Genomic DNA, 110,307 nt, shown 5'->3' on the forward strand with positions numbered 1-110,307 from the left:
CGGGGGAGGGGGCCCCCCGGCCCCCCCCCCGCCCCCCGGCGCGGGGGCCCCCCCCCCCGGGGGGCGGCGGGGGGGGGGCGCCCCCCCCCCCCCCCCCCCCCCGCCGCCCCCCCCGCGACCGCGCCCGGAGCCCGGCCCCGCCGTGAAGGGGGCCGGGCTCCGGGCGCGGTGACGGCGGCCGCGCCACCCGTGGCGGTGGTACGGCCCCCCGCGGGTCAGGCGATGGCGGATCCGGTACCCCGCGCGGAGCCGATGAGGTCGGTCAGGCCCGCGTCGTCGTAGACGGAGATGTCCACCGCCGCACCCTCGGGCAGCTCGAAGTCCCGCACCGAGTGGTCCACCACCGCCGAGGTGCCGGGGGCGGCGAAGGAGCCGAGGTCGTGGTAGGTGCCGTCGAAGGAGTATCCGACCTTGACGTAGAACGAGTCGCCGTCGTTGCTGGTGTCGTACACCCACAGCTTCTCGTCGTTCGGGTGGAACTCCACCTTGCCGACGAAGGCGCCGGACTGCACCAGTTCCATCTTGACGGCGTACCCGCCGGCGTCGTTCGCGAAGGACGTGCCGTCGAACGGGTCGGTGAGGTCACCGCCGCTGCACGGGCAGTTGTCGGTGTCGTAGTAGTACGAGCTGAACGTCGGGTTCGGGCTGTACGCCTGTGCCGGAGCCGCCGTGGCGACCAGGGCCCCCGCCCCCAGCGCCGCACCTGCCAGCAGACCCGCGAACCTTCTGATGACGCCCATCTTTTTGTTCCCCCTCGTGATGACAGGCCGCCCGCTCTTCCGCGGGCGGCCTGCATCATTGTGGATCAGGGGTCGCGCTCCGTGCACCCGTGATCGTTCTTGGTTACCGGATCATGACAACAACTCGACTTCCGTGACGACCGCCGGACCGTCGAAGGCCAGCCGGTAGTACCGGTACGAGGCCGGCCGGGGGATCGAGAAGGCCCGGGTCTGCCGGTCCCAGCGGAACGACTCGCCGGTACGCCGGTCGAGGTCCGTCCAGGTCACGCCGTCGGACGAGCCCCGGAGCGTCCAGGCCGTCGGCGCGTCGGACCGCTTCGCGGACGTGAGCGTGTACTGCACGGCCTTCTCCGCGGCGCCGACCGGCAGGTCGACCGCCCCCGACACCCCGGTCCCCGTCGCCGACGTGTCGTCGAACAGGGCGCCCTCGCCCGCGAGTACGTCCGTGCGCGGGACGGGCACCTCGTCGTCCCCGGTGATCGACACGGGGGCCGCGCCCTTTCCGCTGCCCCACGCCGAGGGCCGCGGGCCCATGTCGAAGTCGAGGACCGCGCCCTTCGCCAGCAGCGAGTGGGGCAGTGAAGTCGATGACCAGGGACGCCCGTTGACCTTGAGGCCCTGCACGTAGACGTTCCGGGCGCTGTTGCGCGGCGCCCGGATCACCAGGTCCTCACCGTTCTCCAGGTGCACGGTGGCCTTCTTGAACAGCGGGGAGCCGACCGCGTACTCGCCGCTTCCCATCACCAGCGGGTAGAAGCCGAGCGCGGAGAAGAGGTACCAGGCCGACTGCTCGCCGTTGTCCTCGTCGCCGTGGTAGCCCTGCCCGATGGCGCTGCCGGTGTACAGGCGCCCCAGCGCCTCGCGGACCTTTGCCTGCGTCTTCCAGGGCTGCCCGGCCGCGTCGTACATGTAGAGCGCGTGGTGGGCCACCTGGTTGGAGTGCCCGTACATGCCCATCCGCACGTCCCGCGCCTCCGTCATCTCGTGGATGACGCCGCCGTAGGAGCCGACGAACTCGGGGGAGGCGGTCTCCGGGGTCGCGAAGTAGGTGTCGAGCTTGTGCGCCAGGCCGTCGCGGCCGCCGTAGAGGTTGGCCAGGCCCCGGCTGTCCTGCGGGGCGGTGAAGGCGTAGCCCCAGCCGTTGGTCTCGGTGTAGTCGTGGCCCCACACGCGGGGGTCGTAGGCCGACGACTCCACCCGCCAGTCGCCCTCGGCGTCCCGGCCCTGGAAGAAACCGGCCTCCGCGTCGAACAGGTGCACGTAGCCCTGCGCGCGGTTGAGGAAGTACTCCGACTCCTCCTCGTACCGTCGCTCGCCCGTCTTCCGGAACAGCTCCTGTCCCATCCGGGCGATCCCGAAGTCGTTGAGGTAGCCCTCCAGGGCCCAGGACAGGCCCTCGTGGGTGTCGGTGGCCGTGTAGCCGAGGAAGGGGGAGGTCGCCATGCCCTTGCGGCCCACGCCGGACGACGGCGGCACCACGGTCGCGTTCTTCACCGCCGCGTCGTACGCCGACTCCGCGTCCAGGCCGACACCCTTGACGTACGCGTCCGCGAAGGCGACGTCCGACGAGGTGCCGGTCATCAGATCGGCGTACCCGGGGGAGGACCAGCGCGAGGTCCAGCCGCCGTCCTTGTACTGCTGCACGAACCCGTCCGCCAGCTCGGCCGCCCTGGCCGGCGTCAGGAGCGAGTACGCCGGCCAGGTCGTCCGATAGGTGTCCCAGAAACCGTTGTTGACGTACACCTTGCCGTCCACGATCTTCGCGCCGGTGTGCGTCGGGGTGTCCGGGCCCGGCATCGGGGAGAAGGGCGAGGCGTACTTGTACGTCGAACCCACCTTCTCGAAACCGGAGTTGGGATACAGGTACAACCGGTACAGGTTGGAGTACAGCGTCGTCAGCTGGTCCGGGGTGGCGCCCTCGACCTCCACCGTGCCGAGCAGCTCGTCCCACTGCCGCTGGGCCCGCCGCTCGACCGTCTCGAAGGAGGTTCCCTCCGGGATCTCCTGGCGCAGGTTGTCCCGCGCCTGGTCGACGCCGATCAGGGAGGTCGCCAGGCGCAGGGTGACCGTGCGGTCGGCGCCCGCGTCGAACCGCAGGTACCCCTTCACCCCGCTCGACGCCCCGGCCGTCACCGGCGCGTCGAACTCGCCGTACACGAACAGCCGGGTGGCGCCCGCGGACAGCCCCGACTTCACGTCCGACCAGCCGGTGACGACGCCCTTGCCGGTGTCGAGCGTGAGGCCCGCCCGGTCGGTGACGTTGTCGAAGACGACGCTCGCGTCGTCGCCCGGGTAGGTGAAGCGCAGGGCCGCCGCGTGGTCGGTCGGCGCCATCTCCGCCTTCAGCCCGTTCTCGAACCGCACGCCGTAGGAGTACGGCCGGGCCGTCTCGTTCGCGTGCCGGAACGGCAGCGCCCGCGCCGCCCGCCCGGTGTCCGGGACGCCGGCCGCCACGGACGGCATCACCTGGAACGTCTGCCGGTCGCCCATCCACGGACTGGGCTCGTGACTCGCGCTGAACGCCTGGATCGTGGGCAGGTTGTCGGCGTTGTTCGCGCGGGAGTAGTCGTAGAGCCAGCCCAGGGTGGACGCGTTGGTCACCGGGGTCCAGAAGTTGAAGCCGTGCGGCACGGCGGTCGCGGGGAAGGTGTTGCCCCGCGAGAAGCTCCCGCTGGAGTTGGTGCCGCGCGTGGTCACCGCGTAGTCCGACAGGTGCGCCTTCGGGGCCTCGGGCGGGGCCGTGCGCAGCGTGATGTCGTCCACCCAGCCCCGGAACCGTGCCGGCCCGCCGGGGGAGTCGTAGGCGAGGAGGATCCGGTCGACGGTCTTCCCGGCCGCCACCGGGCCGATCCCCGCGAGGACGTCGTTCCACTGGTTGACGTACAGCGACTTGGCCGCGCCCTGCCCGCGGGGCGACAGCGCGAAGCCGTACTGGTCCCTCGCCCCGAGACCGCTCAGGTACGTCCCGTCCGTGAACGCCAGGTCCACCGACACGTTCGTCGCCGCGTAGTCCAGGTCCCCCTCGGCCATCGCCGGGAAGATCCGGTAGGCCAGGCGGGTGCGGGCAAAGACCCGCACGTTCACGTCGAAGACCTTGTTGTACGAGTAGCCGCGCCCCTCGGCGGTCTGCCGTCCGGCGTAGCGCAGGGCCCGCAGCCCCGTGAAGCCGGCCCGCGCCCTGGCGGTGGGGGAGCCGCTCGGCCCGCGGTCGACGACGGTCTGCATGTCCGGCGGGACGGGGTCGCCGTCGCCGCCCGTCCCGAACCGCACGTCGGCGAGCTGGAGGATCCCGGCGCCGTGGTTCCTCGTCACCTCCAGCCGGAAGTGCCGGTAGGAGGCCGGTGCGCCGAGCGCGTACGTCTTCGTCTGCAAGCGCTTGCCGAAGGACTCGCCGGAGCGGGTGTCGACGGTCGTCCAGTCGCCGCCGTCCGCCGAACCCTTCAGGGTCCAGTCCGCCGGGTCGCGTTCGGCGGCGTCGTTGGCGGACGTCAGCGCGTACGCGGTGACCGCCGCGGGTTCGGGCAGGTCGAACTCCACCCAGCCGGTGGCCTCGAAGGCCAGCCACTTGGTGCCCGCCTCGCCGTCGACGAGGTTCTCCTTCACCTCGCCGCCCGCCGTGTTCTCGGCGCTCGCCCGGACGTCCGTGACCCGGTCGGTCACGTCGCCGGGGAGCCCGCCGCCGTAGCCGCCGTCGACCCCCGACGCCCGTTTCCCGCCGCCCGGCACGGACTCGACGGTGCTCCGCCAGTCGGGAGCCCGCTCACCGTCCTCGAAGGAGGAGGCGAACTCCCGGTCGGGCACCGGCACCCTGTCCGGCAGGGCGACCGCCGCCCCCGGCGCGCCCGCCGCCATGACCAGGGCGGCCGTGCCCACGACCGCCCGTCTCCATCGGATCCACCTCGACCGAGCTGCGAAGCGCTGCATCCGCGAGCACCCTCCCTGCGCCGGACAACGTTGTCTTCTTCGATGCGCAGGAATCAGTAGGTGGCCAAGTGGCGAGTGATGTCAAGGATGTTGACCGCGCCGTCCGGGTCCTTCGCGGTGACCCGGGTGGGCCCTGCGGGGCGGTCGCGCCCGGAGCCGCCGCAGGTTCCGCGCAGGGGCCGCCGCTGGTTCCGCGAGGTGCCGCACCAGGGGGAGGCGCCGGTCCCATGAGGTCCCACGAGGTGCCGCGAGGTCGCCGGTCCCACGAGGTCCCACGAGGTCCCACGAGGTGCCGCGAGAGCGTTGCCCCGTCGGCCCTGAGAGCTCTCCCGCCGGGCTCCGCCGGGCTCCGCCGCGGATCGTCCGGACCGTCCGCCGCGGATCGTCCGGATTGTCCTCCGAGAGTGCGCCACATCTCCTCCACGGGCTCGTGTCCGGCGATTTTCCGGCCGGACGGTCACGGTGGCTCGTATTTCCGCCAGGTCTCAACTCGGAAAAGACCCATGGCCAACCTTGCATGCGATCTTGTCCGGTGACGGGAAGTGGACTATACCTGTCGGCGATTCACCCGATCCGCACGACCCTGCTTGACCTGACCGCGGTGCCGGGAAGGATCCGGCTCACCGCCTGAGTCCTGGAGAAGGCGAGGACTTGAGCATGGGATCCACATCTGTGTCCGATTCGGCTGATTCAACTGGTTCAACTGTTTCGACTGGCGCCATCGAGAATCGCGGTCCGAAAGGTGTCGGCCGCCGCGATCTGATCAGGAGATCGACCGCGCTCGGACTGCTCTCCGTTCCCACGGTGGGTTTCCTCTCCGCCTGCGCCAGCAGCGGGGGCGGCGACGAGGACAAGGCCAAGGCCAAGACCGGCAAGAAGACCGGCAAGAACCCACTCGGCGTGAACGACACCACCCGGATGGAATTCGTCCTGTTCGACGGTGGTTTCGGCAAGGAGTACGCCGAGGACGCCGTGAAGATCTACGAACAGCGTTTCCCGAAGGCCGAGGTGAGGTTCTCGGCCACCCAGAAGATCCAGTCCACCCTCCAGCCCCGTTTCCACCAGGGCACCCCGCCGGACCTCATCGACAACTCCGGTGCCGAGCAGATGGACATGGGCGTCCTGGTCGGCAAGGGCCAGCTGGCCGACCTCACCGCGCTGCTGGACGCGCCGTCCTACGACGACCCGGCGAAGAAGGTCCGCGACACCCTGCGCCCCGGCATCGTGGAGATGGGCCAGTTCGACGGCGACCCGGTCTGGATCATGTACTACGCGTACACCGTGTACGGCGTCTGGTACTCGCAGAAGGCCCTGGACTCGCTGGACGCCGCCTACCCCGAGACCTGGGACGAGATGCTCGCGGTCTGCGAGAAGGCCAGGAAGAAGGGCATGGCGGGCTGGACGTACGCGGGCAAGTACCCGTACTACCTCCCCTTCTCGCTGTATCCGATGATCGGCAAGGTCGGCGGCCGCGAGGTCCTCGACGCCATCGACAACCTGGAGCCGAACGCCTGGAGACACCCGGCGGTCAAGGCCTGTTTCGACGCCTACTACGAGCTGTACGAGAAGGGTTACGTCCTGCGGGGCACGCCCGGCCTGGACCACATCCAGTCGCAGACCGCGTGGGCCAAGGGCAAGGCCCTGTTCCTGCCCAACGGCTCCTGGGTGGAGAACGAGTCGGCCAACGTCATCCCCGCCGACTTCGGCCTCGCCGTCTCCGCGCCGACCGGACTCGACAGCTCCGACAAGCTGCCGTTCGGCACCGTCTGGGCCTCCGGCGGCGAGCCGTTCGTCGTCCCGGCCAAGGCGAGGAACCCGGCCGGCGGCATGGAGCAGCTGCGCATCATGCTCGGCGAGGCGTCCTCGAAGAACTTCACCTCCAAGGTCAAGTCGCTGACCGCGTACAACGGCGGCACCGAGGGCATCACCCTCACCCCCGGCCTCAAGTCGGCTGTCGCCGCGCTGGACAAGGCCGGCCGGAACGTGGTGAATCCGCGGCTCCAGGACTGGTACGTGCAATTGCAGAAGGAGAAGATCGGGGTCTCCGGACTCGGCGAGATGATGGCCGGCCGGCTCACCCCGGCGGAGGCGATCAAGAAGATCCAGGGTTACGCCGACGAGGCGGCCAAGGATTCCTCGATCAAGCACTACAAGCACCGGTAACCGGCGACATCACGACACCGGAGTGGCGATGCAGCACGGCAAGTACCGGTTCATCGTGGGGTTCCTGGCGCTGCCCCTGGGACTGTACGCGCTCTTCGTGGTGTGGCCGTTCGTCCAGTCCATCTACTACTCGTTCACGGACTGGACCGGTCTGAGCCCCGAATTCGAGATGGTCGGCCTGGACAATTACCGCAGGATGCTCGACGACGACATCTTCTGGAAGTCCCTGCAACACAGCCTGATGTTCGCGGTCGTGCTGCCGCTGGTGACGATCGGCCTGGCGCTCTTCTTCGCCTTCATGATCAATGTCGGCGGACGGAGAAGGAGGGGCGGCCCGGTCGTCTCCGGTGTGCGCGGCTCGTCCTTCTACAAGATCGTCTATTTCTTCCCGCAGGTACTGTCGATCGCCATCGTGGCGTTGTTGTTCGCCTTCGCCTACAACCCCGACAGCGGCGCCCTCAACTCCTTGCTGCGGGGGATCGGGCTGGACGGCGTGCAGCCGCTGTGGCTGGGCGATCCCGGGCTCGCGCTGTGGTGCGTGATGGCGGTGCTCGTCTGGTCGACGGTCGGCTTCTTCGTGGTGCTGTTCTCCGCGGGCATGGCGTCGATCCCGGCGGACCTGTACGAGGCCGCCCTGCTCGACGGCGCCGGCCGCGCCACCACGTTCTTCCGCATCACCCTGCCGCTGCTGTGGGACACCGTGCAGTCCGGCTGGGTCTACATGGGCATCCTCGCGCTCGGCGCGGAGTCGTTCGCGGTCGTCCAGATCATGACGACCGGGCCGGGCGGGCCCGACTACTCGACCACCGTCATGGTCCTCTACGTGTACCAGAAGGCGTTCCGCGACGGCCAGGCCGCCTACGCCACCACCATCGGAGTCGCCCTGCTCGTCGTGACGCTGGCCTTCGCCGCGCTGGTGCTGCGGCTGGGCCGGCGCGAGCGGCTGGAGTACTGATCATGAGCATCGAGAAGACCGCGGAACCCCCGGCGCCCGTACCCGTCGCGAAGGCGGGCGTCCCGCCGGCCGGCGCACCGGCCCGGACGCGGAAGGAGGGGCAGGTCCTCAACGCCTTCTCGCACGGCATCCTCGTCCTGTGGGCGGTCATGGTCGTGCTGCCCCTGCTGTGGGCGGTGATGACCTCCTTCAAGGACGACGGCGCCATCTTCGGCTCGCCCTGGTCGCTGCCCGACACGCTGCGCCTCGACAACTGGTCGCGGGCCTGGACCGAGGCGAACATGGGCGACTACTTCCTCAACACCGTGCTGGTGGTGGGGGGTTCGCTCATCGGCACCCTGGTGCTCGGGTCGATGGCGGCGTACGTCCTGGCCCGGTTCGACTTCCCCGGCAACCGGTTCGTCTACTACCTGTTCGTCGGCGGCATGAGCTTCCCGGTCATGCTCGCGCTGGTCCCGCTGTTCTACGTGGTGAACAACATGGGCCTGCTGAACACGGTCCACGGCCTGATCCTGGTCTACATCGCCTACTCGCTGCCGTTCACGGTGTTCTTCCTGACGGCGTTCTTCCGCACGCTGCCCTCGTCGGTGGCGGAGGCGGCGTTCGTCGACGGCGCCTCGCACAGCCGTACGTTCCTCCAGATCATGCTGCCGATGGCCAGGCCCGGCCTGATCAGCGTGGGGATCTTCAACTTCCTGGGCCAGTGGAACCAGTACATGCTCCCCACGGTCCTGAACACCGATCCGGACAAGCGGGTCCTCACCCAGGGACTGGTCCAGCTGGCCGCCAGCCAGGGCTACAAGGGTGACTGGTCGGGTCTTTTCGCGGGCCTGGTGATGGCGATGCTGCCGGTGCTCGCCGCGTACGTCGTCTTCCAGCGGCAGGTGGTGCGGGGACTGACCGCGGGGGCGCTGAAGTAGTCCCTCCCCTTGATCCCTTGGACGCTGCGGTAGCACTGCGCAGCCACCCGTACGCGTGCCGTTCCCGACTCGGGGGACGGCACCGTTCGGTGTGTGCATGAATGCGATTAGTGTTCAACCTCTTGACGGGAGGCGACCCGAACAGCTCAGCTTAGAGTTCACTAGTTGGACATAGCGGGGCCTCATCGAAGCGGTCCCGCGCGCGGGAGGTCGTCGTGGAGACTCCGGGGTCGCAGTCGTCGCTGCACCGAGCCAACCTGGAGCGGGTGGTACGCGCCGTGCGTCTGGCCGGGTCCCTCACGCAGGCGGAGATCGCCCGGACGACGGGCCTGTCCGCGGCGACCGTGTCCAACATCGTGCGCGAGCTGAAGGACCGCGGGACCGTCGAGGTCACGCCCACCTCGGCCGGTGGCCGCAGGGCCCGCAGCGTCAGTCTGAGCGGGGACGCCGGCATCGTCATCGGGGTGGATTTCGGCCATACCCACCTACGGGTCGCCGTAGGCAATCTCGCCCATCAGGTGCTCGCCGAGGAGTCCGAACCGCTGGATGTGGACGCCTCCTCGGCGCAGGGCTTCGACCGGGCGGAACAGCTGGTCAACCGCCTGATCGAGGCCACCGGGGTGGACCGTTCGAAGATCGCCGGAGTGGGTCTCGGGGTCCCCGGTCCGATCGACGTGGAGTCCGGCTCGCTCGGCTCGTCCGCGATCCTGCCCGGCTGGATCGGCACCAAGCCCGCCGAGGAGCTGCGGGGGCGGCTCGGTGTGGTCGTGCACGTGGACAACGACGCCAACCTCGGCGCCCTCGGCGAGATGGTCTGGGGCAGCGGCAGAGGTGTTCGTGATCTTGCTTACATCAAGGTCGCGAGCGGTGTCGGCGCCGGCCTGGTGATCGACGGGAAGATCTACCGGGGTCCCGGCGGAACCGCGGGAGAAATCGGACATATTACACTCGATGAATCCGGCCCCGTCTGCCGCTGCGGAAACCGGGGCTGCCTGGAGACCTTCACGGCCGCCCGCTACGTGCTGCCGCTCCTGCAGTCCAGCCACGGCACGGACCTGACCATGGAGGGAGTCGTACGGCTGGCCAGGGACGGAGACCCGGGCTGCCGTCGGGTGATCGCCGACGTCGGCCGCCACATCGGCAGTGGAGTCGCCAATCTCTGCAACCTGTTGAACCCGAGCCGGGTGGTCCTGGGCGGTGATCTCGCCGAGGCCGGCGAGCTGGTGCTCGGGCCCATCAGGGAGTCCGTCGGCCGCTACGCGATCCCCAGTGCGGCACGGCAACTCACCGTTCTCCCAGGGGCACTCGGAGGCCGTGCGGAGGTGCTCGGAGCACTCGCTCTCGCACTCAGCGAGATGGGTGATTCAACCCTTTTGGACGGCACGCTGACGGCCAACACACCTGCCTTCACTTAGAGAACGAATGACGCCGTTGCCATCTCGTTAAGTATTTACTTCTTGACGTCGCACGTGTGGCCGAGTTGACTTCCAGCCACCTCGGCCGCAGCGTTGCGGCCCTGTCAGGGAGGCACAACCCCATGAACGCAACGATGCGTAGAGTCGTGATCGGCGCCACCGCCGTCTCCATGGCCCTGTCGATTGCCGCGTGCGGCAAGGCGGGCGACGACGACTCCGACAGCAGCAGCTCCGAGAGCAAGTCCATCGGCCTGCTGCTCCCCGACAGCGTCACGGCGCGCTACGAGAAGTTCGACAAGCCGCTCTTCGAGGCCAAGGTCAAGGAGCTCTGCTCCGACTGTGACGTGCAGTACGCGAACGCCGCCGCCGACCCGGCCAAGCAGGCTCAGCAGATGAGCAGCATGGTCACCAAGGGCGTCAAGGTGATCGTCGTCTCCGCGCAGGACTCGGCCGCCATCAAGTCCTCCATCAAGTCCGCCGTGGACAAGGGCGTCAAGGTCGTCGCCTACGACCGCCTCGCGCAGGGTCCGGTCTCGGCGTACGTCTCCTTCGACAACGTCAAGGTCGGCGAGCTCCAGGGCCAGGCCCTGCTCGACGCGCTCGGCTCGAAGGCGACCCCCACGGCGAACGTCGTCATGATCAACGGTGACGACGCCGACCCGAACGCCGGTCAGTTCAAGGAAGGCGCCCACAAGGCCCTCGACGGCAAGGTCAAGATCGCCTACGAGCAGTCCGGCCTGTGGAAGGACACCGTCGCCGCGCAGAAGATGTCCGCCGCGATCACGCAGCTCGGCGCGAAGAAGATCGCCGGCGTCTACGCCGCCAACGACGGCATGGCCGGTGGCATCGCCAACACCCTCAAGGGCGCGAAGATCAGCGGCATCCCGCTGACCGGCCAGGACGCGGAGCTCGCGGGCATCCAGCGCATCGTCGCCGGCACCCAGTCCTCCACCGTCTACAAGGCCTTCAAGCCCGAGGCCGACGCCGCCGCCCAGCTCGCGGTCAACCTGCTCGAGGGCAAGGACATCAAGTCCCTCGCCACCACCGAGCTGACCAGCGGCTCCGGCGACAAGGTGCCCTCGCAGCTGCTGACCCCGGTGTCGGTCACTAAGGCCAACATCAAGGACACGGTGATCGCGGACAAGCTGTACACGGTCGAGGAGATCTGCACCGCCGAGTTCGCCGCCGCCTGCAAGGCCGCCGGCCTCCAGTAGCGGTCCCGCGCCCCGCGCGCACCCGGCTCGGGTCCCCCCTGCGGGGCCCGGGCCACCGGCCGCACAGCGGCCCCGTGAGACCCCGCCGACGCCTGCCCCACCTTCACACCCCGCTGCCGGGGCGGGCGTCGGACGGAACCGTTGCCAAGTGCGGCGGACTCGCGCATGTTCATCTTGTAAACCTCGTGCGTCAGCGCCCCGTACCCGTCGGCGTTGCGCACACCCTTCCGCGCCTGTCTCACAGCGCGGCATCCCCGCCGGTCAGGCGGCGAAGGAGATGGTTCACGTGTCCGCTACGCCCGTGCTGGCGTTGCGCGGAGTCTCCAAGCGATTCGGTGCGGTGCAGGCACTCACCGACGTCGAGCTGGAGGTCCACGCCGGAGAAGTGGTCGCCCTGGTGGGCGACAACGGCGCCGGAAAGTCCACCCTGGTCAAGACGATCGCGGGTGTCCACCCCATCGACGACGGCGTCATCGAGTGGGAGGGCAAGCCGGTCAGCATCACCAAGCCGCACGACGCCCAGGGCCTCGGTGTCGCGACGGTCTACCAGGACCTCGCGCTCTGCGACAACCTCGATGTGGTCGGCAACCTCTACCTCGGCCGCGAGCTGCTGCGCCGCGGTGTCATCGACGAGGTGTCGATGGAGAAGAACGCCCGCGAGCTGCTGTCCACGCTCTCCATCCGCATCCCGAGCGTGCGCATCCCGATCGCGAGCCTCTCCGGCGGTCAGCGCCAGGTCGTCGCCATCGCCCGCGCGCTGATCGGCGACCCCAAGGTCGTCATCCTCGACGAGCCCACCGCCGCCCTCGGTGTCGAGCAGACCGCGCAGGTCCTCGACCTGGTCGAGCGGCTCCGCGAGCGCAACCTCGGTGTCATCCTCATCAGCCACAACATGGCCGACGTCAAGGCGGTCGCCGACACCGTCGCCGTCCTGCGCCTGGGCAAGAACAACGGCTCCTTCCCCGTGAAGGACACCAGCCACGAAGAGATCATCGCCGCGATCACGGGTGCCACGGACAACGCCGTGACCCGTCGTGCGGGGCGTCGCACCGCGGAGGCGGCAAAGTGAGCGACACGTCCAAGACCGTGAAGAGCGACAGCACCAAGGTCGAGAAGACCGAGGGCGTGGTGGAGGACCAGACCACGGTCGCCCCCGCCGACGACCCCACGGCCGCCCCGGTCACCGTCGTCGACCCGCGCCTGCTGGTCCGCGAGGAGGGCCTCAAGGGCTACGTCACCGAGTTCAAGCGCAAGGTCAAGGGCGGCGAGCTGGGCTCGCTGCCGGTGGTCATCGGCCTGATCGTCATCTGGACGATCTTCCAGCTGCAGAACGACCGCTTCCTGAGCGCCGACAACCTCTCGAACATCAGCTACTACCTGTCGGCCACCGGCATGCTCGCCATCGGCCTGGTGTTCGTCCTGCTGCTCGGCGAGATCGACCTGTCCGTCGGCTCCGTCAGCGGCCTGGCGTCCACCCTGTTCGCCGTGTTCGTGGTGGACCACACCATGAACCCGTGGCTGTCGCTGATCCTCACCGTCGTCACCGGCATCCTGATCGGTGCCCTGCACGGCTGGTTCTTCGCCAAGATCGGCGTACCCGCCTTCGTGGTGACCCTGGCCGGTTTCCTCGGCTGGAACGGTCTGATGCTGTGGCTGCTGGGTGACAGCGGCACCATCAACATCCCGTCCGACTCCGGTCCGGTCCACCTGCTCGGCCAGAGCTCCTTCTTCATGGACCAGGCCATCATCGGCGCCTACCTCCTGGCCGGCCTCGGTGTCGCGTCCATGCTGTTCGGCTCCTTCGGCGAGCAGCGCCGCCGCAAGGCCGCTGGTGTGCCGTTCCGGCCCACCAGCGAGATCCTGCTGCGCGTCGGCGCGCTGGCCGTCGCGTCCTTCGCGGCCGCGGCCGTGCTGAACAACGCCGCCGGTGTCTCCAACGCGCTCGTCATCTTCCTGGCCGCGCTGGTCATCGTCGACTTCGTGCTCCGTCGTACGACCTTCGGCCGTCAGGTCTTCGCGGTCGGTGGCGGTATCGAGGCGGCCCGCCGCGCCGGTATCAACGTGCCGATGATCCGCATCACCGTGTTCGCCATCGCCGGTGGCTTCGCCGCGGTCGGCGGTATGTTCTTCGCCGGCCAGACCGCCAGCGCCACGCTCAGCGCCGGCGGCGGCAACACCCTGATGCTGGCGATCGCCGCGGCGGTCATCGGCGGCACCAGCCTCTTCGGCGGCCGCGGTACCGTCTGGTCCGCCCTCCTGGGCATGCTGGTCATCCAGTCCATCCAGACCGGTCTCGACCTGCTGAACATGAACACCTCGATCCAGTACATGATCACCGGTGGTGTCCTGCTCGGCGCGGTCGTCATCGACTCGGTCTCCCGCAAGAGCCAGAAGGCCGCCGGTCGCGGCTGACCACGGCGGCGACCGACTGTGCCCGGTACCCGTGGCGGGTGCCGGGCACAGGCATGCCGGGCCTGCCCGGGGAAACCCGCATCCGGGGCGCGGCCGATCCGTGAATCCCCGGGAACCCCTGAATCATGGGGCGGGCGCCGTCCGCCGGGGCGGAAGATTAGACTCGCAGAGCCCGGCAACAGCTCGATCAGCTCTACTGCAAGGAGGCACGGGTGCCGCTGCTGACCCGCATCAGGGGACCGCGCGATCTGGACCGGCTCAGCCTGGAGGAGCTGGACCAGCTGGCAGGGGAGATCCGGACCTTCCTCGTCGACGCCGTGTCCAAGACCGGCGGCCACCTCGGCCCCAACCTCGGTGTGGTCGAGCTCACCATCGCACTGCACCGGGTCTTCGAGTCCCCGAAGGACAAGGTGCTCTGGGACACCGGCCACCAGTCCTACGTGCACAAGCTGCTCACCGGCCGGCAGGACTTCTCCCGGCTGAAGATGAAGGACGGCCTGTCCGGCTACCCCTCGCAGGCCGAGTCCGAGCACGACGTCATCGAGAACAGCCACGCCTCCACGGTGCTCGGCTGGGCCGACGGCATCGCCAAGGCCAACGAGATCCTGAAACGGGACAGCCGCGTCGTGGCGGTCATCGGTGACGGTGCCCTGACCGGCGGCATGGCCTGGGAGGCGCTGAACAACATCGCCGAGGCCAAGGACCGTCCGCTCGTCATCGTCGTCAACGACAACGAGCGTTCCTACGCCCCCACCATCGGCGGCCTCGCCAACCACCTGGCGACCCTGCGCACGACCGACGGCTACGAGCGCTTCCTGGCCCGCACCAAGGACATCCTCGACCGCACCCCGGTCGTCGGGAAGCCCCTCTTCGACACCCTGCACGGCGCCAAGAAGGGCCTGAAGGACTTCATCGCGCCGCAGGGCATGTTCGAGGACCTCGGCCTGAAGTACGTCGGCCCCATCGACGGCCACGACATCGAGGCCCTGGAGTCGGCGCTGGCCCGCGCCAAGCGCTTCGGCGGCCCCGTCATCGTGCACTGCCTCACCGAGAAGGGCCGCGGCTACCAGCCCGCCCTCCAGGACGAGGCCGACCGCTTCCACGCCGTCGGCAAGATCCACCCCGACACGGGTCTGCCGATCGCCAGCAGCGGCGCCGACTGGACCTCCGTCTTCGGCGAGGAGATGGTCAAGCTCGGCACCGAGCGCGAGGACGTCGTCGCCATCACCGCGGCCATGCTCCAGCCCGTCGGCCTGGACAAGTTCGCCAAGGCCTTCCCCGACCGCGTCTACGACGTCGGCATCGCCGAGCAGCACGGCGCCGTCTCCGCGGCGGGCCTCGCCCACGCGGGCGTGCACCCCGTCTTCGCGGTCTACGCCACCTTCCTCAACCGCGCCTTCGACCAGGTCCTCATGGACGTCGCCCTGCACAGGTGCGGGGTCACCTTCGTGCTCGACCGGGCCGGCGTGACCGGCACCGACGGCGCCTCCCACAACGGCATGTGGGACATGTCGATCCTCCAGGTCGTCCCGGGCCTCCGGCTGGCCGCGCCGCGCGACGCCGACCAGGTGCGCGCCCAGCTGCGGGAGGCCGTCGAGGTCGACGACGCGCCGACCGTGGTGCGCTTCTCCAAGGGCGCCGTCGGACCCGCCGTGCCGGCCGTGGGACGCGTCGGCGGCATGGACGTACTGCGCGAGCCGGGCACGGACCGGCCCGACGTGCTGCTGGTCTCCGTGGGCGCCCTCGCCCCGATGTGCCTGGAGATCGCCGCCCTCCTCGACCGCCAGGGCATCTCCACCACCGTCGTCGACCCGCGCTGGGTCAAGCCCGTCGACGAGGCCATGGCCCCGCTCGCCGAGCGCCACCGCGTCGTCGTCACCGTCGAGGACAACTCGCGCGTCGGCGGCGTCGGCTCCACGATCGCCCAGGCCCTGCGCGACGCCGGGGTCGACGTGCCCCTGCGCGACTTCGGCATCCCGCCCCGCTTCCTCGACCACGCCTCCCGCGCCGAGGTCATGGCCGAGATCGGGCTGACCGCCCCCGACATCGCCCGCCAGGTCACCGGCCTGGTCTCCCGCCTCGACGGGCGGTACGACAGGACGGCCGCCGAGGTCGAGCCCGCCCGCGACTGACGGGAACGCACGCCACCGACGGGAAGGCGCGCGACCCGCGCGATCCGCACCCGCACGCCGTGCCGGGCCGGTTTCACCGCTGAGAGAGTGGTGAAACCGGCCCATTTGCGTGATTGAGCCCACTGCGGGGCATACGGACTACGGCCCCTCTCGATCATGTCGGGGACGACACCGCGTGGGAGGTAAACCCGTGAGCAACGCCCTCTTCCGGACGAAGAAGGTCGAGCAGTCCATCCTCGACACCGAGGAACCAGAGCACGCGCTCAAGAAATCCCTGTCCGCGCTCGACCTGACCGTCTTCGGTGTCGGCGTCATCATCGGCACCGGCATCTTCGTCCTGACCGGCACGGTCGCCAAGAACAACGCCGGCCCCGCCGTCGCCCTGGCCTTCGTGGCGGCCGGCGTCGTCTGCGCGCTCGCCGCGCTCTGCTACGCCGAGTTCGCCTCCACCGTCCCGGTGGCCGGCTCCGCCTACACCTTCTCCTACGCCTCCCTCGGAGAACTGCCCGCCTGGATCATCGGCTGGGACCTGGTCCTGGAGTTCGCGCTGGGCACGGCGGTGGTCGCGGTCGGCTGGTCCGGCTACATCGCCTCGCTGCTGGACAACGCGGGCTGGCACCTGCCGGAGGCGCTCAGCGGCCGGGACGGGGCCGAGGGCTTCGGCTTCGACATCCTCGCCGCCGCGCTCGTCCTGGTCCTCACCGCCATCCTCGTCGTGGGCACCAAGCTCTCCGCGCGCGTCACCTCGGTGGTCGTCGCCATCAAGGTGACCGTGGTCCTCGTCGTGATCATCGCGGGCGCCTTCCTCATCAAGGGCGACAACTACGACCCGTTCATCCCGAAGGCCCAGGAGGTGCCGGCCGGCGACAGCCTCCAGGCCCCGCTCATCCAGCTGATGTTCGGCTGGGCACCGTCCAACTTCGGCGTGATGGGCATCTTCACCGCCGCCTCCGTGGTCTTCTTCGCGTTCATCGGCTTCGACGTGGTCGCCACGGCCGCCGAGGAGACCAAGAACCCGCAGCGCGACATGCCCCGCGGCATCCTCGGCTCCCTGATCATCTGCACCGCCCTCTACGTCGCGGTGTCGATCGTCGTGACCGGCATGCAGAACTACACCGAGCTGTCCATCACCGCCCCCCTCGCCGACGCGTTCAAGGCCACCGGCCACCCCTGGTTCGCCGGCTTCATCAGCTTCGGCGCCGCCGTCGGCCTCACCACGGTCTGCATGATCCTGCTGCTCGGCCAGACCCGCGTCTTCTTCGCGATGAGCCGCGACGGACTGCTGCCGCGGTTCTTCTCCCAGGTCCACCCGCGGTTCAAGACCCCGCACCGGCCGACCATCCTGCTCGGCGTGCTCATCGCGATCCTCGCCGGCTTCACGCCCCTGAGCGAACTCGCCGAACTCGTCAACATCGGCACGCTCTTCGCCTTCGTGGTCGTCGCCATCGGCGTGATCGTCCTCCGCCGGACCCGTCCCGACCTGCCCCGCGCCTTCCGCACCCCCTGGGTGCCGGCGCTGCCGATCCTGTCGGTGCTGGCCTCGCTGTGGCTGATGCTCAACCTGCCCGCCGAGACCTGGCTGCGCTTCGCGATCTGGATGGCGATCGGGGCCGTCGTCTACTTCCTGTACGGCCGCTCGCACAGCCGGCTGGGCCGCGGCGAGGGCACCGCCGTCGGCCAGGGCGCCGGGCCCGGCCCCGGCGACGGCCGCCGCTGAACACCGCGCCCCACGGCCCCGCGTGCCCCGCCCCGGCGGTGCCCGCGGGGCCGCCCGGCCGCCCCGCCGTCTGGTGGTGTGCCGCCCGGCCGCCCTACCGCCCCACCGTCCAGCCGTCCGGCCGCCCTACCGCCCCACCGTCCGGCCGCCCTACCGCCCCACCGTCCGGCCGTCCGGCCGTCCGGCCGTCCGGCCGTCCGGCCGGGATGCGCGCAGGTGCCGTACCCGCCTACGCCCGGACGGTGCGGGGGCCCGTCACCTCGGCGCCCAGCGCGGTGACCCGCCGGCGCAGCTCGCGGTCGGCCGTGACGACCAGGCGGCGGCGGTCTCCCGACCGGGCCACCAGGCCGACGATGTGGTCGTCGCCGCTGCCGGACGCCGACTCCACCCGTACGCCGGGCACCGGTGCCACACCGCGCGCGGCGCCCTCGACGACCAGGACGACCTCCACGGGCCCGGAGTGCCCCGGCAGCCCGTCGGAGGCCAGCCGGTCCCGCAGCCGCTCCGCGGCGCCCCGCCGGTCACGCCACCACCCGTCGGGCACCGACCCCACGACGTTCGCGGCGTCGACGATCACGAGCAGCGGGCCGTTGTCGTCGTCCATGGCGACCAGGGTGCCACGGCCGGTGGCGGCCGACGGCGGCCCCCGACGCGGCCCACCCGAGGGTGCCGTCGACGGGCCGTCATAAAGTGACCGGGTGAACGGCGAATGGCTCGTACGCGGCCGTGACGGGCGGCTCTGTGTGTATCTGACGTCGGACGACGCGGTCCTGTGCCGCGCGGAGCGCACCCCTGGCGGCGCCTGGGACCCGCCGCGCAGGGTCGGTGGCGACCAGAAGCTGCGCGCGGTCCCGGCGGTCGGCCGCGGGGCCGACGGCTACGCCCATCTCGCCTCCTGGCGGCCCACCGTGCCGGGCCAGTCGGGAATCGTGCACTCCGCCCACTTCCGGCCCCTGCTCGCCGCCCTGGACTGGGTGCCGGTCGGCCACCCGGACACCAAGGGCGACCTCACCGGCACCCCCGCCGTCGCCGTGGACGCCCAGGGACGGGCGCACGTCTTCGTTGCCCGGACCGGCACCGGGCTCGGCATGGTCGCCCAGAAGGAGAAGGGCGGCTGGGACCCGTGGCGCGACCTGAAGGGGCCGGACGTCCTCGGAGCACCGGTCGCGCTCGCGGGGGAGTCCGGGCGCGTCGAGGCGTACGCCGCCGTCCCCGGCGGGCTCCAGCACTGGCGGCAGGAGCAGCCGGGCACCCCGCCCGTCCTCGGGGAGTCGGTGCAGACGCCGGTCCGCCCCGACACCCTGCGGGCCCTGGCCACCTCGCCGGAGCACACCACGCTCTACTACACCGACGCGTCGGGGGACTTGTGCGCCTGGCGCCCCGGTGGCGCGCCCGTCGTCCTGCTCGCCGCGGCGGGCCCCGGCCCGGCGGCCGCCGTGCGCTGCGAACTCGACGGCCACGACTGCACGCTGCTCGCCCAGCGCTCGTCCGGCGGCCGGGTGGCCTTCGCGGCGTACCCCACAGAGCAGGAGGACGCCGGCGCCTGGTGGACCGAGTCCGGACCCCGGCTGCCCGCCGACGCCGAGGTGGCGCTCGCCCGCGACCACGAGGAGCGGGTGGTCGCCGTGACCCTGTCCCCGTCGGCCGGCCGGCTCCTCGTCACCCGCCGCAAGGACGAACCCGGGCTGGCGCTGACGGCATGGCAGGAGGTCTGACCGACCCACCGGGCCCGCATACGTGAAGAGGGCCCCCGCCGACCGGCGGGGGCCCTCTTCACGTCATGCGCGCGCGTTACGCCGGGATCGACGCCACGCCCGGAGCCAGGAACTTCTTGCCGTTCACCCGCTCCGACACGCCCTCACGGTCCAGGTACGGCGTGATGCCGCCCAGGTGGAAGGGCCAGCCGGCACCGGTGATCAGGCAGAGGTCGACGTCCTGCGCCTCGGCGACGACGCCCTCGTCGAGCATGAGCCCGATCTCCTGCGCCACCGCGTCCAGGACGCGCGCCCGCACCTGTTCCTCGGTCAGGACGGTGTCACCCTGCTTCAGCAGCGCGGCGACCTCCGGGTCCAGCTCCGGCTTGAAGTTGTTCTCGGCGGAGTAGACGTAGAAGCCGCGCTTGCCCGCCTCGACGACCGCCTTGAGGTTCGGGGAGACCGTGAAGCGGTCCGGGAACGCCCGGTTGAGCGTCTCCGAGACGTGCAGGCCGATGGCCGGGCCGACCAGCTCGAGGAGGACCAGCGGGGACATCGGCAGGCCGAGCGGTTCCACCGCCTTCTCCGCGACCTCGACCGGGGTGCCCTCGTCGATGACGTTCTGCACCTCGCCCATGAAGCGGGTCAGGATGCGGTTCACGACGAACGCCGGGGCGTCCTTCACCAGGACGGCCGTCTTCTTCAGCTTCTTGGCGACGGCGAAGGCGGTGGCCAGCGACGCGTCGTCGGTCGCCTCGCCGCGCACGATCTCCAGGAGCGGCAGGACCGCGACCGGGTTGAAGAAGTGGAAGCCCACGACCCGCTCGGGGTTCTTCAGCTTCGACGCCATCTCGGTGACGGACAGGGACGAGGTGTTGGTGGCGAGGATCGCGTGCGCCGGGGCGACCGCCTCGACCTCCGCGAACACCTGCTGCTTGACGCCGATCTCCTCGAACACGGCCTCGATGATGAAGTCCGCGTCCGCGAAGCCCTCGGCCTTGTCCAGCACACCGGTCACCAGCGCCTTGAGGCGATTGGCCTTGTCCTGGTTGATGCGGCCCTTGCCGAGCAGCTTGTCGATCTCGGCGTGGACGTAGCCCACACCCTTGTCGACGCGCTCCTGGTCGATGTCGGTCAGCACGACCGGCACCTCCAGGCGGCGCAGGAACAGCAGGGCGAGCTGCGAGGCCATCAGGCCCGCGCCGACGACGCCGACCTTGGTGACCGGGCGGGCCAGGTTCTTGTCCGGGGCGCCGGCCGGGCGCTTGCCGCGCTTCTGCACCAGGTTGAAGGCGTAGATGCCGGCGCGCAGTTCGCCGCCCATGATCAGGTCGGCGAGGGCCTGGTCCTCGGCGTCGTAGCCCTGCTGGAGGTCGCCGTTCTTGGCGGCGGCGATGATGTCGAGGGCGCGGTAGGCGGCCGGGGCCGCACCGTGCACCTTGCCGTCCGCGACGAAGCGGCCCCGGGCGACGGCCTGGTCCCAGGCCTCGCCGCGGTCGACCACCGGGCGCTCGACGACGATCTCGCCCTTGAGGACGGACGCCGTCCAGATCAGCGACTGCTCCAGGAAGTCCGCGCCCTCGAACAGGGCGTCGGCGATGCCCAGTTCGTAGACCTGGGCGCCCTTGAGCTGCTTGTTCTGGTTGAGCGAGTTCTCGATGATCACCGAGACGGCCTTGTCGGCGCCGATCAGGTTCGGCAGCAGGGTGCAGCCGCCCCAGCCGGGGACCAGGCCGAGGAAGACCTCGGGCAGCGAGAAGGCGGGCAGGGCCGCGGACACCGTGCGGTAGGTGCAGTGCAGGCCGACCTCGACGCCGCCGCCCATGGCCGCGCCGTTGTAGTACGCGAAGGTCGGCACGGCCAGGCCGGAGAGGCGCTTGAAGACCTCGTGGCCGCCCTTGCCGATGGCGAGCGCGTGCTCGTGCTCCTTCAGCAGCTCGACGCCCTTGAGGTCGGCGCCGACCGCGAAGATGAACGGCTTGCCGGTGACGCCTGCGGCGACGATCTCGCCGGCCGCCGCCTCCTTCTCGACCTGGTCGATCGCGGTGTTCAGGTTCGCGAGGGACTGCGGGCCGAAGGTGGTCGGCTTGGTGTGGTCCAGGCCGTTGTCGAGGGTGATCAGGGCGAAGCGCCCGGCACCCAGCGGCAGGTCGAAGTGGCGTACGTGCGCCTGCGTGACGACCTCGTCCGGGAACAGCTCGGCCGCACCCTTCAGCAGCTCAGCGGTGGTGCTCACTTGTCCCCCTCGAAGTGCGGGTTCTCCCAGACGACCGTCGCGCCCATGCCGAAGCCGACGCACATGGTGGTCAGGCCGTAGCGGACGTGCGGCTGCTCCTCGAACTGGCGGGCCAGCTGCGTCATCAGCCGGACGCCGGAGGAGGCCAGCGGGTGGCCGAAGGCGATGGCGCCGCCGTACTGGTTGACGCGCTCGTCGTCGTCGGCGATGCCGTAGTGGTCCAGGAAGGCCAGGACCTGGACGGCGAAGGCCTCGTTGATCTCGAAGAGGCCGATGTCGGAGATGGACAGACCCGCCTGCGCGAGGGCCTTCTCCGTGGCCGGGATCGGGCCGTAGCCCATGACCTCCGGCTCGACGCCCACGAAGGCGTAGGAGACCAGGCGCATCTTGACCGGCAGGCCGTTCTCGCGCGCGAAGTCCTCGGAGGCGATGAGGGAGGCGGTGGCGCCGTCGTTCAGACCGGCCGCGTTGCCGGCGGTGACCCGGCCGTGCACGCGGAACGGCGTCTTCAGCCCGGAGAGGTTCTCCAGGGTCGTGCCCGGACGCATCGGCTCGTCGGCGGTGACCAGGCCCCAGCCCGTCTCACCGGCCTCGGGGCTGGTACGCCGCACGGACACCGGCACCAGGTCGGCCTGGATCTTGCCGTTGGCGTAGGCCTTGGCGGCCTTCTCCTGCGAGCGCACCGCGTACTCGTCGGCGCGCAGCTTGGTGATCTGCGGGTAGCGGTCGTGCAGGTTCTCCGCCGTCATGCCCATGAACAGGGCGGACTCGTCGACCAGCTTCTCGCTGACGAACCGCGGGTTCGGGTCGACGCCCTCGCCCATCGGGTGGCGGCCCATGTGCTCGACACCGCCGGCGATGGCGACGTCGTAGGCGCCGAAGGCGACGGAGCCGGCGACCGAGGTGACGGCCGTCAGGGCGCCCGCGCACATGCGGTCGATGGAGTAACCGGGCACCGAGGTCGGCAGGCCGGCCAGGATGCCGGCGGTGCGGCCGATGGTCAGGCCCTGGTCGCCGATCTGCGTGGTCGCGGCGATGGCGACCTCGTCGACCTTCTTCGGGTCGAGACCGGGATTGCGGCGCAGCAGCTCCCGGATCGCCTTCACGACGAGGTCGTCGGCACGGGTCTCGTGGTAGATGCCCTTCGGGCCCGCCTTGCCGAACGGGGTACGGACGCCGTCGACGAAGACGACGTCCCTGACGGTACGAGGCACGATGGCTCTCCTCCAGGTGCGGGATGGCACTGCTGCGTTGCGCAAGCGCTGAGCGCGCGCTCAGAACCCATGCTACTTGTGGGTAACGTAGCTGCACAGCCCCACCCGGCGGAGCGGTGAATGTCACACGCCCGGTGGAGCCGCCGACCCCGCGGCTCCGGCACCGGTCCGCTGCGTGCCCGCACGGGATCTTGGCCTGATCCCGACCTCGGGTACCGCTTCGGGGGCGCGGCCCGGTCGGGCCGGGCGCGGACACCGCGCGCGTCACCCCTCACGGCCGGCAGCCGCCGTATGACAGCGATGTCCGCGGCGACGGCTACGCGGGCCCCTGCCTCCCGGCCTCCGGCGCACCGCTTCCCCGCGTGCCCGTGCCCGCACTCGTGTCCCGGGCCTTCGCCGACAGCGCCGCCACCAGTACCGGGGTCGCCTGCTCCACCTGCCAGGGGCGGGCGCCGAGGGCCGTGAGCGCCGAGACGACGGAGTCCGTGTCGGCCGGCTGGGGCGGTTCCCAGCAGACCCGCCGGACGGTGTCCGGGGCGATCAGGTTCTCCTGCGGCATGTTCAGTTCCTCGGCCAGAGCCGAGACGGCCGACCGTGCCGCCGAGAGGCGGGCCGCCGCCTCGGGGTCCTTGTCCGCCCAGGCCCGCGGCGGCGGCGGCCCCGCGACCGACTGCCCCGGCTGCGGCAGCTGCGACTCGGTCAGCGCCCTGGCCCGGTCGACGGCCGCCTGCCACTGCTCGAGCTGACGCCGGCTCATCCGGTGCCCGAAGCCGTTCAGCGCGGCCAGCGCGTGCACGGTGGCCGGCACGGCGAGTGCGGCCTCCACGATGGCCGCGTCCGACAACACCTTGCCGGGCGACACGTCCCGCCGTTGGGCGATCCGGTCCCGCGTCTGCCACAGCTCCCGCACCACACCGAGCTGGCGGCGCCGGCGCACCTTGTGCATGCCGGACGTGCGGCGCCAGGGGTCCTTGCGGGGCTCGGGCGGCGGTGCGGAGGCGATCGCGTCGAACTCCTGCCGGGCCCACTCCAGCTTGCCCTGCCGGTCCAGTTCCTTCTCCAGCGCGTCGCGCAGGTCGACGAGGAGCTCGACGTCCAGGGCGGCGTAGCGCAGCCACGGCTCGGGCAGCGGGCGGGTGGACCAGTCGACGGCGGAGTGTCCCTTCTCCAGGACGAAACCGAGGACGCCCTCGACCATCGCGCCGAGTCCGACGCGCGGGAACCCGGCCAGTCGCCCGGCCAGCTCGGTGTCGAACAGCCGGGTGGGCACCATGCCTATCTCCCGCAGGCACGGCAGGTCCTGGGTGGCCGCGTGCAACACCCACTCCACGTCGGACAGCGCCTCGCCGAGCACGGAGAGATCGGGGCAGGCGACGGGGTCGATCAGCGCGGTGCCGGCGCCCTCGCGGCGCAGCTGCACCAGATAGGCGCGCTGGCCGTAGCGGTAGCCGGAGGCGCGCTCGGCGTCCACGGCGACGGGGCCGGAGCCGGCCGCGAAGGCGGCGATCACCTCGGCGAGCGCGGCGTCGTCGGCGATCACGGGGGGAATGCCCTCGCGCGGTTCGAGCAGTGGTGTCGGCGCCCCGGTGTCAAGCGGTCCGTCGTCTTCCGGAGGGGCGCCCCCGGTGGTTCGCAGTGAGCTGGCTGCTGCGGTTTCTTGGGCGTCGGTCACCTGTCAAGGGTATCCGTGTGTGGACGACGACCGCCGACGGAACGTTCCGTCGGCGGTCGCCGCAGGGTCGCAAACCAGTCAGGCAGGTGGAGGGGGACGGGAAACCGGCCGGACCGGCGAGGACGGGCAGGGCGAACCGGTGAGGCGAATGAGGGGGGAGGGGGAGGTGGGTGAGGGGAGGGCGGGGGGATCGAGGCGGTCGGGATGGATCGAAGAGGATCAGTGGGGGTGCGCGTCGGGACCGGGGTCGATCCGCCGGGTGGCCGGGTGGCCGGGTGACCGGGTGGCCCTCGGTCCGCGAAGCTCAGTGGATGATGCCGGTGCGCAGCGCCACCGCGACCATCCCGGCGCGGTCACCCGTGCCGAGCTTGCGGGCGATGCGGGCGAGGTGGCTCTTGACGGTCAGTGCGGACAGGCCCATCGAGACGCCGATCGCCTTGTTGGACTGGCCTTCGGCGACCAGGCGCAACACCTCCACCTCGCGGCCGGACAGCTCGCGGTAGCCGCCCGGGTGGCTCGGGGCACCCGGGGGGCGGCGGTGGAGGCGGGCGGCGGCCGCGCCGATGGGGGCGGCACCGGGCCGGGTGGGGAGCCCGACGTTGGTGCGGGTGCCGGTGACGACATAGCCCTTGACGCCGCCGGCGAGGGCGTTGCGTACGGCCCCGATGTCGTCGGCCGCGGAGAGGGCGAGCCCGTTGGGCCAGCCCGCGGCGCGGGTCTCCGACAGCAGGGTGAGGCCGGAGCCGTCGGGAAGGTGGACGTCGGCGACGCAGATGTCGCGGGGGTTGCCGATGCGGGGACGAGCCTCCGCGACGGACGAGGCCTCGATGACGTCGCGTACACCGAGCGCCCACAGATGGCGGGTGACGGTGGAACGGACGCGCGGGTCGGCCACGACCACCATGGCGGTGGGCTTGTTCGGGCGGTAGGCGACCAGGCTTGCGGGCTGCTCGAGGAGAACGGACACCAGGCCTCCTGGGAGGGGGGATGACGGGCCGGCTCGTGGGGATGAAGCCGGGACGAACCGTGCTTTCAAGGTCACAGTCGTCTTCGGCACCGGAGCGTGGGGCCTTTAGAAAATGATCACGATCTAGTGAGTAAAAATCCGTCTAATTCGGACGCGTGATCGATCATCCGAAGATCGAGTCGGTTTGAGCGAGTGTCGTATGGGATCGAAAGTGGCCGTATCGACAAAGAGATGGTCAATCGGGACGGCCGTTCGGGGGACTCCGCGGTTGCCGGACCCGAACACGGCGTGCGAGCGCGGCCGACGGGCCTCGGCAGGGTCGTGAAGTAGTGAGGTCGTGAGGTCGGCGGGAGCCGGGAAACCGGAAGGGGCAGGGGTGTGCCGGGCGGCGGCGGAACCCGCCCTCGGCGTGCGCGGTCACCGCGACTGCGGCCCCGGTCGTTGCGGCAGTGTCACCGCGACTGTGGCGCCGGTCGTTGCGGCAGTGTCACCGCGACTGCGGCCTCGGTCGTTGCGGCAGTGTCACCGCGACTGTGGCGCCGGTCGTTGCGGCAGTGTCACCGCGACCGCGGCCCGGTCGTTACGGCAGTGTCACCGCGACTGCGGCCCCCGTCGCTGCGGCAGTGTCACCACGGACGCGTCCCCCGGACCGGCCGGCGGCAGCCCCGCGACCTGCGCCAGCAGATCGCACCAGGACGCCAGGTGCGCCGCCGTGTCCGGGACCGAGCCGCGCCCCTCGCGGGGCGTCCAGGAGGCCCGGATCTCGATCTGCGAGGACGCCGGACGTTCCGACAGGCCGCCGAAGTAGTGCGAACTCGCCCGCGTGACCGTGCCGCTCGGCTCGCCGTACGTCAGGCCGCGCGCCTGGAGCGCCCCGGTCAGCCAGGACCAGCACACCTCCGGCAGCAGCGGGTCCACCGCCATCTCCTGCTCCAGCTCCGCCCGCACCAGGGTGACCAGCCGGAAGGTGCCGCGCCAGGCGTCGTGCCCGGCCGGGTCGTGCAGCAGGACCAGGCGCCCGTCGGCCAGGTCCTGGTCGCCGTCCACGACGGTCGCCTCCAGCGCGTACGCGTACGGCGCGAGGCGCCGCGGGGCCGGTGTCGGCTCGATCTCGATCTGGGGCCGCAGCCGGGCGGTCCGCAGCGCGTCGACGGCGGCCTGGAAGGGCGCCGGAGCCGCCCTGCTCTCCTCCCGGTCCTCCCCGTTCGCGTCATCCATCCCGCCCGTACCGTCCGACAGTCGTCCCTGAGCCGCAGCCATGCCGGGAACATTAAGGGGAACGGGAGCTTCGCGCAGGGCAAGACACCCGCGCGCGGACCTCGGACGGCTGCGCGCTGGGCGAACAGGCGCGCGGGCGGGGGGGGGTCGGTGGGCGCCCCGCGGGCGGGACGGGGGCGACCCGCCGGTTTCCGCGGGCTTTCCGCGCCGTGGGAGACTTGCCGTCGTGAGCGCGAACGAGAGCCCCGCGGGCCGGCAGCCGACAGCGACGTACGACAGCCCCTTCATGAAGGCGTGCCGGCGTGAACCGGTGCCGCACACGCCCGTGTGGTTCATGCGCCAGGCCGGGCGCTCGCTGCCCGAGTACCGCAAGGTGCGCGAGGGCATCCCGATGCTCGAGTCCTGCATGCGGCCCGAGCTGGTCACCGAGATCACCCTCCAGCCGGTGCGCCGGCACGGCGTGGACGCGGCGATCTACTTCAGCGACATCGTCGTCCCGCTCAAGGCGATCGGCCTCGACCTCGACATCAAGCCGGGCGTCGGCCCGGTCGTCGCGGAACCGATCCGTACCCGTGCCGACCTCGCCCGGCTGCGCGACCTCACCCCGGAGGACGTCTCCTACGTCACCGAGGCGATCGGCCTGCTGACCCGCGAGCTGGGTTCCACCCCCCTCATCGGTTTCGCGGGCGCGCCTTTCACCCTTGCGAGCTACCTCGTCGAGGGCGGCCCGTCGCGCACGTACGAGAACGCCAAGGCGATGATGTACGGCGACCCCGAACTGTGGGCCGACCTGCTGGACCGCCTCGCGGACATCACGGCGGCCTTCCTGAAGGTGCAGATCGAGGCGGGCGCGTCGGCGGTCCAGCTGTTCGACTCGTGGGTGGGCGCCCTCGCTCCGGCCGACTACCGCCGTTCGGTGATGCCGGCCTCGGTGAAGGTCTTCGAGGCCGTCGCCGGGTACGGCGTCCCGCGCATCCACTTCGGCGTCGGCACCGGCGAGCTGCTCCGGCTCATGGGCGAGGCGGGCGCGGACGTCGTCGGCGTCGACTGGCGCGTCCCGCTCGACGAGGCCGCCCGCCGGGTCGGCCCCGGCAAGGCGCTCCAGGGCAACCTCGACCCGACCGTGCTGTTCTCCTCCACCGAGGCCGTCGAGACCAAGACCCGCGAGGTCCTCGACGCCGCCGCGGGCCTGGAGGGCCACGTCTTCAACCTCGGGCACGGCGTCATGCCGTCCACCGACCCGGACGCGCTGACCCGCCTCGTGGAGTACGTCCACACCCACACGGCCCGCTGACCCGCCGCCCCCGTCACCAGCCGGGCCGCGCCCTCCTGCCGAACAGCAGGCCGCGCGGCTCCGGCGGTGGCGGCGTGCCCTTCTTCAGCGGCCAGGCGAGCAGCATGCCCGCCAGGAAGCCGACGACGTGCGCCGCGTACGCCACCGTGCCCGCGTCGGACACGCCCTCGCCGGACGAGTACACCGCCTGGAGCCCGAACCAGAAGCCCAGCACCAGCCAGGCCGGCAGCCGCAGCGGAAGGAAGACCAGGAACGGCACGAGCACCCACACCCTGGCCTTCGGATACAGCACCAGATAGGCGCCCAGCACGCCCGCGACCGCTCCCGAGGCGCCGATCAGCGGGTCGGCCGAGTCGGCGTTGACGAGCGCGAAGCCGTACGACGCCGCATAGCCGCAGGCGACGTAGAACAGCGCGAAGCGGACGTGGCCCATGCGGTCCTCGATGTTGTTGCCGAAGATCAGCAGGAACAGCATGTTGCCCAGCAGGTGCAGCCAGCCGCCGTGCAGGAACATCGCGGTCAGGACGCTGAGCGCCGGGGACTTGTCGTAGTCCGGCGGGCCCAGCAGGCAGCCGCCGCCGCGTACGTCCCCGGTGGGGACCAGCTGCGGAAACTGATGGTGGATCAACTCGCGCGGGACGACCGCGTACTGCTCCAGGAACGCGTCCAGACGGCAGGTCTGCGCCAGCGTGCTGTCACCCGCCACCGCGCCGGACAGGCCCGGCATGAACAGGAACACGGAGACGTTCACGGCGATCAGCGCATACGTCACCACGGGAGTACGGCGCGCGGGATTCACGTCATGGACGGGGATGACCACAAGGAAGTACTGCCCCCGATCCGTTCGGTGAACCGGTGAACGCGGTTCCCCGCGGGCCCGTATGAACCGGCAACCGCCCGCGGCACTGGGAAGGCGGGCCGCGGGAACGACGTGAGGAACAGGCGATGAACGACAGGGTGACCCCTCCGATGCACGCCACACCCGACGGTGAGGCGGAGATCGCGCTCGTGATCCGGCTGCCCTGGGAGGACGTGGCCCGGCTCGGCCAGGAGGCGGGGCGGCTGGCCGCGCAGCACCAGCGGGCGGTGACCCTCGACGAGGCCGTCAGCCACCGGCTGCGGTCCCGGCCGGCGTCGGCGGCGCACGCGAAGCCGGCCGAGCAGCAGCCTCCGGCGGTCTCCGCGCTGCCGAGACTGTCCGGGACCGCGTAGGCCGAGGCCGTGCGGGTCGGATGCGGGTGTGCGGGGGCCGCTGCCGCTGCTATCCCCGTGCGTCGCGCACCTTCACGGCCGCCTTCCGCGCCGCCACCAGCACCGGATCCCACACCGGGCTGAACGGCGGGGCGTAGCCCAGGTCCAGGGTGGTCATCCGCTCGGCCGTCATGCCCGCCGTCAGGGCCACCGCCGCGATGTCGACGCGTTTGGCCGCGCCCTCCCTGCCGACGATCTGCACGCCGAGGAGGCGGCCCGTGCGGCGTTCGGCGAGCATCTTGACGGTCATGGGGGAGGCGCCGGGGTAGTAGCCGGCCCGGCTGGTCGACTCGACGGTGACCGTCTCGTACCGCAGGCCCGCCCTGCGCGCGTCCTTCTCGCGCAGGCCCGTGCGGGCGATCTCCAGGTCGCAGACCTTGCTGACGGCGGTGCCGACGACGCCGGGGAAGGTGGCGTAGCCGCCGCCGACGTTGGTGCCGATGATCTGCCCGTGCTTGTTGGCGTGGGTGCCGAGGGGGATGTGGCGTTCCTGGCCGGAGACCAGGTCGAGGACCTCGACGCAGTCGCCGCCGGCCCAGACGTTCTCGTGACCGCGCACCCGCATCGCCAGGTCGGTGAGGAGACCGCCGTGGGCGCCGAGGGGCAGGCCCGCGGCCTCGGCGAGGGCGGTCTCCGGGCGGACACCGATGCCGAGGACCACCACGTCCGCCGGGTACTCGGCGTCCGCCGTGACGACCGCCCGCACCCGGCCGTCGTCGTCGGCGAGCAGCTCGGTGACCTCGGCGTCGTTCACCATGGTGATGCCGAGCCCCTCCATGGCCTCGTGCACCAGCCGGCCCATGTCCGGGTCGAGCGTGGACATCGGCTCGCTGCCCCGGTTGACGACCGTCACCAGATAGCCCCGCTTGATGAGCGCCTCGGCCATCTCCACGCCGATGTAGCCCGCCCCGACCACCACGGCGTGCCGCCCGTGCGCGCGGGTGCGCGCGAGCGAGTCGAGCAGGTCCTGCCCGTCGTCGAGCGTCTGCACCCCGTGCACGCCCTCGGCGTCGGCCCCCGGCAGGTCCGGCCGGATCGGCCGGGCCCCGGTGGCGATCACGAGGTCGTCGTACGACGTCCAGGACTCCGCCCCGGAATCGACGTCACGCGCGCGTACCCGCTGCCCGGCGAGGTCGATCTCCGTGACCTCGGTGCGCAGGCGCAGGTCGATCCCGCGCGCGCGGTGCTCCTGCGGCGTGCGGGCGATCAGGTCGTCCCGCTCGTCCACGTCGCCCCCCACCCAGTACGGGATGCCGCAGGCCGAGTAGGACGTGAAGTGGCCGCGCTCGAAGGCCACGACGTCCAGTTCCCCGGGCCCCTTCAGCCGGCGGGCCTGGGAGGCCGCCGACATGCCCGCGGCGTCGCCGCCGATCACGACCAGCCGCTCCCGCCCGGCCGCCCCGGTGCGCGCGCTCTCGCTCATGCTCATGCGGACACGCTACGGGGCGGACGGCACGGGATCCCGCCCGCCCTCGCCCCCCACCGGGCCCACCGGGCCGCGGACTTGGCGGGCGGCCGGATCCCGCTCGAACCCCGTGACGGCCGTCCGCCGCACCCGACGGCGCCAGGGCGGACTCCGACGGGTGCGCCGGGGACAGCGGCGGGGCGGACGGCTTCGCCAGGACCGCGGGGCAGCGTTCAGTGGCACACCCGGGTCCCGGACCGCTCGGAGCCGACCGGCCCGGCCTCCCGCGGCGCCCTCGGACAGGGGAAGACCGCCGGCCGGAAGGCGAACAACGACAGCAGCAAAGGCAAAGGCAACAGCAGCCGCAACAGCAGCCGCAGCCGGGGTCCGGGTCCGACGGCGCCCTGGACATCCACGACAGCTCGGCCGCGGCCTTCCGCCGAGCGGCTCGCGGACCGCCGGCGCGCGGCACGCGCCTGCTCGACGGCCTGCCCGTCGGCCCGGCGGCTTCCGGGACGCGCCGCGGCCGCGGGGCGCCGTCGCCCGGGGCGGTGCCCGGCCCTGACGCGGCCCGGCGCCGCACGCCCGCTCAGTCCCGGTCGGCCGTCCGCTGCCCGGTCTCGTCCGGGTGGGCCGGCCGGCGCCGGGGGCGGAGCAGCCGCAGCCACACGAGCAGCGCCACCGCGAGCACCGTGGCGAACGGCAGCACCGCGCCGAACGCGATCGCGATCCAGCGCAGCATCGTCACGAACGCGTCCCAGCCACCGGCCAGCGCGTCCACGAAGCCGGGGTCGTCGTCCCCGGCCTCGACCGGCACCGGCTTCTCGGACAGGGTCAGCGTGATCGTGGCCATGCTGGTGCGGTCCTTCAGGGACGCCTGCTGGGCGAGCAGGGCCTCCAGATCGGCCTCGCGGCGGCTCAGCTCGCCCTCCAGGGTGACCACGTCGCTCAGCTTCGTCGCCCGGTCCATCAGCGCGCGGACGCGGGTCACGCTGGCGCGCTGCGAGGTGATCCGGCTCTCCACGTCGACGACCTGGTCGGTGACGTCCTGGGCCTTCGCCGTGCGCTCCAGGAGCTTGCCCGCGCCCTGCAGCCCGGCCAGGACGTCGTCGTACTCCTCCACCGGAACGCGCAGGACGACGCGGGTCTGCTCGCTGCTGTCCTCGTCGCGGACGGTCGTCTCGTCGCCGATGTAGCCGCCCGCGTTCTCGGTGGTGGCGCGGGCCCGGTCGAGGGCCTTGGGCACGTCCTTGACCCGCACGGTCAGGGTGGCGGTGCGGATGATGCGGTTGACGGACGGCTTCGGCGCCGCGGTCGCCCGCGACCCGCTCGCCCCCGCACCGGACTTGGCGTCCTCGGCCGGCCGCGCCACGCCGGCCTCCGGGCCGGCCGCCTTGTCCGAGCTGCTGCTCGCCTCTATGTCGTCCGCGCCGCATCCGGTGAGGGCGACGGCGGCGGCGAGCAGGACGCCCGCCAGGGCGTGGACCGGTCGTACGGAACGTCGTGTGCGCATGTGGGCGTACCCCCCGAGGGTTCGGCGACGGCTGACGGTCCTTCGACGCCGGGGCGGGGCAGGGCGTTCGGCCGCGGCGGTTCCGAAGCGGTCACGGTCGGGACTCGGTGGGGCCACATGGCCCTGGTCGGAGTGCCGGTGAGGTCTGAGAGAGTGGGGGGCATGAGCGCAACGGGTACGAGCACGGGGCACGTCGTCGTGGTGGGAGCCGGGATCGCGGGCCTGGCGGCCGCCCACCGGCTGCTGGAGCGCGGCACGCGCGTCACCGTGCTGGAGGCGTCCGAACGGGTCGGCGGCAAGCTCCTGCCGGGCGAGATCGCGGGCGTCCGGGTCGACCTGGGCGCGGAGTCGATGCTCGCCCGCCGCCCCGAGGCGGTCGCCCTCGCACGCGAGACGGGCCTGGGCGAGCGCCTCCAGCCGCCGGCCACCGCCACCGCCTCCGTCTGGACCCGCGGCGCCCTGCGCCCCATGCCCAAGGGCCACGTCATGGGCGTCCCCGGCACCGCCGCCGCGCTGGCCGGCCTCCTCTCCGACGAGGGCCTCGCCCGGATCGCCCGGGACGCCGACCTGCCCCGCACCGAGGTCGGCGAGGACGTGGCCGTCGGGGAGTACGTGGCGGCCCGCCTGGGCCGCGAGGTCGTCGACCGCCTGGTGGAGCCGCTCCTCGGCGGGGTCTACGCCGGTGACGCCTACCGCATCTCGATGCGCTCGGCCGTCCCGCAGCTGTTCCAGGCCGCGCGCGCCCACCGCTCGCTGACGGAGGCCGTCCGCGACATCCAGGCGAAGGCCGCCGCCCACCAGCAGACCGGACCGGTGTTCCTGGGCATCGAGGGCGGCGTCGGCTCGCTGCCGCTCGCGGTGGCCGCGTCCGTCGGGGCGCGCGGCGGCGAGATCCTCACGCGCACGCCGGTGGACGCCCTGCGCCGCGACCCGGCCGGCGGCTGGCGCGTCACCGCAGGCGACCGCGTCCTGCACGCCGACGGCGTCGTCGTCGCCGTCCCCGCGCCCGCCGCCGCCGCACTGCTCGCCGCCGAGGCGCCGGAGGCCGCCGCCGAGCTGCGCACCGTCGAGTACGCCTCGATGGCCCTGATCACCCTCGCCTTCCGCCGCTCCGAGGCCACCCTGCCCGACGGCAGCGGTTTCCTCGTCCCGCCCGTCGACGGCCGCACCGTCAAGGCGTCCACGTTCGCCTCGCGGAAGTGGGGCTGGATCGCCGACCAGGACCCGGACGTGACCGTGCTGCGCACCTCCGTCGGGCGGTACGGCGAGACGGAGATCCTGGAGCGCTCCGACGCCGAACTCGTCGACGTCTCGCGGCACGACCTGAAGGCCGCCGTCGGCCTGGACGCCACGCCCCTCGAAACCCGCGTCACCCGCTGGACGGACGGCCTGCCCCAGTACCCCGTGGGCCACCACGCGCGCGTGGCCCGCGTCCGCGAGCACCTCGCGAAGCTGCCGGGCCTCGCGGTGTGCGGCGCGCCCTACGACGGCGTCGGCATCCCCGCCTGCATCGCGAGCGCGTACGCGGCGGTCGACGGGATCGGCGGCGACGAGAGCGGCGCGCGCGAGCTGACGGCCAACCCCGTGCAAAGTCTGCACGGCGGAGCGGGAGAATGAGAACCATGAGTGACGACGCCCCCACCACCGAGCCCGGCAGGATCCCGAACAAGGGCAAGCTGGCCAAGGACCTCAACGAGGTCATCCGCTACACGCTGTGGTCCGTCTTCAGGCTGAAGGACACCCTTCCCGAGGACCGCGCCGGTTACGCCGACGAGGTCCAGGAGCTGTTCGACCAGCTCGCCGCCAAGGACGTGACGGTCCGCGGCACCTACGACGTGTCCGGCCTGCGCGCCGACGCGGACCTGATGATCTGGTGGCACGCCGAGACCAGCGACCAGCTCCAGGAGGCGTACAACCTCTTCCGCCGCACCAGGCTGGGCCGCGCCCTGGAGCCGGTCTGGTCGAACATGGCGCTGCACCGCCCCGCCGAGTTCAACCGCTCGCACATCCCGGCGTTCCTCGCCGACGAGACGCCGCGTGACTACATCAGCGTCTACCCGTTCGTGCGCAGCTACGACTGGTACCTGCTGCCCGACGAGGACCGCCGCCGCATGCTCGCCGACCACGGCAAGATGGCCCGCGGCTACCCGGACGTCCGCGCCAACACGGTCGCCTCGTTCTCCCTCGGTGACTACGAGTGGATCCTCGCCTTCGAGGCCGACGAGCTGTACCGCATCGTCGACCTCATGCGTCACCTGCGCGCCTCCGAGGCCCGGATGCACGTCCGCGAGGAGGTCCCGTTCTACACGGGCCGCCGCAAGGACGTCGCCGAACTGGTGGCGGGCCTCGCCTGATCAGCGCGCCGGCCGGGCGGCCGCCGCCTTCCCGGCGGGGCCGTCCGGCCGGGGCTGCGCGTGCGGGGCGCAGGCCGCGCGCCGGGACGGCAGCCGCCCTTCCAGCAGGTAGGCCTCCAGATGGCCGTTGACGCAGGGGTTCGGCCCGCCCGCGATGCCGTGGGTGCCGGCGTCCCGCTCCGTCACCAGCACCGAGCCCGACAGCCGACGGTGCAGCTCCAGGGCCCCCTCGTAAGGTGCCGCGGCGTCCCGTTCGGCCGCCAGGATCAGCGTCGCCGGCAGCTCACCGGGCCCGGTCCGCACGTCCGGCGGCTGCTGCCGGGGCGCCGGCCAGTACGCGCACGGCAGGTTCGCCCACACGTTGTCCCAGGTCTCGAACGGTGCCACCCGCGCGAGCCGCGTGTTGTCCCGGTCCCACACCCGGAAGTCCGTGGGCCACGGCCCGTCGTTGCACTCCACGGCCGTGTAGACGGCGTTCGCGTTCTCCGCCTCCGCCGCTGCCTCCGGGGCCGGCGCGGCCAGCGCGATCAGCCGCTTCGGATCGCCCTCGAGATACGACGACAGCGCCTCGGCACGGGACGGCCAGTAGTCGTCGTAGTACCCGGCCTGGAGGAACGCGCCCTGCAACTGCGCGGGCCCCACCCGGCCGCCGGCCGGCTCGGCGGCCAGTCTCGCCCGCGCCCGCTCGTAACTGCGCAGCACCGCCTGGGCGGTGCCGCCCAGCCCGTACACCCGGTCGTGCCTCGCGACCCACTCGCGGAAGTCCTCCCAGCGGCTCTCGAACGCCGCCGACTGACCGAGGTTGTTGCGGTACCAGATCTGCGCCGGGTCCGGGTTCACCGCCGCGTCGAACACCATCCGCCGCACGTGCGAGGGGAACAGCGTCGCGTACAGCGCCCCGAAGTAGGTGCCGTACGACGCCCCCAGGAACGTCAGCCGGTCCTCGCCCAGCGCGGCCCGCAGGACGTCCAGGTCACGGGCGTTGTTCAGCGAGTGGTAGTGCCGCAGCGCGTCGCCCGTCCGCTGCGCGCAGCCACGCGCGTACGCCTTCGCCCGCGCGATCCGCTCCCGCTTGTACGCCTTTGAGGGGTGCGTCGGTGCCGGGGCGGGCCCTTTGAAGAAGGTCTTCGGGTCCTCGCAGGACAGCGGGGCCGAGCGGCCGACCCCCCGCGGGTCGTACCCCACCAGGTCGTAGGCGGCGCCGAGGCGCTTCCACGCGGGAACCATGCCGACCAGCGGGAAGTACAGCCCCGAGGCGCCCGGCCCGCCCGGGTTGAAGACCAGCGAACCCTGCCGGGGCACGCGGCGCTTGCTGTTGTGCGGGTCGCGGTGGGTGGCCCGGACCCGGCTGACGGCCAGCGCGAGCTGCTCGCCGTTCGGTCGCGCGTAGTCGAGCGGCACGCTCACGGTGCCGCACTCCACGCCGGCCGGCAGGTCCGGCACGTCGGAGCAGGCACCGAAGTCGATCCCCTTCGCCGCCGCCCGCTCGGCGGCGAGCACGACCCCCGTGACCCCCGTGGCCCCCGTGCCCCCCGCGACCCCCGCGGCACCGGGGACGGCGTTCGGGGTCCCGCCCGCGGGGACGGCGGAAAGGAGGGTCAGGAGCAGGGCCCCCGTGGCCGAGTGGAGGACGGCAGCTCTCATGGCGTGTCCCTTCGAGGCGCGGCAGCGACAAAAGGGATGCTTCGTCCGCCCGTTGCCGAAGGCAAGCACCGCGCGGGGGTGTCGCCACCGATGCCCCTCGTGCGCCCCCGGCGTACCGGACGCGCCGGGGCGGACGAGGCCCGGCACGCGCCGCGCTGCACCGGCCGGCCGCTGTCGCGGACCGACGGGGGCGGTCCGCCCGCCTCCGTCCGGCCCGGTCAGGAACCGGCGGACGGCGGCGGACCTGTCGCGGCCGGCGGGAGCGGGTGGCCCGACAGCGAGGACGCCGAGGACGCCGAGGACGCCGAGGACGGCGCGAGCGGTACGACCGTTCCCGGGTCGGCGACCGGACCGGGCGGAGCGGGGGAGCGGGTGACCGGCGGGGTGCTGCCCGCCGCCAGATCCCGGGCGAGGCGGGCGAAGTCGACGCGGCCGGTGGCCTCCAGGACCTTGATGTGGTCCAGGACCGTGGTGTTGGCGTCGTCGGCGAGGTCGCGCACCAACGCGTTCTGGGTGCCCGCCCGCACCTGCGCGACGACGGAGAACACCCGGCCGTGCGCGAGGCGCAGAATGTTGGCGAACTCCCGGTCGAAGTCCTCGCCCTGTGCGGCGTCCAGCCTCTCCAGCCAGTCCTGCTGCTGGTCGGTGGGCTCGTTCGGCAGGGCGAGCCCGAGCTGCGCGGCGACCGTGCGCACCCGCTCGTCCAGGAAGGCGTGCCCCTCGACGAGGTGCCGTCCCGCCGTCCGCACGGCCTCGGTGGTGCCCTTGGCCTGCGCCTGCCCGCCCGCCGGAAGCTCCCACAGCCCGGCCAGCCGCACCTTGGTGACGAAGTCGCGGTCGAGCCCGGACAGCGGCCCGTACTGCGTCGCCACGGTCTCCGCGTTCAGTACGTCGACGCCGGTGCCCGACCGGTCCTCGTAGGACCAGACCGGGAAGACGAGCGCGACGAGCGTCGCGGCCAGGCCGAGGACGATGAGCCCGGTGCCACTGAAGATGCCTCTGCCCCTGATCGGGGGTCGGGGTCGCATGGTGCCTCCTGCTCACGGCACCGCACGCTCGTGCTTCGGGTGCGGGGTGGGCATACTACTGCGCCCGCGGAGGCAACCGCCGCCCGAGGGACAAAGGTTGTTCCTCGGGCATTCGGCGTGAAACGCCCTTCGGGGGAACGTGGCAAAAGGTCGGAAAACGCCGGGAACCGCTCACCGGGGAGGGGTGGCCGACCCCGGTGTTACCCCCGGCACACTCGAGCGCGGGGGTGTCCCGACGGCTTCGGCGCCCGGGGCACGGCCCCGGTCACCGCCCGATCAGCGAGCGTCCCACCCGTCCCACCCGTCCCAGCCGGGACAGCGGCCTCGGCGCCGGGCCCGAGCGGTCCAGCCACCAGCGCCGCAGCTCGCGCCGGGCCCGTCCCTCGGCCGGCCGCCCGCCCAGCAGCAGCCGCTCGGCGAAGTCCAGGGCGTCCTGCCGGTAGCCGCCGCGCATCGGGTGGCGCTGGGCATGGGCGATGAACGCGGACCGGTAGCCGGCGCCGAGGATCAGCGGCAGCTCCGGCGCCAGCTTCGCCACCACGTCGGCCCGCTTCGCGGCCAGCGCGCGGGCCTGCACGCCGAGCCGCACCCGGTCGAAGCCCTCCGGGACGGGCGTCCCGGCCACCAGCGCGGACAGCAGGGACGCCTGGGCGAGCCCGAGCCGCTGCCGCGTGGCGTCGCCGACGGCCGGCGGCCCGCTCGCCCCGGCTCCCGCCGCCCCGCGTGCCGTCTCCCCGGCCCCCGCGGCCGGTACGTCCCGCGCGGTCGCCCCTCGCCGGCGCGCCCCCAGCTCCACCGCCTCCCGGATCGCGTCCACCTCACGCTCCAGTTCCTGCGGTGCGGGGAAGTTCTCGTCGCGCTCCAGCAGCACCCCCGGCGGGGCGGTCCGCGAGGTGAGCTCGGTCAGGATGTCGAGGACGGGGCGCGGCACCGGATGCGCGTGGCTGTCGTGCCAGACGCCGTCGCGTTCGAAGCCGCCCGCGACATGGACGTACGCGATGGCCTCCAGCGGAAGCTCGGCGAGCGCCTTGGCGGGATCCTCGCCGCGGTTCACGTGGTTGGTGTGCAGGTTGGCCACGTCGATGAGCAGCCGGACCCCCGTGCGGTCGGCCAGCTCGTACAGGAACTGCCCCTCCGTCATCTCCTCGCCGGGCCAGGCGATCAGCGCCGCGATGTTCTCCACGGCGAGCGGCACGGGCAGCGACTCCTGCGCGATGCGCACGTTCTCGCACAGCACGTCCAGCGCGTCCCGGGTGCGCGGCACGGGCAGCAGGTGCCCGGCCTCCAGCCGGGGCGTGGCGGTCAGCGGGCCGCCCGCCCGGACGAACGCGATGTGCTCGGTGACCAGCGGCGAGCCCAGCGCCTCGGCCCGCGCGGCGAGCGCGGCCAGCCGCCCCTCGTCGGGCCGGTCGGCGTCGCCGAGGCCGAGCGAGACGCCGTGCGGGACGACGGTGACCCCGCGTTCGCGCAGCCGCAGCAGGGACTCGGGGAGGTGACCGGGGCAGACGTTCTCGGCCACGGCCTCGACCCAGTCGATGCCCGGCATGCGCTCCACGGCGTCCGCGATCTCCGGCCGCCAGCCGATTCCCGTACCGAGCCGCGTCATGGTCCCCTCCTTCATCGCCGACCCCCCGGCGTGGTGACCGGGATATGACCCCACCGGCCGGGCCCGAACCGCCGGCGACGCTCCTTCAGAGCAACATTTGAGGTTCGGCCGCGCACCGCCGCCCGGCCCGCCCGTCCCCGGGAAGTACGGGCGGCGGGCCCGCCCGGTTCAAAGGGAAGGCGCGACGGGGCCCGGTCGGGTCGAGATCGGTGACGGCGGCGCCGACGCCGTCACCGCGAGCGCAGCGCCGGATGTTCCGCGACCACCGTGCAGCTGCCCGGCGCGATCTCGGTGAACCCCGCGTCCCGCACCAGCGGCAGTCCGCTCGCGGTCAGCTCACGCCAGCGCCCGGGCTCCGCGGTGCGCACGGCCAGTGGGAAGCCCGCCTCGCGCCACGCCGACCGCTCCTCGTCGGACAGTTCCCACCAGGCGAGCTGCGCGCCGTGCCCGGCCTGCGCCATGGCCTTGCCCGCCGACATCTCCACCTCCGGGCTCATCCACAGCACCGGCACCCCCGGACCGGCCGGCGACGGCTCCCGCGGGTCGTCGAGATCGGTTCCCGACACCTGGAGCTTCGCCAGTTCCTTCGGCCACCCGTCCAACGGCACCGGCACGAACACCCGCACCTCGGCCCTCTCCCCGGTCACCGTGATCCCGGGCAGCTCCCCGGCCCGCCGCCACTCGGCCCCGCGGGCCCGCCGTACGACCTTGCGGATCCGGGCGTCCTGCCAGTCCCGTACGGCCTGCGCCCACTCGCCCTCCCCGCGGGCCCGCTCGTCGCTCAGGAGCACGAGGACGGCCCGGGCGGCCGTCTCGAGCGCGTCGGTGCGGCCGGGAGGGTCGGTCTTCTCCAACCGCACGACGAGCGGAAGGACGAACTGCGGTGCCTGATCGCGCGGATTCGGCTCGGTCTGGAAGGGGCTCTCACTCACCCGGCGCAGGGTACTGGACGGGCCGGCACGGCCGAGGGCGCCCCCGGCCCCCGGCCGGCCCCGACCGTCGCACGGCAGGAGCTCAGCCCGAGCAGGCCGTCCGCTGGGCCTCCTGCCACTCGCACACGGGGCACAACGTGATCCCCCGGTACGACTGCGGGTACTTTGTCGGCTTCCGGCACAGCACGCACTCCGCGTACGGCGGCGGCTCGGCCCCGGGCGGCCCGGCCGCGTCGATCAGACAGGGGGTGTCGTCGCCGTCGTCGCTCATGACCCCAGCGTACGAGAGCGGCGCGGGTCTCAGCGGCGGCCGCCCGCGGCGCCGATCAGCTCGGACACCTTCACGAACCGGTAGCCCCGGCGGCGCAGCTCGGGCACGATCGCGCGCACCGCCCGCTCGGTGACCGGGGCGGCGCTGCGCGTGCAGTGCATGACCACCACCGACCCAGGCCGCACGCCCTCCAGGACCTGCCGGGCCACCGCGTCCGCGTCGGTGGCGAAGGCGTCGCCGCTCACCACGTCCCACTGCACCGCCGTCACCCCGGTGCCGCTCACCGCGCGCAGCGCCTGCCCGTCGTAACAGCCGCCCGGGAAGCGGAAGTACGGCATCGCGTCCGGAACCCCGGCCGCGCGGAAGGCCGCGTACGCCCGCTCCACGTCCGCCCGCATCGCCTGGCGCTCCACGGTCGGCAGGCCGTAGCAGTCGTCGGTGAAGGCGTAGTGGCTGTAGGAGTGGTTGGCGACCTCGAAGAGCGGGTCCCGGCCGATGGCGCGGGCCTGGGCCGGATACTCCTCGGCCCACCGGCCGGTCATGAACACGGTCGCCGGCACCTTCAACGCCCTCAGGGCCGTGATCAGTTCGGGGTTGTCGAAGCGCTCACCGGCCGCCGCCCGCGCCCCCTGGTCCGCGGTCATGTCGGCGTCGAAGGTGAGGGCGACGGCCTTGTCGCGGCTGCGGGGCGCGTGCGCGAAGACGGGAACCCGGCCGGCCGGGCCCGGCGCGAGGGTGGGCGGCCGGGACGCGGCGGGCGTCGGACGGTCGGCGGAGGGCCGGGCGGCGGAGGGCCGGCCGGGGGCCGGGCGGGGATCGCGGGGGGCATGGGGGTCGCGGGGTGCCTCGACGGTGCCGCAGGCGGCGAGCACGGTACCGAGGAGACCGAGGACACTGAGGACACCGACGGCGGCGAGACGACGTACGGGAGGGATCATCGTATGAAGCTATGAGCGGTGAAGGCCCGATCGTGTGGAGACGTGCGCGCGCCTCGTGCCGCGTCACCCGCCCGGATCACCGGACCCGGTCACCGGACCCGGTCACTGGGTCCGGTGATCCGGGTCCGGTCACCGGCCTACCGGCGCCAGGGGCCCGTCACCGCGAACGTCGTCCCCGGCGTGTAGCAGTTGACGTACATCGTCCGGCCGTCGGGCGAGAAGGTGACGCCGGCGAACTCGCCCCACTCGGGCTCCTCCGGAGTGCCAGTGTTCTGGCGTCCGCGTGCCATCGCGTAGACCTCGCCGCCCCGCGTCACGCCGTAGACGTGCTGGGCACCGTCGCCGTCCTCGCAGACCATCAGGCCGCCGCTGGGGGCGAGGCAGATGTTGTCGGGGGACTCGCCCGGCAGCCGTACGTCCGTGTCCGGGCCGAAGACGATCACCAGGGTCAGCCGGCGGCGGGCCGGGTCGTAGCGCCAGATCTGGCCGAAGTGGTCGGCCGCCGAGCCGTCCGTGCCGCGGGCGAACGACGACACGAAGTACACGCACCGCCCGCCCCAGTAGCAGCCCTCCAGCTTCTGCGCGTGCGTGATGCCCCTCGGGCCGAAGTCCTGGAGCCTGACCGGGGTCCCGGCGGCCAGCGGGTCGGGTACGTCGACCCATTCGACGCCGTCGAAAGCCGCGCCCGTCTCCTGGACCGACGACAGGTCCGGTACGCCCGGTACGCGCATCGCCTGGAGCCGGCCGCCGGCGCGCAGCGAGCCCACGCCGCCCAGCGGCTTCTCGGGCAGGAAGCGGTAGAACAGGCCGAAGGGCTCGAGGAAGGCGTCCTCCGTCTCGTAGACGATCCCCAGGTGCGGGTCGACCGCGACCGCCTCGTGCTGGAAACGGCCCATCGCGGTCAGCGGGACCGCCCCGGTGCGGCGCGGGTCGGACGGATCGACCTCGAAGACGAAGCCGTGGTCCTTGGTGTAGCCGTTGGTGCCGGCCTTGTCCTCGGTCTCCTCGCAGGTCAGCCAGGTGTGCCACGGGGTGGGCCCGCCCGCGCAGTTGACGGCCGTACCGGCGATCGCGACCCGCTCGGCGAGCACCCGGTCGCCCGCGTCCAGCGTCAGGGCCGTGCAGCCGCCCTTGCCGACGGGGTCGTAGGTCAGGCCGTCCACGGTGGGGACCGCGTACCGGGCGGTGGGGCGGTTCTCGTGGTTGCGGACCAGGTGCACGCGGCCGTGGCGGCCGGGGAGGGCCGTCATGCCGTCGTGGTTCGAGGGGACCGGGCCCTCTCCCGAGCGCAGCGGCTCGCCCTCGCGGGACAGGACCCGGTAGCGGAAACCTTCCGGCAGGTCGAGCAGGCCGTGCGGGTCGGGCACGAGGGGGCCGTAGCCGCTGTGGCCGAGGTTCTGGGCGGCGGCGGCCGTGCCGGGGAAGAGTTCGGACAGTGCCCCGGAGAAGGCGATGCCCGCTCCCAGGGCACCGGAGCGGGCGAGGATCTGACGACGGGTCGCGGACATGGGGTGACCTTCCTGCTGGCGGACAGGGACGGTGACCCCGCCGTGTCTATCACCCGGCGCGCGCCCCGGGAACCACGCGCGTAGCTCGTGTCACCGCTCCACCGGTGGAGGAGACGGCGAGGGCGGGGGCTCGGCTCGCGGCGGTGGCTGGGGCTGTTGCTGGGCGCGCTCCAGGAAGCGCAGCAGTTCCACCGGGAACGGCAGCACGAGCGTGGAGTTCTTCTCGGCGGCCACCGCCACCACCGTCTGCAGGAGGCGGAGTTGGAGCGCCGAAGGCGTGCCCTCCATCTGCTGGGCCGCCTCGGCGAGCTTCTTCGACGCCTGCAGCTCCGCGTCCGCGTTGATGATCCGGGCCCGCCGCTCACGGTCGGCCTCCGCCTGACGGGCCATCGAGCGCTTCATGGTGTCGGGCAGCGACACGTCCTTGATCTCGACCCGGTCGATCTGCACACCCCAGCCCACCGCCGGGCTGTCGATCATCAGCTCCAGGCCCTGGTTGAGCTTCTCCCGGTTGGAGAGCAGGTCGTCCAGTTCGCTCTTGCCGATGATCGACCGCAGCGAGGTCTGCGCCATCTGCGAGACGGCGAAGCGGTAGTCCTCGACGTTGACGATCGCCGCCGCCGGGTCCACGACCCGGAAGTAGACGACCGCGTCGACCCGCACGGTCACGTTGTCCCGTGTGATGCCCTCCTGGGCGGGCACGGGCATCGTCACGATCTGGAGATTGACCTTGCGCAGCCGGTCGACGAGGGGCACCACCATGGTGAAGCCCGGCCTGCGGACCTCGCCCGCGACCCGGCCGAGCCGGAAGACGACCCCGCGCTCGTACTGCTTCACCACCCGGGCGCCCGCCACCACGTACGCGAACCCCGCGGCGCCGACCGCCGCGGCCGCCGTCAGCAGCTCCTCGACCATCACGACCTCCTCAGGCAGAGGTCCGACATGCCTGTCCTGCAAAGATAGGCCCGCCGCCGGGTCCGGGGCCACGTGCGGGGTCCCGGAACCGACGGCGGGCAGGGGGGCGAGTCCTCGGTGAGCCTGGTCCTACGCGGCCATGGTGACCCGCACCGGTTCGGTGCCGGCGTCGCTGTGCCGGGCCGCCCAGTTCTCCAGCGCCGTACGGCAGGCGTGGTCGAGGTGGTGCAGACCGGAGAGGTCCAGCTCGACCGGACGGTCCTGCGGCAGGGCCTCCAGACTGTCCAGGATCTTCGGCAGCCGCAGGAAGGTCGCGTTGCCCGACAGGTACGCCTGGACGGGTCCGGCGCCCTTGTCGACGACCTCCATCCTGATGTGCGAGGCCTCCCAGGCCGTCTTGACCACCGCCAGCGCGAGACCGATCAGGACGCCCTCGAACATGCTGACCGCGACGATCGACACGGCGGTGACGACCAGGATCAGCGCCTCGCCCCGGTGCTCGCGCCACAGCGACACGATCGACCGGACGGGGATGAGCTTGGCCCCCGCGTGCACCAGGATGCCCGCGAGCGCCGGGAGGGGTATGTAGGCCAGCACGTTCGGCAGGAGCGCCGCGAACAGCAGCAGCCAGACGCCGTGCAGCACCCGGGCCGCCTTGGTGCGCGCGCCCGCCTGCACGTTGGCCGCGCTGCGCACGATCACCGCGGTCATCGGCAGGGCACCGAGCGCACCGCAGACGGTGTTGCCCGCGCCCTGCGCGATGAGCTCCCTGTCGTACTCGGTGCGCGGCCCGTCGTGCAGCCGGTCCACCGCCGCCGCGCTGAACAGCGACTCGGCGGACGCGATCAGCGTGAACGCCACGATCGTGCCGAGCAGACCGACGCCGGCCACCCCGCCGAGGACGTCCAGGGACGGCGGCTGGATCGAGCCGAGCAGGCCCTGCACCTCGACGGTGGCCACCGGCAGGTCCAGCACCAGTGCGGCGAGTGTGGCGAGACCGACGGCGGCGAGCTGGCCGGGCACCGTGCGAACCTTCGCCGGCAACCGCTTCCACACCACGAGGACGGCGACGGTGCCGGCGCCCAGGGCGAGCGAGGCGAGCGCGGCGGTGCTGCCGAAGGCGTCCACGAGAGCCGCCGGCAGCCCGGCGATCTTCTCCAGGCCGGACGCGGGGGCCTTGGTGCCGACCAGCGAGTACAGCTGGCCGGCGATCAGCACCAGGCCGATCCCGGCCAGCATGCCCTCGACGACGGATACCGAGATGGCCCGGAACCAGCGCCCCAGTCTCAGGGCGCCCATCGCGATCTGGAGCACGCCGGTGGCGAGCACGATCACACCGAGCACGGGCAGCCCGAACTCCTGGACGGCCTCGAAGACCAGCACGGTCAGACCGGCCGCCGGTCCGGACACCTGGAGGCTGCTGCCGCGCATCAGGCCGGTGACGATGCCGCCGACTATGCCGGTCACGAGCCCCAGCTCGGCCGGGGCACCGGAGGCCACGGCCACGCCGACGCACAGCGGCAGCGCGACCAGGAAGACGACGAGGGAGGCGGTGAAGTCCTCCTTGAGGTGGGGGAACCTGGTCATCGGGGTCCTCACAGGGCCTCGAAGGAGTCGGTGTCGACGCGGTGTTCGCGCACGGCACCGGTGTGCACCTCGTAGTACCAGCCGCGCACCCGCAGCCGGCCGTCCGCGAGCCGCTTCTCCACGCACGGGTAGGAGCGCAGCCGCAGCAGCTGCGCGAGGACGTGGTGCTGCACGGCCTGCGCGACGGCCGGGTCGCCGGCGTCGGCGGCCGCGGGTTCGCCGGCCGCGTGCGCGAGCCAGGCGCGCACGGCCGGGACGGCGTCGAGGTCGTCGCCGCGCACGAGTGCGCCGACGGCACCGCAGTGCGAGTGACCGCAGACGACGACGTCCTGGACGCCGAGCACCTCCACGGCGTACTCGATGGTGGCGGCCTCGCCGGTCGGGGGGTTGGAGACGTAGGGGGGAACGATGTTGCCCGCGGTGCGCAGCTCGAACAGCTGGCCGGGGCGGGCGCCCGTGATCAGGGCGGGAACGACCCGCGAGTCGGAGCAGGTGATGAACAGGACGTCGGGGGACTGGCCCTCTGCGAGCTTGGCGAACTCCTCAGGGCGCTGTCCGAACGTACGGGCGTTGTCGATGAGGGGCTGCATGACGTGGTGATTCCTCCTGGCGCGCGGTGGGGTGCGCGTCGGACGTGCAGGACAGGTGGGGGAACTGCTGTTCTGCTCCGCTTCGGCGGCGGAAGACCGCTCTCGGCAGCGGATGGCCGCTCTCAGCAGCGGAAGACCTGGAGGGCCGCCGGGGAGTGGGCCGCCGAGGATCTCGACCAGTGCTGGTGGGGGCCGGCCGGGCCGGCGGCCCGGTGCCCGGCCGTCGGGTCCGGGACCGGCCGGGGGCGCTCGGACTGCTGCGGCGCCGGATCGGCGGTGACGGTGGCGCGGTGCCGGTCGCGCAGGCGCAGGGGATCGAAGGGTTTCCCGGACCGGCCGCAGGGGCGGGGAGAGGAGATCTCGTCGCGCGCGGGCGTTGCGGAGAGCTTGATTCCGGACTGAGCCTTGGCCTCGACGTGACGGGCCGTGTGCGCGTGTGCGAAGGAAGGGGCGAGTGTGAAGAACGGTAACGCGAGCAGGGTGGCGACGAGGAGCGAAACCACGGTCCCGGCCGTCGTACCTCGGAACATGCGCCCCCTCCCGGCCGTTTCATGCCTCTAGTCCGGACCAACGGTTGGTCAACCACTGGTCAAGAAACACGTTAACCCTGCAAAGTTGTTTGCAGGGTTAACTCCACGTTTCGAGACCAACTGCGCCTCAAAAACGAGGGTGGAGTGGCGCGAACCGGCCCCCGGCGGGGGCGGGCGGACGCTCAGGCGGGCTCGACGAGCCGCTTGGCGTCGCGGGCCAGCGCGGTGAGGCGGGAGATCGCCCGGAAGTACTTCTTGCGGTAACCGCCGTTCAGCATCTCGTCGCTGAACAGGCGGTCGAACGGCAGTCCGGAGGCCAGCACCGGGACCTCGCGGTCGTACAGCCGGTCGGCGAGGACGACCAGGCGCAGTGCCGTGGACTGGTCGGGGACCGGCTGGACGTCGGTGAGGCAGACCGCTTTCAGGCCATCGGTCAGCGCGCCGTAGCGGCTGGGGTGGACCCGGGCGAGGTGGTCGAGCAGGCGCGGGAAGTCGTCGAGCGAGGACCCGGCGGTGGCGTACGCCGCCTTCGTCACCTGTTCCTCGGAGTACGGCGCCGGCGCCTCGGGCAGACCGCGGTGGCGGTAGTCCTCGCCGTCGATGCGCAGGGCGCGGAAGTGCGCGGACAGTCCCTGGATCTCCCGGAGGAAGTCGGCCGCCGCGAACCGGCCCTCGCCGAGTTTGCCCGGCAGGGTGTTGGAGGTGGCCGCGAGGGCGACGCCCGCCTCGACCAGCTTGCCGAGCAGCGTCGAGACCAGGACGGTGTCGCCCGGGTCGTCCAGTTCGAACTCGTCGATGCACAGCAGCCGGTGGCCGGAGAGGGTCCGTACCGTCTGCTGGAAGCCGAGGGCGCCCACCAGGTTCGTCAGTTCGACGAAGGTGCCGAACGCCTTGAGCGCGGGCTCGGCCGGGGTTGCGTGCCACAGCGACGCCAGCAGGTGCGTCTTGCCGACGCCGTACCCGCCGTCCAGGTAGACGCCGCGCGGGCCGGCCGGGACCTTCGGGGCCTTCGCCCGGCCGAGGCCCAGGAACCCCCGTCTGGCGGAACCGACGGCGTGCGCCCCGCCGAGACCCGCGGCGAAGCCCTCCAGGACCTCCACCGCCCGCGTCTGGCTGGGCTGGTTCGGGTCGGGGAGGTAGGTGCTGAAGCGCACCGAGTCGAACCGGGGCGGCGGCACCATCTCCGCGACCAGCCGGTCCGCGGGGACACGCGGCTCGCGGGCGCAGAGGGACACGGGGGCCGCGCCGGCTGTCGGGTCGAGGCCGGGGGCGGGGGCGGGATGGGAGGACGACACGGTTCCCCATGGTAAGCGCCGTGCCAGACTGCCTGGCATGCGACGGCTGTTCCCTGTGACCGACCAGACAGTGGCCGACACCCCGGGCGAGGGAGGTGCGGCGGCAAAGGCCCGTGAGTGGAGCCTCGGCGAGATCGCCGACGCCTACGCCTATCCGGAGCCCGGCCCCGGCGGGCCCGTGCCCTGGCTGCGCGCCAACATGGTCTCCACGCTCGACGGGGCCGCCCAGCACGACGGGCGCTCCCAACCCATCTCCCACCCGGCCGACATGCGCGTTTTCGGCACCCTGCGGGCGCTCGCCGACGTGGTGATCGTCGGTGCCGAAACGGTACGCCGGGAGCAGTACCGCCCGGCACGCGCGCGTGCGGAGTTCGCGGCGCGGCGGGAGGCGGCCGGGCAGGGCGCCGCCCCGGCGATCGCGATCGTCAGCGCCGGCCTGGACCTGGACTTCTCGCTGCCCCTCTTCACCTCCCCGCTGGTCCCGACCCTGGTCCTGACCGGCGCGGCGGCGGCCCCCGACCGGGTCGCGGCGGCCGAGGAGGCGGGCGCCCGGGTGGTGACCGCCGGGGACGGAACGGGCGTCGACCCGGCGCGGGCCGTCCGGGCCCTCGCCGCCCTCGGGCACACCCGGCTGCTCACCGAGGGCGGTCCCCGGCTGCTCGGGCAACTGGTGGCCGCCGGGGTGCTCGACGAGCTGTGCCTGACCCTCTCCCCGATGCTCACCGCGGGCGGCGCGCAGCGCATCGCGGGCGGACCGGAGGTGGCCGTTCCGCGACGGTTCGCCCTGGTGTCCCTCCTGGAGGAGGACGGGTTCCTCTTCAGTCGGTACGGGAGGCTCTGACATGGCAGGTGGAAGGGGGTGTGGCGGGGCGGCGCCGGGGAAAAAGGGGGCAGCGCCCCTGGGAGCCGAATTGGTCGGAATCTTCCGTTCCGGTTAGCTCCGGGCGGGCAGACTAGGACACGCAGACCCCGTGCGAACACGGGGAAGGACGGTTTCCGCAAGGCCCTGAACGGCCCGCGGAGGACTGAGGGCCACGGGGGTCCTCGAAGGAGAATGAGGCGCTGGTGTTCACAAGCGTTTTGATGATCGAGAAGGCCCTGACGTCCGCCGACGTGGAGTTCGTCACCACTTTGCACGGTGACGAACCGGTCTCGTTCCACGTACTGCTCCAGCCGCGCGGCGACCAGGCGGACCGCTTGCTGCGGGCCATCGACGACGTCGCGCTCGGCGAGCTGGACGAGGCGGCGAAGGAGGGTGAGACGCCCGAGGGCGACGAGGCCAAGGGGTTCGGGGTCCGGGCCCTGGACGTGTCCCTGCAGGCCCTGCACGCCGCCGGCAACGAGGCGGTGGGGCGGCTGGTGGAGGACCACCCGCTGGACGCGCTGAAGACGCTCGTCGAGGAGACCGGGGCGGACGAGGTGATCGTCCTGACCGATCCGCACTACGTGGAGGAGTTCTTCCACCGCGACTGGGCGTCGCGAGCGCGTCACAAGGTGGGGGTGCCGGTGCTGAAGCTGTTCTCGCACAGCAAGGCGTGACCGCGGTGTGACTGCCGTCGGCCGGACGGGTGGTGCGCCGTGGGGGCGCGGGTGGTCGGGCGGCCGGCGGTCGTCCGTGGCCGGTCGCGCAGTTCCCCGCGCCCCTGGGGCGGCCTGTCGTGCGCCGCGGTCGGTCTCGGCCGGTTGCCCGCGCCCCTGAGGTGGATGCGGTGCGCCTCGGCCGAAGGGCGGGGGCGTTCACCGTGCCCCTGGTCGGGTGTGGTCGGTTCGCGGAATAGGGTGGGGGCGTCACCGTCGTACCGCATCTGGGAGAGACACGCATGGCACCCGGCCTTCCTTCCGCCATGGACCGACCGCACTTCATCGGCATCGGCGGGGCCGGGATGTCCGGGATCGCCAAGATCCTGGCCCAGCGCGGGGCCGAGGTGGCCGGCAGTGACGCCAAGGAGTCGGCGACCGCCGAGGCGCTGCGGGCGCTCGGGGCGACCGTGCACATCGGGCACGCCGCGGAGCACCTCGCCGACGACGCCAGCTGCGTCGTCGTGTCGTCGGCGATCCGCGCGGACAACCCCGAGCTGGCCCGCGCCGCCGAGCTGGGCATCCCGGTGGTCCACCGCTCGGACGCCCTCGCCCGGCTGATGGACGGCCTGCGGCCGATCGCGGTCGCCGGCACGCACGGCAAGACCACCACCACCTCCATGCTCGCGGTCTCGCTGTCCGAGCTGGGCCTGAACCCCTCGTACGCCATCGGCGGCGACCTGGACGCGCCCGGCTCCAACGCGCTGCACGGCGACGGCGAGATCTTCGTCGCCGAGGCCGACGAGTCCGACCGCAGCTTCCACAAGTACGCCCCCGAGGTCGCGATCGTCCTCAACGTGGAGCTGGACCACCACGCCAACTACGCGTCGATGGACGAGATCTACGAGTCCTTCGAGACGTTCGCCGGGAAGATCGTGCCCGGCGGCACGCTGGTGATCTCCGCCGACCACGAGGGCGCGCGGGAGCTGACCCGGCGGGTCGAGGGCGTGCGGGTGGTGACGTACGGGGAGGCCGAGGACGCCGACGTACGCGTGCTGTCGGTGGTGGCCCAGGGACTGAAGAGCGAGGTCACCGTCCTGCTCGACGGGCAGGAGCTGACCTTCGCGGTCTCCGTGCCCGGCCGCCACTACGCGCACAACGCCGTCGCCGCGCTGGTCGCCGGCGTCTCGCTCGGGATCCCGGCCGCCGAGCTGGCGCCCGCCCTGGCCGCCTACACCGGCGTCAAGCGCCGCCTCCAGCTCAAGGGCGAGGCGGCCGGCGTGCAGGTCGTCGACTCCTACGCGCACCACCCGACGGAGATGACGGCCGACCTGGAGGCGATGCGCGCCGCGGGCGACGCCCGCATCCTCGTCGTCTTCCAGCCGCACCTGTTCTCCCGCACCCAGGAGCTGGGCAAGGAGATGGGACAGTCGCTGGCCCTCGCGGACGCCTCCGTCGTCCTCGACATCTACCCCGCCCGCGAGGACCCGATCCCCGGCGTGACCAGCGAGCTGATCATCGACGCCGGCCGGGCGGCGGGCGCCGCCGTGACCCCGGTGCACGACAAGGACGAGGTGCCCTCCGTGATCGCGGGAATGGCCGGGCCCGGTGATCTCGTTCTCACCATGGGCGCGGGCGACGTGACGGACCTGGGCCCGCGCATCCTGGACCGTCTCGCACAGAAGTAGAGGGGTTGGCCTTCATGTCGTACGACGTCGAAAAGCCCGACGAGCAGTGGCGGGCGGAACTGACCCCGGCCGAGTACGCCGTGCTGCGCCGGGCCGGTACGGAGCCCGCGTTCACCGGTGAGTACACCGACACGAAGACGACCGGTGTCTACTCCTGTCGGGCCTGCGGCGCCGAACTGTTCACCTCTGAAACCAAGTTCGAGTCCCACTGCGGCTGGCCGTCCTTCTTCGACCCGAAGGACACCGACGCGGTGGAGCTGATCGAGGACCGCTCGCACGGCATGGTGCGGACCGAGGTGCGCTGCGCGCGCTGCGGCTCGCACCTCGGCCACGTCTTCGAGGGGGAGGGCTATGCCACCCCCACCGACCAGCGGTACTGCATCAACAGCATCTCGCTGCGGCTGACGCCGGCCGAGGGCTGACACCCACCGGCACCCCGCGCCTGCCCGCACCCCGCGCCCGCCGCCCCTCACAGCACCTTCCGCTGCACGAGCGCCGAGAGCACCAGCATCCCCGGCCAGCAGGGGGAGCCAGACCGTCAGGACGCGATAGCCGATGACGGTGGTCGTGGCCAGGGCGAGGGGAGTGCCGTCCGGCCGGTTCCCGCCGCCCGCGCGTCCACCGGCCACGGCGGCGGCCGCGGTCGGTGGACGCGCGGGCGGCGGGCGGTGCGAACCCGGCGGGCGGGCCCTGAACGGGGAGGGGACGGGGGAGACGTTCCCCTCCGGTGTGACGGTGCGGTGTCCGCGAGCCGACGGTGTGCGGGCGGAGGGGCGACCGCGGTGCTGCGGGATCTCTGCCCGCCGCTCGGGCCGCTCATCCACGGGTCGGCGGCGGTACCCGGGCCGCTCATCCACGGGGCGGGCGGCGGGACTCGGCCCGTGCGGCGGCCCCGTGCCTCACCGGAGAGGTCGCAGGGGCAGCGCGAGGGTGAAGACCGTGCGCGCCGGGTCGTCGTCCAGGTCGAGGGTTCCTCCGTGGGCCTCGACCAGGGAGCGGGCCACCGCCAGGCCGAGGCCGCTGCCGCCGCGGTCGCGGCTGCGGGCCTTGTCGACGCGGTAGAAGCGGTCGAAGACGCGGTCGCGGTCGCCGGGCGGGATGCCGGGACCCTCGTCGGCGACGCGCACCCGCACCGTGTGCGCGGCCACCGACACCTCCACCGAGACCGGGGTGCCGGGCGGGGTGTGCACGGCCGCGTTGGTGAGAAGGTTGTCCAGGACCTGCCGGACGCGCTGCGGGTCCAGCGGCAGCCGTACCGACGCCGGGCCCGGCGCCACCGCCAGCGGACGGTCGGGGTGACCCGCGCGGAACGCGTCGGCCGCCTGCTCGACCAGCTCCACCAGGTCCGCGTCCTCCGTCCGCAGCGGGGTCTCCACCTCCGCCGCGTCCAGCCGCGCCAGCAGCAGGAGGTCGTCGAGGAGCACGCCCATGCGGGCGGCCTCGGCGCGCAGCCGGGCCAGGTGCCTGTCCCGTTCCCCGGGCTCGTTGGCGGCCGCGTACTGGAAGAGGTCCGCGTAGCCGCGCACGGACATCAGCGGGGTGCGCAGTTCGTGCGAGGCGTCCGCGACGAAACGGCGCAGCCGCTGCTCGGCCTCGGCGCGCACCGCGAGGGAGTCGTCGATGTGCTCCAGCATCGTGTTGAACGCGGTGCGCAGCTCCTCCACCTCCGGCCCGCCGCCGGGGGCGTCGGCCCGCACGTGCAGCCGCGACGCCGACTCGGTGAGGTCGTGCGAGGCGATGCCGTGCGCGGTGTGCGCCATGTCGCTCAGCGGCTTCAGGCCGCGCCGCAGCAGCGCCCGCCCGGCCACCACCAGCCCCAGCAGCGCCAGGCCGAAGGCGACGACCTGCACGGTGACGAGCCGCTCGATCGTGTCCTCGACGCCCTTCAACGGTGCCGCGCTGACCAGCACCACCCCGGGCCGGACCTCGCAGGCCCGCAGCCGGTACACGCCCTCGCCGTCGAGCCGCACGGTGCGCAGCAGCTCGGTGTCCGAGCGCGCCATCGCCTCGGCGAACCGGGTGAGGGGGCGGATGTCGTGCGGGATGTCGGCGGGCCGGCGCAGCACGGCCGAGCCGCCCGACACGTCGTACACCGCGGAGAACCAGCCCCAGTACGGCTTCTGCGTCACCGTGCCGTGTGCCGCGGCGTCCTCGGACTGCACGGTCTGGACGACCTTCATCTGGTAGCCCAGCTGGTGCTCCAGATAGTCGCGCATGTACGCCGTCAGGGCTGCGCCGACCACCGCGAACACCACCAGCGACAGCGCGCCCAGGCCGAGCGCGAGCCGGGTGCCGAGCCGCAGCCTGCGGTACACCTCCCGGGCCCGGCTGATCACTCGGCGGCCTGCCGGATGACGTACCCGAACCCGCGCACCGTCCGGATCAGCGGCTCGCCCGTCGCGTCGAGCTTGCGGCGCAGCCGGCTGACCACCAGCTCCACCACGTTGGAGCGGCCGCCGAAGCCGTACTCCCACACGTGGTCGAGGATCTGCGCCTTGGTGAGGACCGTCGGCGACTTGCGCATCAGGTAGCGCAGCACCTCGTACTCGGTCGGGGTGAGCGTCAGCGTGCTGTCGCCGCGCCGCACCTCACGGGTGTCCTCGTCCATCGACAGGTCCCCCACCCGCAGCACCGACCGCTGGAACGCCGGGCCCGAGCTGCGGCGCAGCACGGTCCGCAGCCGGGCCATCAGTTCCTCGACCGCGAACGGCTTGACCAGGTAGTCGTCACCGCCGCGGGTGAGCCCCGCGACCCGGTCGGCGACCCCGTCACGGGCGGTCAGGAACACCACCGGCACCATCGTCCCGGAGCGGCGCAGCCGGTCCAGGATGCCGAAACCGTCGATGTCGGGCAGCATCAGGTCGAGCACCACGATGTCCGGACGGAACTCCGCGGCGCGCCGCAGAGCCTCCTCGCCCGTGTTCGCGGTGACCGCGTCCCAGCCCTCGTAGCGGGCGACCGTCGCGACGAGGTCGGCGATCGGCGGATCGTCGTCCACCACCAGGAGTCGTACTTTTTCCACTCGCTCATACTGCGTCACGCGCTCCGCGGCACCGGGCCCCGGAGGCCGCCGGACCGACATCGATATCCTCTTGAAAGTTGTACGACAGGGTATCGACAGCAACGGGCGGCAAAGCTCGGTGTCCTGAGGACCCGATCAAGGAGTTTCCGTCCGTGACGACCGTCCAGTCGCCCCCCGTACCCCCCACCACGGCGATACGCCCCGCGGTCGTGGCCCGCACCGCTCTGTACGCCGTGCCGGCCGCGAACGCGGTCGTCGTGACCCTCTTCGCCGTCCAGGCCGGCTTCGCCTCCAACGCCCTGCTCGTGCTCGGCCGCTTCGCCGGCCTCTACGCCGCCCTGCTGATGGCGTTCCAGCTGCTGCTGGTCGCCCGGCTGCCCTGGCTGGACCGCCGCATCGGCATGGACCGGCTCACGAACTGGCACCGCTGGACCGGCTTCGGCCTGTTGTGGACGCTGCTCGGGCACGTCGTCCTCGTCACCTTCGGCTACGCCCGGTCCTCCACCATGGACCCGGTCAGCCAGCTCGTCGACCTCGCCGAGACCGTCGAGGGCGTGTTCCGCGCGGTCGTCGCCTTCGGCCTGATCCTCGTCGTCGGCGGCGTCTCCGCCCGCTGGGCCCGCCGCCGGCTGGCCTACGAGACCTGGCACTTCATCCACCTCTACACCTACGTCGCCGTGGTGCTGGCCTTCACCCACCAGGTCGCCGCCGGTACGACGTTCACCACGTCGTCCGCCGCCACGGCGTACTGGTACACCCTGTGGGGCGTCGCCCTCGGCTCGGTGTTCACGGGCCGGCTCGCGCTGCCGCTGTACCGCAACCTGCGCCACGGACTGCGCGTCGAGGCCGTCGTCCCCGAGTCCGACAACGTGGTCTCCGTGTACGTCACCGGCCGCGACCTGGACCGGCTGCCGGCCCGCGCCGGCCAGTTCTTCCTGTGGCGGTTCCTCACCAGGGACCGCTGGTGGCAGGCCAACCCGTACTCCCTGTCCGCCGCGCCCGACGGCCGCCACCTGCGCCTGACCGCCAAGGCCGCCGGCGAGGGCTCCGCGGCACTGCGGCACCTGAGGCCCGGCACCCGCGTCTTCGCCGAGGGCCCCTACGGCGCCTTCACCGCGATGCACCGCACCCGGCCGGACGCCGTGCTGATCGCCGGCGGCGTCGGCGTCACCCCCGTCCGCGCCCTGCTGGAGGAACTGCACGGCCACGCCGTCGTCATCCACCGCGTCGGCTCCGAACGGGACGCCGTGCTCCACGACGAGCTGCGCGACCTCGCCCGTCTCAAGGGCGCCGAACTGCACCTGGTCACCGGGCCGCCCGTGCCCGACCGGCTGGCCCCCGGCGAACTGCTGCGCCTCGTGCCGGACATCGTCGGCCGGGACGTGTTCCTGTGCGGACCGCCCCCGATGATGAACGCCGTCCTGGGCACCCTGCGCGCGCTGGGCGTGCCCCGGACGCAGATCCACTTCGAGCGCTTCAGCCTGGCGGGATGAGAGAGACATCGTGAAACGAGCACTGCCTGTCCTGGTCCTGTCCGTCGTCGGACTCGTCCCCGTCTGGCGCTACGAGCCGTCGACGGGAACCGCGTCCACGGAGGTCGCCGCACCGGCGTCGACGCCCTCCGTCCCGTCCGCCACCTCGTCCTCCGGCGCCGTCGTCGTCGCGGGCACGACCGTGCGCACCGAGAAGGGCGACGTGCAGGTGGAGGTCACCTTCGAGGGGGAGGAGATCACCGCGGTGCGGATGCTGAAGCAGCCGGACCACCCGCAGACGACGGCGGCCGTGCCGACGCTGGTCTCGGAGACGCTGGAGGCGCAGAGCGCGGACATCGACACGGTGTCCGGCGCGACGCTCACCAGCGAGGGCTACAAGGAGTCCCTCCAGGCCGCGATCGACGCGAAGAGCGCCTGACGTGCACCGCGTCGAACACGTGATGGGCTTCCCGGTCTCCCTGCGCGTCGACGGCCCGGACGGACTCGAGGCCGTCGACGGCCCGGACGACGCCGGCGTGGTGGCCGAGGCCGCGGACGCCGTGTTCGCGTGGCTGCGCGAGGTCGACGAACGGTTCAGCCCGTTCCGGGCGGCCAGCGAGGTGTCCCGGTACGGGCGGGGCGAGTTGCCCGCCTCCGGGCTCAGCGCGGACCTCGTGGAGATCCTCGACCTGTGCGAGCGGTACCGGGTCGCCACCGGCGGCGCCTTCGACGCCCGGCTGCCGGGGCGGGGGTTCGACCCCTGCGCGATCGTGAAGGGCTGGTCGGTGCAGCGGGCCGCGGAGCGGCTGGCCGCCGCCGGGGCGGGACGGTTCTGCCTCAACGCCGGGGGCGACGTCGTCGTCCGCGGAGGCCCGTGGCGGGTGGGCGTACGGCACCCGGAGATCGCCGACAGGCTCTGCACGGTACTGGAGCTGACCGACGGGGCCGTCGCGACCTCCGCGCGCTACGAACGCGGCGACCACATCGTCGACGGGCGCACCGGGCGGCCGGCGACCGGACTGCTGTCCGTCAGCGTCGTGGCGGCGACGCTGACGGAGGCGGACGCGGTGGCGACCGCCGCCTTCGCGATGGGCGCGGCGGGCGTCGAGTGGGCGGCGGGCCTGCCGGGGTGCGAGGTGTACGCCGTGGACGCGGGGCGAACCGTCCTGCGCACGGCAGGGTTCCCGTCCGTGGGGATGGATGCGGGGGCGGCGTGAGCGTGGGGGTGGGAGTGTCGGTCGTCGCGGTCTGGGCACTGGGGTGGGGAGCGGCGGCGGCCTGCTGATCTGGTGAGGGTCCGTCGGATGGCCGCCCCGCCCGTCAGAACCCCCGCAACACAAGCGGTCTAGACTCTCCCCGCAACGGCTCGGAACGTGCGTGGTCGAGAGCGGGCAGACACGGCCAGACCCGAAGGGTGTTCGGCGCTTTGATACGGATAGATTCAGTCACCAAGCGATATCCGGACGGAACGGTGGCGGTCGATCGCCTCTCCCTCGAGATACCGGACCGTGCCATCACCGTCCTCGTCGGCCCCTCGGGATGCGGCAAGACGACGACCCTGCGCATGATCAACCGGATGGTCGAGCCGAGCGAGGGCAGCATCCTCATCGACGGCGTCGACAGCCGCCGGCAGCCGGTCAACACCCTGCGCCGTTCGATGGGTTACGTCATCCAGAACGCCGGGCTCTTCCAGCACCGCACGATCGTCGACAACATCGCCACCGTGCCGCGACTGCTCGGCTGGAGCAAGGACAAGTCCCGCGCCCGCGCCCGTGAGTTGATGGACCGCGTCGGTCTCGACGCCTCGCTCGCCAAGCGCTACCCCTACCAGCTCTCCGGCGGACAGCAGCAGCGCGTCGGCGTCGCGCGCGCCCTCGCCGCCGACCCGCCCGTCCTGCTGATGGACGAGCCGTTCTCCGCCGTCGACCCCGTCGTCCGCAAGGGACTCCAGGACGAACTCCTGCGTATACAGGAAGAGTTGGGCAAGACCATCGTCTTCGTCACGCACGACATCGACGAGGCCGTCAAGATCGGCACGATGGTCGCCGTCCTGCGCACCGGTGGCCGGCTCGCCCAGTTCGCGCCGCCCGCCGAACTCCTGTCGAGCCCCGCCGACGCGTTCGTCGAGGACTTCCTCGGCGCCGACCGCGGCATCCGGCGCCTGTCGTTCTTCTCCTCCGCGGGGCTGGACCTGCTGACCGCGCCGATCGTCGCCGTCGACGCCTCCGCGGAGCAGATCGCCGCCCGCGCCGACGCCGGCGCGCCCTACCTCCTCGTCACCGACGTCGATGGCAGGCCCCTCGGCTGGAGCCGTCCGGACCGACTCACCGCGGGCCACGTCGACGTGGGCCGACTGCTGTCCCACGGGCGGCCGTTCGTCGCAGGACGGGACTCGCTGCGGGCCGCCCTCGACTGCGCCGTGCTCTCGCCCACCGGCTGGGCGGTCGCCGTGGACGGCGAGGGGCGGGCGGCCGGGGTCGTCTCCCAGCAGGCCATCGGCGAGGCGATCCGCGGCGCCCACGAGGACAGCGCCGGCCGGCCCAAGGCCCTGCGATGAACGGCTTCTTCGACATCCCCAGCGACCTCCAGCACAGCTGGTGGGGACTGATCGGACTGCACCTGCGCGAGGCACTGCTGCCCGTCCTGGCCGGCCTGCTGCTCGCCCTCCCGCTCGGCCAGCTCTGCGTGCGCCTGCGCTGGTTGTACGCGCCGGTGCTGTGGGTGACCACCGTGCTGTACGCCATCCCGTCGCTGGCCTTCTTCGTCGTGCTCATCGACTACACCGGCCAGACCGAGCTGACCGTGATGATCCCGCTGACCGTCTACAGCCTGGTCGTCCTGGTCCCCGCCATCGTCGACGCGGTGCGCTCGGTTCCGCAGGAGACCCTCGCCGCGGCCACCGCCATGGGTTTCGGGCCGGTGCGCCGCTACCTCCAGGTCCAGCTGCCGATCGCCGTGCCCGCGATCATCGCCGGGCTGCGGGTGGCCACCGTGTCCAGCATCAGCCTCGTCAGCGTCGGCACCCTCATCGGCAACCAGGGCGCCCTCGGCAACCTCCTGCACGACGCCACCATCTACAACCGTCCCGAACTCGCCTGGAACGCCGTCATCACCATGGCCGTCCTGGCGATGCTCGCCGACGCCGCGCTGGTCGGCGTGCGCGTCCTGCTCACCCCGTGGATGCCGAGCGGCGCCGGACGCCGTACGACGCCCCGGTCCGCCGGGCCCCGGCCCGTGCCGGCCGAACCCGCCATCGAGGACGCAGCCCGGTGAACGTACTCCACTTCGTCAGCGCCTTCTTCGGCGACAGCGCCCACTGGCAGGGCTACGACGGCATCCCCACCCGCCTGGGCGAGCACCTCGGGTACACCCTGGAAGCGCTCGGCCTGGCCGCCCTGATCGGACTGCCGGTCGGCCTGCTCACCGGTCACTACGGCCGCGGCGGCAACGTCCTCTCCCTGATCGCCACCGCCGGACGGGCCCTGCCCACCTTCGGTCTGCTGGTGCTGATGACGATGCTGATCGGCTTCGGCATGCTGCCCGTGATGATCCCGCTGGTCGTCCTCGCCGTCCCGCCCGTGCTGGTCACCACCTACGAGGCGATGCGCTCCGTCGACCCGTCCCCGGTGGACGCCGCGCGGGGCATGGGCATGGCCGAGACCCGGATCCTGCTCCAGGTGGAGCTCCCCGTGGCCCTCCCGCTGGTCCTGGGCGGGCTGCGCTCGGCCGCCATCCAGATCGTCTCCACCGCCACCATCGCCGCCTACGTCAGCCTCGGCGGCCTCGGCCGCTACATCATCGACGGCCTCTACCAGCGCGACTACGAGAAGGTCGTCGGCGGCGCCACCCTCACCGCCGGCATGGCCCTGGCCACCCTGGCCGTGTTCTGGGCGGTCACCAAGGTGACGGTGTCACCGGGGGTGCGCAGGAGCGCGTAGCGCCCGGCTCCGGTTGTCCCGCCGGTGCCTGTTCCCCGGCCGGGGCGAACCGCCCGGGCCGGGGCGGCCGTCACCCCTGCGACCGGGGCGAGGCCGCCGCCGCGGGCGCCGCGCCCCGGCCGCGCCGCCGCTCCCGGCGCGCGACCGCGGCCGTCACCCCTGCGACCGGGCCAGCGCCTGCTCCAGGACCACCAGCAGCGCGTCCCGCACCGAGCCGCGCTCGCGGGCGTCGAAGACCAGGACCGGGACGCCCTCGGACACGTCGAGGGCCCAGCGGACCTCGTCCAGGCCGTGCTCGACCCGGCCGTCGAAGGCGTTCACCGCCACGGCGAACGGGATCTGCTTGTGCTCGAAGTAGTCGACGGCGGCGTAGCAGTCGTCGAGGCGGCGGGTGTCGACGATGACGAGGCCGCCGACCGCGCCCTCCACGATGTCGTCCCACATGAAGCCGAACCGCTCCTGTCCCGGCGTGCCGAACAGGTACAGCTTCAGGGTCGGGTCGATGGTGATGCAGCCGAAGTCCATCGCGACCGTGGTGGTGGTCTTGCGCGGGGTGTGGCTGAGGTCGTCCACCCCCGCCGCCACCTCGGTGATGGCGGCCTCGGTGGTCAGCGGCTCGATCTCGGAGATCGAGCCGACGGCGGTGGTCTTGCCCACGCCGAAGCCGCCCGCGATCACCAGTTTCACCGGCAGCGGCGGCCGTACGGCGGCCTGACCGGCGAAACGGCCGACAAGCGGTTCAGTCGGAGTCACGGAGTACCCCCCGGGAGTCGGGGATGGCCCGCAGGCCATCGATAACCCTGCGCAGGACGGACGCGTCATGGGTGACGCCGGAGTCGGGCACGTGCACCGACAGCTGCCCGGCCGCGCGCAGGTCCTCGGCGAGGACCCGCACCACGTTCAGGTGCAGCCGCAGCCGGGCCGCGATCTCCGCGATCGACTGCGGCTGCCTGCACGCGGCGACGATGTCGTGCTGTTCGAAGGAGAGCCGGTCGAGCTCGGCGAGCCCGGCGGCGGTGGCCACCAGCTGGGTCTCCACCGGCATCGGCCGGCCGGCCGATGCCTCGCCCGATCCCGCGACCCGGCCAGCGGTGACCAAGAAGGGCCGGACGGCGGACGCCGGGCCGACGGGTGCGACGCCGTCCTCGCCGGCGCCGCGCGGAGTGCGGCCGTCCGCCATCGGTGGTGGGTTTCCTCTCTGGACCGGCGGCGGACGCTCAGCGCGACCTGGTGGCGCCGACGCTGTTCTTCAGCTCCAGCACCAGCTGCGGGCTGAGCGCGGCACCGGCACGGTTGGCGAACACGGTCATCTCGTAGGCGATGTTGCCCAGCTTGGCCTCCTTGTCCGTGACCACGCCGAGCACGGCGCCGCTGCCGATCGCGGAGACCAGCACGTGGCCGCCCTCCAGATCGATGATGACCTTGTTCAGGCCGCCCAGACCGTAGTTGCCGGAGGCGCCGGCGGCCAGGCTGGTGATGCCGGAGACGATCGCGGCCAGCCGCTCGGAGTCGGCGTGCTCACGCAGCTCCGACACGGCGATCAGCAGGCCGTCGGTGGACACCGCGATGGCGTCCACGACCCCGGCCGTCTCGTTGGCGAAACGGTTGAGCAGCCAGGTGAAGTCGGCTGCGGCCGCCCGCAGGTCGGTCGGCGTGGCGTCTCCCGCGGGAGTGCCTCCTGTCGACGTGCTCACTGCTCGGCTCCTTCCGGAAGGTGGTTCTGGCGGTGCATGGTGTTCCGGTCGCCGGTGGGGCGGTCGGTCGTACGGTCGTCGCGCCCGGTGTCACCGGGCGGTGCGCAACCGTCGTCGGGGAGAGGATGCTCGCCGGTGTCGCGGTGGGCGCGTTCCACGGCCGCCTCGAACTCCTCCAGCGCGCTGCGGACGGCGTCCGCGTCGGCGGGCGGGGGCGCCGACCGCCGTGCGGCCTGCCGGTCGGCGGCCTCCGCGGTGGTCCGCAGCGTGGCCCCGCGGACCCGGCGCCGGAGGGGGCGGGCGCCGTCGTGCGCGGGATCCGCCGCCGGGCGGGGCGCGCTCCCGCCGTCGTGGGCGCGGGCCGCGGGCTCCCCGGCATCCGGCGCGGCGTCACCGGGCAGGGTCGCCGGGCGTACGGTGCCGTCGGCCGGCCCGGCGGCGGAGGGCCGGGCGACGGCGTGCGGCGCGGGCTCCGCCGTACGGTCGTGGACCGTCGGCTCCTCGGTACGGGGTTCGGGGACGAGCGGGGACCCGGCCGCGGCCTCCGTCTCCGCTTCGGTCCCGGCCGGCTCGCGCCGGGGGACCCGGCGGGGGAGCGGTGCCGGGTCCCCGCCGTCCGTCGCCGCCCAGGCCGGCACGGAGGCCGCCCGGGAGGGGCCGCCCGCCGGGACCGGGGCGGGGGCCGGCGCGGCGGGGGAGTCCGGCGCACCCGGCCGGGCGGCGGCCGTCGTACCGGCCGTCGTGCCGGGCGCCGTACCCGTCGCCCTGCCGGGCGGGAGCGCCGCCGTCGCGGGTGCCGCCCCCTGGAGGGCCGTGCCGCTCGGCGTCAGGAGCAGACCGGAGGGGATGGAGACCTCCGCCGTCACGCCGCCGCCCGGGGTGCGGGTCAGGGTGACGTCGATCTCCCAGCGGCGGGCCAGCGCGCCGACCACGAACAGGCCGAGCACCTTGGTCGGGACGAGGTCGAGGCGTTCGCGGCGCACCAGGCGGGCGTTCTCCTCGGCGAGCCGCTCGGCGCTCATGCCCAGCCCGTGGTCGGCGACGGTGATCGTCGCGCCGTCGTCGCCGGGCCGGACCCGGACCTCGACGGGGCTGCCCTCGGGGGAGAACGACACGGCGTTCTCGACGAGTTCGGCGACCATCAGGGTCAGGTCGCCGATGATGTCGGGCTCGACCATGACCTCGGTGCCGGCGTACAGCTGCACCCGCTGGAAGCCCTCGATCTGGCCGAGCGCGGCGCGGACCACGTTGGTGAGCGCGGCCGGACCGGAGTCCAGCACGGTCTCGCGGATGCCGGCCAGCAGCATCAGGCTGTCGGCGTTGCGGCGCAACCGGACCGCGATGTGGTCGATGGAGTAGAGGCGTTCGAGCAACGCCGGGTCGGTCTCGCCGCGCTCCACGGCGTCGATCAGCGCCAGCTGGCGGGTGGTGAGGTTGCTGACGCGGCGCCCCACGTTGCCGAACATCTCGGCCACGTTGCGCCGGCTGATCACCTGGCGTTCCAGCAGCGCGGCCGCGGTCGTCTGGACGTTGTTGAAGGCCTCGGCGAGCGCGCCGATCTCGTCGTCGGCGGTGACCGGCAGCTCGCGCAGCCGCGGCGGCCCGCTCTCCTCGGCGTCGTCGTCGGCCACCCGGGCCAGTTCGCGCCCGGCGACGTCGGCGACCTCCTGCGCGGCCCCGGTCAGGGCCAGCACCGGGCGGATCACGGAGCGGCGCACCAGCGCGGCCAGCGCGATCCAGGTGGCGAAGCCCAGCAGTGCCAGGGTCAGCAGCAGGGCCGCGCGCCACTCGGCGCCGTCGGCGGCGTCGTCGGCGCGGTCGGCGATCTGGTCGATGAGCGAGCCGGTGATCCGCAGCCGGGTCTCGGCCTGCTCGTTGTAGCGGTGGTAGGAGTCCAGCGCCTCACGGAACGCGACGCGGATCTCGCTCTTGGACTCGGCCTGCAACGCGCTCGGGTCGACGGCGAGTTCGGCGTAGTGCTGACCGATGACCGCCTGCGCCGGGTTGTGCTCGATGTCGCCGAGCAGCTCCGTCTGCGCCTCGGTGGCGAACCGGGCGAAACGTTCGGCCTGGTAGGTGTACAGCTCGTGGGAGCCGACCGCTCCGGTGAACTCGATGAGGGCGTTGCTGTCGCCGGTCCGCGCGGAGAACACGCCGGTCTCGTAGGCGCCGTGGGCGGCGTCGGCCCGCAGCAGCGAGTCGAGCAGGTTACCGGTGAAGGTGGTGGCGAGGGCGGTGTTGCGGTCCAGGCCGAGGCCGTCGATGAGGCCGTCGGCGGCGCCCGCGTACGCCGGGTCGATGTTGTCGGCGGGCAGATACCCCTGTTCGATGGTGTCCCGCAGCCCGGCCAGGCCCTCGATCTCGCGCAGCGCCTGCGCCTCGGTGTCCGGCAGCCGGTCGCCGAAGGTGTCCCGCACCGTCTGGACCTGCGCGTCGACGGCGAGCTGGGCGACCCGGTAGGCGGAGGTGGAGGGCGTGCCCCCGTCGAAGGACGCCTCGTACCGCACGGACAGCAGGACGGCCTGCTGGTGCTCGGCCTGCACGTCGGCGACCAGCTGGGCCACCTCGGCGCTGTCCCGGACCAGTTGGGCGGCCGTCTCGGCGTGGTCGGACTCCTCCACCAGGTCGGTGATGACCCACGTCAGCAGCAGGGCGATCACCGCCAGCGGGACGCCGACGAGGATGTTGAGCTTGCGCTGGAAGGGCCACCGGTCGGCGAAACCCCGCAGACCCCGGCGTACGGACGAGACCGCCGGCCGTCGGGGTCCCCCCTGCCTGTGCCGCTCGTGCGAAGCCGGGCGACGGGGGGAGGACGCGTCCACCTCGGTCGTGGACACCAGGCCTCCTTCATGAGGTCGTGCGCACCGCGCGACGCACGCTTCTGTCCGATGGTGATCGGCGTTCTCGGCAACCCGGTCGGGCGCGCGACCGCACCGCGCAGGGTGCGCCACGGCACCGGAGCGGCCCCCGCACACCGCTGTGACCCGCGTCGACTTCGGCGAGACTATCGCCTCCTCGATCGATCAAGTGTGTGGCCCTACGTCAAGAATCCATTACAAAACGCCGCCTCCCGGGTGTCGTCCTGGCTTTTCCTCCTTCACGAACCGTCACAACCGGTCGCGCATCGAAGCCAATCGGTGACCCGGCGGCACTTGACTCGCGGAGAACGCGCTGGATTGGATCAGACGGAGCGTTCGTTCTCTCCACCAACCTCCGAGCCCGGAACGGCAGACGTGACTTCCAACGCCCACAGCAGCAGGTCCCTCAGGAACCACCCAGGCGCGGCGGCCGTCGCGCTCGCCGCGATGACGGCCCTGCTGGCGGGTTGTTCCTCCTCCGACGACACCGACCCGCTCTCCGAGGACAAGGCGGCCGGCGACACCGTCGTCGTCGGCTCCAACAACTTCGCCGAGAGCATCCTGCTCGCCGACATCTACGGCGAGGCCCTCAAGGCCAAGGGCGTCAAGGTGTCCTACAAGCCCAACATCGGCAGCCGCGAGACCACGTACGGCCTGCTCAAGAACGGTTCCATCACCGTCCTGCCCGAGTACAACGGCTCGCTGCTGGCCTACCTCGACGCCAAGGCCGAGCAGAAGTCGCTCGAGGCCGTCAACGCGGCGGCCAAGGCCAAGCTCGACCCCAAGCTGACCCTGCTGGAGTCCTCGCCCGCAGAGGACAAGGACTCCGTCACGGTCAACGCGGACACCGCGGAGAAGTACGACCTCACCGCGCAGTCCACCCTCGCCGACCTCAAGGACATCGCTCCCGACCTGGTCCTCGGCGGCTCGCCCGAGTTCCAGACCCGGCAGCAGGGCATGGTCGGCCTGGAAGCGGTGTACGGACTGAAGTTCAAGTCCTTCAAGGCGCTGGACGCCGGCGGTCCGCTGACCCAGGCCGCGCTGAAGAAGAACACCGTGCAGGCCGCGGACATCTTCACCACCGACCCGACCATCACCAAGGAGAAGTTCGTCGTCCTCCAGGACCCGGAGAACCTCTTCGGTTTCGCGAACGTGACCCCGCTGGTCTACAAGAGCGGGCTCTCCCAGGAGGGCGTCGACGCGCTCAACGCGGTCTCCGCCAAGCTCGACACCAAGACCCTGCTGGACCTGGACTACCAGGTGCAGCTGGAGAGCAAGGACCCGCTGGACGTGGCCAAGGCCTGGCTGAAGTCCGTCGGCCTGGGCTGATCCGCCCGCGTCGGACACGACAGCACACCGGGTCGTCCCGGACGGCACCACCCGTACCGTCGGCGGGCTGATCGCGCCCGCCGACGCGGTACGGGTGGTGCCCGTCCTGCCCCCGAGGTGCGCGACCGGGCCGTACGTTCCTTCCTTCCGCGCCGGCCGCCGACCGGCCGCCGCCGACCGGCCGCCGCCGACCGGCCGCCGCCGGGCGGCTGTACGGCTGCGGCACCGTCCGCCGTTGCCGGCGGGAAGAGCACGCGGCGCCGGAGAGAAAAGCACGCGGCGCGCCGGCGGGAAGAGCACGCGGCGCCGGCGGGAAGGACGCGCGGCGTCGAGGGAAAGGGGCCGGGGCGATCCCCGTCGACGGTGGATCGCCCCGGCCCCTGCGGTGAGCCCGGCGGAGTTCCGCTCAGGCGGGCTCACCGGCCTGCAGCGGCGGCTGACCGGCCGCCCCTGCCGCCTTGCGCCGCTGCCTGCGGACCTTGCGCGACTCCTGGTCCGGGAGCCACCCGAAGGTCAGGCAACTGCCCACGACCCCGAGGAGCAGTCCGATGAGGAAGCCGCCCAGGTTCGAGGTGGGCCACGTCCCGAGGGACAGCAGGACACCGATGATCGAGTAGAACAGCCGCTGGGCCGGGTTGAACAGGATCAGCAGCCCGACCAGCACCATGAGGGTCGGCAGGAGGTAGCCGGCCAGGCCCTGCATGCCGATGTGCAGGATCACCGGAAGCGGTGCCTTCATGGTCACCAGGATCTCCGCGCCGCCCAGGACGAGCAGCAGACCGCCCGGGAAGGGCCGGCGCGCGGTCCACCGCCGGAAGCCGTTCACCGCGGGCAGCCTTCGCCCCCGAACCGCATGTGCAGGTCGGGCAGCTTGAACACGGCGGCGGTGGCGGCGTAGTTGTGCTGGTACAGGTCGGTGATGACGACCTTGTCCGCCTGCTGGCCGTAGACGCCCGGCAGGCCGCGGGTGTCGACCTTGTCGAAGGTGCTGGCGTCGCGGCCGATCTCGATGTTGTTGAACGCGGCGTTGCCGGTGATGTCGTCCGAGTCGATGGCCAGGTTCTCCACGCTCACCTTGTCGCCCTTGTCGCCGGCGGTGAGGACGAGCTGGATGCCGCCGAGGTCGACGCTCTGGCACATGTTGGTCAGCTTGCCCGACTTCACCACCGAGGTGACGACCAGGACCTGGCCGCCGGTGTCACCCTCGTTGGGGCTGTTCTCGATCATGTGGTCCAGCGAGCCGAACTGCGCGAAACCGTTTCCCTCGAGCTTGTCGGCGGTCACCACGAACGGCATGCCGGAGATCGCGAACTGCACGCCCAGGGCTCCCTGGGCGGTGAGCACCGCGAGACCGGCGGTGACGAGGGTCGCGGGCACGGCCATCACGGCGGCCCGGCGCAGCCGGACCCGGCCGCGCCTTTCTGCGGAACCGCTTTCCGGGTTCCCGGGGATGTTCTCGGCGGACGACGTGACGTCCGAGGACGAGGCCATGTCTGCTCCCATGGGCATAGGCATGCGGGTTGGGCTTCAGCGGCGTGTTGTCCTGGCGCGGACAGCGGCTGTCGCGTACGTCTCCTCGCAACTCCCGGAAGCCGCAAGGGCTTTCTCGTTACGCGTCAGTAGCCTGCGAGGAAGTTACCGATGGTTACACCGCAGGGTCAAGGGAGATGTGGAAAAAGGGTGAGCGAAACGTGCCGCCCGCGGACCGGCGCTTTCACGCATCTCCGTGGATCCATCAACTTCTGCGCGGTGCCTTGACGTTGACGAACCATCAGGTCTACAACTCTCGGTGACTCAGCCCGGATCCGTGGCGCCGGATCCGCAGCGCGGCGAGCCGCTCTCCGCGCTCCCGGACCCGGTCCGGCCGTCCCTCGAAACCGACGGCCGGACCTCCCGTCAGAACGGGTACGACCGCCCGGGCATCCAGCACGGGCCCCCTCGCGTCCCGAGTCCGATTCCCGTCCGGCGCCGCCACTGCCGCTTTTCCCCCGCGGCCGTGTCCGCCGCCACCTGCGCTGCCGGCCCGTCACGTACGGAGAAGGCGTTCCGGGCCGGCACCGGTCGGGCGTCGACTCGCGTCCCCGCACCTCCCCTGAGCGCACCTCCAGGAACACCCTCCGGGAACAACCCCACCTGAGAAACGAGGCACCCGCATGCGCACTCGCCCTCTCCTCGCCCTCGCCCTCGCCGCCACCGCCCTCTCGCTGACGGCGGTCACCCCGGCCTCCGCCGCCGCCCCGGCCGTCCTCACCACGGTCAACGGCGACGTCGCGGTCGGTGACGTCCTCAACGCCTCCCTCGCGAGCGGCACCAACGCCACCCTCTACTCCTCCGCCACCGGCACCAGCGGCGTCTCCTGCGCCTCGTCGGGCTTCAGCGCCACCGTCACCGCCAACCCCACCGCCCCCGGCACGGCCGACGAGTCGCTCACCGCGCACACCTTCGGCAACTGCTCCGCGAACGTCGTCGGGGTGCTCGGCGTCACCAGCATCACGGTCAACAACCTGCCGTACAAAGCGGCCGTGTCCTCCGCCGGCACCCTCACCGTGACCCCGGCGGCCGGCTCCAGCATCCAGACGACGGTCGTGCTGCGCACGCTCCTCGGCAGCATCAACTGCGTCTACAAGGCACCCAGCCTGACCGGCGTCGCGAGCAACGCCGACAACAGCATCACCTTCACCGCCCAGCCCTTCGCCAAGGCGTCCGGTTCGTCGCTGTGCTTCGCGAACGGCTACTTCACCGCCAAGTACGCCCCGGTGAACGCCGCGGGCGCCGCCGTCACCGTCAACTGACCGGCGCGGGAGAGCTCCACGGAACCGCGGCGGGAACCGGTTCGCGAACCGCGGTGGAAACAGGTTCGCGAACCGCGGCTGGAACAGGACGGGCTGCCGGTTCGCACGCGAGCCGGTAGCCCGTTCAGCGCCGCCGCAGGCGCAGGACCAGGGTGGTGCCGCCGGTGAGCACCAGCACCGCGGCGGCGCCACCCGCCAGCAGCGGCGCGGACGGCCCGGAGCCGGCCCCGGAGGCGGACGCCACCGGGGCGCTCGCCGGCGTGGCGGCCTCCGGCGCGCCGGGAACCGCCGCCGTCCCCCGGACGGGGTCGGCGGACGTCGTCGTACCGGTCGCCGTGTCCGCCGAGGCCGAGGCGGCGGCGGACGGGGACCGCGGCGCGGCGGCGGCCGTGGCCTTCGCGGACGGCGAGGGCGCGACCGCGTCCTTCTCCGGGAACACCACGTCCGAGCACGAGTAATAGGTGTCGGGCGTGCTGCTGTTCCGCCAGACCGTGTACAGCACCTGGCGTCCCGTGCGGTCGGCGGGCAGCTTCGCCGTGAGCCGGTAGGCGCCGTCCCGCAGCGCCGGGTCCTTGACCTCGGCGAACGGCCGCTCGGGCAGATCCTCCCAGGTGAGGGGCCGCGACGGGTCGTATCCCGGTTCTGTCAGGTAGAGCCTGAACGTGCCCGTGTGCGGGATCGTCGAGACGTACGTCATGCGCAGCGTCCCGCCCGGTGTCAGAGGGGTCGACGGCCAGTCGGAACGTGCGAGGTCCAGTCCCCGGTATGCGGGCAGACCGCCGCTGCACAACTGCCCGTCGGGGATCGTGCTCCGGTCGCGTCCGCCGACGTCCGCCACCCGCAGGTTGTCCCAGGCCGTGAAGGGCGCCCCGTTGGCGGCCACGGCCGCCCGGCAGGCCGCGGACCCGGCGGCTGAACCGCCGTCGGGGGAACAGGCGTAGACCCGGCTGACCGGGGCCGTCGGCGCGCCGTGTGCCTGCGCCGGCCCCGCCGCCCCCAGCAGCACCGGCAGGATCGGGCCCAGGACGGCGGCCACCAGGGCGGCGGCGCGGTGTGCGGTCGTGCGGCGCATCGGGACGTCTCCTCGGCCGGCGCGGGAACGGTTTCGACGTGCAGTACGCGGCGGCGGACCCGCGCGTTCACGCCGCCGGCCACCCGGCCTCCCCCGAGCAAACCCGGGCATCCGCACACCACTTGCCGCCGACAAGGGTGGTGTTCCGGCCGGATCGAGGGTTTCCCCCGTATCCGAACGACCTTCGCCCTGCCTATCGTTCCGACACAGCCGACCCACAGGTAACCCCTGGGGGCGGCCATCCCGCCTGGCCGGCCTGCGTGTTGCTCCTCGATCCACCCCCCGCCGCTTCGACGACGAAGCGAATCGACCGAGGCTCCCCCCTGCCCGGAGCCGGCCCCGAAAGGCATGCCCCCTTGCGCACCTCTCCCGCTCTCGGACGGAAGCTGATATCCGTCGCCGCGGTCTCCGCGGCTCTCTTCACCGCGGCCACCACCGCCTCGTCCGCCGCCACCCCGGGCGGCACGCCGGCGCAGGCCGCCGTGCCGGCCGCCCAGACCGAGGCGGCACCCGGCACCCCGGCCGAGCGCCTCATCGTCGGCTACAAGTCCGGTGCCGAGGAGGCGAAGTCGAACCGGGCCGCCGAGGCCGACGCCGCCGCCAAGGGCGAGAAGGCCGGCGAGGACGTCGACTTCGAGCGCCGCCTCGGCACCGGCGCCGCCCTGGTCGACCTGGGCTCCGGCCTCACCGGCGCGGACGTCGCCGACGTCGTCGCCGAGTACCGGTCGGACCCGCAGGTCGCCTACGTCGTACCGGACCGCCTGAACACCGCCAAGGCCGACCCCAACGACACCGAGTACGCCAAGCAGTGGGACCTGTTCGAGGCCACCGCCGGCATGAACGTCCCCGCCGCCTGGAACACCGCGACCGGCACCGGCGTGACGGTCGCCGTCATCGACACCGGTTACGTCGCCCACAGCGACCTCGCCGCGAACATCGTCGGCGGCTACGACTTCATCGCCGACACCGCCGTCTCGGTGGACGGCGACGGCCGTGACGGCAACCCGGCCGACCCCGGCGACCACTACGCGGCGGGCGAGTGCGGCGCGGGCGTCCCGGCCGGCAACTCCTCCTGGCACGGCACCCACGTGGCCGGCACCATCGCCGCCGTCACCAACAACGGCAAGGGCATCGCGGGCGTCGCCCACGGCGCGAAGATCTCCCCGGTCCGCGTCCTCGGCAAGTGCGGCGGCTACGACTCCGACATCATCGACGCCATCACCTGGGCGTCCGGCGGCACGGTGTCCGGCGTTCCCGCCAACACCAACGTCGCCAAGGTCATCAACATGAGCCTGGGCGGCGACGGCGCCTGCACCTCGGCCACCCAGAGCGCGATCAACGCGGCAGTGAGCCGCGGCACGACCGTCGCCGTGGCCGCCGGGAACGAGAACGACAACGTCGCGAACCACTCGCCGGGCAACTGCAACAACGTGATCTCGGTCGCCGCGACGAGCCGCACCGGCGCCAAGGCCTCGTACTCCAACTACGGTTCCCTCGTGGACATCTCGGCGCCCGGCGGCCAGACCAGCACCGGCACCGCCAACGGCATCCTGTCCACCCTGAACTCCGGCACCAAGACGCCCGCCACGGAGTCGTACGCCTACTACCAGGGCACCAGCATGGCCACCCCGCACATCGCGGGCCTGGTCGCGCTGATGAAGTCGGCGAACTCCTCGCTGACCCCGGCGCAGATCGAGACGGCCGTCAAGAGCAACGCCCGTGCCCTGCCCGGCGCCTGCTCCGGCGGCTGCGGCGCGGGTCTGGCCGACGCGGCCAGGACGGTGCAGGCGGTGAGCGGCTCCGGCGGCTCCACGGGGGGCACCACCTTCACCAGCACCACCGCGCTCGGCATCCCGGACAACGGGTCGGCCGTGGAGTCCCCGATCGCCGTCACCGGCCGCACCGGCAACGCGCCCACGGCCCTCCAGGTCGGCGTCGACATCACCCACACCTACCGCGGTGACCTGGTCGTCGACCTCGTCGCCCCGGACGGTACGGCGTACCGCCTGAAGGCGTCCAGCAGCTCGGACTCCGCGGACAACGTGGTCGCGACCTACTCGGTGAACGCCTCCGGCGAGGTCGCCAACGGCACCTGGAAGCTGCGGGTCCAGGACGTGGCCGCGCAGGACACCGGGCGGCTCAACAGCTGGAAGCTGACCTTCTAGGGTCTTTCGCCACTGCTTCACGAACGGGCGGGCCGGCCGGTGTGGATGGACACCGACCGGCCCGCCGCACGTCCGGATCAGGAAGCCGCGCGCCGCTCCGGCGAGGCCAGCACCCGCGCACCCCGGTCGGCGCGGGCGTCGAGGCCGGGGAGCAGACCGGGCACCGCGATGCTCGGCAGGATGTGCGCCCACATCACCGCCAGCCGGTCCCCGAGGTCGGCGCGGTCGGTCAGCGCCCGGGACATCAACTGGATGCCCGTGAAGGTGCCCACCAACAGCTCGACCGTTTCCGCCGGCTTCACCGTGGGCAGCAACTCGCCGCGCCGGCGGGCCGCTTCCAGCAGTTCGGTGAGGGCCCGCGCCCACTGCCGGAACGGCTCGCCGTGATCCACCCCGGACGGCGTCTCCTGGTCCACCGCCAACCGCACGCTGCCCCGCAGCAGGGCGTTGTCCAGCAGCCGGCGCGCCACCACGAAGGTCATGTCGACGATCTCCTGCAGCTTGCACGGCTGCGGTGGAACCGTCCCGAAGGGCACCTGCTCGTTCAGGACCGCCTGGGCGAGGGCCTCTTTCGACGCGAAGTGGAAGTACAGGGCGCCCTTGGTGACCTGGGCGCGCTCCAGCACCATGGAGATGGTGGTGGAGGTGTAGCCGTGCTCGTCGAACACCGCGCCCGCCGCTTCCACGATCGCCCTGCGCGTTCTGATCGCGCGCTCCTGTTTCGCCATTGCGAGCCCCTTCACGGCACCGAACCGGGCGTCCCGCGCTCGGATGCGGGTTCGGTCCGATCATAGGATGCCGTCGACTGATCTCATTGAAAACAAACCGGTCGCCTCGTACTTTAATGCTCACCGAGCGGGCGGTTCACCCGTCCGCCCCGGGCCTTCGGGGCGCCGTAGGGGAGAGAGATGACGCGACCGCGGCAGCTTGCCGACACGCCGTCCCTGACCGCGACCGTCCCGCGCCAGCTCGTCCACCGCGCCGCCGTCGCCGAGACCTTCCTCACCGGCTGGCGGCGCACCGGGCCCGACCGGTTCACGGTGTCCGCCCAGTGGCCACGTGCGCACGCGCTGCACGTGTCGCCCGACTGGTCCGCGTACGACCCGCTGCTCGTCGTCGAAACGATTCGGCAGAGCGGCACCCTGGTCACCCACGCCGAGTACGAGGCCCCGCTGGACCGGAAGTTCGTGCTGACCGAGTTCCAGGTCGGCGCGGAACCCACGATGTTGACGCTCGGCGTGCTGCCGGCCGAACCCGAGGTCGAACTCGTCTTCACCGACGTCCAGTACCGGGGCGGACAGCTCGCGGCCGCCCGCTACACCGCGCACGTCCTGCGCGACGGCGCCCGCGTCGCCGCCGCGGACGTCGCCTTCACCTGTGTCAGCGGGCCCGTCTACCGGCGGCTGCGCGGCGGCCGTACGCCGGAGACCGTGACCGCCGTCCCCGTCCCGCCCGGGGTGCCCGCCGACGCCGTCCGCCGGGCCCTGCCCGCGGACGTCGTCCTCGCGCCCGCCGACGCCGGCCGGCCGGACCGTCGGCAGCTGCGAGTAAATACCGCGCACCCCGTTTTCTTCGACCATCCGCTCGACCACGTCCCCGGCATGCTCCTGCTCGAGGCCGCCCGCCAGGCAGTCCTGCTGGAAACACCGGGAGAACGGGTACCGGCGGCGTACCACGCCGTCTTCCACCGGTACGCTGAACTGGACGAACCCATCTGGATCGAGGCGAAGGGCGGTCACGGACCCGACGTGCAAGTGCTCGGCGTACAAGGGGATTCGACGGTCTTTGAATGCCTGGTCGGTACCGTCGGAACGTGAACTGTTGTTTACTGGGGGTCAGAAACAAACGGCATGACCCGTTCTTTGCGCCCAGGAGTGTCAGGTTGATGGCGAGGCAGTTACGCGCGGAGCAGACCCGCACGACGATCATCAGGGCCGCAGCCGATCTGTTCGACCGGAACGGCTACGAGTCGACCAGCCTCAGTGACATCGTCGAGCACGCCCATGTCACCAAGGGCGCGCTCTACTTCCACTTCGCGGCCAAGGAGGATCTCGCCCAGGCCATCCTGGAGTTGCAGTCCCAGGCCGCCCGCCGGGTCGCCGGGGAGATCGACGGCCGCGGCTACCCGGCTCTGGAGGCCCTGATGCGCCTCACCTTCGGCATGGCGCGGCTGTCGGTCGAGGGCCCCATCACCCGCGCCGGCCTGCGCCTGGCCACCGGCGGCGTCGCCGTACGGCCGCCCGTGCCGCACCCGTTCACCGAGTGGCTGGAGCTGATCTCCCGCGGGCTCGTCGGCGCGGTGCGGGAGTCGGACATCCATTCGGACGTCGACGTGGACGCCGTGGCCCACTCCCTGGTCTGTTTCTTCGTCGGCACCCGGGTGGTCGGCCGCTCCCGCGAACCCAGCGCCCGGCTGCCGCGCCGCATGGCCGAGATGTGGCACGTCCTCATCCGCGGCCTGGTCCCCGTCCCCCGCCGCCCCCGCTACCTGAGCCTCGCGGCCCGACTCGAACGGGAGGTCATGGCGGCGGTGTGAGTGAGCCACCGCCCCTTCCCGCCCGGGGACCGCGTCCAGCACGCGGCCCGTGCCCACGTGGCACGGCTACGCCACGTGAGCACGCCACGGCGCGTGTGCCCCGCGCAGGCCGGCCGACCCCGCGCCCCGTCTGCCCCGCGCAGGCCGGCCCAGCGCCCCGCGCGTCCCGCGGCGGCCGACCCCCGGTCCGTGGCGCCTACGGCCGACCGGGGCCGTGTCCTCGCGCACGGCCGGCGCCGTGTCCCGGGGCGTTCCCGGCCGGCCGCTCCTGCGGTTCGCCGGTTCGCCGGTCCGCGTCATCGGCCACGGCCCCTCGTGGCGGCGCGTGGCCACGGCCGGCCCCGCCGTCCGCACGCCCTCCGCCCCCACCCGCCCCGCGATACCGTGATCCGCATGCCCGACACCCCCCTCCCGCCCGTGATCCACGGCGACGAGCCCGGCTCCTTCCCGCACGGTGTCCTCGCCGAGCGGCACCCGGCGATCATCCGGCGGGTGCGGGACGCCTTCCCCTACGGACCCGACGTCCGCGAGGCCCTGGACGCCCTGCTGACGAACTGCGCCGAGGGCGTGATCGAACCGCTCCCCGCCGACGCGCACGACCTCGACCGCTGGCGGACCTGGGGTCTGGACGCGTACGCGGGCCGCTCCTGGTACGAGGTGCCCTGGCTGTGGTCGGAGAGCTACTTCTACCGGCTGCTCCTCGAGACCGTCGGCCACTTCCGGCCCGGCCCCTGGCAGGGACTCGACCCGTTCCGCCCGTTCAAGCTCGCCGAGCTGGACGCCCCCGGGACCGACGAGGAACTCGCCGCGCTCGACGGCCTCGAAGGCCGCCCGGAGCCGGAGCGGGCGCAGGCCCTGCTGCACGGCTCCCTGTGGGGCAACCGCGCCGACCTCGGCTTCCGGCTCTCCGACGCGGGCGCCCAGAACCGGGCCGCCGTCCCCGCACTGGTCGCCGACGACGGCGAGAGCCTGTGGGCGCTGCTGGCACAGCCGGAGGCCGCCGACGGCACGCTGTGCCTGGTCGCGGACAACGCGGGCCGCGAGCTGATCCCCGACCTGCTCCTCGCCGCCCACCTCCTCGCCCACGGGCGGATCGGCCGCGTCGTCCTGCACGTCAAGCCGTACCCCTACTACGTCTCGGACGCCACGACGGCCGACGTCGTCGACGCGCTGCGCCGCCTGACGGCCGCTCCGGGGGTGGCCGCCGGGTACGGGCGGCGGCTGTGGGCGGCGATGACGGACGGCACCCTGACGGTCCGCGCCCACCCCTTCGCCGCCGCCCCGCTGCCGTACGAGCGGATGCCGGACGACCTCCGCGCCGAGTTCGCGGCCGCGACGCTGACCGTCGTGAAGGGTGACCTCAACTACCGCCGCCTGGTGGGTGACCGGCTGTGGCCGCCGACGACCCCGTTCGGGGGCGTGACCGCGTACTTCCCCGGCCCGGTCGTGGCCCTGCGCACGCTCAAGTCGGACGTGATCACCGGGCTGTCCGCCGGCACCGAGGCCGCGCTGACCGCCGCCGAGGGGCAGCACTGGCGCACCGGCGGGACACACGCGCTGATCCAGACCAGGAAGTGAGCACGGCGCGCCCTCCCGCGCCGGCCCGCCGCCCAGGGGCGCCCGATTCGCCGGTGTTCGCACCGGGTTCACGCGATGGTGTGATCATGTTCCGCGCCGCGGATGAGGGTTGATGCCCCCGGGTAGGGCCCGGCCATGACGCAGCCGTTCGAACTCCCGCACTTCTACATGCCGTATCCCGCGCGGCTCAACCCGCACCTCGACGAGGCCCGCGCCCACTCGACGGGGTGGGCGCGCGAGATGGGCATGCTGGAGGGCTCCGGGATCTGGGAGCAGGCAGACCTCGACGCGCACGACTACGGCCTGCTCTGCGCCTACACCCACCCCGACTGCGACGGCCCCGTCCTGTCGTTGATCACCGACTGGTACGTGTGGGTGTTCTTCTTCGACGACCACTTCCTCGACATGTTCAAGCGCACCCCCGACCGGGCGGCCGGCCGGGCCCACCTGGACCGGCTCCCGCTGTTCATGCCGCTCGACCTGTCGACTCCGGTGCCCGAGCCGCGGAACCCGGTCGAGGCGGGCCTCGCCGACCTGTGGGCGCGCACCGTGCCGGCGATGTCCGCCGACTGGCGGCGCCGTTTCGCCGTCGCCACCGAGCACCTCCTCAACGAGTCGATGTGGGAGCTGTCCAACATCGACGAGGGACGGGTCTCCAACCCCGTCGAGTACATCGAGATGCGCCGCAAGGTGGGCGGCGCCCCCTGGTCGGCGGGGCTCGTGGAGTACGCCACCGCCGAGGTCCCGGCCGCCGTGGCCGGATCGAGGCCGCTCAGGGTGCTGATGGAGACCTTCTCCGACGGCGTGCACCTGCGCAACGACCTGTTCTCCTACCAGCGCGAGGTCGAGGACGAGGGCGAGCTGAGCAACGGGGTGCTCGTCCTGGAGACGTTCTTCGGCTGCACCACCCAGGAGGCCGCGGACACCGTCAACGACATCCTCACGTCCCGGCTCCACCAGTTCGAGCACACCGCCCTGACCGAAGTGCCGGCGCTGGCCCTGGAGAAGGGCCTGCGCCCGGACGAGGTGGCCGCCGTCGCCGCCTACACCAAGGGGCTCCAGGACTGGCAGTCCGGCGGCCACGAATGGCACCTGCGCTCCAGCCGCTACATGAACGGGAAGGCGACCTCCTCCTCGCCCTGGGAGCGGCTGACCCACCCCGGCACCTCCGCCGCCGACGTCGGCGCCCTGCTCGCCTCGGCCGCCGCGACGGGGGCGACTCCCACGCCTTTCGGGCAGCGGGGGAGACTGCGCGCGTACACGCACGTGCCGTACCAGAAGGTCGGCCCGTCCCGGCTGCCCGAGTTCCACATGCCCTTCCAGGTGCAGCTGAGCCCGCACCTGGACCGGGCCCGCCACCATCTGGTCGAGTGGACGCGCCGCATGGGCATGCTGTCCGAAGGGGTGTGGGACGAGGACAAGCTCGCCTCGTGCGACCTGGCGCTGTGCTCGGCGGGCCTGGACCCCGACGCCACCCCCGAGGCCCTCGACCTCAGCGCCGGGTGGCTGGCGTTCGGCACCTACGGCGACGACTACTACCCGCTGGTGTACGGCCACCGCCGTGACCTGGCCGCGGCCCGGGTCACCACCGCCCGCCTCTCGGCCTGCATGCCCGTCGACGGCGAGGAGACCCCCGTCCCCCTGAACGCCATGGAACGGTCGCTGATCGACCTGTGGGCGCGCACGACCGCCGGCATGACCCCCGACCAGCGGCGCACCCTGCGCACGGCGGTCGACAGCATGACGGAGAGCTGGGTGTGGGAGCTGTCCAACCAGCTCCAGAACCGCATCCCCGACCCCGTCGACTACCTGGAGATGCGGCGCGCCACCTTCGGCTCCGACCTCACGCTGAGCCTGTGCCGCATGGGCCAGGGTCCCGCCGTCCCCCCGGAGGTGTACGCCGGCGGCCCGGTCCGCTCACTGGAGAACGCGGCCATCGACTACGCCTGCCTGCTCAACGACGTCTTCTCGTACCAGAAGGAGATCGAGTACGAGGGCGAGATCCACAACGCCATCCTCGTCGTGCAGAACTTCTTCGGCTGCGACTACCCGGCCGCGCTCGGCGTCGTCCACGACCTGATGACCCAGCGCATGCAGCAGTTCGAGCACGTGGTCGCCCACGAACTGCCGGTCCTGTACGACGACTTCGGTCTGTCGGCAAAGGCCCGCGACGCCATGGGCGGGTATGTGGCGGACCTCCGGAACTGGCTGGCCGGCATCCTCAACTGGCACCGGGAGGTGGACCGTTACACATCCGCCTATCTGGCCCGCCGGTCCCACGGCTTCCTGCCCGGCCGCCTGCCGGCCGTTCCCGTGCTGCCGGTCGGCTGACGCCTGCGCCGGCCGTTCCCGTGCTGCCGGTCGGCCGACGGCTCACCCCGTTGCCGCCGCCGGCCGACCGCGCACCCGGATCGTCCCGCCGAGCGTCGTGCGGCGGCCCGTCACACCGGTCGCGCCGCCGCCGGTCGCGCCGCGTGCTCGACCGCGGCCCGGGCCAGTCCCCGGACCAGCGGGTGCGGGTGCGAGCCGTCGCCGTACAGCTCCGGCTGGAAGAGGGAGGCGAGGAAGAAGGGGTGCCCGGGCAGTTCCGCCATCCGCACCTGGCCCGCCGCGTCCCGGCCGGAGAAGCGCAGGCCGTGCGCGACCAGGGTGTCGAAGTGACGGGAGAGGCCGTAGCGGCAGGAATAGCGTTCGACGGTGGACTCCCTGCCGATCACCGTGTGGGCCAGCGAGCCCGGCTCCAGCAGGACGGTGTCCTCGTGGCCCTCCAGCGAGCAGGCCAGCGGTTCGAGGAGCGGGTCCGCGGCGGTGGGGTCGTTCTCGGCGTGCGCCGCGCGGGTCAGTCCGCAGGCGTTGCGGGCGAACTCCAGCAGGGCGTGCTGGAATCCGCCGCAGGTGCCGAGGAAGGGGATGTTCTCCTCGCGGGCGGTGCGGATCGCGGCCAGGACACCGGCCTCGCTGCGGTACGGGCTGCCCGGCACCACCCAGACCGCGTCGAACCCGCGCACCGCGCCCTCGGACTCCGCGTCGGACGAGGGGATCCAGTAGGCGTCGAGGACCAGCCGGTCCCGGGCGGCGAGGGCGTCGAGGAGGAGCGGGATCCGGGTGTGGGAGACGACGCCGGGGGAGCGGTCGCCCACCAGGGCGACCCTGGCGACGCGAGCGGTGCCGGCGGTCTGCGCGGTGCTGTCGGTCATGCCCCCATCCTCGGAGCGGCCCCCGGTTCACGTCCAACGATGATTCCTGCACTCCCGATAAGCAGAACTGATGCGACCCTGGTCGGCATGGACCCGCACCTCCTGCGCACCTACGTCACCGTGGCCCGCCTCGCCTCCTTCTCCGCGGCCGCGCGCGACCTCGGCTACACCCAGTCGGCCGTGTCCCAGCACATCGCGGCCCTCGAACAGGACCTCGGCGCACCACTGCTCACCCGGCGCCCCGTCGCCCCCACGGCGGCCGGTGAGCGGCTCCTCGAACACGCCGGACCCCTGCTGCTGCGCCTGGATGCGGCCCGCGCGGACGTGGTCCGGATCGCCGCCGCCCCCGTCCACGGCCTGACCCTGGCCACCTCCTCGACCGCGCTCACCCCCGCGGCCCTCGCCGCGCTGCCGCCCGCGGGTGTGACGCTGCGCGTGCTGGCCCGTGACGAGGTCCCCGCCGCCGTCGCCGCGGGCACCGCGGACCTGGGTCTCGTCGACGGCCTGGCCGCCCCCAGCGACCCGCTCCCGCTGCCCGACGTGGCGCCGCTGACCACGTACGGCGTCGGGGAGGAGCCGGTCGGCGTCCTGCTGCCCACCGCCCACCCCCTGGCCCGCCGCACCGGACTGCGCCTCGGCGACCTCGCCGACGCCCGCTGGATCGACGCCCCCGACACGGGCCTGCCGCTGCCCCGGCTGCGCGCGGCGAGCGGCGGTCGCGGTTTCCGGCCGGCCCTGCGCTACGAGGGCACCGACGTCCGCGTCCTGACCGCGCTCGCCGCCGCCGGTCACGGTCTCACCGTCCTGCCCCGCTCGGCGACGGCCGGCGCCCCGGGCGTGGTGGTCGTCCCGCTCACCGGACCGCGGATCGTCCACCGGGTGGAACTCGTCCACGCCGGCACCCCGACGGGTGCCGCACGGGACCTGGTCGCGGCGCTGTCCCCGGGCCGGTGAACGCCGGGCCGGTGAGTCCCGCGCCCGCACGCGTACCGCCGTCGTCCGCCGGTCAGTCTCACTCGTTCGTGGCTCGTGGCACCCCGGTACGACGGGTAGAGCACCAGCCGGAGGAGATCCATGGAACAGACCGCGTTGCGTCCCAAGCCCATGCCCGGCCAGGAGCCCGGCGGAACCCCGCCCTGCGACGTACCGGCGTGCGGCCGGTCCCGCCACCCGCACGCCGCCCGCTGTCGCGGCCGGCGTCCGACGACCCTGCTGGCCGGCCTGTTCGCCGGTGCCGTCCTGGTGCTGTCCGGCGTCGGCCTCGGCACCGTGGGCGCCGCGGTGATCGGCGCGGGCGAACTGGCCGAGCTGCAACGGCGGGGAGGCGGGGCAGCGGCGGACGCCGCGCCCCCGGCGGCCGGCCGCAGCCCCGCCGCACCGGGCTCCCCGGCATCCGCGCCCGCCGACGCCACCCTGGGACTGGAGATCGTGGACGGGAAGAAGACGGGCGCCGAGATCGTCGCCGTCCACGTCCCCGGCCCCGGCTATTCGGCCGGTCTGGTGCGCGGGGACGTCGTCCTGCACTTCGGCAGGACCCGGATCGACTCCGCGGCGGATCTCGCGCGGGCGGTCGAGGAGGCGAAGCCGGGCCGGGAGACCAAGGTGTCGTTGCGTCACAAGAGCGGTGGTTACCAGCAGTTGTCCGTGGTGCCGGGGATCGTCACCTGACGGCCGGTCCGGACGCGTGAGCGCCGTGGAGGACGTCGTCCGGCGGGCGTACGCGGGAGCTTGCGCGTGCACGGGAGCTTGTGGGGCGTCACCCGGTGGTTCGGTCCGTGTACGTGGGGGCCGCGGGTCGTGCTCCGGCGGTCCCGTCCGCGCACGCGGGAACCGCGGGGCGGTACCCGGCAGCCCGGACCGCCCGTGTGGGCACGCTCGCGTGGGCGGTCCGCGTCAGACGACCACGCGGAAGTGGCTCGTGAGCCGCCGCTCGTCGTCCAGGACGTGGAACGCGAGCCCGACCGGCGCCTCCCGGTCGGCGACCTCCTCGCCCTCCCAGGGCAGCCGGAGCGTCCATGTCACGCCGGGGCCCACCACCAGCGGCCGTCCCGCGAAGGCGGTGGCGGCCGGGGTGTGGGCATGGCCCGTGATGATCCCGGCGATCTCCGGCCGCCGCCCGAGCAGCGCGGCCAGCCGGCCGGGGTCGCCCAACCGGTAGGAATCGGGCAGCGGGTGGTGCACCGCCACCGGCGGATGGTGGAAGGCGAGCAGCGCCGGCACGTCCCCGTCCAGCTCGTCGAGGGTCTCCTCGATCCAGGCGTACGTCTCGTCCGCCAGGGCCCCCTCGTCCTCGCCCGGGATGCTGGAGTCGCACATCAGGACCGCGCCGCCGTCGAACACCTGGACGTTGTTGACCGGTCCGTCGGCGGCCGGCAGGCCGAGGAGGACCTTGCGGTAGGGGGCGCGACGGTCGTGGTTGCCGGGGCAGGTGAGCACCGGCCAGGGAGCGTCGGAGCCCTGGATCCCGAGGACGCGGGCGGCCTCCTCGTACTCGGCCTCCGCCCCGTGGTCCGCGATGTCTCCGGTGACCAGCAGCGCGTCCACCCGCCCCGGCAGGTTCCGGAGCCGGTCGCACACCCGCTCGGCGCGCTCGGTGGCACGGGCGCTGCCGTCCAGGTGCAGATCACTGAGGTGAGCGAGTACGAGCACGGTGCCGGCCTCCCGAAGTGGATTAATGCTTGCTCATGATCCAACCATTAGATCTCGTGGCCGGGCAATCCACCCGCCCGGGGAACGACGGGGCGGCGTTCCCCGCGAAATCCCCGCCGATCGGGTCGCGCCGCCCCTGCCGACCGGGCAGGATGCTGCCCGTAGTCACCACGTCCTGACAGGGAGGCCCGGATGACCGGCCGTACGCCCGCGCGCTTCACCGCCGACGACTACCGGGCCCGCATGGAGCGGGCCGCGCACGCGGCCGGCGACGCGGGGCTGGCCGGGCTGCTCGTGGCACCGGGCCCGGACCTGGTCTGGCTCACCGGCTACGCGCCCCCCGCGGCGACCGAGCGGCTCACCCTGCTCGTCCTCACGCCCGAGCGCGACCCCGTCCTCGTCGTCCCGGCCCTCGAGGCCCCCGACGCGGCCAAGGCGGCCGGGGCCCCCGCGCTCACCCTGCGGGACTGGACCGACGGCAAGGACCCCTACGCCGCCACCACCGCGCTCCTGGACACCGGCGGGCGGTTCGGCGTCAGCGACAACGCCTGGGCGATGCACCTGCTCAACCTGCAGAAGGCACTCCCGGACAGTTCCTACGCCTCCCTCACCGAGGCCCTGCCGATGCTGCGCGCCGTCAAGGACGCGGCCGAACTGGAGCTGATGGCCGCCGCGGGGGCCGCCGCCGACGCGACGTTCGAGGAGATCCGCGGGGTCCCCTTCGCCGGACGCCGGGAGTCCGAGGTCGGCGCCGACCTCGCCGGCCTGCTCCGCCGCTTCGGCCACTCCCAGGTCGACTTCACCATCGTCGCCTCGGGCCCGAACGGCGCCAACCCGCACCACGAGGTCGGCGACCGCGTCATCGAGCACGGCGACATGGTCGTCCTCGACTTCGGCGGCCTGAAGGACGGCTACGGCTCCGACACCTCCCGCACGGTCCACGTCGGCGAACCCACCGGCGAGGAGCGCCGGGTCCACGACCTCGTCCGCGAGGCCCAGGAGGCGGGCTTTCGCGCCGTACGGCCGGGCGTCGCCTGCCAGGAGGTCGACCGGGCCGCCCGCGCCGTCATCGCCGACGCCGGGTACGGCGAGTACTTCATCCACCGCACCGGCCACGGCATCGGCGTCACCACCCACGAGCCGCCCTACATGATCGAGGGTGAGGAACAGCCCCTCGTCCCCGGCATGTGCTTCTCCGTCGAGCCGGGCGTCTACCTCCCCGGCCGGTTCGGGGTGCGCATCGAGGACATCGTCACCGTCACCGCGGACGGCGGCCGCCGGCTCAACGACACCACCCGCGAGATGGTCATAGTCGACTGACACCCCACAGGAGAGTCCCGGTACCCACCCGAACGGCTACGGCGCGACCATGACCCCAGCACCCACACCCACCGCGGACACCGTCCGCCGACTGGTCCGAACGCTCCTCGGGAACGCCGGCGACGGCGGTCCCGGTCCCGAGGTGCGGCCCGCCTCCGAGGAGGGCGGGCACGGCACCTGGTGGGTCGGCACCCGCCACGTCCTGCGGCTCGCCCCCGATCGCGAGGCGAGCGTCCGCATGCGCCGTGAACTGCGGCTGCGCGACCTCGTCCGACCGCACGTGCCGGTCGCCGTGCCGACCGCCGTCGCGCACGGCGAGTGGTCGCCCGGCCTCGCCTGCACCCTCGACACCAAGGTGCCCGGCGGCACCGCCGAGGACCACGACGTGTCCGCCGTCGGCGAGGCCGACCTGGCCGCGCTGCTCGGCGGACTGCGCGAGGTGCCGGCCCGGCAGGCCGAGACGATCGGCGTGCCGCGCGTCGCCCCGCGCTCCCTCGAGGCACTGCGCCGCATGGCCGTCGCCGCCGGCGAACGCCTCGCCGCCGCCGACGAGTTCGACCCCGCCCGGCTTCACCAGCTCACCCCGCCCGGCGCGGCCCAGCTCGCCGCACAGCCCGCCACCGCCGTCCTCGTCCACCACGCCCTGCGGGGCGAGCACCTCGTGGTCAGCGCCGACGGCCGGGTGCGCGGCGTCCTCGACTGGACCGGCGCGGTCGTCGGCGACCCCGCCGAGGACATCGCCGGGCTCGCCCTCGCCGTCGGCTCCGGCGCCGCCGTCCGCGCCGCCACCCTCACCGGGTACGGTGCCCGCGCCTGCCTGCGCGGCCTGTGGCTGGCCCGCTGCGACACCGTCGTACACCTCGCCGAACGCCTGACCGGCCACGGCGCCGAGCCCCCGGCCCTGCTGCGCACCCAGCTGCGCCGCGCCTGGGAGGCGATCCTGCTGGAACGCGTGACGGAACTCAGGGAGGACGGGGCGGACGGCTAGGGCCTCTCGTTTGGATCATGCCGGGCTCGCGGGCCCCGGCACCGCCCCTCGCCGCGTTGTCGTCGGTCGCGAGGGCTCCGCCCCGGCTCCCTCCTCCGCCCCGCGCGGCTCCCGCACTGCCCGAAAGGCGTGGGAGGTGCCCCCGGCACCGGACCCCGCTCCCCGATCCGGCCCGATCCAAACGAAAGACCCTGGCCGGACCTGCCCGTCCACACCCCGTGCGGTGGCCCTCAGTCCTGTTCCAGGACCACGCAGGACTCCCCGGGCAGGCGCAGCAGCCCGTCCGCGCCCGCCGTCTCCACCGGCTCCCACGCGGCCAGCACGCGCGCGGGGCGGGTGCCGAGCGGGATCTCCGCCGGTGCCTTGCCGAGGTTCACGGCCACCCGGACGTCCCCGCGGCGGAAGGCCAGCCAGCGGGCCTGCGCGTCGTGGGCGACCTTGAGGTCGGCCAGGTCGGGGTCGGTGAGGTCGGCATGGGCGTGCCGCAGGGCGATCAGCCGGCGGTACCAGGCCAGCACGCGCGCGTGGGGCTCGCGCTCCGGCTCCGACCAGTCCAGGCAGGAGCGGTCCCGGGTCGCCGGGTCCTGCGGATCCGGCACGTCCTCCTCCGCCCAGCCGTGCTCCGCGAACTCCCGCCGCCTGCCCCGCCGTACGGCCTCCGCGAGGTCCGGGTCGGTGTGGTCGGTGAAGAACTGCCAGGGCGTGCCCGCCGCCCACTCCTCGCCCATGAACAGCATCGGGGTGTACGGGGAGGTCAGCGTCAGCGTCGCCGCGCAGGCCAGCAGGCCGGGGGAGAGGGAGGCCGCGAGCCGGTCGCCCCGGGCGCGGTTGCCCACCTGGTCGTGGGTCTGGGAGTAGCCGAGGAGCCGGTGCGCGGGCAGCCGGGTACGGTCCAGCGGCCGGCCGTGGGACCGGCCGCGGAAGCTGGACCAGGTGCCGTCGTGGAAGAACCCGCCGGTGAGGGTCTTGGCGAGCGCGGCGAACGGATCGCGCCCGAAATCGGCGTAGTAGCCCTGGGACTCGCCGGTCAGGGCGGTGTGCAGGGCGTGGTGGAAGTCGTCGTTCCACTGCGCGTGCAGCCCCAGGCCGCCCTCCCGGCGGGGCGTGATCAGCCGCGGGTCGTTCAGGTCGGACTCGGCGATCAGGAACAGCGGCCGGCCCGTCTCCTCGGCGAGCGCGTCCACCGACTCCGACAGTTCCTCCAGGAACGGGTACGCGCGCGTGTCGGCCAGCGCGTGCACCGCGTCCAGCCGGAGCCCGTCGATCCGGTAGTCACGCAGCCACGCCAGCGCGCTGCCCAGCAGGAACGCCCGCACCTCGTCCGAGCCGGGCGCGTCCAGATTGACGGCCGAGCCCCACGGGGTGTGGTGCGTGTCGGTGAAGTACGGCCCGAAGACGGGCAGGTAATTGCCCGACGGACCCAGGTGGTTGTGCACGACGTCCAGGACCACCCCCAGACCCAGCTCGTGCGCCCGGTCGACGAAGCGTTTCAGCGCCTCGGGACCGCCGTACGGCTCGTGCACCGCCCACAGAGACACCCCCTCGTAACCCCAGCCGTGTCGGCCGGGGAAGGGACACAGCGGCATCAACTCCACGTGGGTCACACCGAGTTCGACGAGATGACCGAGCCGGTCGGCCGCCGCGTCCAGGGTGCCCTCGGGGGTGTACGTGCCCACGTGCAGCTCGTACAGCACCGCACCCGGCAGCGGCCGCCCCGGCCACCGCGCCCGCCACGCGTACCGGCCGTGGTCGACGACCGCGCTGAGCCCGTCGGGCCCGTCCGGCTGACGGCGCGACCGCGGATCCGGCCGCACGGGGCCGTCGTCCACCGCGAAGCCGTACCGGGTGCCGTCCCGCGCCTCCGCCTCACCGGTCCACCACTCCGGCCGCGCGGCGTCGCGCTCCAACGCGCGCGTCACGTCACCGCACTGGAGCGTCACACGTTCGGCCTGCGGTGCCCACACCTCGAACTGCACGGACGGCTCCCCTTCGTCTGCTCACCGTGATGTAGCCCGACCCATCGTGCTCCAAACGAGATCGATCCGCCGCACGAACACTCCCATCGCGGCCGGTGTCGTGGCGGTCCGCTCCGGGCACGCGCGCCGGGTCGCCGTTTTCCCGTTTTCTGGACACCCGACGTCCACTGACCGACAATCACGAGCGTGACGTCGTCATTCGAGTTCAACACGTACCCCGCGCGCCTGTCCGACGTGGAGCGCGACAGGGCACTGAAGGTGCTCCGTGACGGTGTCGCCATGGGCCGCCTCTCCCACGACACGTTCATCCGGCGCATGGAACTGGCGCTCGCCGCCCGCCGCCCGGACGAACTGGCGGTCCTCACCGCCGACCTGCCCAGGGAGAACCGCTTCTCGCGCGCCGTGTTCGGCACCGTCGAGGCCGTCTCCGGCTTCACCGTACGGCTGCGCAGGGCCTGGCAGGCCGAGCGGCTGCCCAAGCTGCTGCTGCCGCACCCCGGCGCCGAACGGGCGCTGCGCATCGGCCGCGACCCCGCCAGCGGCCTCCGGCTGACCCACGACAGCGTCTCGCGCGTGCACGCCGAACTCAGCCGCCAGGACGGCATGTGGATCCTGCGCGACCTCGGTTCGACCAACGGCACGACCGTCAACGGGCGGCGCGTCATCGGCGCCGCAGTGGTCCGCGAGGGCGACCAGGTCGCCTTCGGCCGGATGGCGTTCCGCCTCTCGGTGAACTAGGGCGTGTTCCGAAAGTGGCGTCGTCTGCCCGAAGGGCAGGCCCGGCGGCGTCTGGTGCGTGCGATCGCAAGGCGGAGGGTCGCCCCGACACTGGTTGTGTCGGGGCGATACCGACAACGCGTCCTCGCGCGCGTGCGGCCCCACCTGTCCGGCGCACCCGACACCGCCCGCCTGCTCGCCCCGGTCGACGACTACCTCCTCGTCCGCCCCGGCCTCGCCGACGCCTGGGACCCCGACGCCGGCGACCCCGGCCGTCCGCTCCCGCCCCTGAACAACGCCCACCTGGCCGCCCTGCGCATCGCCGGCCGCCGTATCGCCGTGCGCACCGCGGGCCTGCTGCACCAGCTCGTCGCGGGGACCGGACACGATCCGGCCGGCGCGCTGCCGGAGCCGGACGCGTTCATCGACGCGGGGTGCGCCGACTACCACGACGGTTTCGGGGCCCGCTGGATCCCCGTCGCCCGCCAGGTGGAGTACCAGACCAGGGTCGTCCTCGCGGCGTTCGAACTGGCCGCGCGGCCGGCCTGCGCACCCGCACGATCGGGTGAGCCGGACTGGGGAACCGGGACCGCCGTGCCGATGCACCGGGAATGAAGCACTTCCCCGCACCCCGCCTCCTGGGCGCCCTGCCCGTCACGGCCGCCCTCCTCCTCGTCGCCGTCGCTCCCGTCCGGGCCTCGTCGCCCGGTCACGCCCTCCCCGGCGACGGGCTCCGGCTCAGCGTCACCACGGGCGACTCCCGCTCCGGCGACACCCGCGGCACGCTCCTGCTGTGCGACCCGCCCCAGGGCCACTCCCGCGCCGCCGAGGCCTGCGCCGACCTCACGGCGGCGAACGGTGACATCGACGCCGTCGCGCCGAGGGGGGCCGTCTGCTCCCTCCTGTACGCCCCCGTGACCGCCCGCGCGAGCGGCTGGTGGCACGGCCGTCCCGTCGCGTACACGAGGACCTTCTCCAACACCTGCGTGATGCTCGCGGAGACGGGCGCGGTGTTCGCCCTGGACGACGAGCAGCTCCCCGAACTCCCCGAACTGTCCGAACGGTCCGAACGGTCCGGGCTATCCGGGCTGTCCGGGATGCCCGAGGTGTGAGGCCGGCCGGCTCCGGGCACGCGCGCGTGAGCGTGTCCGGAGCCGTCCACCCCTGCCCGCCTCCCGGCGGGCGCCGCGGCACCAGGGTCCGCCGGTCCCGCGCCGCGTCTCACCCCACCCTCTCCAGCAGCGCCACCGGCAGCCGCCCGAACAGTTCCGCCACACGCGCGTGCCCCGTGAACTCCCGGCCGGGCTCCAGGGCGTCCGCCCACCTGCCCGGAGGGAGCGCGAGCCGGGTGTCCCCCCAGCCGCCCGCCTCCGCCAGGCGCAGGGACAGCCGGGTGGCGGCCGTGACGACCCGGCCGGAGCGGGCGAAGGCCAGGCAGTGGTCCGCGGCCGGGCCCTCGGCGGGCAGCGGCTCGTACGTCGCCGCCGGACCGAAGGCGTCCGGACGCCGGCGGCGCAGCCGCAGCGCCGCCGCCGTCACGGCCTCCTTGGAGCAGGTGCCTCCGGTACCGGCCTCCCCGGTACCGGCCTCCCCGGTACCGGCCTCCCCGGTCCCGGTGTCGGTGCCGGCGTCCGCCGGCGGGAAACGGACGGGGCGCCGGTTGTCGGGGTCCACCAGGGCCAGGTACTCGCCCTCCGTGCCCTGGTAGACGTCAGGCACCCCCGGCATCGTCAGCTGCACCAGCGCCGCGCCCAGCACGTTCGCCCGGACGTGCGGCGCGAGCGCCTCCCGCACGGCGGCCACCCGCTCACCCGGCACCCCGCACGGCCCCGCCGTGACGAACGCCGCCACGGCCTCCTCGTACGGCGGCTCCTGCTCCGTCCAGCTCGTGTACATGCCCGCCTCGCGCACATGCTTGAGCAGGGCCTCCCCCACGCGCTCCGGGGCGGCCGGCCCGAGCCCGAACACGGTCTGCCAGGCCGCCCACGCCAGCTGCCCGTCCGGCACGCCCTCCCCGGCGTGGGTCACCTGCTCCAGGACCTCCGCCCAGCGCCCCGGGCACTCGGTGAGCACGGCCAGCGCCGCCCGGACGTCGGCGCTGCGCTTGGTGTCGTGCGTGGACAGGACCGTCCCGGTGAGCGGCCAGTCCCGCTGCACGCGCGCGCAGTAGGCGTGGAAAACGGCGGGGGAGACGCCCTGCCGGCCGGGATCGCCGCCGACCTCGTTCGCCGAGAGCAGCGGTACGTACCGGTAGAACGCCGTGTCCTCGACCGACTTGGCCCGCAGCGCGGACGACGTCTGCGCGAACCGGGTGCGGAACTCCACCGCCTCCGGACCGTCCCCGCCGCCCAGCACCAGGCCGCGCACCACCTCCACGGCGCCCGCCTCCTCGGGTACGACGAAGGCGAGCCGGGCCTCCTCGGCGGCCTCCTCGGTGACGACGGCGGCCGCGTCGCCCGAGACGTACGGCCGGTAGACCTCCATGCGCACCAGCAGCTCCTCCAGCGCGGTGCGCAGCGCCCAGGGCGCCCGGTCGCGCAGCGCCGGGTCCGGCGACGCCGCGCACGCGCGCGTGGCCGCTCGCGTCAACCGGTCCAGCTCGGTCGCCAGCTCGTGCCTGAGCACCGCGTACGACGCCCGCCGCACCGTCGCCGCCCAGTCCCCGCCCCGGTCCGTCTGCGGGGCAGCGAACCGCCGGTACAGCTCCAGCAGCTCCCCGGCGCCCGCCGGGTCCGTGAACAGACCGTCGACGTGGCGCAGGGCGTCGTAGCCGGTGGTGCCCGCGACCGGCCAGGCGTCGGGCAGCCGTTCGCCGTCGGCGAGGATCTTCTCCACGACCGTCCAGCGGCCCCCACTCGCCCCGTGCAGCCGCGCCAGATAGGCGTCGGGGTCGGCGAGCCCGTCCGGGTGGTCGACGCGCAGCCCGTCCACCACGCCCTCGTGCAGCAGCTGGAGGATCTTGCCGTGCGTGGCGTCGAACACCTCCGGGTCCTCCACCCGCACCCCGATCAGCTCCGAGATGCTGAAGAACCGCCGGTAGTTCAGTTCCGTGCGGGCCAGCCGCCACCACGCCGGCCGGTACCACTGGGCGTCCAGCAGCTCGGGCAGCGGCAGGTCCGCGGTCCCCTCGCGCAACGGGAACGCGTGGTCGTAGTAGCGCAGGACGTCCCCGTCGACGCGCAGCTCGTCGAGCACCTCGCCCACCGGCCCGCCCAGGACGGGCAGCAGCACCCGGCCGCCCTGCGCCTCCCAGTCGATGTCGAACCAGCGCGCGTACGGCGAGCGCGGGCCCTCCCGCAGCACCTCCCACAGGGCGCGGTTGTGCCGCGGGGCCATGGCCATGTGGTTGGGCACGATGTCCACGACCAGTCCGAGCCCGTGTTCGCGCGCCGTGCGCGACAGGGCCCGCAGCCCCTCCTCGCCGCCCAGCTCCGCCCGCACGCGCGTGTGGTCGACCACGTCGTAGCCGTGCGGGGAGCCGGGCACGGCCTCCAGCACGGGCGACAGGTGCAGGTGCGACACGCCGAGCGAGGCCAGGTACGGCACGGCCGCCGCGGCGGCCCCGAACGGGAACCCGGGCTGGAGCTGGAGCCGGTAGGTGGCCGTGGGCACGACGGGGACAGGGCGCTCAGAGGTCATGCAGACCTACGTACCCGCCCTGCCCCCTTTCGTGTCATCCCGGCCACCGTGTGTCATCCCGGCACCGGGTTGCGCCCGCCGCCGGGTGCGCCCGTCGCCGGTGACGGCCTACGCGGGCCGCTGCAGGACGGTCATGCTCCGGTCGACCAGGGTCAGCCGGTCACCGGCCGCGACCTTCACGGGCGTCTCCCCCCGCACGGACTGCGGGTTCGCCGTGTCCACGACCACCTGCCACTGCCGGCCGTGGTCGACCGGCACCACGAACTCCAGGGTCTTCGGTGAGGCGTTGAACATCAGCAGGAAGGAGTCGTCGGTGATCCGTTCGCCGCGCGAGCCCGGCTCGGAGATCGCGTTGCCGTTGAGGAACACCGTCAGCGTCGAGGCCTGCGCCGAGTTCCAGTCCCGCTGGGCCATCTCCTTGCCCTGCGGGGTGAACCACGCGATGTCCGACAGGTCGTCGTGCGTCCCCTCCACGGGCCGTCCGTGGAAGAAGCGGCGGCGGCGGAAGACGGGGTGCTCCTTGCGCAGCCGCACGATCGCCCGCGTGAAGTCGAGCATCTCGTCGCCCTCCCCCTCAGGGTCGGGCCACTCCACCCACGACAGCTCGCTGTCCTGGCAGTAGGCGTTGTTGTTGCCGCGCTGGGTGCGCGCCACCTCGTCGCCGTGGCTGATCATGGGCACGCCCTGCGACAGCATCAGCGTCGCCATGAAGTTCCGCATCTGCCGGGACCGCAGCTCACGCACGTCCGGGTCGTCGGTGTCGCCCTCGACGCCGCAGTTCCAGGACCGGTTGTGGCTCTCGCCGTCCCGGTTGTCCTCGCCGTTGGCCTCGTTGTGCTTCTCGTTGTACGACACCAGGTCGCTCAGCGTGAACCCGTCGTGGCAGGTCACGAAGTTGATCGAGGCCAGCGGCCGGCGCCCGTCGTCCTGGTACAGGTCGGAGGAGCCGGTCAGCCGGGAGGCGAACTCGGCGAGCGCGCGCTGCTCGCCCCGCCACACGTCCCGCACGGTGTCGCGGTACTTGCCGTTCCACTCGGTCCACAGCGGCGGGAAGTTCCCCACCTGGTAGCCGCCCTCGCCCACGTCCCACGGCTCGGCGATCAGCTTCACCTGGGAGACGACCGGGTCCTGCTGCACCAGGTCGAAGAACGACGACAGCCGGTCCACCTCGTGGAACTGGCGCGCCAGGGTCGCCGCGAGGTCGAAGCGGAACCCGTCGACGTGCATCTCGGTGACCCAGTACCGCAACGAGTCCATGATCATCTGGAGCACGTGCGGGGACCGCATGAGCAGCGAGTTCCCGGTTCCGGTGGTGTCCATGTAGTACCGCGGGTCGTCCGCCAGCCGGTAGTACTGGGCGTTGTCGATGCCCCGGAAGGACAGCGTCGGGCCCAGGTGGTTGCCCTCGGCGGTGTGGTTGTAGACCACGTCGAGGATCACCTCGATGCCCGCCTCGTGCAGCGCCCGCACCGCCGACTTGAACTCCAGCACCTGCTGCCCGCGGTCGCCCCAGGAGGCGTAGGCGTTGTGCGGGGCGAAGAATCCGATCGTGTTGTAGCCCCAGTAGTTGTTGAGGCCCATGTCGACCAGGCGGTGATCGTTGACGAACTGGTGTACGGGCATCAGCTCCAGCGCCGTGACGCCCAGCTCGGTGAGGTGTTCGATGATCGCCGGGTGCGCCAGGGCGGCGTAGGTGCCGCGCAGCTCCTCCGGCAGCCCCGGATGGAGCATCGTGAGGCCCTTGACGTGCGCCTCGTAGATCACCGTGTGGTGGTACTCGGTGCGGGGGCGCCGGTCGTCGCCCCAGTCGAAGTAGGGGTTCACCACCACCGACGTCATCGTGTGGGGCGCCGAGTCGAGGTCGTTGCGCTTCTCGGGCGCCCCGAAGTGGTAGCCGTACACCTCCTCGCCCCACCGCACCGCACCGCTGATCGCCTTCGCGTACGGGTCGAGCAGCAGCTTCGCCGAGTTGCAGCGCGACCCGCGCTCGGGCGCGTACGGCCCGTGCACCCGGAAGCCGTAGCGCTGCCCCGGCATGATGCCCGGCACGTATGCGTGCCGGACGAAGGCGTCGCTCTCGCGAAGTTCCACCGCCGTCTCCGAGCCGTCGTCGTGCAGCAGACACAGCTCTACTCGGTCCGCGGCCTCCGTGAAGACCGCGAAGTTCGTACCGGCGCCGTCGTACGTGGCGCCGAGGGGATATGCCTCTCCAGGCCAGACCTGCATGGACACGACTCTTCCAGGTGTGCTGCTCTGCCGGGACCGCCTTCGCACCGAGTCTCCAGGAAAGTGAGGGAACCACCTGTGACTTACGTCCCTCTTACCGGGCGACCAGTGCATACGCCCCGTTCGGCGTACGCCGAAACAGCGGGGCCTACAACGTACTCCCGGGGCACAGGGGGAGCAGGGGGAAGATGTGCGCACGACAGTGCGCCGCCACCTGGGCAAGGTGGTGGCAGGTGCGGCCGTCGCGGTGGCCGCGACAGCCGCGATGATCGCGATCACCCTGCCGGGCACGGCGGGGGCGGAAGGAACCGGAGGGGGATCGGCCGGCCGGGTGGCGGCCGGCGGGCAGGACGCCGCACAGGACGGTGCGGGACAGGACGGTGCGGGACAGCAGGGCGGCGCGGCGGCGGTGGCGCCCGGGGTCGTCGAGCAGGCGCCCGCCGAGGGCGAGCGCGGCACGGGGCGCGACCCGCTGACCGACGACGAGGTCGCCCGCGTCGAGCGCATCGCGCTCAACCGGCAGCTGCTCGACGCGAGCCGGGACGTCGACGGCGGCCGCGGCCCGCAGCACCTCGGCGTGGACCTCGCCGAACCCGAGGCGGACGAGGTCGACGACCCCTCGGCGCCCCGCCGCGCCGAGGTGACGTTCTACGACTACGAGGACGACACGCTCGTCACCAGGACCGTCAACCTGGACACCGGCAAGGTCGAGGCCACCGACAGCGGACGGGGCGTCCAGCCGCCGCTCAGCCGCGCCGAGAACACCGAGGCGGCCGCGCTGCTGATCGCCGACCCGCTCGGCGCGGGCCTGCGCGCCGACTACAAGGACGCCACCGGCAAGGAGCTCACCTCACCGGAGCAGCTGCAGCTCTCCAGCATGGTGTACCGCGCGGTGCCGGGCGCCCAGCCCGCCGCCTTCGACCGGTGCGGGATCCACCGCTGCGCCCGGCTGCTGCTGAAGGTGAAGAACGGCCCGTGGATCGACACCCGGTCCCTGGTGATCGACCTCAGCACCCGCAAGGTGGCCGCGCTCACCCGCTGAGCGCCCCCTTCCGTCCGCTTTTCCGACCCGCACCTCCCGCGCGGCCGCGCTGCCTGCCCCGGGAGGGTGACGCACAGGGAGTCATGTCCGCATGCGCCTGAACCACCCGAACGGCGGCCACCGGCCGCCCGCGATCAGCCGTGCCCGCAGGAGCGCGGCCCTCGGTCTGTCCGTGGCCGCGCTGGCCGCCGGAGTGTCCGCGACCGGCACCGCCCCGGCCGCCGCCCGGCCGAAGGCGGCCCCCGCGGCCGCCGCCGACTGCAGCGCCGCCTACCGCATCCAGCAGAAGCTTTCCAACGGCACGACCTGGAGCATGTGCTGGCGCTTCGAGTCCAAGTCCGGGCTCGTCCTGGAGAAGGTCTCCTACCAGCCGCGCGGCGAGGCCCGCCCGATCAGGGTCCTCAACAGCGCCAAACTCGCCCAGATCCACGTGCCGTACGACGACGGCTCCAACGAGTACAACGACATCACCGACTACAACTTCGGCTCGGGCCTGGTCAACATGAGCCCCGCCGAGTGCCCCGGCGGCACCATCAAGACGGTGAAGGTCCCCGACGCCTACAACTCCGAGAACCCCAACGTGAAGGGCCTGTGCACCACCACGCGGGCCCGCGGCCACGCCTACCGGATGCAGACCGACTCCGGGAAGGTCTACCAGGCGCAGGGCAAGGACCTGCTCGTCTACACCGTCAACAAGGTGAGCTGGTACGAGTACATCACCGAGTGGCGCTTCTCCGACGACGGCACCGTCTCCATGAACGTCGGCGCCACCGGCAGCCTCTCGCCCTTCGACTACGACGCGGGCGACGGCCGCGGCTGGCCGATAGGCAAGGGCGCCAGGGCCTACGCCACCAGCCACAACCACAACGTGTTCTGGCGGCTCGACTTCGGCCTCGACGGATCGAAGAACAAGGTCGAGCAGTACGACTCGGTGGTCAAGCCGCCCGCCACCGGCGCCCAGGCCCCCACCAACAAGACCACCCGCACCACCGTCACCAAGGAACTCGCGGGCGACGCCAAGAACATGCGCTGGTGGCGCGTGGTCAGCACCACCGGCAAGAACAAGGACGGCCACCCGCGTTCGTACGAGATCGTCCCCGGCGTCAGCAGCAAGTACCCGGGCCGTGCCTTCACCCGGCACGACGTCTACTTCACGCAGTACGACAAGTGTGAGCGGTACGCCAACAACAATGTCAGGCTGTGCGCTTCCGGGCATCCCACGACCGTCGACAAGTGGGTCAACGGACAGGCCCTCACCCACCCCGTGGCCTGGGTGAACGTGGGCTTCCACCACGTCGCGCGGGACGAGGACCAGCAGCCCATGCCGGTGCACTGGCAGGGATTCTCCATCGCGCCCCGGGACGTCACCGCTATGAGCCCGCTCACTCCGCCCACCCTCGCCGGCGAGAACGGCCGCCCGCGTCCCGGAAGTTGAGAAACGACCCTGCCCATCCGGCTGCACCGCCGGCCGCTCCCGGAGTACCCTTCCTTGATCGTTGGGACGGGGATGCTCGGGGGAGCGGAAGGCGGTGCGCGGGTGGGCTCGGGAGGGCTGGAGCTGCCCCCTGGTGACGACGGTCGCGAGGGGGGCTCCACAGAGGTCCCGCCCGGCGCGGTGTCCCTGGCCCGGCCGATGGAGGGTGCCATCGGACCGGAGCTGGACTGGGACGCCGAGGCCTGGCGCGAGGTGCGCACCCGCGCCCAGCGGGCCGGCCGGGCCTACATCTGGCTGAACCTCGTCGAACAGCGGCTGCGCGCCGTGGTGGCCGCCGTGCTGCGGCCCGTCTACGAACCCGTCCACGGCGACGAATGGGTGGTCGCCGCGGCCGGACCCGCCGGCCAGGAGTGGGTGCAGCGCGCCGTCGCCGTCCGCGAAGTCAGCCGCCGCAAGGGCTACTTGCTCGATCCGGCCGACGACAACGTGATCTCCTTCCTCACCCTGCCGCAGCTGCGCGAACTGATGGTGCAGCACTGGCCCTGCTTCGAGCCGTACCTCGACGGCCGCCGGGACGTCGAACTCGCCCTGGACGAGCTGGAGGTGACCCGCAACGTCGTCTCCCGCAACCGGGCGCTGTCCGAAGCCGTCCTGAGCCAGGCCGAACGCGCCTCCGCGCGCCTGCTGGAGATGCTCGGCACCGGCGGCGACGTGCCCTCCGCGCGCCGGCTGCCCGTGGACGCCGTCGAGGACCTCGTCGGCGACCGGTACGCGGACGTGGTCGCCGTCCACTCCGACCGGGTGCGGCTGCTGCGCCGGTTCCCCGCCGAGGACATCTTCGACGGGGCCCGTCGGCTCGACGCGATCGGCATCGGCCTCAACCTGCTCGTGCAGAACTTCTCCGGCCGGCGGCTCGTCCGGTTGGCGGAGGCGGGCGCCCGGGTGCGGCTGCTGTTCCTCAACCCGGCCTCCAGCGCGGTGAAGCGCCGCGAGCGCGAGCTCGGCATGAAGCGCGGCGAACTGAGCCGGTCGGTGGAGATGAACATCCTGCACATGCGCCGGGTCCGCTCCCGGCTGCGGGACCCCGGAGCCTTCCAGATCCAGGTCTACGACGAGACGCCCCGCTTCACCGCCTACCTGGTCGACGGCGACGGCACCGACGGGATCGCGGTCGTGCAGTCCTATCTGCGGCGCATGCGCGGCATGGAGGCGCCGGTGCTGGTGCTGCGCAACGGCAACCGGGTGGTCAAGTCGGGCGAGGTCGACGAAGGCGGACTTTTCGCCTCCTATCGCGAGGAGTTCGAGCTGGCCTGGGCGGACTCGCGGCCGGTTTCCTGACCGTTCGCGGGGGTCCGCGGCATTCGCCCCGACCGTCGGGTGGCGATGTGCGGCATTCGCCCGGAACGTCCCGGCGGTAAGCGGAACGCGCTCCTCTGGTTGTCAGTGGCGCGTGCGAAGGTGGAGACCACTGGGGGAAGCACCACCAAGAAGGGGGGCCACCATGGCCTGGCACCGCGAGCTGCTCATCGGCTTCGACCTGGAGACGACCGGGACCGACCCGCGCGAGGCGCGCATCGTCACGGGTGCCGTGATCGAGGTCGGGGAGGGACAGGTCCTCGGGAGCCGGGAATGGCTGGCCGACCCGGGCGTGGAGATCCCGGCGGAGGCGGTGGCGGTCCACGGCATCAGCAACGAGCGGGCGAGCTCGGAGGGCCGTCCGGCCGGCGAGGTCGCGGACGCCATCGCCGGCGTTCTCGCCTCCCACTGGCGCGCCGGCGTCCCCGTCGTCGCCTACAACGCGGCCTTCGACCTGACCCTGCTCGCCGCCGAACTGCGCAGACACGGCCTGCCCTCCCTGCGCGACCGCCTGGGCGGCCTCGACCCCGCCCCGGTCGTCGACCCGTACACCATCGACCGCTGGGCCGACCGCTACCGCCGCGGCAAGCGCAACCTCGAAGCGGTCTGCGCGGAGTACGGCGTCACCCTCGACGCGGCGCACGACGCCCGCGCCGACGCCCTCGCCGCCGCCCGCCTGGCCCGCGCGATAGCCGAGCGTCACCCCAAGGTCGCCTCCCTCGACCCGGCGGAGCTGCACCGCCGCCAGATCGAGTGGTACGCGGCCTGGGCAGCGGACTTCCAGGACTTCCTGCGCCGCAAGGGCGACGCGGACGCGGTCGTCGACGGCGTCTGGCCGCTGCGGGAGCCGGCGGACCAGGGGACCCGGCGGGTCTGAGGACCCCCGGCCCGACGGGCCGGTGTCCGACGGTCGGCGTGGTCCGGTGCGTCTTCGGGGAGAGATCCCGCCCGCCGGGCGGCCGCCGCCCGCGCGCCCCCGCCCTGCCGCAGGTGTTTCCCGTCAAGCCCCGTCAGGCGTTCCCGCCCCCGCTGTCGCCGCTTCGTTCCGTTCGGCCGCCGTTCATCATCAGCGCCAGCTCGACCCGCGAGCGGACGCCCAGTTGGCTGAAGATGTTGCGTAGATGGTGGTCCACGGTGCGAGGGCTGAGCGACAGCCGCGCGGCCACCTCGCGGTTGGTGGCGCCCGACGCCACCAGCTCCGCCACGCGCAGCTGTTGTGGAGTCAGCTGCTCCAGAGCGCTGACGTCGTCGCCGGCGGTGCTGTCCCCGGCGGCTCGCAGTTCGGACCGTGTCCGTTTCTCCCACAACAGGGCGCCGCAGCGTTCGAAGCCGACCAGGGCGGACCGCAGTTGCTGCCGGGCCTCCAGGGGCCTGCGCCGACGGCGCAGCCACATGCCGTAGGACAGGAGCGTGCGGGCGTACTCGAACTGGCCGTCGGCAGCCTCGTGCTCCGCCAGGGCCTGCTGGTACAGCGCGTCGCAGTCCTCTTCCGGAGCCGTCAGGGCCCGGCAGCGGGTCAGTTGGGCCGCGGCCTGTGGATCGGCGCCGAGGGCGGCCCACCCGGCGTACAGGTCGACCATGTCGGTGACGTCATCGTCCAGTCCCGCCAGGACCGTCGCCTCGACGAGGCACGGCACCGCCAGCATCCACAGGCCGAAGTGCCCGCGCCGGGGACCCGGTCGGAGCAGCGGCGCCAGACGGATCGCGGCCTGTTCGGCCCGGCCGTGGCCCAGGTCGGCGCGGGCCCGCGCCCACTCCGCCATGGTGCTCACCTGGACCAGCCCGTGCGGCCGGGCGACCGACAGGGCGGCATCGGCGTGGTGTTCGGTGGCGGAGTCGGCGCCCACCAGGGAGAAGACCATGGCCAGCAGGGCGTGGTGCTGCGCGGCGAGGTTGCGCTGGCCGAGCCGACGGGCGGCGCGCAGCCCCTCCTCGGCGTGGGCGCGGGCCTGCTGGTGGTAACCGGCGCGCAGTTCGGCGTAGGCCAGGAACTCCAGGATGCGGGCGGTCGGCCCGGACACGCCCCGGGCGCCGGCCGCCGCCAGGGCCCGGCCGAGCAGGCGCCGCGCGGCGGCGATGTCGCCCAGCACCAGGGCCGCGCGGCCCGCGTGCAGCAGGTCGTCCGGCCGCTGGGTGTGCGTCGCGGCGGCGAGCAGCGGCTCCAGCTCCCGCGCCGCCCGGGCGAAGTCGACCAGCACGACGTGGCGCATGCCCGCCCGGAAGGCGCTCCACGGTGCCGCCACGGCGCCCGGCACCGGGGCGCGTCCGGTCGGCGGCGTCTCGTCCGCCGGGCGTCCGGCGGGACGTTCCAGCGTCTGGAGGTAAGCCGTGAAGTCGCCTGCGGCCCAGGCGGCTTCCGCCGCCGCGGCGAGGGCCTGCTCCGCGCCCTCGGCGTCGTGCGACCCCAGCGACTCGGCCGCGAGCAGCAGGGTCTGATGGGCGTCGGTCACGGAGCCGTCGCCCAACAGGAGCAACCCGCGCAGCAGTTCGGTCCGGGCGCGCAGCGGGGCGTCGTCGCCGGCCGTGCGGTGGGCGGCCTCGAGAAGGGCGAGAGCCCGGCGGGTCCGCCCGCCGTCGCGGGCGCGCTCGGCGGCGCTCAACAACTGCGAGGCCCGGTCGCCGACCCTGCCTGCTGTCTGGTCGTACCCGTTCATCGCCGCTTCCTGTCCTGCGTTTCCGGAGCGTAACAGACGGTTTGAAGACACCCTGGCGAGAACCGGATGGTCTTACCGCGCATAAGTACGCAGAGGGGCAGGCCGATTCTCAACCGGGCGGGGGAGGCGGCCGAGGGTGCCGAGGCCGCGAGCTCGCTGAGCGTGAGCTGTGAGACCGGTGATTCCACCGATGCACGGGAGGTTTCCCGGCTCTTACGCTGAGCGCGGCCGATCGTCCCGGGGTGGCCCGGGAACCGGCCGCACGGTGTCCGGCCAGGAGCGCCCCACGCTCCTGCCGCCGTACAGGGCCCGGACGCCGGAACGATCCACGAACCACCGTCCTCCTCGACCTCCACGACGACACGGTTCACGGCCGGTGACACGCGTCAGCGGCCGGCGGGCACCCCGCTCCCGGGCTCGCCCCCGCACGTGCCGTCAGGGGACGAGGTGAGAGGAAACCGCTCATGCAGGCAACTCCCCAGTCGTCCACGCCCGCCCCGGAGAACGGCCCCGCACGGCACCGCCGTCGGTCCCGCGGCCCGCTCCTGGGTGCCCTCGCGTCCGCGGCGGCGCTGGCCGGCCTGGCGACCACGCTCACCGGCGGCGCGAACGCGGCCGGGAACCCCCACGAGCGCGGCCCGGCCCCCACCGAGACCAGTGTGACGGCCGCGCGCGGCGCGTACGCCGTCTCCGAGACCAGCGTCTCCCGGCTCAGCGTGTCCGGGTTCGGCGGTGGCACGATCTACTACCCGACCAGCACCGCCGACGGCACGTTCGGCGCCGTGGCGATCGCCCCGGGGTACACCGCGCGCCAGTCCTCGATCGCCTGGCTGGGGCCGCGGCTCGCCTCCCAGGGTTTCGTGGTGTTCACCATCGACACCAACACCACCTCCGACCAGCCGGCCTCGCGCGGCGACCAGTTGCTGGCCGCGCTCGACTACCTCACGAAGAGCAGCAGCGTCCGCGACCGGGTGGACGGCGCGCGGCTCGGGGTGATGGGCCACTCGATGGGCGGCGGCGGCACGCTGGAGGCGGCCAAGGACCGGCCCTCGCTGAAGGCGGCCGTCCCGCTCACCGCGTGGAACCTGGACAAGACCTGGCCGGAGCTCCGGACGCCCACCCTCGTCGTCGGAGCGGACGGCGACAGCATCGCCTCGGTCCGCTCGCACTCGGAGCCGTTCTACGAGAGCCTGCCGTCCTCGCTGGACCGCGCGTACCTGGAGCTGAACAACGCCAACCACTTCACGCCGAACACGTCGAACACGACGATCGCGAAGTACAGCATCAGCTGGCTGAAGCGGTTCATCGACGACGACACCCGCTACGAGCAGTTCCTGTGCCCGCTGCCGCGGCCGAGCTCGACCATCGAGGAGTACCGCGGCAACTGCCCGCACACCGCGTGACCCCCGGCCGCCGCCCGCCGGCCCGCCCCCGCCGGGGCGGGCCGGCGGGCGGCGCCGCGTGCCGTGCGGGCCGGCCCGGCGCGACCGCTCAGAACGGGTACCACCGGACCGACGCGTCCCCGTCCCGCAGCGACGCCACCCGGCGCCCGAACTCGGCCAGCGCCCCGGGGTTGGCCGGCGCGTGCTGGGCCACCCAGGCGCAGCTCGCCGTCTCGCGGGCGCCCCGCAGCACCGCGCAGCCCTCCCACTCCCGCACGTCCCAGCCGTAGGCGGCGGTGAAGGAGTCGTAGGCCTCGGCGGGCAGGCCGTAGCGGTCGTGGGAGAGGGCCAGGACGACCAGGTCGTGCTCGCGCAGGTCGGCGGAGAAGGTCTCCAGGTCGATCAGGACCGGCCCGTCCGGGCCGATGTGCACGTTGCGGGGGAGCGCGTCACCGTGGATCGGCCCCGGCGGCAGGTGGGGCGTGAGCGCGGCGGCGGCCGCCGCGAAGCCGTCCCGCCGCTCGCGCAGGTACGCCGCGTCCGCCGGGTCGACCGCGTCCCCGGCCAGCCGCAGCCAGCGCTCCACACCGGACAGCAGATCGCGCGGCGGCAACGTGAAGGAGGGGGCGGGCAGCGCGTGCACGAGGCGCAGGAGCCCGGCCAGGTCCCGGGGCCCGGCCGGGCGCAGCGGGTCCGGCAGCCGGTGCCACACCGTCACCGGGTGCCCCTCGACCAGCAGGGGCTCCGCCTCGGCCGCCCGCACCGCCGGGACGTTCGCCTCCGCCAGCCAGGCCGCGACCTCCAGCTCGCGCCGGGCCCGCTCCAGCAGCTCGGCGTCCCGGCCGACCTTCACCACCAGGTCGCCGGCGGCGAACACCGCGTTCTCGCCCAGGGCGAGCAGCCGCGCCTCTCCGGCCGGCAGCCCCGCCGCGGCCAGCAGGTCCCTCGCGCGCGCCTCGTCCATCGTCCGCCTCCCTGTCGTGGCCGTCCGTTCCCGCCGGGACGGCGTCGGGATCCGGCCGTCCGGCGCCCAGTCTCACATTCGCACAGGTCGGACCGTGTACGCGGTGCCCCGACGGCGTACCCCGCTTCACGACCGGGACGGGCCCCTCATGGTCCGCCCGGCCCCGGGCGACCGGATGCCGCCCGCCCCCACGAGGTCACTCGCCGACCGAGCGCTGCACACCACCGAGCGCGACCGGCCACCGGGTACCGCCCTCGACGCCGCCCCGCCACCCCGCCGCCCCGCCCCCGCACGGCCCGTGCGCGGCTGCCCCGAGCGGAAGGACGAGGTGACGACCCCGGCTTTTCCGGAGTGCCGCAGCGGCGCGACCGGCCCGGACGGGCCGTGCGACCGGCTGGAGGGCGCCGGGGACCCGGCGCCGGCCCGTTACCGGCGCCGAGGACGCCGTCACGTTATTCCATTGCACGAGACGTCTCGTCTCGTCTACTGTCGATCACATGACCACAGCACCCGCGCACATCGCCATGTTCTCCATCGCCGCCCACGGCCACGTGAACCCCAGCCTGGAGGTGATCCGCGAACTCGTCGCCCGCGGGCACCGGGTCACCTACGCCGTCCCGCCCGCCCTCGCCGACAAGGTCGCCGCGACCGGCGCCGAGGTGAAACCCTGGCACTCCACCCTGCCCTCGCCCGACGCCGACCCGTCGGCCTGGGGCTCCACCCTCCTCGACCACGTGGAGCCCTTCCTCGCCGACGCCGTCCAGGCGCTGCCCCAGCTGACCGAGGCGTACGAGGGCGACGAACCCGACCTCGTCCTGCACGACATCACCTCCTACCCGGCCCGCGTCCTCGCCCACCGCTGGGGCGTCCCCGCGATCTCCCTCTCACCGAACCTCGTCGCCTGGGAGGGCTACGAGCGGGAGGTCGCCGAACCGATGTGGGCCGAGCCGAGGAAGACCGCACGCGGCCGGGCCTACTACGCCCGCTTCCACGCCTGGCTGGAGGAGAACGGCATCACCGCCCACCCCGACGACTTCGTCGGCCGGCCCGCCCGCTCCCTGGTGCTCGTCCCGAAGGCGCTCCAGCCGAACGCCGACCGGGTCGACGAGAGCGTGTACACCTTCGTCGGCGCCTGCCAGGGCGACCGCACCGCGGAGGGCGACTGGACCCGGCCGGCCGGCGCCGAGAAGGTCGTGCTCGTCTCCCTGGGCTCCGCCTTCACCAAGCGGCCGGACTTCTACCGCGCCTGCGTCCGGGCCTTCGCCGGCCTGCCCGGCTGGCACCTCGTGCTCCAGATCGGCCGGCACGTCGACCCCGCCGAGCTGGGCGACGTCCCCGCGAACGTCGAAGTACGTTCCTGGGTACCGCAGTTGGCGGTGCTGCGGCAGGCCGACCTGTTCGTCACCCACGCCGGCGCCGGGGGCAGCCAGGAGGGGATGGCGACGGCGACGCCGATGATCGCCGTACCGCAGGCCGCCGACCAGTTCGGCAACGCGGACGTGCTCCAGGCGCTCGGAGTCGCCCGCCACGTCCCCGCCGAGGAGGCCACCGCCGAGACGCTGCGCGCCGCCGCCCTGGCCCTGGTCGACGATCCCGAGGTGGCCCGGCGCCTTGAGGAGATCCGGGCCGGCATGGCCGAGGAGGGCGGCACCCGCCGGGCGGCCGACCTCGTCGAGGCCGAACTGCACGCCCGGTAGCCGTCCCGGCCCTCACCCATGTCCCGGTGGACACGGGTGAGGGCCCGTCGACTCCCCTGTGGTCGACGGGCCCTCGGCGGGGGATCCCCGGTGCTGCGGATCCCCGGCGCCGGAGCACCGGGGATCCGCAGGCGTGCGGGCCGGGTCAGCGGGTCACACCCGCACCGGCTCGCCCTCGTCGTCCCTCGTCGTCGGCTCGACGCCTGCGACCGCCTCGGCCGACTCGTCGTGCGTCAGGTCGGGCAGCCGGTGCAGCCACGTCGGCAGGTACCAGTTGCGCTCGCCGAGCAGCGCCATCACCGCCGGGAGCAGCACGCCCCGGATGACCGTCGCGTCGATCAGGACCGCGGCGGCCAGGCCGACGCCCATCTGCTTCATGGACTGCATGGACAGCGTGCCGAAGATCGCGAAGACGGCGACCATGATGACGGCGGCGCTGGTCACGACCCCGGCCGTGGTGACGACACCGTGGGTGATGGCGTCCCGCGTGGTCCGGCCGCGCAGCCGCGCCTCGCGGATCCGGGAGACCACGAACACGTGGTAGTCCATCGACAGGCCGAACAGGATCACGAAGAGGAACAGCGGCAGCCAGGTGACGATGGCGCCGACGCCCTCCGCGCCCACCAGGGACGCGCCCCAGCCGTGCTGGAAGACCCCCACGAGGATGCCGTAGGCGGCGCCCACGGACAGCAGGTTGAGCACGATCGAGGTGATCGCGATCGTCAGCGAGCGGAACGAGAGCAGCATCAGCGCGAAGGCGAAGACGACGACGAACGCGAAGACCGGGACGACGGCTCCGGCCAGCTGGTCGTTGAAGTCCTTGGAACCGGCCACCTGCCCGGTGATCGGCGCCTCGACGCCGTCCACCTTGCCGAGGGTCGCGGGCCGTACGTCGTCGCGCAGCTTGTCCAGGCTCACGCCCGCCTTGTCCAGGTCGGAACCGCCGACCAGCGGGACGTACACGAAGGCGATGTTCTGCGCGTCGTGCAGCTTGATCTCGACGGGGCCGCGGGAGGCGCCCGAACTGATGGCGCGCTCGCGGAAGTCGGCGAGCGCCGACTTCACCTCGGGGGCGTTGATGTCCTTCGCGTGGACGACCACCTCGGCCGGGTCGGAGCCGCCGGGGAAGGCCTCGTTGACCCGGTTGTAGGTCTGCACGATGGGCAGCGAGTCGCCGAACTCCTGGTCCAGGGTGAGGTTCTGGGTCTTCATGCCGAGCGCGGGGGCCGCGACGGCCAGTAGCGCGCCGGCCGCGACGACCACGGAGACCAGGGGCCGGGCGAGGACGCCCTTGAGGACGGCCGTCCAGAACCGGCTCTCGCCACCGCCCTTGCGGTTGCGGGCACGGCGCCGCAGGAAGGGGACGCGGCCCTTCTCGACCCGCTCGCCCAGCAGCGACAGGAGCGCGGGCAGCACGGTCACGGAGCCGACCATGGCCACGGCCACCACCATCAGCGAGGCCAGGCCCATCGCCTCGAACTCGGCGAGCCCGGTGAACAGCATGCCCGCCATCGCCACGCACACGGTGACGCCGGAGACGATGATCGCCCGGCCACTGGTCGCGGCGGCGATCCGCAGCGCGGTCTGCCCGTCCCGGCCGGCCTCGCGCTCCTCGCGCTCGCGACGCAGGTAGAACAGGCAGTAGTCGACGCCGACGGCCAGGCCGACCAGCAGCATCACGGAGTTGGCGGTGTCGCTCATCGGCATGACGTGGCTGACGACGCCCATCAGGCCCATCGTCGCCATGATCGCGGTGACCGCGAGCAGCACCGGGAGCAGGGCGGCCACCAGGGCGCCGAACGCGATGAGCAGAATGCCGAGGGCCACCGGCACCGCGGAGTACTCGGCCTTCTGGAAGTCGTCGCCGAACGCGTCGTCGAACGTCTTCATCATGCTGGCGCCGCCGATCTCCTCGATCCGCAGTGCCTCGTGGTCCTCCTGCACCCCCTCGACGGCCTTCAGGACCGGCTCGATCCGCTCGCCGGCGGTGTCGGAGTCGCCGCGCACGTCGAACTGCACCAGCGCGCTGCGGCCGTCCTTCGAGATCGTCCGCGAGTCGTACGGCGAGGTGACCTCGGTGACCTCGCCGGTGCCCTCGACGGCCGTGACGACCGCCTCGACGGCCTCGCGGAACGCGGCGTCGGTGGCCTTCAGCTTCGTGTCCTTGGCCTGGACGAGGACCGTCTCGCTCGCGGGCTCCTCGATCCCGGCGTCCTCGATGATCTTGGCGGCGGTGTGCGTCTCCCCCTTGAGCTGGTCGCTGTCCTTGACGTCGACCCGGCCGGCCGCCGAACCCAGCGCCATGGCCAGGAACACGAACAGCACCCAGATCCCGACGGCCGTCCAGCGGTGCCGGGCACTCCAGCCGCCGGCCCGCGCGGCGATGCCCCGCACCCGTGAATCTCCGTTCCCCATGACGGGCTTTCTCCCTCGAGGTGCGGTGGCAGCCCCCTGCCGCCACCTCTCCCTTCGAAGGTAGGGGGCGTATAAAGCCATCTCGTCGTGCTGTTCGACGAGGTGCGGGCCACCCGACTCCTCCCCTCGGACCCCGCCGTCTCACCGCTGGGGAGGACAGCGGTCCCCTACATCTATCGCCGGCCCTCGGGGACGACGATCAGGGTCGCGCTCCGCTGTCCGGTCCGCCGGACCGATCCCCTTATGGTGTTCCGCAACCTTGTCGAATAAGTCACAGGTGCGCGAAGCGGTTGATCAGGCCCCCGTCGATCGACGAAAGTTTCGCCCAGCCCCGATCCCCGGACCGGACCACGCGGCCCGATCCCCGGACCGGACAACCGGGGCCCGTTGCGCCGGACCGGACCACTGCGGCCGTCGTGCCCACCCCCACGGGGCACGACGGCCGCCTAGTCTGTCCGGATGACGACGACGTACGCCGCCCTGTTGCGCGGCATCAACGTGGGCGGCAACAGGAAGGTCCCGATGGCGGCCCTGCGGACGCTGATGGAGGGCCTCGGCCACGACGGCGTCCGCACGTACCTCCAGAGCGGCCAGGCCGTCTTCTCCACCGGCCACGGAGACGAGGACGCTCTCGCGCGGGAGCTGACGCGGGCGATCGAGAAGCACTTCGGCTTCACCGTCGACGTGATCGTGCGCGACCACGCGTACCTGAGGGCGATCACCGACGGCTGTCCCTTCCCGGCCGCCGACCTGGAGGCCAAGCAGCTCCACGTCACCTACTTCTCCGCCGCCGTCGACGCCGACCGCTTCGCGGGGATCGACACGGCCGCGCTCCTGCCGGAGGAGTTCCGCCTCGGCGACCGTGCCCTGTACCTGTACGCACCCGAGGGCCTCGGCCGCTCCCGGCTCGCCGAGCAGCTCTCCCGGCCCCGCACGACCAAGGGGCTGATCGCGACCACCCGCAACTGGAACACCGTGGTCAAGCTGGTCGAGATGACCCGGCCCTGAACCCTGTCGCGTTTGTTCAAGAGAATCCCGCGCCCCGTCCCTAGCGTGAGGGACATGACGTACGACGAGACGCACCGGTACATGTCCGAATGTGCCGCCGAGGCGGCGCGCGTCGCGCGCGGTGTCCCGACCGCCCGCCTCACCGAACCCACCCACTGCCCCGACTGGGACCTGCGCGCCCTGGTCAACCACTGGGTCCTCTACACCTCCCACGGCCTGGAACACCGCGCCCTGCGCCGGCAGCTCCCCCCGGAACTGGTCGCCCGCGACTTCACCGCCGACCCCGGCTGGCCCGACGCCTACGCGGCCCGGCTCGACCGCGCGGTCGCGGCCTGGGCGGACCCGGCGGTCTGGGACGGCGAGGTCGACCTGGGCGGCGCCGCCCTGCCCGCCGACGAGCTGGCCGCGATGATCGTCAAGGAGACGGCCGTACACGGCTGGGACGTGGCCGTCTCCACCGGCCAGGAGTTCCACGTCTCGCAGGGCGCCGCCCGCCTGGTCCTCGACGTCGTCGAACGTCACGGCGACCTCTACCGCCGGTACGACGGCTTCGCCGACCCGGTGCCGGTCCCGGACGACGCACCGCCCTTCGACCGGGCACTGGCGGCGAGCGGACGGAACCCGCGGCAGGGAGCCCGGGTGGACCGTTGAGGAAGCTTCCGACGGGCCACGGCGGGGACCCGGCGGCGGACCGCCGCCGGAGTGTCCCCACCGCCGGGCCGGGACCCTCAGGTCAGGCCCCGACCGCCGCCGGCATCGGGACGCGGGCCGCGTCGTACCGTTCCAGCAGGACGCGGGCCACTTCGGGGGACGGGCCCAGCACCTCGGCGAGGACGTCCGCCCGCGCCGCGCCCCGGGCGATGCGGTCGGGGAGGAAGCCGGGGGCCAGGACGTACGGGGCGACCGCCACCGTGGAGCAGCCCAGCTCGCGCAGTTCGCGCACCGCGTCCTCGGTGCGCGGCAGTGACGCGGAGGCGAACGCGGGTCGCACGGCGCACCAACCGGTGTGCCACCACTCCCGCGCGATGTCGGCGATCACCGCGATCGCCTCCGGGTCCGTGGACCCCGCCGAGGCCAGCACGACCCCGGTCGAGGACTTGTCGGCGGGCGTCAGCCCCGCCTCGTACAGCCGCCGTTCCAGAGCGGAGAGCAGCAGCGGGGAAGGGCCGAGCACCTCCGTCTGGTGGATCCGCAGCCGGCGCGGAGCGTCCCGCAGGACGGCCGGGATGTCCGCCTTGGCGTGGAACGCGCGCGTCAGCAGCAGCGGGAGCGCCACCACGTCGCGCACGCCCTCCGCCGCCAGCGACTCCAGCACCCCCTGCACGGACGGGACGTTGAAGTCCAGGAAACCGGTCTCCACCCGCAGCCCGGGCCGCAGCGACCGCACCCGCCGCACGAGGGCGTGGACGGTCGCCGCGTGCCGCGGATCGCGGCTGCCGTGGGCGATGACGAGGAGGACCGGTTCTCGGCGCACGGGGGTCAGCCCTTCACCAGCAGTCCGCGCCCGCGCAGCACCCGCCGCTCCAGCGGGCTGAAGATCAGCAGGTCGATGGCGATGCCGACGAACAGGATCAGGACGATCGCCTCGAAGACCATCGCCATGGAGCTGGCGTTGCGGCCGTTCTCCAGCAGCGCGCCCAGACCGATGCCCAGGTCGGGGGAGGAGGCGATGATCTCCGCCGCCATCAGCGACCGCCAGGAGAAGGCCCAGCCCTGCTTCAGGCCGCTCAGGTAACCGGGCAGTGAGGCGGGCAGCACGATGTGCCAGGCGCCCTTCAGCCCGGTCGCGCCCATCGTGCGGCCCGCCCGCAGGAACAGCGGCGGTACCTGGTCGATGCCGGAGACCAGGCCGTTGGCGATGGAGGGGACCGCGCCGAGCAGGATCACCGCGTACATCATCGAGTTGTCCAGGCCCAGCCAGATCACCGCGGGCGGCACCCACGCCACCGACGGCAGTGACTGCAGGCCGGACAGGATCGGGCCGATCGCGGCGCGCACGAACTTCACCCGGGCCACCAGCAGGCCCAGCGGGGTGCCGATGGCGAGCGCCAGCAGGAAGCCCAGCAGACCGCGCGAGACGCTGGTCCAGATGTACCCGAGGAGCTTGCCCTCCAGCCAGGCGTCCTTGAACTCGGCGCCCACGTCGGACGGGGACGGCAGTTTCGCCGGGTCGTCGACGATCCTGAAGGTGATCAGCGCCTGCCAGACCACCAGGACCACCGCGACCGCGACGATCGGCGGCAGGATCTTGTTGACGAAGGTCTGCCGGAAGGGCGTACCGGTCGCCGTCGACGTCTCGAGGGCGTCGAGGCCCGCCTCGACGCCGGCGATGCCGTTGTCGTCGGCCGGGGCCTTCGCCGTCGGATCGCTGGTCTCAGTGCTGGCCATGACGGCGGATCTCCCCACGCAGGACTTCGGTGATCTCCAGGGACAGCTCGGCGACGGGAGCGTCCTCGATGCGGCGCGGCTGCGGAATGCCGACCGTCCACTCGCGCGCCACCCGGCCCGGCCGGGAGGACAGGAGCACGACGCGCTGCGCGAGCCGCACCGCCTCGCGCACGTTGTGCGTGACGAACAGGACGGACAGGTGTGTCTCCCGCCAGATGCGGGTGAGTTCGTCGTGCAGCACGTCCCGGGTGATCGCGTCGAGTGCCGCGAACGGCTCGTCCATCAGCAGCAGCCGGCTCTCCTGGGCGAGGGCCCGGGCCAGCGCCACGCGCTGGCGCATGCCGCCGGACAGCTCGTGCACCCGCTTGCCGTACGAACCCTTCAGCCGGACCAGTTCGAGCAGTTCCTCGGCGCGGTCGCGCCGCTCGTTCTTGGGAACTCCCCCCAGTTTCAGGGCGAGTTCGATGTTCTTGCCCGCGGTGAGCCATGGGAACAGGGCGTGCTCCTGGAACATCAGAGCCGGCCGCCCGTCGGTGCTGATCTCGCCGGCGGTCGGGGCGTCGAGCCCCGCCACCAGGTTCAGCAGCGTCGACTTGCCGCAGCCCGAGGCCCCCAGAAGGGTGACGAACTCGCCCGGCGCGACATCGAGGGTGATGTCGTCCAGGACGAGCTGCGGCCCGGCGGGGCCGGCGAAGGACTTCGAGACGTGCCCGATGCGGGCGGCGTGGGCCACCGACTCGGTGCCGTCGGCGGCCTTGGCCAGGGTGGTTGCCATGGTCGTCACCTCCTGGGAACTCTCGTGGTTGCGTGGTTACTCGACACCGAGACCGGCGTCGTCGACGGTGGGCTCACCCGCGGCCTGAAGGACCTTGTTCAGGGGCGCGAGGTCGTAGATGCCGTCCAGCAGCGGGTCCTCCAGCAGGCCGGCCTCGACCGCGTGCCGGGCCTCGCTGTTCAGCGTGGCCGCCAGCGGGTCGTCGGTGAACCGGATCGACTTCCACGCCGGGTCCAGCACCTGTGCGGGCAGTGCCTTGCCGGAGTCCGCCTTCAGCTGAGCGTTCGCCGCCGCCTTCGCCTCGTCCGGGTGGGCGTTGATGTACTCGTTGACGTCGACCGACGCCTCCAGGACCGCCGCGACGGCCTTCGGGTGCTGCTCGAGGAACTTCTGCGACACGATGATGTTCGTGATCACGAACTTCTTGTCGGGCCACAGGTCGGACTCGTCCAGCAGCACCTTCGCGCCCTCGGCGACCAGCTTGGACGCGGTCGGTTCGGGCACCCAGGCGCCGTCGACGGAGCCGGATTTGTAGGCGTCCGGGGTGATCTTGTTGTCGGTGCGGACGACGGAGACGTCGCCCTTGCCGCTCTGGGCGTCTACCTTCCAGCCCTGCTCGGAGATCCAGTTGAGGAACGCGACGTCCTGCGTGTTGCCGAGCTGCGGGGTCGCGATCTTCTTGCCCTTGACGTCCTTCAGGGACTTGATCTTCTTCGGGTCGACGACGAGCTTCACCCCGCCGGAGGCCGAACCGCCGATGATGCGCAGGTTCTTGCCGTCCGACTTGGTGTAGCCGTTGATGGCGGGGGAGGGGCCGATCCAGCCGATGTCGACGGAGCCGGAGTTGAGCGCCTCGATCTCGGACGGACCGGCGTTGAAGACCTGGTACGAAGCCTTGGTGGCGCCGAGAGCCTTCTGGAAGTAACCCTTGTTCACGCCGACGAGGGCTGTCCCGTGGGTGAGGTTGCCGAAGTAGCCGATCTTGACGGAGTCGAGACCGTCGATCTTCTCCGCCCCCGCGGCGACCTTCTGCCCGGCCGGCTCGTCCGGGGCCCTCGAGCCGTAACCGCAGGCGGCGAGGGTCAGAAGAGGGAGCGCGGCCATGACAGCGAGGCCGCGGCGCAGCAGGCCACGGGGGCTGCCCCCGTCCGGACGGAGCCGGGAGAGGGGGAGGTTGGCAGGCACGGGAGGTCTTCCTCTCGTCGGCCCGGCGGTCACGGTCTCTCAGGTCGTGGCCGGGAGGTCGGCAGGTTTTCGTCTACGGCGATGGGAGGTGCGGGCGCGCAGGCAGTGCGCGTACGTCAGCACACACATCGCGCCACTCCGCCCTGCCCGCTCCCCCGGGCGCCGCTGCCGATGCGGCCGCCCTCCTTCGCGAACGTGGAGTAGTAGTCGGTGGAGTTCACGTCAGAAGTCCCACCCGTCGTCCTCGGCCGGGTCCTTGACCGGCTCGGGGGAGGCGAACGACTCGCCGACCATGCCGGCGGTGAGGGTGGTGCCGTCGTTCGGGTCGATCAGGATGAAGGAGCCGGTGCGGCGCGAGTCGGCGTAGGCGTCGAGGGG

The 110,307-nt window shown here is 72.8% G+C and carries 89 protein-coding genes and 2 pseudogenes; 46 read left to right on the plus strand and 45 right to left on the minus strand.

Annotation, left to right across the window (positions count from 1 at the left end):
* Positions 1–215: 215 nt before the first annotated feature.
* Both ACGFQC_RS32860 and ACGFQC_RS32865 read right to left on the minus strand, forming a co-directional pair.
* Positions 216–740: a hypothetical protein gene (locus ACGFQC_RS32860; RefSeq protein ID WP_363090402.1), complete on the minus strand. Its 525-nt coding sequence runs from the start codon at positions 738–740 to the stop codon at positions 216–218.
* A 111-nt stretch (positions 741–851) separates the two neighbouring features.
* A complete protein-coding gene (locus ACGFQC_RS32865; protein ID WP_363090485.1) occupies positions 852–4,592 on the minus strand; it encodes a GH92 family glycosyl hydrolase in 3,741 nt (1,246 codons plus the stop codon).
* A gap of 729 nt (positions 4,593–5,321) precedes the next feature.
* Here ACGFQC_RS32865 and ngcE point away from each other — a divergent pair.
* From ngcE to ACGFQC_RS32910, 9 genes are all read left to right on the plus strand, one after another.
* The gene (ngcE, locus tag ACGFQC_RS32870; RefSeq protein WP_363090403.1) at positions 5,322–6,827 is read left to right on the plus strand and encodes an N-acetylglucosamine/diacetylchitobiose ABC transporter substrate-binding protein; all 1,506 of its coding nucleotides are present in this window, start codon (positions 5,322–5,324) and stop codon (positions 6,825–6,827) included.
* A gap of 28 nt (positions 6,828–6,855) precedes the next feature.
* Complete coding sequence (locus ACGFQC_RS32875) at positions 6,856–7,782, plus strand: sugar ABC transporter permease (RefSeq protein ID WP_363090404.1); 927 nt, start codon at positions 6,856–6,858, stop codon at positions 7,780–7,782.
* 2 nt (positions 7,783–7,784) lie between these two features.
* Positions 7,785–8,702 (plus strand): carbohydrate ABC transporter permease, encoded by a 918-nt coding sequence (locus ACGFQC_RS32880; protein WP_363090405.1) that lies wholly within the window; start codon positions 7,785–7,787, stop codon positions 8,700–8,702.
* Between the two features lie 215 nt (positions 8,703–8,917).
* Positions 8,918–10,117, plus strand: coding sequence for an ROK family transcriptional regulator (locus ACGFQC_RS32885; protein ID WP_363090406.1), 1,200 nt, complete (start codon positions 8,918–8,920; stop codon positions 10,115–10,117).
* A gap of 122 nt (positions 10,118–10,239) precedes the next feature.
* Positions 10,240–11,331, plus strand: a complete 1,092-nt coding sequence (locus ACGFQC_RS32890) for a sugar ABC transporter substrate-binding protein (RefSeq protein WP_393289078.1) — start codon at positions 10,240–10,242, stop codon at positions 11,329–11,331.
* Positions 11,332–11,608: 277 nt separating this feature from the next.
* Entirely contained in the window at positions 11,609–12,400 is a 792-nt protein-coding gene (locus ACGFQC_RS32895) for an ATP-binding cassette domain-containing protein (RefSeq protein ID WP_363090407.1), read from the plus strand.
* Positions 12,397–13,743, plus strand: coding sequence for a sugar ABC transporter permease (locus ACGFQC_RS32900; RefSeq protein ID WP_363090408.1), 1,347 nt, complete (start codon positions 12,397–12,399; stop codon positions 13,741–13,743). Before ACGFQC_RS32895 ends, ACGFQC_RS32900 begins: the two co-directional genes overlap by 4 nt.
* Before the next feature lie 212 nt (positions 13,744–13,955).
* Positions 13,956–15,875: a 1-deoxy-D-xylulose-5-phosphate synthase gene (dxs, locus tag ACGFQC_RS32905; protein ID WP_363090409.1), complete on the plus strand. Its 1,920-nt coding sequence runs from the start codon at positions 13,956–13,958 to the stop codon at positions 15,873–15,875.
* Positions 15,876–16,065: 190 nt separating this feature from the next.
* Positions 16,066–17,592, plus strand: coding sequence for an amino acid permease (locus ACGFQC_RS32910; protein WP_363090410.1), 1,527 nt, complete (start codon positions 16,066–16,068; stop codon positions 17,590–17,592).
* A 229-nt stretch (positions 17,593–17,821) separates the two neighbouring features.
* Here ACGFQC_RS32910 and ACGFQC_RS32915 read toward each other — a convergent pair whose 3' ends face one another.
* Positions 17,822–18,196 (minus strand): NTP pyrophosphohydrolase, encoded by a 375-nt coding sequence (locus ACGFQC_RS32915; RefSeq protein ID WP_363090411.1) that lies wholly within the window; start codon positions 18,194–18,196, stop codon positions 17,822–17,824.
* Between the two features lie 94 nt (positions 18,197–18,290).
* Here ACGFQC_RS32915 and ACGFQC_RS32920 point away from each other — a divergent pair, with 94 nt between their 5' ends.
* The gene (locus tag ACGFQC_RS32920) at positions 18,291–19,307 is read left to right on the plus strand and encodes a hypothetical protein (RefSeq protein ID WP_363090412.1); all 1,017 of its coding nucleotides are present in this window, start codon (positions 18,291–18,293) and stop codon (positions 19,305–19,307) included.
* Positions 19,308–19,383: 76 nt separating this feature from the next.
* On the opposite strand, the gene ACGFQC_RS32925 is transcribed toward ACGFQC_RS32920, so the two are convergent.
* From ACGFQC_RS32925 to ACGFQC_RS32945, 5 genes are all read right to left on the minus strand, one after another.
* On the minus strand, positions 19,384–21,522 hold the full coding sequence (locus tag ACGFQC_RS32925; RefSeq protein WP_363090413.1) for a 3-hydroxyacyl-CoA dehydrogenase NAD-binding domain-containing protein: 2,139 nt from the start codon (positions 21,520–21,522) through the stop codon (positions 19,384–19,386).
* Positions 21,519–22,736, minus strand: coding sequence for an acetyl-CoA C-acyltransferase (locus ACGFQC_RS32930; RefSeq protein ID WP_363090414.1), 1,218 nt, complete (start codon positions 22,734–22,736; stop codon positions 21,519–21,521). The genes ACGFQC_RS32925 and ACGFQC_RS32930 overlap by 4 nt, the downstream gene beginning before the upstream one ends.
* A gap of 316 nt (positions 22,737–23,052) precedes the next feature.
* Entirely contained in the window at positions 23,053–24,408 is a 1,356-nt protein-coding gene (locus ACGFQC_RS32935; RefSeq protein WP_363090415.1) for a ribonuclease D, read from the minus strand.
* A gap of 304 nt (positions 24,409–24,712) precedes the next feature.
* Entirely contained in the window at positions 24,713–25,375 is a 663-nt protein-coding gene (locus ACGFQC_RS32940) for a response regulator transcription factor (RefSeq protein ID WP_003972894.1), read from the minus strand.
* A 591-nt stretch (positions 25,376–25,966) separates the two neighbouring features.
* Positions 25,967–26,635, minus strand: a complete 669-nt coding sequence (locus ACGFQC_RS32945; protein WP_363090416.1) for a DUF3000 domain-containing protein — start codon at positions 26,633–26,635, stop codon at positions 25,967–25,969.
* 184 nt (positions 26,636–26,819) lie between these two features.
* Between ACGFQC_RS32945 and hemE the strand changes: the two genes are divergently transcribed.
* Positions 26,820–27,887, plus strand: a complete 1,068-nt coding sequence (gene hemE / locus ACGFQC_RS32950; protein WP_363090417.1) for a uroporphyrinogen decarboxylase — start codon at positions 26,820–26,822, stop codon at positions 27,885–27,887.
* Between the two features lie 13 nt (positions 27,888–27,900).
* On the opposite strand, the gene ACGFQC_RS32955 is transcribed toward hemE, so the two are convergent.
* Positions 27,901–28,707 carry a rhomboid family intramembrane serine protease gene (locus ACGFQC_RS32955; protein WP_363090418.1) on the minus strand — a complete coding sequence of 269 codons (807 nt, stop codon included), beginning with the start codon at positions 28,705–28,707 and terminating at the stop codon, positions 27,901–27,903.
* Between the two features lie 125 nt (positions 28,708–28,832).
* Here ACGFQC_RS32955 and ACGFQC_RS32960 point away from each other — a divergent pair, with 125 nt between their 5' ends.
* Entirely contained in the window at positions 28,833–29,099 is a 267-nt protein-coding gene (locus ACGFQC_RS32960) for a hypothetical protein (RefSeq protein WP_363090419.1), read from the plus strand.
* Between the two features lie 49 nt (positions 29,100–29,148).
* Here ACGFQC_RS32960 and ACGFQC_RS32965 read toward each other — a convergent pair whose 3' ends face one another.
* Positions 29,149–30,561, minus strand: a complete 1,413-nt coding sequence (locus tag ACGFQC_RS32965) for an FAD-dependent oxidoreductase (protein ID WP_393289079.1) — start codon at positions 30,559–30,561, stop codon at positions 29,149–29,151.
* A gap of 571 nt (positions 30,562–31,132) precedes the next feature.
* Positions 31,133–32,056, minus strand: a complete 924-nt coding sequence (locus tag ACGFQC_RS32970; RefSeq protein WP_363090421.1) for a DUF4349 domain-containing protein — start codon at positions 32,054–32,056, stop codon at positions 31,133–31,135.
* A gap of 162 nt (positions 32,057–32,218) precedes the next feature.
* On the opposite strand from ACGFQC_RS32970, the gene hemG reads away from it, so the two are divergent.
* Together hemG and hemQ are read left to right on the plus strand one after the other, a co-directional pair.
* The gene (gene hemG, locus ACGFQC_RS32975; protein ID WP_363090422.1) at positions 32,219–33,673 is read left to right on the plus strand and encodes a protoporphyrinogen oxidase; all 1,455 of its coding nucleotides are present in this window, start codon (positions 32,219–32,221) and stop codon (positions 33,671–33,673) included.
* 5 nt (positions 33,674–33,678) lie between these two features.
* Complete coding sequence (hemQ, locus tag ACGFQC_RS32980; protein WP_363090423.1) at positions 33,679–34,410, plus strand: hydrogen peroxide-dependent heme synthase; 732 nt, start codon at positions 33,679–33,681, stop codon at positions 34,408–34,410.
* On the opposite strand, the gene ACGFQC_RS32985 is transcribed toward hemQ, so the two are convergent.
* The 12 genes from ACGFQC_RS32985 to zapE all read right to left on the minus strand — a co-directional run bounded on the left by ACGFQC_RS32985 (position 34,411) and on the right by zapE (position 47,293).
* Positions 34,411–36,054 (minus strand): alpha/beta hydrolase, encoded by a 1,644-nt coding sequence (locus tag ACGFQC_RS32985; protein WP_363090424.1) that lies wholly within the window; start codon positions 36,052–36,054, stop codon positions 34,411–34,413.
* A gap of 218 nt (positions 36,055–36,272) precedes the next feature.
* Positions 36,273–37,082: a DUF4142 domain-containing protein gene (locus ACGFQC_RS32990; RefSeq protein ID WP_363090425.1), complete on the minus strand. Its 810-nt coding sequence runs from the start codon at positions 37,080–37,082 to the stop codon at positions 36,273–36,275.
* 265 nt (positions 37,083–37,347) lie between these two features.
* Positions 37,348–38,688, minus strand: coding sequence for a DUF692 domain-containing protein (locus tag ACGFQC_RS32995; protein WP_363090426.1), 1,341 nt, complete (start codon positions 38,686–38,688; stop codon positions 37,348–37,350).
* Positions 38,689–38,918: 230 nt separating this feature from the next.
* A complete protein-coding gene (locus ACGFQC_RS33000; RefSeq protein WP_363090487.1) occupies positions 38,919–39,629 on the minus strand; it encodes an aminoacyl-tRNA hydrolase in 711 nt (236 codons plus the stop codon).
* A gap of 73 nt (positions 39,630–39,702) precedes the next feature.
* Entirely contained in the window at positions 39,703–39,891 is a 189-nt protein-coding gene (locus ACGFQC_RS33005; RefSeq protein WP_363090427.1) for a hypothetical protein, read from the minus strand.
* Positions 39,892–39,920: 29 nt separating this feature from the next.
* Positions 39,921–40,829 carry a polysaccharide deacetylase family protein gene (locus tag ACGFQC_RS33010; RefSeq protein WP_363090428.1) on the minus strand — a complete coding sequence of 303 codons (909 nt, stop codon included), beginning with the start codon at positions 40,827–40,829 and terminating at the stop codon, positions 39,921–39,923.
* A 137-nt stretch (positions 40,830–40,966) separates the two neighbouring features.
* Entirely contained in the window at positions 40,967–42,337 is a 1,371-nt protein-coding gene (locus ACGFQC_RS33015; RefSeq protein ID WP_363090429.1) for an alkaline phosphatase PhoX, read from the minus strand.
* A gap of 90 nt (positions 42,338–42,427) precedes the next feature.
* Positions 42,428–43,252, minus strand: a complete 825-nt coding sequence (locus ACGFQC_RS33020) for a slipin family protein (protein WP_363090430.1) — start codon at positions 43,250–43,252, stop codon at positions 42,428–42,430.
* A 129-nt stretch (positions 43,253–43,381) separates the two neighbouring features.
* The gene (locus tag ACGFQC_RS33025; RefSeq protein ID WP_363090431.1) at positions 43,382–44,839 is read right to left on the minus strand and encodes a SulP family inorganic anion transporter; all 1,458 of its coding nucleotides are present in this window, start codon (positions 44,837–44,839) and stop codon (positions 43,382–43,384) included.
* 8 nt (positions 44,840–44,847) lie between these two features.
* Positions 44,848–45,429 carry a carbonic anhydrase gene (locus tag ACGFQC_RS33030; RefSeq protein ID WP_363090432.1) on the minus strand — a complete coding sequence of 194 codons (582 nt, stop codon included), beginning with the start codon at positions 45,427–45,429 and terminating at the stop codon, positions 44,848–44,850.
* Between the two features lie 122 nt (positions 45,430–45,551).
* Positions 45,552–45,959, minus strand: coding sequence for a hypothetical protein (locus tag ACGFQC_RS33035; RefSeq protein ID WP_363090433.1), 408 nt, complete (start codon positions 45,957–45,959; stop codon positions 45,552–45,554).
* 182 nt (positions 45,960–46,141) lie between these two features.
* A complete protein-coding gene (gene zapE, locus ACGFQC_RS33040; protein ID WP_363090434.1) occupies positions 46,142–47,293 on the minus strand; it encodes a cell division protein ZapE in 1,152 nt (383 codons plus the stop codon).
* On the opposite strand from zapE, the gene ACGFQC_RS33045 reads away from it, so the two are divergent.
* From ACGFQC_RS33045 to msrB, 4 genes are all read left to right on the plus strand, one after another.
* Positions 47,292–48,095, plus strand: a complete 804-nt coding sequence (locus ACGFQC_RS33045; RefSeq protein ID WP_363090435.1) for a pyrimidine reductase family protein — start codon at positions 47,292–47,294, stop codon at positions 48,093–48,095. The genes zapE and ACGFQC_RS33045 overlap by 2 nt on opposite strands.
* Positions 48,096–48,319: 224 nt before the next feature.
* Positions 48,320–48,793: an indole-3-glycerol phosphate synthase gene (locus ACGFQC_RS33050; protein WP_363090436.1), complete on the plus strand. Its 474-nt coding sequence runs from the start codon at positions 48,320–48,322 to the stop codon at positions 48,791–48,793.
* 281 nt (positions 48,794–49,074) lie between these two features.
* Positions 49,075–50,460, plus strand: coding sequence for a UDP-N-acetylmuramate--L-alanine ligase (gene murC, locus ACGFQC_RS33055; RefSeq protein WP_363090437.1), 1,386 nt, complete (start codon positions 49,075–49,077; stop codon positions 50,458–50,460).
* Positions 50,461–50,474: 14 nt separating this feature from the next.
* Entirely contained in the window at positions 50,475–50,882 is a 408-nt protein-coding gene (gene msrB / locus ACGFQC_RS33060; protein WP_363090438.1) for a peptide-methionine (R)-S-oxide reductase MsrB, read from the plus strand.
* 477 nt (positions 50,883–51,359) lie between these two features.
* Here msrB and ACGFQC_RS33065 read toward each other — a convergent pair whose 3' ends face one another.
* Positions 51,360–52,796 (minus strand): HAMP domain-containing sensor histidine kinase, encoded by a 1,437-nt coding sequence (locus ACGFQC_RS33065; RefSeq protein WP_363090439.1) that lies wholly within the window; start codon positions 52,794–52,796, stop codon positions 51,360–51,362.
* Entirely contained in the window at positions 52,793–53,482 is a 690-nt protein-coding gene (locus ACGFQC_RS33070) for a response regulator transcription factor (protein ID WP_363090440.1), read from the minus strand. Before ACGFQC_RS33070 ends, ACGFQC_RS33065 begins: the two co-directional genes overlap by 4 nt.
* A gap of 152 nt (positions 53,483–53,634) precedes the next feature.
* On the opposite strand from ACGFQC_RS33070, the gene ACGFQC_RS33075 reads away from it, so the two are divergent.
* The 6 genes from ACGFQC_RS33075 to ACGFQC_RS33100 all read left to right on the plus strand — a co-directional run bounded on the left by ACGFQC_RS33075 (position 53,635) and on the right by ACGFQC_RS33100 (position 58,892).
* A complete protein-coding gene (locus ACGFQC_RS33075; RefSeq protein ID WP_363090441.1) occupies positions 53,635–54,975 on the plus strand; it encodes a ferredoxin reductase family protein in 1,341 nt (446 codons plus the stop codon).
* 10 nt (positions 54,976–54,985) lie between these two features.
* Positions 54,986–55,393 (plus strand): FMN-binding protein, encoded by a 408-nt coding sequence (locus tag ACGFQC_RS33080; protein ID WP_363090442.1) that lies wholly within the window; start codon positions 54,986–54,988, stop codon positions 55,391–55,393.
* Between the two features lie 22 nt (positions 55,394–55,415).
* Positions 55,416–56,171 carry an FAD:protein FMN transferase gene (locus ACGFQC_RS33085; protein WP_363090488.1) on the plus strand — a complete coding sequence of 252 codons (756 nt, stop codon included), beginning with the start codon at positions 55,416–55,418 and terminating at the stop codon, positions 56,169–56,171.
* A gap of 209 nt (positions 56,172–56,380) precedes the next feature.
* On the plus strand, positions 56,381–57,511 hold the full coding sequence (locus tag ACGFQC_RS33090) for an ABC transporter ATP-binding protein (RefSeq protein WP_363090443.1): 1,131 nt from the start codon (positions 56,381–56,383) through the stop codon (positions 57,509–57,511).
* Positions 57,508–58,227: an ABC transporter permease subunit gene (locus ACGFQC_RS33095; protein WP_363090444.1), complete on the plus strand. Its 720-nt coding sequence runs from the start codon at positions 57,508–57,510 to the stop codon at positions 58,225–58,227. The genes ACGFQC_RS33090 and ACGFQC_RS33095 overlap by 4 nt, the downstream gene beginning before the upstream one ends.
* Positions 58,224–58,892, plus strand: a complete 669-nt coding sequence (locus ACGFQC_RS33100) for an ABC transporter permease (protein ID WP_363090445.1) — start codon at positions 58,224–58,226, stop codon at positions 58,890–58,892. The genes ACGFQC_RS33095 and ACGFQC_RS33100 overlap by 4 nt, the downstream gene beginning before the upstream one ends.
* 153 nt (positions 58,893–59,045) lie before the next feature.
* Here ACGFQC_RS33100 and ACGFQC_RS33105 read toward each other — a convergent pair whose 3' ends face one another.
* The 4 genes from ACGFQC_RS33105 to ACGFQC_RS33120 are packed head-to-tail and all read right to left on the minus strand — an operon-like array spanning position 59,046 to position 63,423.
* The gene (locus ACGFQC_RS33105; protein ID WP_363090446.1) at positions 59,046–59,645 is read right to left on the minus strand and encodes an ATP/GTP-binding protein; all 600 of its coding nucleotides are present in this window, start codon (positions 59,643–59,645) and stop codon (positions 59,046–59,048) included.
* Positions 59,632–60,072, minus strand: a complete 441-nt coding sequence (locus tag ACGFQC_RS33110) for a DUF742 domain-containing protein (RefSeq protein ID WP_363090447.1) — start codon at positions 60,070–60,072, stop codon at positions 59,632–59,634. The genes ACGFQC_RS33105 and ACGFQC_RS33110 overlap by 14 nt, the downstream gene beginning before the upstream one ends.
* Positions 60,073–60,109: 37 nt before the next feature.
* Positions 60,110–60,586: a roadblock/LC7 domain-containing protein gene (locus ACGFQC_RS33115; RefSeq protein ID WP_363090448.1), complete on the minus strand. Its 477-nt coding sequence runs from the start codon at positions 60,584–60,586 to the stop codon at positions 60,110–60,112.
* The gene (locus tag ACGFQC_RS33120; protein ID WP_363090449.1) at positions 60,583–63,423 is read right to left on the minus strand and encodes an ATP-binding protein; all 2,841 of its coding nucleotides are present in this window, start codon (positions 63,421–63,423) and stop codon (positions 60,583–60,585) included. The genes ACGFQC_RS33115 and ACGFQC_RS33120 overlap by 4 nt, the downstream gene beginning before the upstream one ends.
* A gap of 396 nt (positions 63,424–63,819) precedes the next feature.
* On the opposite strand from ACGFQC_RS33120, the gene ACGFQC_RS33125 reads away from it, so the two are divergent.
* Complete coding sequence (locus ACGFQC_RS33125) at positions 63,820–64,773, plus strand: ABC transporter substrate-binding protein (protein WP_363090450.1); 954 nt, start codon at positions 63,820–63,822, stop codon at positions 64,771–64,773.
* 406 nt (positions 64,774–65,179) lie between these two features.
* On the opposite strand, the gene ACGFQC_RS33130 is transcribed toward ACGFQC_RS33125, so the two are convergent.
* Positions 65,180–65,599 carry a DUF6114 domain-containing protein gene (locus tag ACGFQC_RS33130; protein WP_363090451.1) on the minus strand — a complete coding sequence of 140 codons (420 nt, stop codon included), beginning with the start codon at positions 65,597–65,599 and terminating at the stop codon, positions 65,180–65,182.
* Positions 65,596–66,264 (minus strand): DUF6230 family protein, encoded by a 669-nt coding sequence (locus tag ACGFQC_RS33135; RefSeq protein ID WP_363090452.1) that lies wholly within the window; start codon positions 66,262–66,264, stop codon positions 65,596–65,598. The genes ACGFQC_RS33130 and ACGFQC_RS33135 overlap by 4 nt, the downstream gene beginning before the upstream one ends.
* 662 nt (positions 66,265–66,926) lie before the next feature.
* Between ACGFQC_RS33135 and ACGFQC_RS33140 the strand changes: the two genes are divergently transcribed.
* Positions 66,927–67,565: a Tat pathway signal sequence domain protein gene (locus tag ACGFQC_RS33140; RefSeq protein ID WP_363090453.1), complete on the plus strand. Its 639-nt coding sequence runs from the start codon at positions 66,927–66,929 to the stop codon at positions 67,563–67,565.
* Between the two features lie 124 nt (positions 67,566–67,689).
* On the opposite strand, the gene ACGFQC_RS33145 is transcribed toward ACGFQC_RS33140, so the two are convergent.
* On the minus strand, positions 67,690–68,637 hold the full coding sequence (locus tag ACGFQC_RS33145; protein ID WP_363090454.1) for a lytic polysaccharide monooxygenase: 948 nt from the start codon (positions 68,635–68,637) through the stop codon (positions 67,690–67,692).
* A 356-nt stretch (positions 68,638–68,993) separates the two neighbouring features.
* Here ACGFQC_RS33145 and ACGFQC_RS33150 point away from each other — a divergent pair, with 356 nt between their 5' ends.
* Positions 68,994–70,802 carry a S8 family serine peptidase gene (locus ACGFQC_RS33150; RefSeq protein WP_363090455.1) on the plus strand — a complete coding sequence of 603 codons (1,809 nt, stop codon included), beginning with the start codon at positions 68,994–68,996 and terminating at the stop codon, positions 70,800–70,802.
* Between the two features lie 77 nt (positions 70,803–70,879).
* On the opposite strand, the gene ACGFQC_RS33155 is transcribed toward ACGFQC_RS33150, so the two are convergent.
* Positions 70,880–71,530 carry a ScbR family autoregulator-binding transcription factor gene (locus tag ACGFQC_RS33155; RefSeq protein WP_363090456.1) on the minus strand — a complete coding sequence of 217 codons (651 nt, stop codon included), beginning with the start codon at positions 71,528–71,530 and terminating at the stop codon, positions 70,880–70,882.
* A gap of 180 nt (positions 71,531–71,710) precedes the next feature.
* Between ACGFQC_RS33155 and ACGFQC_RS33160 the strand changes: the two genes are divergently transcribed.
* From ACGFQC_RS33160 to cyc2, 4 genes are all read left to right on the plus strand, one after another.
* On the plus strand, positions 71,711–72,619 hold the full coding sequence (locus ACGFQC_RS33160) for a ScbA/BarX family gamma-butyrolactone biosynthesis protein (RefSeq protein ID WP_363090457.1): 909 nt from the start codon (positions 71,711–71,713) through the stop codon (positions 72,617–72,619).
* A gap of 68 nt (positions 72,620–72,687) precedes the next feature.
* Positions 72,688–73,338: a ScbR family autoregulator-binding transcription factor gene (locus ACGFQC_RS33165; protein ID WP_363090458.1), complete on the plus strand. Its 651-nt coding sequence runs from the start codon at positions 72,688–72,690 to the stop codon at positions 73,336–73,338.
* Positions 73,339–73,731: 393 nt separating this feature from the next.
* Positions 73,732–74,916 carry a damage-control phosphatase ARMT1 family protein gene (locus ACGFQC_RS33170; RefSeq protein WP_363090459.1) on the plus strand — a complete coding sequence of 395 codons (1,185 nt, stop codon included), beginning with the start codon at positions 73,732–73,734 and terminating at the stop codon, positions 74,914–74,916.
* Between the two features lie 135 nt (positions 74,917–75,051).
* Positions 75,052–77,247, plus strand: a complete 2,196-nt coding sequence (gene cyc2, locus ACGFQC_RS33175) for a germacradienol/geosmin synthase Cyc2 (RefSeq protein ID WP_363090460.1) — start codon at positions 75,052–75,054, stop codon at positions 77,245–77,247.
* A gap of 110 nt (positions 77,248–77,357) precedes the next feature.
* On the opposite strand, the gene ACGFQC_RS33180 is transcribed toward cyc2, so the two are convergent.
* Positions 77,358–78,113 (minus strand): hypothetical protein, encoded by a 756-nt coding sequence (locus ACGFQC_RS33180; protein WP_363090461.1) that lies wholly within the window; start codon positions 78,111–78,113, stop codon positions 77,358–77,360.
* A gap of 87 nt (positions 78,114–78,200) precedes the next feature.
* Between ACGFQC_RS33180 and ACGFQC_RS33185 the strand changes: the two genes are divergently transcribed.
* Both ACGFQC_RS33185 and ACGFQC_RS33190 read left to right on the plus strand, forming a co-directional pair.
* Positions 78,201–79,067 carry a LysR family transcriptional regulator gene (locus tag ACGFQC_RS33185; protein ID WP_363090462.1) on the plus strand — a complete coding sequence of 289 codons (867 nt, stop codon included), beginning with the start codon at positions 78,201–78,203 and terminating at the stop codon, positions 79,065–79,067.
* A 120-nt stretch (positions 79,068–79,187) separates the two neighbouring features.
* On the plus strand, positions 79,188–79,781 hold the full coding sequence (locus ACGFQC_RS33190; RefSeq protein WP_363090463.1) for a PDZ domain-containing protein: 594 nt from the start codon (positions 79,188–79,190) through the stop codon (positions 79,779–79,781).
* A gap of 225 nt (positions 79,782–80,006) precedes the next feature.
* On the opposite strand, the gene ACGFQC_RS33195 is transcribed toward ACGFQC_RS33190, so the two are convergent.
* Positions 80,007–80,762 carry a metallophosphoesterase gene (locus ACGFQC_RS33195; protein ID WP_363090464.1) on the minus strand — a complete coding sequence of 252 codons (756 nt, stop codon included), beginning with the start codon at positions 80,760–80,762 and terminating at the stop codon, positions 80,007–80,009.
* A gap of 192 nt (positions 80,763–80,954) precedes the next feature.
* Between ACGFQC_RS33195 and ACGFQC_RS33200 the strand changes: the two genes are divergently transcribed.
* Both ACGFQC_RS33200 and ACGFQC_RS33205 read left to right on the plus strand, forming a co-directional pair.
* Positions 80,955–82,082 carry an aminopeptidase P family protein gene (locus ACGFQC_RS33200; protein ID WP_363090465.1) on the plus strand — a complete coding sequence of 376 codons (1,128 nt, stop codon included), beginning with the start codon at positions 80,955–80,957 and terminating at the stop codon, positions 82,080–82,082.
* Between the two features lie 49 nt (positions 82,083–82,131).
* Entirely contained in the window at positions 82,132–83,070 is a 939-nt protein-coding gene (locus ACGFQC_RS33205; protein WP_363090466.1) for an aminoglycoside phosphotransferase family protein, read from the plus strand.
* 230 nt (positions 83,071–83,300) lie between these two features.
* Here the strand turns inward: ACGFQC_RS33205 and treZ are convergent, their stop codons facing one another.
* The gene (treZ, locus tag ACGFQC_RS33210; protein WP_363090467.1) at positions 83,301–85,046 is read right to left on the minus strand and encodes a malto-oligosyltrehalose trehalohydrolase; all 1,746 of its coding nucleotides are present in this window, start codon (positions 85,044–85,046) and stop codon (positions 83,301–83,303) included.
* Positions 85,047–85,232: 186 nt separating this feature from the next.
* Here treZ and ACGFQC_RS33215 point away from each other — a divergent pair, with 186 nt between their 5' ends.
* The 3 genes and pseudogenes from ACGFQC_RS33215 (at position 85,233) to ACGFQC_RS33225 (ending at position 86,875) form a co-directional block, all read left to right on the plus strand.
* The gene (locus tag ACGFQC_RS33215; RefSeq protein WP_363090468.1) at positions 85,233–85,784 is read left to right on the plus strand and encodes a DUF1707 and FHA domain-containing protein; all 552 of its coding nucleotides are present in this window, start codon (positions 85,233–85,235) and stop codon (positions 85,782–85,784) included.
* A 72-nt stretch (positions 85,785–85,856) separates the two neighbouring features.
* Positions 85,857–86,378 (plus strand): annotated as a pseudogene (locus ACGFQC_RS33220) (dehydrogenase); the annotation flags it as partial.
* Positions 86,375–86,875, plus strand: a complete 501-nt coding sequence (locus ACGFQC_RS33225; RefSeq protein WP_363090469.1) for an SSI family serine proteinase inhibitor — start codon at positions 86,375–86,377, stop codon at positions 86,873–86,875. The pseudogene ACGFQC_RS33220 and the gene ACGFQC_RS33225, both read left to right, overlap by 4 nt.
* Before the next feature lie 109 nt (positions 86,876–86,984).
* On the opposite strand, the gene treY is transcribed toward ACGFQC_RS33225, so the two are convergent.
* Together treY and glgX are read right to left on the minus strand one after the other, a co-directional pair.
* Positions 86,985–89,402: a malto-oligosyltrehalose synthase gene (treY, locus tag ACGFQC_RS33230; protein ID WP_363090470.1), complete on the minus strand. Its 2,418-nt coding sequence runs from the start codon at positions 89,400–89,402 to the stop codon at positions 86,985–86,987.
* A 108-nt stretch (positions 89,403–89,510) separates the two neighbouring features.
* Complete coding sequence (gene glgX, locus ACGFQC_RS33235) at positions 89,511–91,628, minus strand: glycogen debranching protein GlgX (RefSeq protein ID WP_363090471.1); 2,118 nt, start codon at positions 91,626–91,628, stop codon at positions 89,511–89,513.
* 190 nt (positions 91,629–91,818) lie between these two features.
* Here glgX and ACGFQC_RS33240 point away from each other — a divergent pair, with 190 nt between their 5' ends.
* From ACGFQC_RS33240 to ACGFQC_RS33255, 4 genes are all read left to right on the plus strand, one after another.
* Positions 91,819–92,670, plus strand: coding sequence for a Tat pathway signal sequence domain protein (locus ACGFQC_RS33240; RefSeq protein ID WP_363090472.1), 852 nt, complete (start codon positions 91,819–91,821; stop codon positions 92,668–92,670).
* 91 nt (positions 92,671–92,761) lie between these two features.
* Entirely contained in the window at positions 92,762–94,105 is a 1,344-nt protein-coding gene (locus ACGFQC_RS33245; protein ID WP_363090473.1) for a copper amine oxidase, read from the plus strand.
* A gap of 72 nt (positions 94,106–94,177) precedes the next feature.
* Positions 94,178–95,443 carry an SAV2148 family HEPN domain-containing protein gene (locus ACGFQC_RS33250; RefSeq protein ID WP_363090489.1) on the plus strand — a complete coding sequence of 422 codons (1,266 nt, stop codon included), beginning with the start codon at positions 94,178–94,180 and terminating at the stop codon, positions 95,441–95,443.
* A gap of 163 nt (positions 95,444–95,606) precedes the next feature.
* Positions 95,607–96,338 (plus strand): 3'-5' exonuclease, encoded by a 732-nt coding sequence (locus ACGFQC_RS33255; protein ID WP_363090474.1) that lies wholly within the window; start codon positions 95,607–95,609, stop codon positions 96,336–96,338.
* 133 nt (positions 96,339–96,471) lie between these two features.
* On the opposite strand, the gene ACGFQC_RS33260 is transcribed toward ACGFQC_RS33255, so the two are convergent.
* A complete protein-coding gene (locus tag ACGFQC_RS33260; protein WP_363090475.1) occupies positions 96,472–98,115 on the minus strand; it encodes a LuxR C-terminal-related transcriptional regulator in 1,644 nt (547 codons plus the stop codon).
* Positions 98,116–98,579: 464 nt separating this feature from the next.
* On the opposite strand from ACGFQC_RS33260, the gene ACGFQC_RS33265 reads away from it, so the two are divergent.
* Positions 98,580–99,518: an alpha/beta hydrolase gene (locus ACGFQC_RS33265; protein ID WP_363090476.1), complete on the plus strand. Its 939-nt coding sequence runs from the start codon at positions 98,580–98,582 to the stop codon at positions 99,516–99,518.
* Positions 99,519–99,606: 88 nt separating this feature from the next.
* On the opposite strand, the gene ACGFQC_RS33270 is transcribed toward ACGFQC_RS33265, so the two are convergent.
* Complete coding sequence (locus ACGFQC_RS33270) at positions 99,607–100,461, minus strand: aminoglycoside phosphotransferase family protein (RefSeq protein ID WP_363090477.1); 855 nt, start codon at positions 100,459–100,461, stop codon at positions 99,607–99,609.
* Between the two features lie 454 nt (positions 100,462–100,915).
* Here ACGFQC_RS33270 and mgt point away from each other — a divergent pair.
* Positions 100,916–102,158, plus strand: a pseudogene (mgt, locus tag ACGFQC_RS33275) (macrolide-inactivating glycosyltransferase).
* A gap of 153 nt (positions 102,159–102,311) precedes the next feature.
* Here mgt and ACGFQC_RS33280 read toward each other — a convergent pair.
* The gene (locus ACGFQC_RS33280) at positions 102,312–104,573 is read right to left on the minus strand and encodes an MMPL family transporter (protein ID WP_363090478.1); all 2,262 of its coding nucleotides are present in this window, start codon (positions 104,571–104,573) and stop codon (positions 102,312–102,314) included.
* Between the two features lie 459 nt (positions 104,574–105,032).
* Between ACGFQC_RS33280 and ACGFQC_RS33285 the strand changes: the two genes are divergently transcribed.
* Complete coding sequence (locus ACGFQC_RS33285; RefSeq protein ID WP_363090479.1) at positions 105,033–105,581, plus strand: DUF1697 domain-containing protein; 549 nt, start codon at positions 105,033–105,035, stop codon at positions 105,579–105,581.
* Between the two features lie 54 nt (positions 105,582–105,635).
* Positions 105,636–106,232 carry a TIGR03086 family metal-binding protein gene (locus ACGFQC_RS33290; RefSeq protein WP_363090480.1) on the plus strand — a complete coding sequence of 199 codons (597 nt, stop codon included), beginning with the start codon at positions 105,636–105,638 and terminating at the stop codon, positions 106,230–106,232.
* 82 nt (positions 106,233–106,314) lie between these two features.
* Here ACGFQC_RS33290 and ACGFQC_RS33295 read toward each other — a convergent pair whose 3' ends face one another.
* The 4 genes from ACGFQC_RS33295 to ACGFQC_RS33310 are packed head-to-tail and all read right to left on the minus strand — an operon-like array spanning position 106,315 to position 109,848.
* Positions 106,315–107,055, minus strand: a complete 741-nt coding sequence (locus ACGFQC_RS33295) for a sirohydrochlorin chelatase (RefSeq protein ID WP_363090481.1) — start codon at positions 107,053–107,055, stop codon at positions 106,315–106,317.
* 5 nt (positions 107,056–107,060) lie between these two features.
* A complete protein-coding gene (locus tag ACGFQC_RS33300) occupies positions 107,061–107,969 on the minus strand; it encodes an ABC transporter permease (protein WP_363090482.1) in 909 nt (302 codons plus the stop codon).
* Positions 107,956–108,744 (minus strand): ABC transporter ATP-binding protein, encoded by a 789-nt coding sequence (locus ACGFQC_RS33305; RefSeq protein ID WP_363090483.1) that lies wholly within the window; start codon positions 108,742–108,744, stop codon positions 107,956–107,958. The genes ACGFQC_RS33300 and ACGFQC_RS33305 overlap by 14 nt, the downstream gene beginning before the upstream one ends.
* A 36-nt stretch (positions 108,745–108,780) precedes the next feature.
* On the minus strand, positions 108,781–109,848 hold the full coding sequence (locus ACGFQC_RS33310) for an aliphatic sulfonate ABC transporter substrate-binding protein (protein WP_363090490.1): 1,068 nt from the start codon (positions 109,846–109,848) through the stop codon (positions 108,781–108,783).
* Positions 109,849–110,307: the final 459 nt, after the last annotated feature.

The organism is Streptomyces sp. NPDC048734, from assembly GCF_043198675.1.
Taxonomy (GTDB): Bacteria; Actinomycetota; Actinomycetes; order Streptomycetales; family Streptomycetaceae; genus Streptomyces.

What these genes read in the sequence shown, in the direction of transcription:
- ACGFQC_RS32860 (WP_363090402.1), bottom strand. Translation starts at nt 740, where the DNA reads ATGGGCGTCATCAGAAGGTTCGCGGGTCTGCTGGCAGGTGCGGCGCTG.
- ACGFQC_RS32865 (WP_363090485.1), bottom strand. Translation starts at nt 4,592, where the DNA reads ATGGCGGCGGGCGCGCCGGGGGCGGCGGTCGCCCTGCCGGACAGGGTG.
- ngcE (WP_363090403.1), top strand. Translation starts at nt 5,322, where the DNA reads ATGGGATCCACATCTGTGTCCGATTCGGCTGATTCAACTGGTTCAACT.
- ACGFQC_RS32875 (WP_363090404.1), top strand. Translation starts at nt 6,856, where the DNA reads ATGCAGCACGGCAAGTACCGGTTCATCGTGGGGTTCCTGGCGCTGCCC.
- ACGFQC_RS32880 (WP_363090405.1), top strand. Translation starts at nt 7,785, where the DNA reads ATGAGCATCGAGAAGACCGCGGAACCCCCGGCGCCCGTACCCGTCGCG.
- ACGFQC_RS32890 (WP_393289078.1), top strand. Translation starts at nt 10,240, where the DNA reads ATGAACGCAACGATGCGTAGAGTCGTGATCGGCGCCACCGCCGTCTCC.
- ACGFQC_RS32895 (WP_363090407.1), top strand. Translation starts at nt 11,609, where the DNA reads ATGGTTCACGTGTCCGCTACGCCCGTGCTGGCGTTGCGCGGAGTCTCC.
- ACGFQC_RS32915 (WP_363090411.1), bottom strand. Translation starts at nt 18,196, where the DNA reads ATGGACGACGACAACGGCCCGCTGCTCGTGATCGTCGACGCCGCGAAC.
- ACGFQC_RS32945 (WP_363090416.1), bottom strand. Translation starts at nt 26,635, where the DNA reads ATGGCTGCGGCTCAGGGACGACTGTCGGACGGTACGGGCGGGATGGAT.
- ACGFQC_RS32960 (WP_363090419.1), top strand. Translation starts at nt 28,833, where the DNA reads ATGAACGACAGGGTGACCCCTCCGATGCACGCCACACCCGACGGTGAG.
- ACGFQC_RS32965 (WP_393289079.1), bottom strand. Translation starts at nt 30,561, where the DNA reads ATGAGCGAGAGCGCGCGCACCGGGGCGGCCGGGCGGGAGCGGCTGGTC.
- ACGFQC_RS32970 (WP_363090421.1), bottom strand. Translation starts at nt 32,056, where the DNA reads ATGCGCACACGACGTTCCGTACGACCGGTCCACGCCCTGGCGGGCGTC.
- hemG (WP_363090422.1), top strand. Translation starts at nt 32,219, where the DNA reads ATGAGCGCAACGGGTACGAGCACGGGGCACGTCGTCGTGGTGGGAGCC.
- hemQ (WP_363090423.1), top strand. Translation starts at nt 33,679, where the DNA reads ATGAGTGACGACGCCCCCACCACCGAGCCCGGCAGGATCCCGAACAAG.
- ACGFQC_RS32985 (WP_363090424.1), bottom strand. Translation starts at nt 36,054, where the DNA reads ATGAGAGCTGCCGTCCTCCACTCGGCCACGGGGGCCCTGCTCCTGACC.
- ACGFQC_RS32990 (WP_363090425.1), bottom strand. Translation starts at nt 37,082, where the DNA reads ATGCGACCCCGACCCCCGATCAGGGGCAGAGGCATCTTCAGTGGCACC.
- ACGFQC_RS32995 (WP_363090426.1), bottom strand. Translation starts at nt 38,688, where the DNA reads ATGACGCGGCTCGGTACGGGAATCGGCTGGCGGCCGGAGATCGCGGAC.
- ACGFQC_RS33005 (WP_363090427.1), bottom strand. Translation starts at nt 39,891, where the DNA reads ATGAGCGACGACGGCGACGACACCCCCTGTCTGATCGACGCGGCCGGG.
- ACGFQC_RS33010 (WP_363090428.1), bottom strand. Translation starts at nt 40,829, where the DNA reads ATGATCCCTCCCGTACGTCGTCTCGCCGCCGTCGGTGTCCTCAGTGTC.
- ACGFQC_RS33015 (WP_363090429.1), bottom strand. Translation starts at nt 42,337, where the DNA reads ATGTCCGCGACCCGTCGTCAGATCCTCGCCCGCTCCGGTGCCCTGGGA.
- ACGFQC_RS33020 (WP_363090430.1), bottom strand. Translation starts at nt 43,252, where the DNA reads ATGGTCGAGGAGCTGCTGACGGCGGCCGCGGCGGTCGGCGCCGCGGGG.
- ACGFQC_RS33025 (WP_363090431.1), bottom strand. Translation starts at nt 44,839, where the DNA reads ATGACCAGGTTCCCCCACCTCAAGGAGGACTTCACCGCCTCCCTCGTC.
- ACGFQC_RS33030 (WP_363090432.1), bottom strand. Translation starts at nt 45,429, where the DNA reads ATGCAGCCCCTCATCGACAACGCCCGTACGTTCGGACAGCGCCCTGAG.
- ACGFQC_RS33035 (WP_363090433.1), bottom strand. Translation starts at nt 45,959, where the DNA reads ATGTTCCGAGGTACGACGGCCGGGACCGTGGTTTCGCTCCTCGTCGCC.
- ACGFQC_RS33045 (WP_363090435.1), top strand. Translation starts at nt 47,292, where the DNA reads ATGCGACGGCTGTTCCCTGTGACCGACCAGACAGTGGCCGACACCCCG.
- zapE (WP_363090434.1), bottom strand. Translation starts at nt 47,293, where the DNA reads ATGCCAGGCAGTCTGGCACGGCGCTTACCATGGGGAACCGTGTCGTCC.
- murC (WP_363090437.1), top strand. Translation starts at nt 49,075, where the DNA reads ATGGCACCCGGCCTTCCTTCCGCCATGGACCGACCGCACTTCATCGGC.
- msrB (WP_363090438.1), top strand. Translation starts at nt 50,475, where the DNA reads ATGTCGTACGACGTCGAAAAGCCCGACGAGCAGTGGCGGGCGGAACTG.
- ACGFQC_RS33085 (WP_363090488.1), top strand. Translation starts at nt 55,416, where the DNA reads ATGGGCTTCCCGGTCTCCCTGCGCGTCGACGGCCCGGACGGACTCGAG.
- ACGFQC_RS33095 (WP_363090444.1), top strand. Translation starts at nt 57,508, where the DNA reads ATGAACGGCTTCTTCGACATCCCCAGCGACCTCCAGCACAGCTGGTGG.
- ACGFQC_RS33110 (WP_363090447.1), bottom strand. Translation starts at nt 60,072, where the DNA reads ATGGCGGACGGCCGCACTCCGCGCGGCGCCGGCGAGGACGGCGTCGCA.
- ACGFQC_RS33135 (WP_363090452.1), bottom strand. Translation starts at nt 66,264, where the DNA reads ATGGCCTCGTCCTCGGACGTCACGTCGTCCGCCGAGAACATCCCCGGG.
- ACGFQC_RS33140 (WP_363090453.1), top strand. Translation starts at nt 66,927, where the DNA reads ATGCGCACTCGCCCTCTCCTCGCCCTCGCCCTCGCCGCCACCGCCCTC.
- ACGFQC_RS33145 (WP_363090454.1), bottom strand. Translation starts at nt 68,637, where the DNA reads ATGCGCCGCACGACCGCACACCGCGCCGCCGCCCTGGTGGCCGCCGTC.
- ACGFQC_RS33155 (WP_363090456.1), bottom strand. Translation starts at nt 71,530, where the DNA reads ATGGCGAAACAGGAGCGCGCGATCAGAACGCGCAGGGCGATCGTGGAA.
- ACGFQC_RS33160 (WP_363090457.1), top strand. Translation starts at nt 71,711, where the DNA reads ATGACGCGACCGCGGCAGCTTGCCGACACGCCGTCCCTGACCGCGACC.
- ACGFQC_RS33165 (WP_363090458.1), top strand. Translation starts at nt 72,688, where the DNA reads ATGGCGAGGCAGTTACGCGCGGAGCAGACCCGCACGACGATCATCAGG.
- ACGFQC_RS33170 (WP_363090459.1), top strand. Translation starts at nt 73,732, where the DNA reads ATGCCCGACACCCCCCTCCCGCCCGTGATCCACGGCGACGAGCCCGGC.
- cyc2 (WP_363090460.1), top strand. Translation starts at nt 75,052, where the DNA reads ATGACGCAGCCGTTCGAACTCCCGCACTTCTACATGCCGTATCCCGCG.
- ACGFQC_RS33180 (WP_363090461.1), bottom strand. Translation starts at nt 78,113, where the DNA reads ATGACCGACAGCACCGCGCAGACCGCCGGCACCGCTCGCGTCGCCAGG.
- ACGFQC_RS33185 (WP_363090462.1), top strand. Translation starts at nt 78,201, where the DNA reads ATGGACCCGCACCTCCTGCGCACCTACGTCACCGTGGCCCGCCTCGCC.
- ACGFQC_RS33190 (WP_363090463.1), top strand. Translation starts at nt 79,188, where the DNA reads ATGGAACAGACCGCGTTGCGTCCCAAGCCCATGCCCGGCCAGGAGCCC.
- ACGFQC_RS33200 (WP_363090465.1), top strand. Translation starts at nt 80,955, where the DNA reads ATGACCGGCCGTACGCCCGCGCGCTTCACCGCCGACGACTACCGGGCC.
- ACGFQC_RS33205 (WP_363090466.1), top strand. Translation starts at nt 82,132, where the DNA reads ATGACCCCAGCACCCACACCCACCGCGGACACCGTCCGCCGACTGGTC.
- ACGFQC_RS33225 (WP_363090469.1), top strand. Translation starts at nt 86,375, where the DNA reads ATGAAGCACTTCCCCGCACCCCGCCTCCTGGGCGCCCTGCCCGTCACG.
- treY (WP_363090470.1), bottom strand. Translation starts at nt 89,402, where the DNA reads ATGACCTCTGAGCGCCCTGTCCCCGTCGTGCCCACGGCCACCTACCGG.
- glgX (WP_363090471.1), bottom strand. Translation starts at nt 91,628, where the DNA reads ATGCAGGTCTGGCCTGGAGAGGCATATCCCCTCGGCGCCACGTACGAC.
- ACGFQC_RS33245 (WP_363090473.1), top strand. Translation starts at nt 92,762, where the DNA reads ATGCGCCTGAACCACCCGAACGGCGGCCACCGGCCGCCCGCGATCAGC.
- ACGFQC_RS33250 (WP_363090489.1), top strand. Translation starts at nt 94,178, where the DNA reads ATGCTCGGGGGAGCGGAAGGCGGTGCGCGGGTGGGCTCGGGAGGGCTG.
- ACGFQC_RS33255 (WP_363090474.1), top strand. Translation starts at nt 95,607, where the DNA reads ATGGCCTGGCACCGCGAGCTGCTCATCGGCTTCGACCTGGAGACGACC.
- ACGFQC_RS33260 (WP_363090475.1), bottom strand. Translation starts at nt 98,115, where the DNA reads ATGAACGGGTACGACCAGACAGCAGGCAGGGTCGGCGACCGGGCCTCG.
- ACGFQC_RS33265 (WP_363090476.1), top strand. Translation starts at nt 98,580, where the DNA reads ATGCAGGCAACTCCCCAGTCGTCCACGCCCGCCCCGGAGAACGGCCCC.
- ACGFQC_RS33270 (WP_363090477.1), bottom strand. Translation starts at nt 100,461, where the DNA reads ATGGACGAGGCGCGCGCGAGGGACCTGCTGGCCGCGGCGGGGCTGCCG.
- ACGFQC_RS33280 (WP_363090478.1), bottom strand. Translation starts at nt 104,573, where the DNA reads ATGGGGAACGGAGATTCACGGGTGCGGGGCATCGCCGCGCGGGCCGGC.
- ACGFQC_RS33285 (WP_363090479.1), top strand. Translation starts at nt 105,033, where the DNA reads ATGACGACGACGTACGCCGCCCTGTTGCGCGGCATCAACGTGGGCGGC.
- ACGFQC_RS33290 (WP_363090480.1), top strand. Translation starts at nt 105,636, where the DNA reads ATGACGTACGACGAGACGCACCGGTACATGTCCGAATGTGCCGCCGAG.
- ACGFQC_RS33300 (WP_363090482.1), bottom strand. Translation starts at nt 107,969, where the DNA reads ATGGCCAGCACTGAGACCAGCGATCCGACGGCGAAGGCCCCGGCCGAC.
- ACGFQC_RS33305 (WP_363090483.1), bottom strand. Translation starts at nt 108,744, where the DNA reads ATGGCAACCACCCTGGCCAAGGCCGCCGACGGCACCGAGTCGGTGGCC.
- ACGFQC_RS33310 (WP_363090490.1), bottom strand. Translation starts at nt 109,848, where the DNA reads ATGGCCGCGCTCCCTCTTCTGACCCTCGCCGCCTGCGGTTACGGCTCG.